Here is a 110,156-nt window from a genome sequence, read left to right as displayed (position 1 = left end):
GCCTGCGCCGTCGTGGCGGTCGCAGCATCTCTCGGTCTGGGACTGACGGGCTGTTCTGCGGCCGAAAAGACGGTCGCCTACACGACCTCATCGGTCACGCTCGAGCCCGGAGAAGCCCTCGTGGTCGACTTCGGTGAGATCAATCCGACAGTCGGCGATGCGTGGGTGATCACTCGCGAGCCAGACCCGGCCGTGCTCGGGCCTGGCGATAAGCGATCCCGCTACCTCGGCCAGGATGGCGAGACCGGTGCTCCGAGCGAGGTCTCGTATCGGTTCGCACCGGTCGGTGACGGCACGACGGTGATCCAGTTCGAATACGAGTTCCGCGGGGCGGTTCCCGAAGACGCAGACGATCAGCAGACCGCCGAGATCACGGTGACCGTGAAGTAGTGGTCGCTCAGTCGACCGCTATGACGTCTCCGTCGGTGAGGTGCTGAAGGGTCTCGAAGGTCAGCGGCATCACCGTATGCGGGTGCCCGGCTGCGGCCCAGATCTCTCCGTGCTCGCGAAGATCCTCGTCGATGTAGGTGCGCAGCCGCGTCGGATGCCCGACCGGGGCGACTCCGCCGATCGCCTGGCCCGTGGCCTCGCGCACGACGGATGCCGGTGCCATCGCGATAGTGGCCGCGCCGGTGCTGCGCGCCAGGACGTCGAGGTCGACCCGGTGACCGCCGCTCGTCATCACGAGAACCGGCGTCCCGTCGGCGACGAATACGAGACTGTTCGCGATCGCGGAGACATCGCATCCGATCGCGGCGGCAGCCTCGGGGGCCGTCCGCGCGGAATCCGGCAGGATGCGGATCTCTGCCGCGACACCGGCGTCGACGAGGTGCTGCTGCACGAGCCTGCTGCGCTCGGGGAGGTCGTTCATGACCCCACGGTATCGAACGCAGCAGGCTCGAGTCTCACGCGGCGTCGCCCAGCAGGATCGCTTCGGCGTCTTCGACGGCGGCGTCAGCCGGCTCGTCGTCGATGTGCGCGAGGATCCTGCGTCCGAGGAAGATCGTCAGCGCGGCGACCAGCACTGCGGCGGCTGCGACAAGATAGGGGACCGTCGCGTCGAACGCGTGCCACAGGGCTGCCGCGAGCGGCGGAGCGATCGCTCCGCCGAGGAATCGCACCGAGGAGTACGCCGATGAGGCCACCGATCGGGGCAGGTCCGTCGCCTCCATGACAGCCTCGGTGAGCACGGTGTTCATCACTCCGAGCAGCAGTCCGCCGACGACGATGCAGACGACGAGTGCTGTGGACCACTCCACCAGGAACCCGGCGACGATCAGATCGACGGCGAGAAGCGGGAGAACCGTGAGGATCACACGGGTGCGTGACATCCGGCGCATGAGCAGCGGTGCGACCCATACGCTCGTGACCGCGAGCGCGATGCCCCACCCGAAGAAGGTGAAGCCGATCCCCATCGCTCCGAAGCCGAGGGGGAAGGGCGAGAACGCGAGCAGGATGAAGAATCCGATGTTGTAGAAGAACGCCGCCGTGGCGAGCACGGCGAGGGCGGGGTTGCCGAGGGCCTTGAAAGGCGCCGAGAACGGCACCGGCGTGCGCTTCTCAGCGGGGCCGCGCAGAAGGACGAGGACCGCGAGGAACGCGATCGCCATCAGCACCACGACGCCGAAGAACGGTGCACGCCAGCTCTGCTCGCCGAGGAGGCCGCCCAGGAGCGGGCCGATCGCGATGCCGAGGCCGAGAGCCGCCTCATACAGGATGATGGCCGCGGAGCTGCCTCCGGTCGCTGATCCGACGATCGTCGCCAGTGCGGTGGAGATGAACAGGGCGTTGCCGAGACCCCACCCCGCGCGGAAGCCGATGATCGCGTCGACACTGCCGCTGAGCGCGCAGAAGAGAGCGAACACGACGATCAGCGCCAGTCCGATCAGCAGTGTCTTCTTCGCGCCGATGCGGCTCGAGATCCAGCTGGTGATGAGCATGGCCAGTCCGGTCACCGCGAGGTAGCTCGTGAACAGCAGCTCGGTCTGGACCGGGCTCGCCTGGAGCGATTCTGCGATCGCCGGGAGGATCGGATCGACCAGTCCGATGCCCATGAAGGCGACGACGCACGCGAATGCGACGGCCCACACCTGGGCTGGCTGCTTCCACACTGAGGTGGCGGGGGTGTTCACTCTGTAGCTCCTGTCGACTCTGTGGTGGTGTGCGCTGCAAGGATCTCGGCAGCGCGGGTCAGGACGCTCCATTCGTCGGCGTCGAGGTCGGCGAAGCGCGGAGCGAGAGTGTCGCGGAACTCTTCGCGCCATGCCTGCAGCGCTCGGGAGCCTGGGTCGGTGATGGCGACGGCGATCGCGCGCGAGTCCTCGGCGTCGGGGGAGCGGAGCACGAGTCCCTCGCGCTCCAGATTCCCTATCAGCCGGGTCATCCCGGGTTGGGTCGTGCGCGCCGCGGCCGCGAGCTCTCCGACCCTCTTCGGCCCCGCCTGCTCGAGCAGGCTCAGCACCCGCCACTGTGCGGCAGGTGCGTCGTTGCCGGCGTCCTGCGCGGCGATGCGGCCCAGCGCGTACCCCGAGAGCACGAGTGAGGGAATGACATCCTGACGATTCATACCACCGAGTATATACCCGTTGGTATGTACTGAGGTCAGGTCAGGTCAGGTCAGATCGGGTCAGGTCAGCGCCGTGCCCCGGCGATCCGCGCGGAGAGCTGGTGCGCGTGGGCGAGGAGCGTCCTGCCGAGGTCGCCGATCCGATCGGGTCCGAAGCGGAACCCGACGCCGGTCAGGCTGAGGGCCCATTCAGGCCGCCCCGACCGATCGAAGACCGCTGCGCCGATGCCCCAGCTGCCCTCGACGATGAGCCCGGGGTTCACCGCGTAGCCCCGCTCCTTCGTCTCCGCGAGGCGTGTACGCAGGGGGCGAGCGCCGTGTGAGCGGCCCCACGCGGTCTCCAGGTCGGGATGCCGTTCGAGATAGGCGTCCACATCGTGGTCAGGCAGGAAGGCCAGGATGGCGAGGCCGGCGCTTGCCACGCCGAGAGGGAACCGGACGCCCTCGCTCAGCACGAACGACCGGATCGGGAAGGACCCTTCCTCGCGGAGCAGGCATACCGTCTCGTCTGCCCTGCGCACGGAGAGGAAGGCGCTCTCCTCCGTCTTGACCGCGAGTGATCGAACGATGTCCCGAGCGAGGGCAGTCACGTCGTAGCGTGCGGCCGCGACCGATCCCATGAGGAACAGCTCCGGGCCCGGCATCCAGCGAGCGGTGGACTCATCACGGTCGACCAGGCCTTCCGCGCGCAGCGCGGACAGGAGCCGATGGGCGGTGGAGCGAGACAGCTCAGCGGCTCGTGCGAGGTCGTGCAGCGATGCGCCGTCATGCCCGCTGGAGGTGACCAGTCGGAGGAGCTTCGCGGCGCGGGCGATCGCTTGCGTTCCCGGAACGACGACGGCGGATTCCATAATGTGGACGCTAGGCCCTGATGCGTCCACATCGCAAGAGCCGCCTATCTTCCGGGGCCGGAGAGGCGGATGCTGAACAGGTACGTCTTTCGAAGGAGAATGCGTGATCGACAAGCAGTGGGCGAATGCCGCGGAGGCGGTCGCAGACATCGGAGACGGTGCTTCCCTCGCCGTCGGAGGTTTCGGACTCTCCGGCAACCCGATCGCACTGATCGAGGCGCTGCTCGCTCAGGGCACGGCAGGACTCAGTGTCGTCAGCAACAACTGCGGAGTCGACGACTGGGGTCTCGGCATCCTGCTCGCTGCCGGACGCATCCGCAAGATGACGTCCTCGTACGTCGGCGAGAACAAGGAGTTCGAGCGGCAGTTCCTCTCGGGCGAGCTCGAACTCGAGCTGACGCCGCAGGGAACGCTGGCCGAGAAGCTTCGTGCGGGAGGATCGGGGATCGCGGCGTTCTTCACGCAGACCGGTGTCGGCACGCAGGTCGCCGAGGGCGGGCTTCCTCGGCGCTACAACCCCGACGGCAGCGTTGCGGTGGGGTCCCCGCCCAAGGATGTGCGCACCTTCGACACGCCGGCAGGCCCACTAGACCATGTGCTCGAGGAGGCCATCACCACCGACTTCGCACTGGTGCACGCGCTGGCGGGGGACAGGCACGGCAATCTGATCTTCAACAAGGCGGCCCGCAACTTCAATCCGCTCGCGGCGATGGCCGGACGAGTCTGCATCGCGCAGGTCGAGCAGCTCGTGGAACCGGGCGAGCTGGACCCGGACCGCATCCATCTGCCCGGTGTCTTCGTGCATCGCGTCGTCGAGGTCGGCACTGACATCCCGAAGCGCATCGAGCGACGCACCGTCGCTGCGGAAGGAGTCTGACATGGCACTCACGCGCGATGAGATGGCAGCACGCGCTGCCGCCGAGCTGCGGGACGGGTCGTACGTCAACCTCGGGATCGGGCTGCCGACGCTCGTGCCCAATCACATGCCGGACGGCGTGACCGTCGTGCTGCAGTCCGAGAACGGCATCCTCGGGGTCGGGCCGTACCCGTCCGAGGATGCGGTGGACCCTGATCTGATCAATGCGGGCAAGGAGACGGTCACAGTGCTCGCCGGTGCGGCGTTCTTCGATTCGGCGACGAGCTTCGGCATGATCCGAGGCGGAAAGATCGACGCCGCGATCCTCGGCGCCATGCAGGTGTCCGCGACGGGAGACCTCGCGAACTGGATGATCCCTGGAAAGATGGTGAAGGGCCCGGGTGGCGCGATGGACCTCGTGCATGGCGCCGCGCGCGTCATCGTCCTGATGGAGCATGTCGCGAGAGACGGATCGGCGAAGATCGTGCACCACTGCTCGCTTCCCCTCACCGGACGCGGCGTGGTCGACAGGATCATCACCGACCTGGCGGTCATCGACGTCACACCCGATGGTCTCGCCCTGGTCGAGCTCGCACCGGGCGTGACAGTGGAACAGGTCGTCGACTCGACCGAGCCGCCGCTCGCCATTCCCGCAGAGATGCTCGACCGATGAACCCAGAGAACGGAGGGGCTGAGATGAGCGCCCACGACCACCCGAAAGACCAGGACGTCGTCATCGTCGCCGCCGCGCGCACCCCGCAGGGGCGGCTCAAAGGCCAGCTGGCGAGCTTCACCGCCCCGCAGCTCGGTGCGTTCGCGATCAGAGGCGCGCTCGAACAGGGATCCATCGATCCCTCGGAGGTCGACGCCGTGATCGTGGGTCAGGTCCTGGCGGCCGGGTCCGGCCAGAACGCCGCTCGACAGGCGGCGATCGGCGCCGGCATCGGCTGGGACGTTCCGGCTCACTCCGTGAACAAGGTGTGCCTGTCCGGTCTCACCGCGATCATCGACGCGTCTCGGATGATCCGCACGGGCGACGCGAAGGTCGTCGTCGCGGCCGGGATGGAATCGATGACCAGAGCTCCGCACCTGCTCATGGGTTCGCGCGACGGATGGACGTACGGCAGCGTCGAGGTGCTCGACCATATGGCTTACGACGGCCTCACAGACGCCTACGACAGAGAGAGCATGGGCGCGTCGACGGAACGCCACAACGCCCGCTACGACCTGACCAGGGACGCGCAGGACCAGGTCGCCGCACTGTCGCATCAGCGCGCCGCGGCGGCGCAGGCGGCCGCCGTGTTCGACGACGAGATCGTGCCGGTGGCGGTGCCACAGCGTCGCGGAGAGCCGGTGCTCGTCACCGCCGACGAGGGGATCAGACCCGACACCACCGTCGAGTCGCTCGCAGGTCTTCGGGCGGCGTTCGCCGACGGCGGCTCGATCACGGCGGGCAACTCGTCTCAGATCTCCGACGGGGCCTCGGCGGTCGTCGTCACCACTCGCGGCACCGCGGAGGCCAAGGGATGGCCGGTGCTCGTCACCGTCGGAGCGAGTGGTCAGACTGCGGGCCCGGACAACTCCTTGCAGGCCCAGCCCGCCCGCGCGATCGGGCGGGCCTGCGAGAAGCAGGGCATCGCACCGGCGGATCTGGATGTCGTCGAGATCAACGAGGCGTTCGGAGCCGTGGTCGCACGCTCGCAGGTCGAGCTCGGTCTGAGCAGCGACGTCGTCAACATCCACGGCGGCGGCATAGCGATCGGCCATCCGATCGGAGCATCCGGCACGCGGCTCGTCGTCCACGTCGCTCATGAGCTCGCGCGCCGCGGTTCGGGCACCGCTGCCGTCGGGCTGTGCGGCGGCGGTGGTCAGGGTGAGGCGCTGATCCTCACACGCTGAGAAGTCAGCGCTTGAGGGGCTTGATGCCCTTCGACTCCTTCTTGGCCTGCTTCTCGTGCTCCCGCTGCTGCTTCGCGTAGACGGGCGAGTCCGGCGAGACGGGGCGTCCCTGCTTCGCACGCCGGGTGTCGACGACCGCGCCGATCGCGAGGGCCAGGCTGATGCCCCAGCTCACCCACGCGAGCGCAGATCGCCACGTGAGCTGCGTCTCGCGGGAGCCGCGGAGCAGGGTGGTTCCCGTCATGATCGCGCCAAGGAGTCCGGTTCCCGAGAGGTAGTTCATGCCTTCACGCTACCTTCCGACCGCCTCACGGCGCTCAGCCTTGACAATCCGGCGCGGAATCTGCCACGACGAGGACTCGTCGACCGAGGGCATCCAGAGACGGTTCTGACCCGCGCGGTACAATGGAGGAGTCGCGGCTCGCCCGCGGCCGCAATCCGTGTATCTACCGGCCGTCGGCTTTCCGGCGGACAGCGGCGGCACCCGACCCCGCGTCTGCGGACGCGCGTGAGCCCATGACACACGCAACACCCACGCCTCAGCACCACGCCCCCACGCCCACGCCGGAGGCACCAGGACTGCTCCGCATCGCGGGCCTGCCGTACTTCCTCATCGCGTTCATCGCCCGACTGCCGTTCGCGATGATGGTCGTCGGAGTCCTCACCGTCGTCGTCTCGGCGCGCGGCTCGCTCTCGCTCGGCGGACTCACCTCCGCAGCGGTCGGCTTGGGCACGGCGTGCTTCGGGCCTCTGCTGGGCGCCGCGGCTGATCGCTTCGGCCAGCGCACGGTGCTGCTCATCCTGGCGATCGCCAACGGAGCGATGCTGGTCATCTTCACCCTCGTCGTCTACACCGGCGGAGCGGATGCCCTGGTGCTGATCGCTGCCTTCGGCATCGGTGCGACAGCCCCGCAGGTCGCCCCCATGTCTCGATCGAGGCTCGTCACGATGATCGCCGACCGGATGCCGGAGGCGCTCCGCACCCGCACCGTCTCGGGCACCATGGCGTACGAGTCCGCCGCCGATGAGACCGTGTTCGTGTTCGGCCCCTTCATCGTCGGCATCCTCGCGTCGGCGCTCGCTCCCTGGGCACCGCTGATCGGAGCGGCCGTGCTCACGGTGGTGTTCGTCGGCGCATTCGCCCTGCATCCGAGTGCGCGCGCCGTGTCCGTGCACCGAGATGAAGACGGCAGGGCCCCGTCCAAGGTGTCGGAGCTCTTCAGCCCGCATCTGCTGATCGTCGTCGTCGGAATCCTCGGTGTGGGGATGTTCTTCGGCACGATGCTCACGGCGCTCACGTCTTTCATGGCCGATCGAGGCGCCCCCGAGCAGGCGGGACTCCTCTACGGCGTCATGGGCGTCGGCTCGGCGATCCTCGCCCTCGGTGTCGCCTGGCTTCCGGTGCGGTTCTCGCTGCGGGCGCGCTGGCTGCTGTTCTCCGGCATCCTGCTCGGAGGCAGCCTGCTGCTGCTGCTGCTCGTCGACTCGCCAGCGATGATGATGGTCGCGCTGGCGATCATGGGAATCGGAATCGGACCGACGCTGGTGACCCAGTACAGCTTCGGCGCCGCGCGCAGCCCGCTCGGACGCTCGGCCACGGTGATGACGATGCTCGGTTCGGGCATCGTCGTCGGTCAGTCCCTCGGCGCGGCGGTGGCAGGGGAGCTCGCCGAGAACGTGGGCACAGGAAGCGCCCTCGTCCTGCCGATCATCGCCGCCGGCGTAGCGTTCACGGCCGCCCTTGTCAATTGGCCCCTCACTGCCACTCGACCTCGCGTAGCCTCGGTCTGAGCTTCTGTAGCCTGAGGAGCACCCCCACTGCATCGTCAGGAGCATCCACACATGTCAGTCGCAGATTTCGTCGTCGTCGCCAACCGACTTCCCGTCGACCGGGTCGTGGGTCCTGACGGAGACGAGGAGTGGCGGACCTCCCCGGGCGGTCTGGTCGCCGCCCTCGAGCCGATGATGCGCAGCGCGCGGGGGGCCTGGGTCGGGTGGCCGGGACAGCCCGACCTCGAGCTGGACCGATTCGAGATCAACGGCATCGACCTGATTCCCGTGCCGCTCAGTGCCGAAGAGGTCGCCGACTACTACGAGGGCTTCGCCAACGACACGATCTGGCCGCTGTACCACGACGTGATCGCGCCGCCGCAGTATCACCGCGAGTGGTGGGAGGCATACGTCAAGGTCAACCGCCGGTTCGCAGAGGCCGCCGCCGATGTCGTCGCGCCCGACGGCACGGTCTGGGTGCACGACTACCAGCTGCAGCTGGTGCCGCAGATGATTCGGGAGCTGAGACCCGACGTCACGATCGGCTATTTCCATCACATCCCGTTCCCGGCGCACGGTCTCTACGCCCAGCTGCCCTGGCGTGATCAGGTGCTGAAGGGTCTGCTGGGCGCCGATGTCATCGGATTCCAGCGCGCGCAGGACGCCACGTACTTCCTGACGGCGGTGCGCCGTCGCCTGCGCTATGAGGTCAAGGGATCAGCAGTGGCGATCCCGACGGACGACGGACGCCCCCGCACCGCGGTCGCCCGGGCGTTCCCGATCTCCATCGACACGGCTCCGTATCTCGAGCTCGCTGCCCGCCCCGAGGTGCGGGCACGGGCGGCTGAGATCAGAGCGAGCCTCGGCAATCCCAAGAAGATCCTTCTCGGCGTCGACCGGCTCGATTACACCAAGGGCATCAGACACCGCATCAAGGCGTATGGCGAGCTGCTCGAAGACGGCCAGCTGAGCGTCGACGACGTCACCTTCGTGCAGGTCGCGAGTCCGAGTCGCGAGCGCGTCGATGCCTACGTGCACCTGCGGGACGAGATCGAGCTCGCGGTCGGGCGCATCAACGGCGACCACGACACGATGGGTCACACGGCGATCCGGTATCTGCACCAGGGCTATCCGCGCGAGGAGATGGTCGCGCTGTACCTCGCCGCCGACGTCATGCTCGTGACCGCCCTGCGCGACGGCATGAACCTCGTGGCGAAGGAGTACGTGGCGACCCGAGCCGACAACCGCGGTGTGCTCGTGCTCAGCGAGTTCACGGGAGCCGCCGATGAGCTGCGACAGGCGGTGCGGGTCAACCCGCACGACATCGCCGGGTTGAAGGACGCGATCATGACGGCGGTCTCCATGACGCCGGCCGAGCAGGGCAAGCGGATGCGGTCGTTGCGGCGCCGTGTGCTGGAGAACGATGTGAACGCCTGGTCGTCGTCGTTCCTCCGCGCGCTCGCGGAGGTCCGCCGACGCTGATCCGCCGGGTCATACTGGGAGGACACCGCCTCGATTGGAGACCCTGTGACCCGTAGCTGGACCCCCGGAGAAGCAGACCCGGCGCTGAGCGCCATCGCCGCGACGCCCAGGCTGGTCGTCGCACTGGACTTCGACGGCACGGCGTCTCCGCTCATCCCCGACCCGATGGCGGCCAGGGCGCTGCCCGAGGTCGCGACGCAGGTCACGCGGCTCGCCGCTCTGCCGGACACGGTGGTCGCCTACGTGTCGGGGCGCAGCATGCACGACCTGAGAGTCATCACCGAGCACACGGATGATTCGCTGATCGCTCTCGCCGGTTCGCACGGTGCCCAGTACTGGTACCCGGGTGTCGGCGATGCCGCGACCGACGGTGCCGAGTCCGCCGAGGGCTCCCGTGAGGAGCTGTGGGAGGCGGCACGACCGATCATCGATCGCTACGAGGGTGCCGAGCTCGAACCGAAGACCTTCGGGATGGGCGTGCACACGCGTACGGCCACTCCCCAGGTCGAGAAGGCCGTGTTCGCCGAGATCGACGCGCTGGTGGCGGAGCGCTTCCCCCACTGGCGGCGACGCGCAGGACACCGAGTCCTGGAGTTCTCCTCTCGGAACGAGGGGAAGGACGCCGCGATGGCCGCCCTTCGCGAGCATTTCGATGCGACCGCGATCCTCTTCGCCGGTGACGACGTCACGGACGAGGACGCGATGCGGGTGCTCACCGGCGACGATCTGGGCGTGCGTGTGGGCCCGGGGGAGAGCGCCGCCGAGCTTCGTGTGGAGAACCCACAACAGATCGCGCTGCTTCTGGAGGCGCTCGCGGACGAGCGCACCTCTCGGCGGGAATAGACTTCCGTCATGTCCTCGCATGATCCCTCCACCAGCGCGCCCATCGACATCAAGCCCCGCAGCCGCGTCGTCACAGACGGCATCGAGGCGACGACCTCCCGAGGCATGCTCCGTGCCGTCGGCATGGGCGACGCCGACTGGGACAAGCCCCAGATCGGCATCGCGTCCAGCTGGAACGAGATCACGCCCTGCAACCTGAGCCTCGACCGTCTCGCGCAGGGGGCGAAAGAGGGCGTGCATTCGGGTGGTGGCTACCCGCTGCAGTTCGGCACGATCTCTGTGTCCGACGGCATCTCGATGGGCCACGAGGGCATGCACTTCTCGCTGGTGTCGCGCGAGGTCATCGCCGACTCGGTCGAGACCGTGATGATGGCCGAGCGGCTCGACGGCTCGGTGCTGCTCGCCGGCTGCGACAAGTCGATCCCCGGCATGCTCATGGCCAGCGCCCGACTCGACCTCTCCAGCGTCTTCCTCTACGCCGGCTCGATCGCCCCCGGATGGGTCAAGCTCTCCGACGGCACCGAGAAGGACGTCACGATCATCGACTCGTTCGAGGCCGTCGGCGCGTGCCGCGCCGGTCTCATGAGCGAAGAGGACCTCAAGCGCATCGAATGCGCGATCGCCCCGGGTGAAGGTGCCTGTGGAGGCATGTACACGGCCAACACCATGGCGTCGGTGGCCGAGGCCCTCGGCCTGAGCCTTCCCGGTTCGGCGGCCCCGCCCGCCGCGGATCGCCGCCGCGACTACTTCGCGCACCGCTCCGGCGAGGCCGTCGTGAACCTGCTCCGTCAGGGCATCACGACCCGCGACATCCTCACCAAGGAGGCGTTCGAGAATGCCATCGCGCTCGCGATGGCCCTCGGCGGTTCGACGAACGTCGTGCTGCACCTGCTCGCCATCGCGCGAGAGGCCGATGTCGAGCTGAGCCTGCACGACTTCAACCGCATCGGCGACAAGGTGCCGCACGTGGCGGACATGAAGCCGTTCGGCAAGTACGTCATGAACGACGTCGACCGCCACGGCGGCATCCCCGTGATCATGAAGGCGATGCTCGACGAGGGGCTGCTGCACGGTGACGCGCTCACCGTGACGGGCAAGACGCTCGCCGAGAACCTCGCGGATCTCGACCCGCGGCCGATCGACGGCGAGGTCATCCACACGTTCGACAACCCGATCCACGCGACCGGCGGCCTGACGATCCTGCACGGCTCGCTCGCGCCCGAGGGCGCGGTCGTGAAGACGGCCGGCTTCGACGCCGCCGTGTTCGAGGGCCCCGCCCGCGTGTTCGAGCGCGAGCGTGCGGCCATGGACGCCGTGGCCAACGGCGAGATCGAGGCGGGCACCGTCATCGTGATCCGCTACGAGGGTCCGAAGGGCGGACCGGGTATGCGCGAGATGCTGGCCATCACCGCGGCCATCAAGGGCGCGGGGCTCGGAAAAGATGTACTACTCTTGACTGACGGACGATTCTCAGGCGGCACAACCGGCCTGTGCATCGGCCACATAGCACCCGAAGCGGTGGACGCAGGTCCCATCGCCTTCGTGCGCGATGGTGATCTGATACGGGTCGATATCGCAGCTCGCTCTCTCGACCTACTCGTCGACGAGGCGGAGCTCGCCTCCCGCCGCTCTGGCTGGGAGCCGCTACCCCCGCGCTATACCCGTGGCGTTCTTGCCAAGTACTCGCGTCTCGTGCGGTCAGCCGCCGAGGGCGCGACGACCGGCTGATCCGCGTCGAATCCGGCATCCAGCCTCCGACGTCGCCTACAGACCATCAGAAGGAGTGTCATGACTGCTGACACCGTCTCGGCTGTGCCGAGGCCGCCCGCACCCAAATCCGCCGCACCGGAGATCTCCGGAGCAGAGGCTGTCGTCCGCACGCTCGAGCTCCTCGGCGTCAGGGATGTCTTCGGCCTCCCCGGCGGCGCGATCCTCCCCGTCTACGACCCGCTCATGGATGCGGCCGACCTTCGGCACATCCTGGTGCGGCACGAGCAGGGAGCGGGCCACGCCGCCGAGGGCTACGCATCGTCGTCGGGCAAGGTCGGTGTCTGCATCGCGACCTCTGGCCCCGGTGCGACCAACCTCGTGACCGCGATCGCTGACGCCTACATGGACTCGGTGCCGCTGCTCGCGATCACCGGCCAGGTGTTCTCGACGCTCATGGGCACCGACGCGTTCCAGGAGGCCGACATCGTGGGAATCACGATGCCGGTGACGAAGCACTCGTTCCTCGTGAAGGACGCATCCGAGATCCCCGGCGCCATCGCGGCGGCATACGAGATCGCCTCGACGGGCCGCCCCGGTCCGGTGCTCGTCGACATCACCAAGGATGCACAGCAGGCCATGGCGCCGTTCGTCTGGCCGCCCAAGTACGACCTGCCGGGGTACCGCCCCGTGACGAAGGCCCATGGCAAGCAGATCCATGCGGCAGCCGCCCTTCTGGCTGAGGCCAAGAAGCCGGTGCTCTACGTCGGTGGCGGTGTGATCCGTGGTCGTGCGTCGGCCGAGCTGCTCGCCCTGGCCGAGACGACGAACGCGCCGGTCGTGACGACGCTCATGGCTCGCGGCGCGTTCCCCGACTCGCACCAGCAGCACCTGGGCATGCCGGGCATGCACGGCACCGTCCCTGCGGTGCTTGCGCTGCAGGAGGCCGACCTGATCGTGTCGCTCGGCGCGAGGTTCGACGACCGTGTGACCGGCAAGGCTGCGCTCTTCGCGCCGAACGCCAAGGTCGTGCACGTCGACATCGACCCGGCGGAGATCTCGAAGATCCGCACGGCCGATGTGCCGATCGTCGGAGACGTCCGCGACGTGCTGGTCGACCTCGAATCCGCGTTCCGCTCGGCCGTCAACACGACGACTCCCGACACGGAGGAGTGGTGGTCGTACCTCGACGGCCTGCGTACCGAGTTCCCCCTCGGATACGCGCCGACGACCGACGGGCTCCTCGCGCCGCAGTACGTGATCCAGCGGATCGGTGAGCTGACCGGCCCGGAGGGCATCTACGCCGCCGGAGTCGGACAGCACCAGATGTGGGCTGCGCAGTTCATCAAGTACGAGCGACCCAACGCCTGGCTGAACTCCGGGGGAGCGGGCACGATGGGCTACTCCGTCCCCGCTGCCATGGGCGCCAAGGTCGCCGAGCCCGACCGCGTGGTGTGGGCGATCGACGGTGACGGATGCTTCCAGATGACCAATCAGGAGCTCGCGACCTGCACGATCAACAACATCCCGATCAAGGTCGCGATCATCAACAACTCGTCGCTGGGCATGGTCCGCCAGTGGCAGACGCTGTTCTACGACGGCCGCCACTCGAACACCGACCTGAACACCGGTCACGGCACTGTGCGCATCCCTGACTTCGTGAAGCTCGCCGAGGCCTACGGCTGTCTCGCGATCCGTGTCGAGAAGGAGGAGGAGGTGGACGCGGCGATCAAGCTCGCTCTCGAGACCAACGACCGCCCCGTCGTCATCGACTTCGTCGTCAGCGCCGACTCCATGGTGTGGCCGATGGTTCCCCAGGGCGTGAGCAACAGCTACGTCCAGTACGCCCGCGAGCACGCGCCCGCTTTCGACGAGGAGGACTGACCATGTCGACTCACGTGCTGAGCCTCCTTGTGGAGAACACCCCCGGTCTGCTGACCCGCGTCGCAGGTCTGTTCGCGCGCCGCGGTTTCAACATCGACTCGCTCGCGGTGGGCGTGACCGAGGTGCCGGGCATCTCCCGCATCACCGTCGTCGTCGACCTCGAGGACCTGCCTCTCGAACAGGTGACCAAGCAGCTCAACAAGCTGATCAACGTCATCAAGATCGTGGAGCTCGACTTCCCGACCTCGGTGCAGCGCGAGCACATGCTCGTCAAGGTCCGCACCGACAACGCGAACCGGTCGAACGTCATCGAGGTCGCCAACCTGTTCCGCGCCTCGGTCGTGGACTATGCGTCCGACGCGCTGGTGATCGAGGTCACCGGTGATCGGGGCAAGGTCGACGCCATGCTCCGTGCCCTCGAGCCGTTCGGCATCAAGGAGATCGCGCAGTCGGGTCTCCTCGCCATCGGCCGCGGCGGCAAGAGCATCACCGAGCGCGTCCTGCGCGGCTGACCAGATTTCCTACACGTACACGAACACCAATCAAGGAGAAAACCAGTGAGCACCGAGATCTTCTACGACGCAGACGCCGATCTGTCGATCATCCAGGGCAAGAAGGTCGCCATCGTCGGCTACGGCTCGCAGGGTCACGCGCACGCGCAGAACCTTCGCGACTCCGGTGTCGAGGTCGCGATCGCGCTCAAGGAGGGCTCGAAGTCGGCGCCGAAGGCGGAGGAAGCCGGATTCGCGGTCAAGACCGTCGCTGAGGCGACTCAGTGGGCCGACCTCATCATGATCCTGGCGCCGGACCAGCACCAGCGCACGATCTACAGCGAGTCGATCGCCCCGAACCTCACCGAGGGCAAGACGCTCGCCTTCGCGCACGGCTTCAACATCCGCTTCGGCTACATCGACGCTCCCGAGGGCGTCGACGTCATCCTCGTCGCACCGAAGGCACCGGGCCACACCGTGCGTCGCGAGTTCGTCGCCGGTCGCGGCATCCCCGACATCATCGCCGTCGAGCGCGACGCGTCGGGCAACGCCTGGGCGACCGCGCTGTCGTACGCCAAGGCCATCGGCGGCACCCGCGCCGGCGTCATCAAGACGACCTTCACCGAGGAGACCGAGACCGACCTGTTCGGTGAGCAGGCCGTTCTGTGCGGTGGCGTCAGCCACCTCGTCCAGGCCGGCTTCGAGACGCTCACCGAGGCTGGCTACCAGCCGCAGATCGCCTATTTCGAGGTGCTTCACGAGCTGAAGCTCATCGTCGACCTGATGTGGGAGGGCGGCATCGCCAAGCAGCGCTGGTCGGTCTCCGACACCGCCGAGTACGGCGACTACGTGTCGGGCCCCCGCGTCGTGACCCCCGAGGTCAAGGAGTCGATGAAGGCGATCCTCGCCGACATCCAGAGCGGTGCGTTCGCGAAGCGCTTCATCGACGACCAGGACAACGGCGGCGAGGAGTTCCTCGCGCTGCGGGCCAAGGAGGAGACGCACCCCATCGAGGCCACAGGCAAGGAGCTGCGCTCGCTCTTCGCGTGGAAGCAGCAGGACGAGGACTACGTCGACGGCAGCGCTGCGCGCTGACGCTGATCTGACGTACGAACGAAGGGCTCGGTGCGATCCGCACCGGGCCCTTCGTTCGTACCGAGGGAGATCACTCCGCGGCGGGAGCATCCTCCACCACAGCGGGAGCGTCGTCACCGTTCGCCCACACCGGTGCGGGCAGCACGGTATCGACCTGGCCGCCCTGGATCTCACGCAGTGCCGCCTCGATGTCGTCCGCGTTGAGCGGCACGGCGAGCCCGCAGGCGCGAAGCTCGGACGCGAACTTCAGCGTGAGGCGGGATTTGCCAGCCTCCACGGCTTCTGCCGTGGTGCCGATGCGCTTCTCGCTGCCCGTCTGGATGTCCGACACGTCTTCGCAGACGTGGTAGACCGCGCCGCCGTCGACCCACACGACCTCGTCCTTGCCGAGGAGCTGGATCACGGCTGACTGGTCGGCGGTGTACTTCTCGACGGAGGGCGGGTTGAAGTCCACTCCGATCACCGTGGCGAGCAGAGCGAGGACCACTCCGACGATCCCGGCGGTGGTCTTCTGGCCCTTGCTCATGTCCTTATTGAGGAAGATGAGGATCACCAGGGGCAGGAACGCGACGATCGCGATGATCGCGCCGAGCTGGTTCTGCACGAAGAAGCGCACCGTCTCGGACCTGCGGGCGGGATCGAGACGGTTCGCCTTCTTCCACAGGATCGAACCGGTGATGGCAAGGGCTGCGATCACCACGAGCAGCACGAGGAGGGTGACGAACGCCCACTGCGGGAACACCACGGTGACGCCGCGGTCTTCGAGCAGGCCGGTGTCCGGATCGCGGACGAGGGCTCCGTCCTCGCCGACGTACTCGCGCTGGCGCAGGAGCCAGAAGATCGAGACGCCCTCGCCGATGATCGCGAGCGCCCACAGCACGGCGGCGATCCAGCGGAACGTGGTGGCCCTGGACTTGGCTGCGGCCGTCGGCTTCCACCCGGCTGCGGGTTCGTCGACGGAACCGCCAGAGGGGCTCTGGTCGGCGCTCTTGTTCTGCTCGGCCACGATCTTCCTTCCGGAAAGGGCCCCGGTGGCCCAGATGCCCCCGAGCATAGTGGACGACGTGTCCTACGCTGAGGACATGACTTCCGATTCCGACGACGCCCTGACCTGGGACGGTGACGACGGCGTCGCGCCGAAGACGCCCGCACCGAAGGGCTCTGACAGAGAGGCGTCCGCGCCCCATGGCGACGCCTCCGACGACGCAGCCCTGCCGGACGGGTGGAACGCCGTCGGCCGGGGCAGCGAGGGCGTCGGGCACGTCGATGCGGACGGCACGGTCACGATGCCCGATGAGCAGGAACCGGCGCATCTGAGCACGGCGATGCTCCTGACACTCGGGATCGTCGGCGGCGTCTATCTGCTGTACAGCATCGGCTGGGTCGTCGGCGGCCTCCGGCTCAAGCCGCTCGCCAATCTGATCGTGGCCGATGCCATGTACGTGCCGTGGTTCGTGCTCGCGGTGGCGGCACCCGCTCTGTGGTTCCTCGCGGTGTGGGTGCTCACCCGGGCCAAGGCGGCCTGGATCCGCATCGGGCTGCTCCTGCTCGGAGTGGTTCTTCTCGTGCCATGGCCCTTCGTGACGGTGGGGGTGATCGGATCATGACCGGGACGCAGTCGGCTTCTCCCGCAGCCTCCGGTTCTCCTCGGTGGCTGAGCGCGGTCGTTCTCGGCCTCGCAGGTCTCTTCTACGCCTACGCCATCTGGAATGCCGTCGCGCATGTGATCTCGATGGCGCAGAACGGCCTCACGGGGATCGGATGGGTGACGCTGCTCTTCGGCGTCGTCTTCCCCGCCGTCGTGTTCGTCTTCGCGTATGCGATCGGACGACGCCGTCGCGCCGGCGAGCTCGCGCTGGTGCTGCTGGCCGGCCTCGGCATCGTGGCGGTGTTCTGGTTGAGCCTGATCGGATACAGCATCCTCAACATGTCGGATCTCGTGACGGCCGTGGTCTGATCCACGGCGTCACACGGCACGGAGCAGCAGGAGCGCTCGGGTACAGTTGAGGTGATCGCGCCCCCATGGTGTGCGGCGCATCGGCCCCCTGTCGCGCTGCCCCGAAGGATCCCTGTGCCGAAGCCCGTCGTGCTCATCGCCGAAGTTCTCTCTCCCGCCACGATCGAGGCCCTCGGCCCCGACTTCGACGTCCGCAACGTCGACGGCACTGACCGCGAGGCGCTCTTCGCCTCGCTCGCAGAGGCCGATGCGGTGCTGATCCGCTCGGCGACGCACATCGACGAAGAGGCGCTGACGCACGCGCCGAAGCTGAAGGTCGTCGCCCGCGCGGGCGTCGGACTCGACAACGTCGACATCAAGGCGGCCACCGCGGCCGGCGTCATGGTCGTCAACGCTCCGACGTCGAACATCATCTCGGCCGCCGAGCTCACGGTCGGACACATCCTCAGCCTCGCCCGTCGCATCCCCGCGGCCCATGCCTCCCTCGCCGCCGGCCAGTGGAAGCGCAGCTCGTTCACGGGCGCGGAACTCTTCGAGAAGACCGTCGGCATCGTCGGCCTCGGTCGCATCGGCGCTCTCGTCGCCGCCCGCCTCGCCGCGTTCGACATGCGCGTCGTCGCGTACGATCCCTACGTCACCTCGGCTCGTGCGCAGCAGCTCGGTGTGCAGCTCCTCTCGCTCGACGAGCTCGTCGCCGAGGCCGACTTCCTCACGATCCACATGCCCAAGACGCCCGAGACGACCGGCATGATCGGCGCCGAGCAGTTCAAGGCCATGAAGCCGACCGCCTTCGTCGTGAACGTCGCCCGCGGTGGCCTCATCGATGAGGAAGCGCTTCACGCCGCGCTCGTCGCCGGCGAGATCGCCGGCGCAGGACTCGACGTCTTCACCTCCGAGCCGCCCGCCGAGGGCGGAACCGCTCGTCCGCTGCTCGACCTCCCCAACGTCGTCGTGACCCCGCACCTCGGTGCCAGCACCGAGGAGGCGCAGGAGAAGGCCGGTGTCTCGGTCGCGCGCTCCGTGCGCCTCGCGCTCGGCGGCGACCTCGTCCCCGACGCGGTCAACGTCGCCGGGGGAGTCATCGACCCCTACGTGCGCCCCGGAATCTCGCTCGTCGAGAAGCTCGGCCAGATCTTCGCCGCCCTCGCGACGTCGCCTCTCACGAGCCTCGACGTCGAGGTCCACGGTGAGCTGAACGACTACGACGTCAGCGTGCTGAAGCTCGCGGCGCTCAAGGGCGTCTTCACGAACATCGTCAGCGAGACGGTCTCGTACGTCAACGCGCCGCTGCTCGCCGACCAGCGCGGCATCGCGGTTCGCCTTCTCAAGGACGACGTGAGCGACGAGTACCGCAACGTGATCACTCTGAGCGGCGCTCTCTCCGACGGCTCGCAGCTCTCGGTGTCGGGCACCCTCACCGGCCCGAAGCAGGCAGAGAAGCTGGTCGCCATCAACGACCACGCGCTCGAGCTGCCGATCGAGAAGCACCACGTCGTGATGCTGTACACCGACCGCCCCGGCATCGTCGCGGTCTACGGCCAGAAGTTCGGCGAGGCAGGCATCAACATCGCCGGCATGCAGATCTCGCGGCTCGGCGCCGGTGACCAGGCGCTCAGCGTGCTGACGCTGGACTCGCCGGTGTCCGACGACCTGCTCGAGGACCTGCGCACCGAGATCGACGCCGACCTGTTCCGTCAGATCGAGATCACCGACATCTGAGCCAGACGCACGAAGAGAGCGGGAGGGGCGGCCGAGCGGCCGTCCTCCCGCTCTGTCTCTCGCCCGTTTCAGGGAGCCGTCGTGCGGAGCACGAGGGCGATCAGATCGTCGAGCTCGGCGCGATGGGGGACGAGGTGCTCCTCGCCGTTCACGTCGAGTGAGTTGTTGAAGTAGAGCCCGTCGCTGAGCAGCATCACGAGGTTGAGGCTCGCCCGATCGCGCACGTGCGGACGGATCATGTCCTCCCAGCGGCGCCGCACTGTGCGCAGCGCCTCGCCCGCCGGCAGAGAGCCGCCCTGTGCCAGACGCGATGCGGCGATGAGCGCGCGATCCAGGGCGTCGTCCTCCATGACGGACGTGCGCACGTAGTACGCCACCGGACCATCGTCTGCCGCGGCCATGCGCTCGAGGTCTGCCGTGGTGAGTGCGTCGAGACGATCGAGGAGTCCCGCCGCGAGGTCCTCTTTCGAACCGAAATGGTAGAGCAGCCCGCCCTTCGAGACGCCGGCGGCTTTCGCCGTCGCGTCGAGCGTCGCCGCTCGCTCGCCGTCATTGATGACGATCGACTCGAACGCGTCGAGCACGCGCTCGCGGGCCAGGGGAGGTCGGGGCATCGGGGTTCCTCTGTTCGTCTCTCATCACCGTAACGCCGACAGATGACGATTCTGTTACTATACCAGCTGGACGGTTTAGTTACGATGCCGTCGTGATCCTGAGAGGTGTTCCATGACCCGTACTGCGTCGATCCCGACGACAGAGACGGACGCTCCCCGCGTCGGAGCCCGTGGCTGGGCGGCGCTCGTCGTCCTCATGCTGCCGGTGCTCCTGGTGTCGGTGGACAACACGGTGCTGAGCTTCGCGCTCCCCGAGATCTCCATCGCGCTCGCGCCCACCGGGGCGGAGCAGCTGTGGATCATCGACGTGTACCCGCTCGTGCTCGCGGGACTCCTGGTGACCATGGGAACCCTCGGCGACCGCTTCGGACGTCGCCGGATGCTGCTGATCGGTGCGTCCGGCTTCGCGGCCGTGTCGGCTCTCGCCGCCTTCGCCCCGACCGCCGGGCTGCTGATCGCCGCACGCGCGCTGCTCGGCTTGTTCGGCGCGATGCTCATGCCGTCGACGCTGTCGCTCCTGCGTTCGATCTTCCAGAACCGCGATCAGCGTCGCCTCGCGATCGCGGTGTGGGCGTCGGCCTTCTCCGCAGGTTCGGCGCTCGGTCCGATCGTGGGAGGGTTCCTGCTCGAGCACTTCGACTGGGGCTCGGTGTTCCTGATCGCCGTCCCCGTGCTCATCCCGCTGCTGATCGCGGCGCCGCTGCTCGTGCCCGAGAGTCGCGATCCGAATCCGGGACGCATCGACATCGTCAGCATCGTGCTCTCGATGGCCGCGATGATCCCCGTCGTCTATGCGATCAAGTCGCTCGCCGTCGACGGGCCGAGTCTCACCGCCGGCGCCTGGGCGCTGCTCGGCGTCGCCATGGGCTATCTCTTCGTGCGTCGCCAGCTCACCGCTGAAGTGCCCATGCTCGACATGGGCCTCTTCCGCCGGGGCTCGTTCTCGGGGGCGATCCTGGTCAACCTCCTCAGCGTGGTCGCGCTCGTCGGGTTCCTCTACTTCGTCTCGCAGCACCTGCAGCTCGTGCTCGGCCTCTCGCCGATGACGGCGGGCGCGGCACTCGTGCCCGGCATGCTCGCGATGATCGTGGCCGGACTCTCCGTGGTGCCGATCTCCCGCAGGGTGCCACCCCACATCCTGGTGCCGGTGGGACTCGTCTTCTCGGTCGCCGGCTATCTGCTCGTGGCGTTCACGACGTCCGATCACGGCATCGCGCCCCTCGTCATCGCGTTCGTGGTGCTCGGGATCGGCATCGGCGGTGCCGAGACGATCTCGAACGAGCTCATCCTCTCGAGCGCGCCGGCTGAGAAGGCCGGAGCCGCGAGCGCAGTGTCCGAGACGGCGTACGAACTCGGTGCGGTGCTCGGCACGGCAGTGCTCGGTGGCCTCATCACCGCGTTCTACCGGGGTGCGCTCGTGGTCCCGGAGGGCATTCCTGCCGAGGCCGCGCATGCGGCGACCGAGACCCTCGCGGGCGCCTACACCGCCGCGCAGGAGCTTCCCGCACAGCTCGGAGACGCGCTGTGGGACGCGGCATCCGCGGCATTCGGCTCGGGCGTCATGGTCACCTCGCTGATCGGCGCAGGGCTGGTCGTTCTCGCCGGAGTGATCGCGGCCGTCACGCTGCGCAAGGCCCCCGCGCACTGACCAGTACGCTGGGAGAACCGGCCCGCTCGGCATCCGCCCGAATGCTGGCCGGTTCATCCCGATGCAAGGAGTGTCATGTCGCGTGTCGTGAAGCTGGCCGTCATCCCCGGTGACGGAATCGGCCCAGAGGTCGTCGCCGAGGCGGAGAAGGTCCTCGATGCGGTCACCGCCTCCAGCGGAGTGACGTTCGACAAGACCCGCTTCTCGCTCGGCGCCGCTCGTTTCCTCGAGACCGGCGACACGCTGACGGACGACGACCTGCAGGCTATCGCGGCTCACGACGCGATCCTGCTGGGTGCCGTCGGCGGCACGCCGGGCGACCCCCGGCTCAAGGATGCGAACATCGAGCGCGGGCTGCTCCTGAAGCTGCGTTTCACGCTCGACCACTACGTGAACCTGCGCCCGTCGAAGCTGTTCGCGGGTGCTCCGGGACCGCTCGCGAACCCGGGCGCCATCGACTTCGTCGTCGTGCGTGAGGGCACCGAGGGTCCGTACGTCGGCAACGGGGGCGCGATCCGCAAGGGCACACCTCAGGAGGTCGCCAACGAGACCTCGGTGAACACGGCGTTCGGCGTCGAGCGCGTCGTGAGGTACGCCTTCGACCTCGCCGAGCGGCGCGGCAAGAAGGTCACACTCGTTCACAAGACCAACGTGCTCGTGCACGCCGGTGCCATCTGGCAGCGTGTCGTGAACGAGGTCGCTGCGGAGCATCCCCAGGTGACGGTCGACTACCTGCACGTCGACGCAGCGACGATCTTCCTCGTGACCGACCCCGCGCGCTTCGACGTGATCGTCACCGACAACCTGTTCGGCGACATCCTCACCGACCTCGCCGGCGCGGTCACCGGAGGCATCGGACTGGCCGCCTCGGGCAACATCAACCCCGATGGCGCGTTCCCGTCGATGTTCGAGCCGGTCCACGGATCCGCCCCCGACATCGCCGGCCAGCAGAGGGCCGACCCCACGGCGGCGATCCTCTCGGTGGCGCTGCTGCTCGACCACCTCGGGCTCGGCGCGGAGGCCGCTCGCGTGAGTGCCGCCGTGGAGTCCGACATCGCGTCCCGCACGGGGGCGCGCAGCACGGCGGAGATCGGCTCCGCGATCACTGCTCTGCTCTGAACGACAGGCGTAGGCTGAGACGGCGCGAGGATGCGCGCCACACGAGGAATGGATGACGAGATGACGACCATCGATGCCGAGACCACCGTGGCTCCACTGGAGTTCGCTGTGACCAAGAACCTGGCCGCCGCGACGGCCGGTCGTGTCGCCGAGGTTCATGAGAACCCCGGCTTCGGCGTGGTCTTCACCGATCACATGGTCGACATCTGCTGGTCGGCGAAGGGCGGATGGCACCGCCCGCGCGTGCAGCCGTACGGACCGATCCCGCTCGACCCCGCCGCCTCCGTGCTGCACTATGCGCAGGAGATCTTCGAGGGCATCAAGGCCTACCGTCACGCAGACGGGTCGATCCACACCTTCCGCCCCGACCGCAACGCCGCACGACTTCAGGCCAGCGCCCGTCGACTCGCGCTGCCGGAGCTGCCCACCGAGTACTTCATCCAGTCGCTTCGCGAGATCATCGCGGTCGACGGGCGGTGGGTGCCGTCCGGCGCCGACCAGAGCCTCTACCTGCGCCCGTTCATGTTCGCCAAAGAGGCGTTCCTCGGTGTCCGAGCCGCGCAGAAGGTCGCCTACTACGTGATCGCAAGCCCGGCCGGCGCATATTTCAGCGGCGGCGTGAAGCCCGTGCGCATCTGGCTCTCCGAGGACTACGCACGCGCCGGCAAGGGGGGCACGGGCAAGGCCAAGACGGGCGGCAACTACGCGTCGAGCCTGCTCGCGCAGAGCGAGGCCTCGTCGAAGGGATGCGACCAGGTCGTGTTCCTCGATGAGCAGCGCAACGTCGAGGAGCTCGGCGGGATGAACGTCGTGTTCGTGTTCAAGGACGGCCGCGTCGTCACGCCCGAGTCCGACAGCATCCTCGAGGGGATCACGCGCGACTCGCTGCTCCAGCTCGCCGAGGATCGCGGCTACACGGTCGAGAAGCGGCCCATCTCGATCGACGAGTGGCGCGAGGGCGTGGCATCCGGCGACATCGTCGAGGTGTTCGCCTGCGGCACGGCCGCAGTCGTGACGCCGATCGGCGCACTCGTCGGCGAAGGCTTCGATGAGCCGCAGCCGCTCGGCGAACTCGCGCTGTCGCTCCGCGAAGAACTCACCGACATCCAGTACGGCCGCCGCGAAGACAAGCACGGCTGGCTCCTGCGCCTCGACGCCTGATCTTCGCAGGAACTCCCCGGGACCCCGCTGCGCGACCTGCGCAGCGGGGTCTCGTCGTCCGGCGCTCTGGATAGGCTGGTGGCATGAAGATCGCCCGATTCAGCCATGACGACGCCATCCTCTTCGGGATCGTCGACGACACCGACCTGGTCGTCCTCGCGGGCGATCCGCTCTTCGCCGGGTACGAACCCACCGGAGACCGAGTCCCGATCGCGGACGCGGTGATCCTGGCGCCGGTCATCCCTCGATCCAAGATCGTGTGCGTCGGCAAGAACTACCACGACCACGCCGCTGAGATGGGGGGAGTCGCCCCCGAGGAGCCGCTGCTGTTCCTCAAGCCCAACACCGCCGTCATCGGCCCGGGCGACGCGATCGTGCGCCCGTCGATCTCAGAGCAGACCGAATACGAGGGCGAGCTGGCCGTCGTGATCGGACGGGTCGCGAAGAACGTGAAGGCGGCGGATGCCCTCGACCACGTGCTCGGCTACACGATCGCCAACGATGTCACGGCGCGCGACCTCCAGCGCAAGGACGGCCAGTGGGCTCGGGCCAAGGGCTTCGACACGTTCTGCCCTCTCGGTCCGACCATCAGCACGGAGTTCGATCCGTCTGTGGCGACGATCGAGACCCGGGTCAACGGCGAGGTCCGTCAGAAGGCGCCCCTGACCGACATGATCCACTCCGTCGAGGCGATCATCGAGCATGCATCCGAGGCCTTCACCCTGCTGCCGGGTGACGTCATCCTGACCGGCACGCCGGCTGGTGTGGGGGAGTTCGTCGCCGGCGACACCGTCGAGGTCGAGATCACCGGTCTGGGTATTCTGCGCAACACCGTGCGCGACGCCGTGCGCCCATCATGACCGTCGTCGCCCTGACGGCGGCTCAGCAGGCAGCGGTCCAGCGGAGAACCGTGCTGGTTCTCTCGTCCGGCCAGGTGCTCGGCGGCATCGCGTTCGGGGCGACCGTGTCGCTCGGCGCGCTGCTCGCCGCCGACATCTCCGGCAGCGACGCCTTGTCGGGACTCGCGACCGCATCGGTCACGCTGGGCGCCGCAGTGTGCGCGATCCCTCTCGCTCGCCTCGCCGCCAGGGTGGGGCGTCGCCGTGCACTGACGCTCGGCAATCTGTTCGCGCTCGTGGGGATCGCCGTCGTGATCCTCGCGGCGTCGCTGCGGGTGTTCCCGCTGCTACTGGTCGGCATCCTCATGATCGGCGCCGGGAACGCGGGCAATCTGCAGTCGCGATTCGCCGCCACCGACCTCGCCGCGCCGCAGCACCGAGGGCGGGACCTCGCGATCGTCGTGTGGGCGACCACCATCGGCGGGGTCGCAGGCCCCCTGCTGCTCGGACCGGGTGAGGTCGTGGGCGCCGCGATCGGCATGCCGCCTCAGACCGGATCCTACGTCTTCTCGTTCGTCGCTCAATGCGCCGCGCTCATCCTGTATCTCGTGGCGCTGCGGCCAGATCCTCTTCTGGCCGCGCAGAGGCTCGCCTCAGCGGCTGCTGCGGGGGCTACAGGCAGGGCGTTCGCAGACAGGCCGGTGGTGGCTCGCTACGCGATGTTCGCGGTCGCCGGTTCGCACGTCGTGATGGCGTCCGTCATGGCGATGACTCCTGTGCATCTCGCGCACATGGCGCACGGCGCGCACGGAATGGCTCCCACACCGGCCGATGTCTCGGCTCTCGTCGGCATCACGATCGCCCTGCACGTCGGCGGCATGTATGCGCTGTCGCCGCTCTTCGGCATCCTCGCCGACCGGTGGGGGCGGCTGCGTGTGGTCCTGCTGGGGCAGGTGCTCCTCGGGGCGGCCCTGGCGTTCGCCGTGTTCGCGAATGATCGGGAGTGGGGCGTGATCGTCGCTCTGATCCTGTTGGGGCTCGGATGGAGCGCGGCGACCGTCGCGGGGGCCGCGCTGCTGACCGAGTCGAGCGCCCCCGAGATCCGCACACGCAGGCAGGGTCGCAGCGATTCGCTCATGAGCCTCTCGGCAGCTGGCGGCGCGGTGCTCGCGGGCGTGGTGCTCTCGAACTTCGACTATGCCGGACTGGGCATCGCCGCGTCTGTCATCGTCGTCGCCATCGTCGCGCTCTCTCCTCTCGGGCGTCCGAGGCGATGAAGGACTGGGCGGGCACGGGGCGGGCATACGCCGATTCCTATGCCTCGCTGTGCGTCGGCACGGCGGGGACTCTGCTCGGGCGGCTCGGAGACCCTGCGGGTCGCTCGCTGCTCGATGTCGGTTCCGGAACCGGTCTCCTCACGGCCGCATTCACGGATGCCGGATGGGATACGACAGGGTGCGAGCCCGAGCCGACGATGCGGGAGGTCGCGCTGCGGCAGCACCCGGCGATGCGGGTGCGCGACGGAGCGCTGCCGTCGCTGCCGTTCGAGGACGCGGAGTTCGATGCGGTCGTGGCGAACTTCGTGTTGAACCACGTCGCCGACCCCCGCGCATCGGCCGGAGAGCTTCTCCGCGTCTCTGCCGGCCGCGTGGCGGCCACGATCTGGACGAACTCGCCGACCTGGCTCTGGCGAGAGGTGTGCCATCGCGCGGCGCTCGTCCCGACCGAGGGCGAGCGGCTTCCGCCGGAGAAGGACTTCGAGCGGACCGTCGACGGCTTCGCGAGGATGCTCGACGATGCAGGCTGGATGCGCCCGCGGGTGTCGGAGATCACCTGGACGTGGTCGGCGGATGCGACTGCGCTGTGGGTGTCAGCCGAAGGAGGCGTCGGGGGAGCGGGCCAGTTCTACCGAGCGCTCGACGACACCGGTCGGCGCTCGTTCCGTGCTGCCTTCGAGTCGGTGTGCGCCGAGCGATCGATCGCCGGCCGCCTGCCGCTGGTGCATTCTGCCGCGGTTGCCGTGGCGTCGCGCGGCTGAGGCCGCCCTCGGCCGGAGTGCCCCGCGGTCGCTCGGTGCCGCGACCGCCCGTGTCGGTGCGGCACCGAGGACCACCTGCATCGCGGCGATCAGGTGTACCAGGTCGGCTCAGGCACCTCGTTGCGCAGCACGTAGTCGCCGACCTCCCGCTTCTTGTACGCGATCGGGTCGTGCAGGCTGTGCGTGCGCAGGTTGCGCCAGAAGATGTCGAGGCCGACAGAGTTGGCCGACGCTCTGGCACCGGTGAGCTCGTAGATCTTCGTGGCGACCTCCAGGCCGTCGTCGACGATGCGCAGCTTCCCCGCTGCGATGCGCACGGCGATCTCGCCGCGTCGGCGTGCAGTGAGGTCTTCTCGTGGAGCATGCAGCACCGCGCTGATCTCGGAGCCCACGGCATTCAGCAGCGCCTCATCCGCCCACAGCTTCGAGGCCAGTTCGCCGTAGCCCTCGAGCAGGTACCACTCGTCCGTCGCGTGCTGCTTGTCGTCGCCGCCGTACGGCCACGGTCGAGTGGTCGATCGGGTGTAGGCGGATGCCGTCTCGAGTGCACCCTGTGCGATGCCGAGGTAGAAGTTCGCGAACACGAGCTGGATGGTCGGCACGTTCAGCGTGTTGTAGGTCAGAGGCTGGAACACCCGGTCGACGAAACCGGCTGCCGCTGCCCAGGGGACGCGCACGTCGCGGATCTCGACGGACCCTGATTCGGTGAGCCGCTGGCCCAGGTTGTCCCAGTCGTTCCCGAAGACGATTCCCTCCTGCGCCGTGGGCACGATCGCGAAGATGTGCGTCTCGGTGCCTTCGAGGACCCCTTCGAGGACCGTCAGGTCCGAGATCCGACCACCGGTGGAGAAGGACTTCCGGCCGGAGAACACGAGGTCGTCGCCGTCTTCGCGGATCACCAGATCGGAGTCGCGCGGGTTCACCGCGCCGCCGAAGACGTAGTCGTTCGCGGTGTACAGCTCCTCGATCGCGGCGATCTGCTCGTCGGTTCCGACGAGACGCGCCGCCCATGCCCAGAGGTAGTGGTACCCGAGGACCTGCCCGATCGAGCCGTCGCCGCGGGCCACCGCTCTGATCACCCGGTACGCGGTCTCCCAGCTCTCGCCCGCGCCGCCATGGACGCGCGGGCCGAGCAGAGTGACCAGACCCGAGTCCTTGAGCAGCTGCACCTCTGCACGAGGTGTCGCGTTCGCGCGGTCCCTCTCGACGGCGTCCACCGCGAGGATGTCCGCAACCTCCTCGGCGCGCTCGATCCATTCGAGGCTGGTCTGAGGTCTCGGTGCGCTCAGCCAGCGATCGCTGAGGCCTGTCGTCACTGCATCCGTGATTGTCACGTCGTCACCTTTCCGATTGGTCGATGCGGCAACGATAGGAGCGCGACGAGGTCGCATGCGGGTTGTTACCCACGGTGAGTGACTGTTACCCACGGTGACCCCTCTCACCGGCCCCGATCGTGGGCGGATCGGGGAGGTCGAGACGCCGCCCGGCAACTAGAATCGAGGGGATATGGCTACCCCGCACCCCCTCACCACGACCGCCAGTGGCGCCGACGTCCGCGTCCGCTTCTGCCCCTCTCCGACCGGACTGCCGCACGTCGGCATGGTCCGCACGGCCCTCTTCAACTGGGCGTACGCCCGCCACAACGGCGGCAAGATGGTGTTCCGCATCGAGGACACCGACGCCGCCCGAGACAGCGAGGAGAGCTTCCGGCAGCTGGTCGACGCTCTGACCTGGCTGAAGATCGACTGGGATGAGGGTGTCGAGGTCGGTGGACCCCACGCTCCCTACCGTCAGTCCGAGCGCCACGACATCTATCGCGGCGTGATCGACAAGCTCCTCGCATCCGGCGCTCTGTATGAGAGCTTCTCGACCGCGGAGGAGATCGACGCTCGCAACGAGGCTGCCGGGCGGGCGAAGCAGCTCGGGTACGACAACCATGACCGCGACCTCACGGCGGAGCAGAAGGACGCCTTCCGGGCCGAAGGGCGTCAGCCCGCACTCCGCCTGCGTGTGCCGGACGAGGACCTCACCTACGTCGACCTGATCCGGGGCGAGGTGACATTCCCCGCAGGATCCTTCCCGGACTTCGTGGTGGTGCGTCCGAACGGCATCCCGCTGTACACCTTCGTGAACCCGGTCGACGACGCGCTGATGGGCATCACGCACGTCCTGCGCGGCGAAGACCTGATGCCCTCGACGGCTCGCCAGCTGGCGCTCTACGCGGCGCTCATCGATGCGGAGGTCACCACCTTCGTGCCCCGCTTCGCCCACATGCCTCTGGTGCTCGGCGAGACCGGCAACAAGAAGCTCTCCAAGCGCGACCCGCAGGCCGATCTGTTCCTGCATCGGGATCGCGGCTTCATCCACGAGGGACTGCTGAACTACCTCGCGCTCCTCGGCTGGTCGATCGGTCACGACCGCGACGTGTTCTCGCTCGAGGAGTTCACCGAGGCGTTCGACATCGTCGACGTGAATCCGAACCCGGCACGCTTCGACCAGAAGAAGGCCGAGTCGATCAACGGCGACCACATCCGCAAGCTCGACGAGAAGGACTTCGCCGAGAGGACGATCCCCTACCTCGCGGCCGCCGGCCTCTTCGATGAGCCGACGCACGAGCAGCTCGTGCTCGCCTTCCGCGTCGCACCGCTCGTGCAGGAGCGCGTGCAGTTGCTCGGCGATGTGCCCGGCATGGTGGGGTTCCTGTTCACCGACGACGTCTCGTATGATGCCGACGCGCTCAAGGGGCTGCCCGCGAACGCCGCCGAGGTCCTCGACGCCTGCGTCGTCGCCCTCGAGCCGGTGACCGAGTTCACTCCAGAGAAGATCCAGGAGGCTCTCGCGGAGGCGCTCGTCGAGAAGCTCGAGCTCAAGCCCCGCATCGCCTACGGCCCTCCGCGCGTCGCGATCACCGGTCGTCGGATCTCGCCGCCGCTGTTCGAGTCCATGGAGCTCCTGGGCAAGGACGAGTCGCTGCGGCGCCTCCGGTCTCTGTCGGCGTTCCTCGCGAACTGACGAGGCAGGCGGGCGGGGGAGCATCGCTTCGATGAGCTCCTGCCCGCTGCCGAGGTCACGCACCCGCAGCGATCACCGGGCGACGCGCCCGGACGGACCGAGGCGTTTTGGCATTAGGGCCACGGCTCGGGTAAGCTTGACTCTCGGTGCGAGACTCCGGTTTCGCCCTTGGGGTATGGTGTAATTGGCAACACGGCGGTTTCTGGTTCCGTTGTTCTTGGTTCGAGTCCAGGTACCCCAGCAAGACGAAAACCCCCGCTCAGGCGGGGGTTTTGTCGTTTCCGGTCCAGTGTCTCACTCGCACTCTCCGATGAATCCGAGGTAGCACACCGCCTCGTGGGTGACGGCGGGCTCGTAGTCGTCGTTCGAGACCTGGCGGGTGTCGATCTCAGGCGTCTGATGCAGGCTCCCGTAGCTGCCGAGCGTCGCGACGTAATAGCCCTCGCCGTCCTGCGCCTTCATCTCGTCTATCGCGGAGCTGTACTCGGTGCACAGAAGGGCCGCGGTCTCGGTGAGCTCGACATCGACGCAGGCGGCCGTATAGGTCGCGACCATCAGGTTCGTGCAGTCGGTCCAATCCTGGTTCACCGAGCACGGGTTGACGTCGTCCATCGTGACGTCGACGCGGCCGGTCTCGTACTCCTCGCTGTGGAAGGTCTCGGGCTGCTCAGGAACATCGGTCTTGGTCCAATGGCGTGCTGTGGCGAAGGCGAAGATCACGACGATGGCGGCGATCACCAGCAGGGCGCCGAGGATCGACAGGGTCACCCACAGTCCGACCCTCTTCTTCTTGCCGGGTCGGCCGTCGGGAACGGGCGCGTATCCCGGATAGGCGGGAGAACCGACGGAGACGTCGCCCTGCGAGGGGTAGCCGGGAGCCGCGGTGTAGGCAGGCTGTGGCGCGTCGTAGGCGGGTGGCGGTGTATCGAACGCGGGCGGTGGCGCGTCGTAGGCGGGCGGCGGTGCATCGAACGCGGGGCCCGTTGGTGGCGGGGGAGACGTCGGCTGGGTCGAGAGCCAGTACGCGTACCAGCTCTGAGCGGAGGCCGGATCATCGGCGACCTGCTGCGCTTCGAGGTCGGTGAGCTGCACCCCCAGGCCGGCCCGCAGATCTGCACTGGTCAGGGATGTGCGGAATTCCTCGAAAGACATGGCCATAGTGAAGAGGATGGCAGACCTCGGTGTGCCCCGACAATCGGATCCCTGGGCAGCGGCCGCACCCTCCCGGCATCGCCTGAAGGAGCCTGCGTCGCCTAGCAGGTCGCCCGTGCGTCGCGCCATGCCCTTCACGCCTCGCTCTTCGTCGGCCATCGTGAGCGGGAAACACCCGATGCCCGACGAGGCATGACCGAGAGGACGAGAATGGCGCTCACGAGAGTCGTTCCGGGCGAGACACCAGGAATCCGCCGTGTGCGATCCGGGTCGGGGTTCCGATACGTCGACGCGGGCAACACCCCCGTCGTCGAGGCCGACAGGGAGCGCATCCGCGACCTCGCGATACCCCCGGCGTGGAAGGACGTGTGGATCGCCGCCGATCCGCTCGCTCATATCCAGGCGGTCGGCACCGACGATGCGGGACGACGTCAGTACCTCTACCACCCGCTCTGGCGCACGGGGAGGGATCAGCGCAAGTTCGCGCGGGCGCTCAAGCTCGCCGCGGCGCTGCCTGCGGCCAGGGCCAAGGTCACGCGCGCCATCGGCGAGCCGGGGCTGACACGAGAGCGAGCACTCGCGGTCTCCTTCCGGCTTCTCGATGACGCCGCGCTGCGCATCGGCTCCGAGCGCTACCTCGTGAAGCACGGCAGTCGGGGGCTGAGCACCCTCCGGCGACGTGACGTGCGCATCGACGGCAGCGACGTGTCCCTGAGCTTCCCCGCGAAGAGCAAGCAGCTCGCCGCGATCGAGATCTCCGACGCCGCCCTCGCCGAGGCGCTGTCGGAGTTCGCCGTCGGCTCACCGCGGGCCCCGCTGCTCGCGTACCGCAAGGGTCGCCGCCGCGTGCGACTCACGTCGACCGAGGTCAACGACTATCTCCGGCAGGTGGCCGGGGCATCGTTCACTGCGAAGGACTTCCGCACGCTGCACGGCACGATCCTCGCGGCTGACGCCCTCGCGCGGATCGGCCGACTCGAGACGAAGAACGAGCGGCGGCGTGCCGAGCGCCTCGCCGTGCAGGCGACGGCGTCAGCGCTCGGCAACACCCTCGCGGTGGCCAGGGGGAGCTACATCGATCCGCGCGTGTTCCGGCTCTACGCGCGCGGTCGCACTCTCGATCTCACGGTGTCGCCCGAGACGGCGATCCGCAAGCTCCTCGGGCGCTGAGGGGATTCAGCTCTCTCGCGGGTAGGTGTAGAACCCCTCTCCCGTGGCCACGCCCAGCTTGCCCTTGTCGATGTGCTGCTCCTTGAGCAGTTCGGCGAAGCGCTGCTGCTTCTCGCCTCCCATGCGGGAGATGTTGTATGCCGTGGTCAGTCCGACGATGTCGTAGATCTCGAACGGGCCGGCCGGGGAGCCCGTGCCGATCCGCCACGTCGCATCGATCGCCTCGGGTTCGGCGATCCCGTCGACGAGCAGCTCGGCTCCGGCCTGGAGGAAGGGCACGAGCAGCGAGTTCAGCAGGTATCCGGCCTTCTCCTTCTTGATCTGGATCGGGACCATGCCGATCCGGGTGGCGAATTCCACCACGGCGTCGTAGACCGCCGGGTCGGTGGCCGGTGTGCCCATGACCTCCGCGGTGTTGTGCGACCAGATCTCGTTCGCGAAGTGCAGGGCGAGGAAACGGTCGGGGCGCCCCGTCGACTCTGCGAGCGCACTGGGGAGCAGAGTCGACGAGTTCGTCGCGAAGATGGTCGTCGCCGGCGCGGCGTCGGCGAGAGTCCGGTAGATGCCCTGCTTGAGCTCGAGGTTCTCCGGCACGGCCTCGATGATGAGGTCGGCAGAGGCTGCGGCTTCCGCGAGGTCGGACGTGAGCCGGATGCGGCCGATCGCCGCCTGGGCGGCGCCGTCTGCGGCGTTCTCGACACCGTCGGCGACGTAACGCTCGGCGAGACCCTCGAACCGCTCGGCCGCGCGGTCGAGCGCAGGCTGATCGATGTCGTAGGCGACGACGTCGAAACCGTGGAAGGCGGTCTGGAACGCGATCTGCGATCCGAGCACGCCGGTGCCGAGAACAGTGATGTTCTTCATTTTCTCTTCTTCCTCTGATGGCCTTGTGGGCCGTGGTCAAGCGGGTTCGTGTCCTCTGTCGAAACGCCGGAGGTCGTGCGCGAAGCGATGCACCTCGGCATCCGTCCACTGAGCGAGATGCACGTCGATCACGCCCTGCAGCGATCGCAGCGTGTTGCGGAAGGCTTCTTCGCCCTCGGCGGTCAGCTCGAGCGGACGGCCGCGCCCGGAGACCGACGGCGTCTCCTGCACGAGGCCGAGAGAGACGAGCGTCGAGAGCTGACGCGACACGGTCGATCGGTTGAGGCGGAACATGCGGGCGATGTCCGTCGAACGGATCCCCGGCTCGTCGGCGATCGCCATGACGATGGACTGATCGGTGATCGACAGCCTCGGTTCTTCCGCGCGTGCGTCGATGAGACCGCGACGCGTGATGGCGACAAGGGATCGCAGGACGTCGGCGCTGTCGCCGCGACGTCCGCCGGAGTCCTCCTGCTGTTGCATAATGCAACTCTACGCCGTTCTGTTGCGTGATGCAACGCAAGGGGTCCGCCTCTGAGCACGTCAGATGGAAGGATGGAGGCATGGACACAGCCAACCTCTCGCGAGAGGAGACCGCGGCGCGATCCGCCGCCGTCTCCGTGCGCAGCATCCGCGTCGAACTCGACCTCACGGGTGCACCCGAGCGGGCGCGCAGCGGGTTCTCCACGACCACCACGCTGGAGTTCACCACGACGGCGCACTCGACCTGGTTGGACTTCATCGGGGAGAGCGTCGAACGAGTCGTCGTGAACGGCGTCGAGCGCGACGTGGTCTACGACGGTGCGCGCATCGAGCTGCACGACCTCGCCGACACGAACGTGGTGCGTGTCGAGGCGGTCGGAAGCTACAGCCGGTCCGGCGAGGGGCTGCACCGGTTCCACGACCCCGTCGACGATCGCACCTACCTCTACACGCAATACGAACCGGCCGACTCGCGGCGGGTGATGGCGTGTTTCGAGCAGCCGGACATCAAGGCGCCGTACACCTTCGTGATCGATGCTCCTGCGGGCTGGGAGGTGCTCTCGAACCAGGTCGCGGCGACGGTCGACGCCGGAGTCGGGGTGCAGCGTGTCGAGTTCGCCCCGACGCTCCCGATCTCGAGCTACATCACCTCGGTCGCGGCCGGGCCGTATGCCCGGGTCGACGGCGAGTGGGCGCGCGATGATCAGCGCGTCGCACTCGGTGTGTTCGCGCGGCAGTCGCTCGCGCAGTATCTGGAGTCCGAGGAGATCCTCGAGATCACGCGCCAGGGTCTGGACTTCTTCACGGATGCCTTCGCCTACCCCTATCCCTGGGGCAAGTACGACCAGATCTTCGTTCCCGAGTACAACCTCGGTGCGATGGAGAACCCGGGACTCGTGACGTTCACCGAGTCGTATCTCTCGCGGGGTGCGGCCACCGACGCGCAGCGTGCCGCACGCGCGAACACGATTCTGCACGAGATGGCGCATATGTGGTTCGGCGACCTCGTGACCATGAAGTGGTGGGACGACCTGTGGCTCAAGGAGTCCTTCGCGGACTACATGGGCTCGCACGCATCAGCGGTGGCGACGCGCTTCCATGACGCGTGGGTCAAGTTCGCCGCCAACCGCAAGGCATGGGCGTACCAGCAGGACCAGCTGCCGACCACCCACCCGATCGTCGCCGACATCACCGACCTCGAGGCCGCGAAGCTCAACTTCGACGGCATCACCTATGCCAAGGGCGCCGCGGTGCTGAAGCAGCTCGTGGCCTTCGTCGGCGATGAGGCGTTCTTCGAGGGGGCCCGCAGATACTTCGCGGCCAACGCGTTCGGCAACACGACTCTCGACGACTTCCTCGTGCAGCTGAGCGCGGTCTCCGGGCGCGACATGACCGAGTGGTCGCAGGCATGGCTGCAGACGACAGGGGTGTCCACGCTGCGGCTCGAGCGAGACGCCGACGGCAGCGCCACGCTCGTGCAGAGCGATCCTCGGCCGCATCGCCTGCGCGTCGGGCTCTATCGCCGCATCGACGGGCGCGTGGTGCGTCGCGACCAGCTCGCCCTGGACATCCACGACGAGCGGACGCCGATCGAGGTCCCCTCCGCCGATCTCGTGCTTCTCAACGACGACGACCTCACCTACGCCAAGGTGCGGCTCGACGAGGCATCGTTGACGACGGTGCAGGAATCACTGTCCTCCATCGATGATCCCCTCGCGAGGGCCGTCGTGTGGTCGTCGCTGTGGAACGCCACGCGCGACGGCGAGCTGACAGTGGCGCGATACACCTCGATCGTGCGCGCACATGCCCCACACGAGTCGAACATCGGCCTTCTCGTCGGCATTCTCTCGAATGCCCTCTTCGCGATCCGGCACTACGCGAGCGACGACGAGCGACAGGGCGAGCAGCGGGCCTGGGTGGAGACCGCGTGGGCTGCGCTGCAGGCATCGGATGCCGGAAGCGATGCCCAGCTCTCGTGGGCGCGGGCCCTCGCGGCGGCGTCGGCGTTCGACGACGTGCACGCCGCCGAGGTCCGCGCGCTCCTGCACGGTGATGTCCCGGAGGGTCTCACCATCGACCCTGATCTGCGGTGGCAGCTGCTCACGGCTCTCGTCACGACAGGGCACGCGGGGACCGATGACGTCGCAGCCCAGCTCGAGTCCGACGACACCGGCAGCGGTCGGACGGCCGCTCGCAGGGCACTCGCGTCGCAACCTGATTCCGCGGTACGGGCTGCAGCGTGGGACGCGGCGTGGAACGACGGCTCGCTGAGCAACGACCATCTCGATGCCGAGATCGCGGGCTTCCGCGCGGGTGGACGCCGTGATCTCATCGCGGGGTTCGATGCCGAGTACTTCGAGAGGATCGGCGACGCGTGGGGCACGCGGAGCATCGAGCTGGCTCAGCGCTTGGTCGTGGGGCTGTTCCCCGCCTCGCCGACGCTCGATCTCGTGGATGCGTGGCTTGCCGGCAACAGCTCGGCGCCCGCCGCGCTGCGCCGGATCGTCATCGAGCAGCGTGATCACCTGGCCCGAGCGCTGCGCGTTCGGGCTGCGCAGGGCTAGTCGGCGGCGAGCGCGTCGGCCGTGCTCGCCCCCACGGCGAAGTACTCGGGTCGGTCGTCGCTCTGGGTCACGAGAATCAGGGCGATGTACGCCGCCCACGCTCGCGCGCGGACCCAGGTGGCATCGTCATACCGAGATCCGGTCGCTCTGCGGAACGCCTCGCGACCTGAGGCGTCGAAGAGCATCCACGACGAGGCGAGATCGTAGGCGGGGTCACCGACCGTGACGTCGCCGAAGTCGATGAGCGCAGCGAGCGTGCCATCCTCCACCAGCATGTTGCCCGGGTGGAGATCGCCGTGGATCCAGACCTGCTCCGCGCCGACCGGTGCGGCGAGACCTGCGACCCAGGCGTCACGCAGCGCCGTGTGGTGCCTGAACGCGTCGAGCCGCGGTCGCATCGCGTCGTCTCGAGTGGCCAGGGCGCGTCCGCGCACCGGGTTGCGCGGAGCATCCGCGGGGCCGGGGGTGTGCAGCGCCCTCAGGGCATCGGCGAGTCGTGGTGCCCACGCCGCGTTGTCCGATCGGGAGGAGGCGAGCGCCGTCGTTCCGGAGATCCAGGGGACGACCGACCAGGGCCGCGGAAACAGCTCGCTCGGTTCGCCGGAGATCAGCGGCACCGGGGTGCGGATGCCGATGGCCGCCAGCGCCGGTCCGATCGCGGGGAGCGCACGCTGCTCGTTCGCGACGAGCGGCACGGCGAGGTCGCGACGAGGCAGTCGCACGAGGAGCTCCGACCCGAGCCTCCACATCGAGTTGTCCCAGCCGTCGGCGAACAGCCTCAGTGGCAGACCGGCGAGATCAGGGCTCGTCCGCCGGAGAAGGTCTCGTACGCCGCTCTCATCGAGCGAGTATTCGGCGGAGGGGGAGTCCGCCACGGTCAGATGTCGAGCGAGTCGCCCGGCTCGAGGACCGAGAACTCTCCGCCACCCTGCTCGGTCGCCCACTGCAGCCGCTGCCGGTGCATCGTCTTGCCTGCGACCGACAGGGTCATGTCGTGAGTGCCGAACGCCCGACGCGGGCGCACGGCGAGAACGTAGTCCATCGCCTCGCCGATCTTCAGCCATGGCGCTCCGAGTGGAGCGGCGAGCGTGCCGACCTCGATACCCTCCGGAACCGCGTAGGAGTCGCCGGGGTAGTAGAAGACCTCATTGACCAGCACGCCGACATTCTCGACAGCGGGGAGTGAGGAGTGGATCACCTCGTGCGTGCCGCCGAAGAAACGGAGCGTGAACGCTCCCACCTCCACGGTGTCGCCCGGAGCGACCTCCGAGATGTCATAGCCCTCGGCCGCACGTGCGACGCCGGCAGGGGCGTAGATCGGAGTGCCGGGGGCGGCGCGGAGGATCCGATCCAGGTGCTCGGGCGTCCAGTGGTCGGGGTGCTCGTGGGTGATCACGACGGCGACGAGACCCGAGAGGTCGTTCAGGGGAGCGGTGAACGAACCCGGGTCGATGAGGAGGGTGTCATCGCCCTGCTGAATGCGAAGAGCGGCATGTTCGAATTTCGTGATGCGCATGAGGTGAGTCAACTCCTTCACGGCGTCTCTGGCAAACCGCCGATCCAGCGCGCCACGCCCGGGAATCGACGAGGGCTCGGCTCGATTTGGCGGCGCGAGAATCGTCATGGCATACTTGTTGAGTTGTCGCGGCACGGAAACGTTCCGCCAGACGGCCCCATCGTATAGCGGCCTAGTACGCTGCCCTCTCACGGCGGTAACGCGGGTTCGAATCCCGCTGGGGTCACAACAAGCGAAAGCCCTCGGTTCTCCGAGGGCTTTCGTCGTATGTGCGGGCACAGCGCACCCCTCGCGGAGGTCAGCGGGAGTCAGGTCTTCGGCACGAGGGCGAGCTGCCGAAACGTGCGGTTGCTCAGCGGCAGAACCATGAGTGCGATCATCGTGCCGCCGAAGAGCGCGAACGGCACCCAGACTGCCGTGATCGAGGCGAGCAGACCGAACCCCGCCATGGCGACGGGCATGAGGCAGTCGTCACCGAGACGGGTGATCGAGCCCATCCGGCCGAGGTAGGCGGTGTCGACCGTGGCGGAGAAGGTGGCGCTCAGGAGGACCGAGGCGTAGCCCGCGGTTGCGCCGATGACGAAGGCCGCGGTCGCGACCGTCCACGCCGGGCCCCAGCCGAGTGCGATGATCCCGACGCCCTGGACGACGAGCGCCCAGAAGCCGGCGAGTGCCTCTCTTCGCGGTCGCCATTTGACGACCGAGACGGCACCGAGTGCCGCGCCGAGTCCGAGCAGCGCCTCGAACAGCCCCAGCGACTGAGCGCCCCATCGCTCATCGTGCGCGCGCAGGGCGAGCCCGATCCCGACCGCCGGTCCGACCGCGAGGTTGAGGCCTGAGAGCGCGATGACGAGGGTGCGGGTGGTCGGGTGAGTGCCGAGGTGGGCGAATCCACGGGCGATGCCGTGCAGCACGGACTCCCTCGCCGCGCGGGCGAGAAGGAACCGCGGCCGGAGCCAGATCGCGATGAAGGCGACGACGAGGCTGAACGTGAGGGCGTTGACCGCCGCGCTGCCCGCCAGTCCCGCGTACGCGACGAGCACGCCGCCGATCGCCGCGCCCGCCATGGTTCCGAGGCGCGACGCGGTCTGGGCCAGCGCACCATAGGAGGGGAGATCCCCCGGGCGCACGAGCTGGCGGGCGACGGTTCCTGCAGACGGCTCATAGAACGCATCGCAGATTCCGAAGGCGATCGCCGCGAACAGCAGGACGCCCACCGTCGGTGGGGTCGCGAGGACCCAGAGGGCCACGGCCACGAGCACGCCGACACGCAGCACGTTGAACAGCATCATCACCCGCCGCGCATCGGAGCGGTCGGCGATCACACCGCCGAAGAGGAGCACGATCGCCCGAGGGATCGTCCCTGCCGCGACGATGAGCCCGGCGATAGCGGGAGAGGCAGTCTGCACGGCCGTCCAGGCGAGGGCCATGGTCCAGAGGGCATCCCCGGCGTCCGAGAGCGCCTTGACGGCGATCCACGCGTGCACACGACGGTCTCGTCTGAACGTCGGTGGCTCCGACAGCTGCAAGGGTTCGACCGCGGTGCTCATGGCGTCGTCGGGAACGCGTGGGCGAAGAAGAAGATCGGCGTGCGCTCCTGTCCGTCCTCGAGGTCGACGGACGCCCGCCATTCCTCCATCGTGCGCAGAAGGCGCGCGCTCAGATCACGGAGTTCGTCCGGAGAAGCCCAGGCGGTCGTCTCGGTGTTCGAGGCGTCGTACGCGGCGTAGGCGGGGTCATCATGGCGGCGCTGCCACCGCTGAAGACGCTCGATCTGCATCCGGATGCCCTGGCGCTGCGCCTCCCGTGCGAGCAGAGCGTCGGCGGGGGAGTCGGCGAAGTCCTCCGCCGACCAGGTGAGCCCACGTCGAGCAAGCTTCCACCAGCTGGTGCGACGGTCGCCGGAGGGGTCTTGGTCGCGTTCGACGAGCCCGGCTCGTTCGAGCATCCTCAGGTGGTGGCTGATGCTCCCGACCTGGCTCCCGAGCGAGCGCGCGAGCGTGGTGACCTGCGAGGTGCCGTAGAGAAGCAGATAGTCGTAGATGCGGCGGCGCAGCGGATGGTGCACCGCTGTGATCACCGAGATGTCTTCCATGGACGTAACCGTAGAACCGGTTCCGAGTTGTTACAAGACTTCTTGTATACCCCGGAAAGACAGCGATGAGGGCCGCCTCTCGCTGGGAGCTGCGGCCCTTTCGCAGATGCGAGTCAGCTCTCGGCAGGCGGCTCGCCGGCTACCATACGAGTGCGCCGTGCGCGCCGGATGAGCCAGATCACCAGCACCACCACTCCGGCCACAGCGATCCACGGCAGGATGAATCCGACGGCGATCACCAGCGCGTTCACTGAGACGACGAGGCCGTTCCAGCCGGCGAGGAGCCCGTCCGAGAACCCGGCCGGGTCGGCGGTCGTCGGCGGCGTCGTGCGGGTCAGCTGAACAGTGAGACTCGACATCGCGACCTGGTCCTCGAGCGATGCGAGCTGCTGCTCGTACGACTCGAGCTGCCCCTGGCGATCGGTGAGCGCGACCTCTGCCTCGATGAGCTCCGCGACCGTGCCGGTCTGCGACATCAGCTCGGTGAGCCGCTGCACCGATGCCCTGGTGGCATCCACGCGCGCACGCAGATCGATCGCCGTCGAGGTGACATCCTGCTTCGAGATCGATGAGGAGAGCACTTCGCCCGAGGTGGCGAGCTCATCGATGACGGCGGCGAGGTCGGCGGAGGGTACGCGGATGCTGATCCAGCCGTACCCGGGGTCGGAAGGCGCCGGCTCCGAAGTGCCGTCGACGGCGACGCTCTTGCCGATCTCAGTGCTCTCGACATACCCGCCGCGCGACTCGGCCAGTGCGCCGATCGTGTCGGCGGCGTCCGCGATGTCCTTCACCTCCACCGTCGCGTTGGCGGTCGCGATGATCTCGCGATCAGTGACTGCGACATCTCCGACCGCCGGTGCAGACTCGGCCGAGTCCGTCGCGGCCCCAGGTGCGCCCTGGTCGGCGGAGCCGGAGCGTGACTCCTCCGTGACGACCATGTCTCCGCCCTCGGCCGAGCTCGTCGCCGACCCGCCCACCGCAGTGAGGATCGGAGGAGTGACGAGGACGCCGACGACGAACGCCGCCGCGATCCCGGCACCGGTCATCCACCGACGCCGGCGGTGTCGAGCCCGTGCTGCGGCTGGCGCCTGTCCTGGCCGCTCGGCGGCGATGTCGTCGAACACGGCTGTCTCGATGCGCGCCACTGCGGCATCGGTGAGCTCGGGCAGTCGCTCGGTGCTGGTCTTGTCGTTCATGCGTCGCTCGCTTCCTTCACGGCACCGCGAAGTCGGGTGCGGACTCGTGAGAGACGGTTCCGGACGATGGCATGGCTCACGCCGAGCTCCTCGGCCGCGGCCTGGTAGGCATAGCCTTCGGCGGCGCAGAGTCGGAAGATCGCGCGGTCGAGGTCGCTCAGCGTGCCGACCTCGGCGGCGATCCGCTCCGCGAGGTCTGCGGTGATCACCTGCTCCTCGACGCTGATCGTCGAAGGCAGGGTCTCGTCCACCGCTTCCGTCGTGTGGGCATGGTCGCGCCTGCGCTGACGAAGGCGATTCGCGGCCTGGAAGCGGCAGATCGTCGCGAGCCACGGGAGGATCGATTCTCCCTGAAGCTCGAACCCCGGAAGCTTGCGCCAAGCCGTGACGAAGGTCTCCTGGGTCACATCCTCGGCATCGGCGGGGGAGCCGAGCATTCCATGCGCGATCCAGTAGACCGGGCGGACATACGAGCGGTACAGCTCGCGGAAGGCGCTCTCGTCACCTGCCGCGGCCTGTGCCGCCCATTTCTGATCACTCGTCTGCACTGGCATCCCGATTCCGTTCGGTGTCTCTCACCTGGGAGGTGTCGGAAGATGCCCCATCGTCTCAGATCAGTGTGCGGGCTGCGCGCGCACCTTCGCGAGCGTCCGCTGCCGGAGGACGCCGAGGGAGGACGTTCGCGGCGGTGTCCGGGTGCGAGTTCGAGGTCACGTCGACCATGCCACCACGGCCCTTCCGCTCCGCTAGCATTGGTGACGCGAGAGGGAGTATCCCGCAAGCGCATCCACCGTCATCACGAGCACCGACATCGCTGCTCCGGTCGTGCGACGCACTCTGTGCGTGGGAGAGACTTTCGGCGTTCTTCCTACCCTCCCGAAAGGCTGTACGCCCTTGGAAATCCCCGTCTGGTTCGAGATCACCTCGATGATCGTCCTCTCGATCATTCTGATCGGCGACCTGCTTCTGATCCGCCTTCGCCCCCACATCCCTTCGACGAAGGAGTCGACCCTGTGGGTCGTGTTCTACGTCGCCCTCGCGCTTCTCTTCGCTGTGCTCCTCGGCAACGTGGCCGGTTGGCGCAACGCGGGCGACTTCATCACTGGCTGGGCGCTCGAATACAGCCTGTCCATCGACAATCTCTTCGTCTTCGTGCTGATCATGGCGCAGTTCGCCGTCCCGCGACGCCTGCAGCAGCAGGTGCTGATGGTCGGCATCATCATCGCGCTCGTCCTGCGTGGGGCGTTCATCCTCGTGGGAGTGGCGGTCGTCGAGCACTTCTCGCCGATCTTCTACGTCTTCGGCGCGTTCCTCATCTACACCGCGATCAAGCAGGCGATGCCCGAGGGCGAGCACGAAGACGACGTGAAGAAGGAGAACTTCATCGTGCGCCTGCTCCGGCGCCGGATCGACATCAGCGAGACCTACGACGGCTCCAAGCTCCGCACCACGGTCGACGGCAAGCGCATGTGGACGCCGATGGTCATCGTGTTCATCACGATCGGTGTCACCGACCTGATCTTCGCGATCGACTCGATTCCCGCGATCTTCGAGATCACCACCAACGGGTTCCTCGTCTTCGCCGCGAACATCTTCGCGCTCATGGGCCTGCGTCAGCTCTACTTCCTGCTCGGCGATCTGCTCGATCGCCTGCGCTACCTGCATTACGGCATCGCCGTGATCCTCGGTTTCATCGGCATCAAGCTCATCCTGCACGCGCTGCATGAGAACGAGCTGCCCTTCATCAACGGCGGCGAGCACGTCGAATGGGTGCCAGACATCGACAACATGGTGTCGCTGGGCGTCATCGTCGTGTCGATGACCGTCGCGACGGTCGCCAGCCTCATCGCGTCGTCGCGCGAGAAGTCGGCGGCGAAGAAGGCAGCGATCGTCGAGTGAGCGCAGCCCGCTCACTCGGCTGACCAGAGGAGCTCCGCTTCGAGGGTGAGATCGATGACCTGGCCCAGCAGGGCGCCGAGCGAGTTGGACTGCAGCAGGGCGAACTGGTCGTACTCACCCAGCGGTGCGATCGCGGCGAGCTGCCAGGCTGCGGCGAGCGGATCGTCTGACAGTTCGGTGTCGGCATCCCACGGCGAGTCCACGCGTGCGAGGACTCGCCGCACGATCGCCTCTGCTTCGGTCCACAGAGGGGTCAGCGCGTCGTGCCACGTCAGCTCAGGCAGCTGCGTGACCTCGGCGCGAGGAAAGGGCGCGTCGTCGAGCCACTGATCGACGGTGAAGCGGGCCGTGCCGACCGCGAGGGTGTGCAGCACCTGGGCGTCCGCCGCGACGCTCACCAGCCGGGCCATCGTGCCGACCCTGCTGCGTCGGTCGCCGCCGCCGACCTCGTGACCGCGCTCGATGAGCACGACGCCGAACTGCGGGTCGTCGTCGTCGAGCAGGTGTCCGATCATCGTGAGGTATCTCGGCTCGAAGACGCGAAGCGGAAGCGGGGTGTAGGGAAACAGCACCGAGCCGAGCGGGAACATCGGTAGTTGAGCCATGACCCCAGTCAACACCGCGCGACGTACAGTGAACAGATGCGCAGACCTCAGCCGATCGTCCCCTCGCCCGGTCAGGAATCCGTATGGGACTATCCGCGGCCACCGAGGGTCGAGCCGGTGCCCGAGCGCGTCACCATCCGCCTCGGCGGCGTTCTGGTCGCCGATACGCGAGATGCCGTGCGGGTGCTCGAGACGAGTCACCCTCCTGTGTACTATCTGCCGATCGCCGACTTCATCGAGGGCGCGCTCTCGGATGCCCCGGGTTCATCGTTCTGCGAGTACAAGGGCGCCGCGCGCTATCTCGACGTGCGTGGCGGCGGCCTGACGGCCGCGGGCGCGGCATGGAACTACCCGCATCCTTCGCCCGGTTTCGAGCTGCTGCGCGACCGGGTGGCCGTGTACGCGGGGCCGATGGACGCGTGCACTGTCGGTGACGAGGTCGTCGTTCCGCAGCCGGGAGGATTCTACGGCGGCTGGGTCACGTCGTCGGTCGTCGGGCCCTTCAAGGGCGTGCCGGGTTCCATGGGCTGGTAGGGCCCGGCCCCGCCGTTCCTGTCAGAACGCGCGGAGGTTGGCCTGCAGGCCGCCATCGACGTGGTCGCGGCGGAGGATCCCACGGCGACGCAGCACCGGCACGAGCTCGTCGAGTGTGCGGTGCAGCGTGACGGGGTGGAAGTCGCCCCACAGCAGCACGCCGTCGTTGCCCCACTCTCCGAGTTCCTCGATCAGATCGGCGAACTCGTCTGCCGTCCCGACGAAGCCCGAACGGTCGGCGATGCGGCCGGCGCGGGCGAGGGCGGTGAGGTGGGCGCGCAGCGGAGCATCCTCGCCACGGTCGCCGATCAGGCGCTGGATGCTTCCGCGCGAGACGTGCTCCCCGAAGATCGACACATCGAGCGGCCGCTCGAGGTCGAGTGCGGTGAGGTCGGTCTCGAGGTCGCTCGACTGCTTGCGCGCGATCTGCACGAGAGCCGCATCATCGGGGTGCGCGGACGCAGCGACGATCCGGTCGGCCTCTTCGGCGGATGCCGTGATCACGGGCTGGATCGCGAACAGGATCTTGATGTCGTCGGCTGAGCGCCCGGCGGCGATCGCCGCGTCGTGGATCTTCGCGCGGTAGGCGCGCACGGATGCTTCGTCCAGCGGAGCGAGGGCGAGCTGGACATCGGAGTTGGCGCCGGCGAATCCGAGGCCGCGACCCGACCCGCCGGGGGAGACGATCGCCGGCTCGCCGTCGGTGAACGGCACGGCGTTCAGAGGGCCGTCGAAAGAGTAGTGCTCTCCGCGATGTCGGACGGTGCTCAGCTTCGATCCGTCCGCGAAGACATCCGTCTCGCGGTCGCCGACCAGCGCTCCGTCGCCCCAGCTGCGCCAGAGCGAGCGGATGCCTGAGAGCCATTCCTCGGCCCGGTCGTAGGCGGCATCGTGTCCGAGCTGCGCCGCGGCCGAGAAGTGACGTGCGCTGCCGGTGTCGGTCACCACGTTGAGCCCGAGACGGTGACCGCTGAGATGCTGAAGGGTGGAGAACTGCCGCGCCGCCGTATAGGGCAGGTACGCCGCGGGATTCACGGTGGGCACGACTCCGAGGTGCCGTGTCGCCTGGAACAGGTAGGGAGCGAGGAGCAGCGGGTCGTGCTTGGGCCCGCCGAAGGCATGGCGTACGCGGAGGTCGATCGTGTCCGGCGAGCCGAGAGACGGCGCGTCCTCGATGATCACGAGGTCGAAGCCTGCCTGCTCGAGCGTCCGCGCCGCCTCCTGATAGATCTCGGGACGCGTCCAGTCGTAGTCCCAGTCCAGAGACGGGTATCCCCACCCCTGCGGACCGAAACCGCGGGCGAGGAACCAGCCGAAGTGCTGGGGCCTGGTCATGCGACGGCCTCTCGCGCCGGCTCGAGCACCCGAGCGAGGTCGGCGATCAGATCGGAGACGTCTTCTATGCCGACCGACAGTCGAAGGGTTCCCGGCTGCACACCGAGGATGTCGCGCTCTTCGGGTGTCCTGTGCGAGTGGCTGGTGGTCGCGGGGTGCAGCACCAGCGAGCGCACGTCGCCGATGTGGGTCATGTGCGTGAAGACTTCCACGCTCTCGACGAAGTCGCGTGCGGCGTCGCGCCCTCCGCGGAGGGTGAACGTGAAGATCGACCCGTACCCGCCGTGGAGATACCGCTGCGCGAGAGCATGGTCGGGGTGAGTCTCGAGGCCCACGTGATCGACGCTCTCGACCGCATCCTGAGCGGCCAGCCAACGGGCCACCTCGAGCGCGTTCCGGGACTGGCGCTCGACCCGGAGGCCGAGGGTCTCGGCGCCCTGTCCGATCAGGAACGCGTTGAGAGGAGACGGCGAGGCGCCGAAGCGGGGAGCCACCGACTCGCGGGCGTAGGCGATCCGAGCGTTGCCGCCGTGGCGGGCGAAGACGCTCGGGAAGCCCCCGCGGCCGGGGAGCACCAGGTGCGGTGCGTTGTGACCGGCCTTATCCGCGTCGAAACGACCGTCATCGAGGATCACACCGCCGAGCACGGACCCGTGACCCGCGAGGAACTTCGATGCGGAGTGCACGACCATGGCGGCACCGTGCTCGATCGGACGCAGCAGGAAGGGCGTCGCGAGCGTGTTGTCGACGATGAGCGGGATGGCGAACTCATCCGCGACCGCGCTCACAGCGGCGATGTCGAGGATGTCGTTCCGGGCGTTCGCGATCGACTCCGCGAACAGCGCGCGCGTAGTCGGGCGGATCGCTGCCTGCCACGCAGCAGGGTCGGCGATCTCGTCGATGAACGTCGTCTCGATGCCGAGCCGTGCGAGGTTGTCGAGCAGGAGCCCTCGGGTGCCCTCGTAGATGTGCGTCGATGCCACGATGTGGTCTCCGGCTCCGGCCACGGTCAGCAAAGCGGTGACGACCGCGGCCTGTCCGCTCGCGACGAGCACCGCGTCCGCGGCGGATTCGAGGGCTGCGAGCTGTCGCTCGACGGCGCTCACCGTCGGGTTGCCCGTGCGGGTGTAGCCGAAGCCGGCGCCGGTGCCGAAGTGGTCTGCGGCGTGATCGAAGTCATCGAACTCGAAGCCCGCAGTCAGGTAGATCGGCGTCGCCCTCGACGACGCGGCGCCCTGAGTCCGGGCGGCGTGGACCGCTCTGGTGGCGAAGCCGGTCGTGTCGTCGGTCATGCGGATGCCTCTCGAATGTGCGGGTGACAGTAGCGTGTCACGCGGCGACTCCGGTCGCTGAAGCGGTGGTAATCTGACGTCATGCGGATCGTGCTCCTTCTTAGCGGCCGCGACGAGACCTCGTTCTGAGCCCCTCCTCGTCGCGGAGTCCATCGTGGGCCGAACCGCCAGCTTCAGGAGAGACGCAATGAACATCCCCGCAGCAGACACTGCTCCCGCACGTCCGAGGACCCTCGCTGAGAAGGTCTGGGACGACCACCTCGTCGTCAAGGGCGAGAACGGCGAGCCCGACCTCATCTACATCGATCTGCACCTGGTGCACGAGGTCACGAGCCCTCAGGCGTTCGACGGACTGCGATCGGAGGGCCGTCCGCTGCGTCGCCTCGACCTTACGATCGCCACCGAAGACCACAACACGCCCACGTGGGACATCGACAAGCCCATCGCCGACCTCACGAGCCGCACCCAGATCGAGACGCTGCGCCGCAACGCCGCCGAGTTCGGCGTCCGTCTGCACTCTCTGGGCGATGCCGAACAGGGCATCGTGCACGTCGTCGGCCCGCAGCTCGGGCTCACCATGCCGGGGATCACCGTGGTCTGCGGAGACTCGCACACGTCGACTCATGGGGCCTTCGGCGCCATGGCCTTCGGCATCGGCACCAGCGAGGTCGAGCACGTGATGGCGACCCAGACGCTTCCGCTCAAGCCCTTCAAGACGATGGCCATCACGGTCGAGGGCACTCTGCGCCCCGGGGTCACCGCGAAGGACATCATCCTCGCCGTGATCGCGAAGATCACGACCGGTGGCGGCCAGGGCTATGTCCTGGAGTTCCGCGGCAGCGCGATCCGCTCGCTGTCCATGGAGGGCCGGATGACCATCTGCAACATGTCGATCGAGGCCGGTGCCCGTGCGGGCATGGTCGCCCCCGACGAGACGACGTTCGACTACCTGAAGGGGCGTCCGCACGCTCCCCAGGGCCAGGACTGGGACGACGCCGTCGCCTACTGGCGCACCCTGCCGACCGACGAGGGTGCGACTTTCGATGCCGAGGTCTTCATCGACGCCGACGATCTCGAGCCCTTCGTGACATGGGGAACCAACCCCGGTCAGGGCAGCTCGCTGTCGGCGTCGGTTCCCGACCCGGCTCAGATCGCCGACGCCAACGAGCGCGCCGCCGCAGAGCGCGCCCTCGAGTACATGGATCTGACCCCTGGTACGCCGCTCAAGGAGGTGCCGGTCGATGCGGTCTTCATGGGCTCGTGCACGAACAGCCGCATCGAGGACCTCCGTGCGTTCGCGTCGATCATCGAAGGCAAGAAGAAGGCCGACGGCGTGCGTGTCATGGTCGTACCGGGTTCGGCCCGCGTCCGGCTGGAGGCCGAGGCGGAAGGCCTCGACAAGATCATCAAGGACTTCGGAGCCGAATGGCGGTTCGCCGGCTGCTCGATGTGCCTCGGCATGAACCCCGATCAGCTCGCTCCGGGCGAGCGCTGTGCGTCGACGTCGAATCGCAACTTCGAGGGCCGGCAGGGCAAGGGTGGTCGCACACACCTGGTGTCGCCTCTGGTCGCCGCGGCGACCGCGATCCGCGGCACGCTGTCGAGTCCCAGCGACCTGAACGAGATGGCGGAGGTCTGACCATGGAGAAGTTCGTCACCCACACCGGTATCGCCGCTCCGCTGAAGCGCTCGAACGTCGACACCGACCAGATCATCCCCGCCGTCTTCCTCAAGCGGGTCACCAAGACCGGCTTCGAGGACGCGCTGTTCCACGGCTGGCGCCAGGACCCCGAGTTCGTGCTCAACCAGCCCGCCTTCCAGGGGGCGTCGGTGCTCGTCGCCGGACCGGACTTCGGCACCGGATCGAGCCGAGAGCACGCCGTCTGGGCACTGCGCGACTTCGGGTTCGCGGTCGTCCTGAGCCCGCGCTTCGCCGACATCTTCCGGGGCAACTCAGGCAAGCAGGGGCTCGTCGCGGCGACCATCTCGGAAGAGGATCTCGAGCGGATCTGGGCCGAGATCGACCGGAATCCCGGGGCTTCCATCACGGTGGACATCGAGGCGCGGGTCGCGTCGATCGGTGAGATCCAGGCTGACCTCGGGATCGACGATTACACTAGATGGCGGCTCCTTGAAGGGCTCGATGACATCGGGCTCACGCTGCGCAACGAAGACAAGATCGCGCAGTTCGAGGCCCGTCGCGAGTCGTGGCGGCCCCGGACCCTTCCCGTTCAGTGAACGGCGGGGCGGGGGAGCCGAGGGCGACCCCGCCCCGATCTCCGTTGAATGAAGTGAGGCTCCGAATGACGACACCTGTGCGCGACGCTCTTCCGGACGGAGTCCCCCCACTCACCGGTGACGTCCTCGCCATTCGTGGAGGCCGCCCGCTGCGCGGCCGCGTCGACGTCAAGGGTGCGAAGAACCTCGCGACCAAGGCGATGGTCGCCTCGCTGCTCGGTGAGACCGTCAGCGTGCTGCGCGACGTCCCGGCCATCAGCGATGTCGCGGTGGTGCGCTCGCTGCTCGAGGTGCACGGTGTCCGGGTCTCCGACGGCGATGAGCCGGGTGCACTCGTCTTCGACCCGAGCGATGTCGAGTCGGCCCACTTCGAGGAGATCGACGCCCACGCCGGTGCCTCCCGCATTCCGATCCTGTTCTGCGGACCGCTCCTGCACCGTCTCGGTCAGGCATTCATCCCGGACCTCGGCGGATGCCGCATCGGCGACCGGCCGATCGACTTCCACCTCGACGCATTGCGCAAGTTCGGCGCCATCGTCGAGAAGCTGCCGAGCGGCATCCGTCTCTCCAGAGGCGGAGCCCGCCTGCACGGCGCCAACATTCACCTGCCGTACCCGAGCGTGGGTGCCACCGAGCAGGTGCTGCTGACTGCGGTCAGGGCCGAGGGGACGACCGAGCTGCGCAACGCCGCCATCGAGCCCGAGATCATGGATCTGATTGCCGTGCTGCAGAAGATGGGTGCGATCATCTCCTACGAGCCGAACCGCGTCATCCTCATCGAGGGCGTCGAGACGCTGCGCGGCTACGACCACCGGTCGATCTTCGACCGCAACGAGGCGGCCTCGTGGGCATCCGCGGCGCTGGCCACCGACGGCGAGATCTTCGTCGGCGGAGCCAAGCAGCAGGAGATGCTCACCTTCCTCAACATCTTCCGCAAGGCGGGCGGCTGGTTCGACATCCAGGAGGACGGCATCCTCTTCCGCCGCGAAGGCGAGCTCAAGCCCGTCGTCGTCGAGACCGACGTGCACCCCGGCTTCATGACCGACTGGCAGCAGCCGCTCGTCGTAGCGCTGACGCAGGCGAACGGCCGCTCGGTCGTGCACGAGACGGTCTACGAGAACCGTCTCGGCTTCACCGATGCACTCGTCAAGATGGGCGCCGACATCGTCGTGCACCCGCGCGGGCTGCAGGACGGGCCGCGGCGCGTGCCGCGTCGTGACCTCGAGCAGGCGGCCGTCATCACCGGGCCGACTCCGCTGCACGCCGCAGACATCGTCGTGCCCGACCTGCGCGGCGGGTACAGCCACGTGATCGCGGCGCTGACGGCCGAAGGCGAGTCGAAGGTGTCGGGAGTCGACATCCTCAGCCGTGGCTACGAGAAGTTCCTCGCCAAGCTCGATGCCGTGGGCGCCGACTTCGACGTCATCCGGTGAGCCCGATGGGTTCCCGATCGCGCGAGACGACGCGGCCCAGCGTGTTCTGGCCGCTCGCGGCGATCGCCGTGCCGTTGATCTCGCTGCTCGCGAAGATCCGCATCACCGGTGCCGAGAAGCTTCCTCGTGAGGGTGCCTATGTGCTGGCTCCCAACCACTACTCGGAGTTCGATCCGCTCATCGTGGCACTCGCGGTGTGGCGGATCGGACGCGCGCCCCGATTCATGGCGAAGGAGAGCCTGTTCAAGGTCCCTGTGCTCGGATGGATTCTGCGCCGCACCGGAATGATCCCGGTGGCTCGTTCGTCGTCGGCATCCGCCGCGAAGCAGACGCTGAAGCAGTCGGCCGAGCTGGTGGAACACGGACGCGGAGTGATCGTGTACCCCGAGGGGACTCTGACGCGTGACCCCGACATGTGGCCGATGCGCGGCAAGTCGGGCGCTGTGCGGCTGGCACTGACCGACGGCATCCCGCTGATCCCGATGGCCCAGTGGGGCACCCAGAACATCATGGGTCGTTACCAGAAGGGTCTGAGCCTGTGGCCACTGCGCAAGCGCGTGGACGTCATCATCGGCGACCCGGTCGACGTGTCCGACCTGCGCGGTCGCGCGGGCGAGTCTGCGGCGCTGAACGAGGCCACCGACCGGCTGATGAACGCGATCACGGCGTTGCTCGAAGAGCTGCGCGGTGAGAAGGCGCCGGCCGTGCGCTGGAACCCCGCCTCGCACGGACAGAAGGAGACGGGTCGCCTTGACTCCTAAGCGCAGCACGCCCGCGGGCCCCAGAGTCGCCGTGATCGGTGCAGGCAGCTGGGGCACCACATTCGGGAAGATCCTCGCGGACGGCGGTGCGCAGGTCACGATGTGGGCCCGCCGAGCCGAACTCGCGCACGAGATCGACGAGGCCAAGCGCAACTCGCGCTACCTGCCCGGCATCAACCTGCCGCGCACGATGGCGGCGACGCATGAGCTGGCGATCGCATTGCGTGATGTCGACCAGGTCTACCTCTCGGTGCCGAGCCAGTCGCTGCGCGAGAACCTCAAGGCGCTGCGACCGCTCCTGTCCGACAACGACGCGAAGATCGTCAGCCTCATGAAGGGCGTCGAACGCACCTCAGGGCTGCGGATGAGTCAGGTCATCGAGCAGGAGCTGCGGTGCGATCCCGATCGCATCGCTGTCGCCTCGGGGCCGAACCTCGCGCTCGAGATCGCCCGTGAGCAGCCGACGGCTGCCGTGATCTCCTCACGCAGTCAGGAGACGGCTGAAGAGGTCGCACGCGCCGCGCGCAACTCGTACTTCCGGACGTTCGTGAACACCGACGTGATCGGCACGGAGTTCGGGGGAGTGCTGAAGAACCTCATCGCGGTGGCGATCGGCATCGTCGACGGCGTCGGATACGGCGAGAACACGAAGGCGTCGATCATCACGCGCGGACTCGTCGAGATGACCGACTTCGCGGTAGCGAACGGCGCCCACCCCGAAACGCTCCAAGGGCTCGCGGGACTGGGAGACCTCATCGCGACGTGCCAGTCTCCACTGAGCCGCAACAACACGGCCGGGCGCCTGCTCGGCCAGGGATACAGCTTCCAGGACGTCGTCAAGCAGATGCAGCAGACAGCCGAGGGCCTCGCGTCCGTCGCGCCGGTGCTGCAGCTCGCCCGCGAGTCCGAAGTGCACATGCCCATCGTCGAGCAGGTGAAGATGGTGCTCGACGGCAAGATGAACCCGCGTGACATCGCACCCCACCTGACGACGGACGACGACACCCCGCAGGGTGAGAGGACCAACCATGGACAAGCAGACGGTGGTGGTGCTCTTCGGAGGGCGCTCCAGCGAGCATTCGATCAGTTCCGCAACGGCGGGCGGAGTCCTGGGCGCGATTGACCGCGACCGCTATGCGGTGATCCCGGTCGGAATCACTCGCGAGGGAGCCTTCGTCCTCGAGGACGACGACCCGTCGAAGTTCCCGCTGGATGCCGCACATCTGCCCGAGGTCGCCGACAACGGCACCAGGGTGCTGTGGCCCGAGCCCGGCGGCGACCGGACGCTCCGTGTCGTGCGTCAGGACGGGACTGTCGAGGGCTTCGGCGAGATCGACATCGTGCTCCCGATCCTGCACGGCACTCACGGCGAGGACGGGACGATCCAGGGCTACTTCGACACTCTCGAAGTGCCTTACGCCGGTGGTGGAGTTCTCGATTCTGCGCTCTGCATGGACAAGCACTTCATGAAGATCGCGCTGCGCGCGGCGGGCCTCTCGGTGGCACCGGGGATCACGGTCCGCTCGCGGGAGTGGGAGCGGGATGCCGCGTCGGTTCGCGCCTCCGCCGTCGATCTCGGGATGCCGCTGTTCGTCAAGCCGGCGCGCGCGGGTTCCAGCGTGGGCGTCTCGAAGGTCGAAAGGCCCGACGAGCTCGACGCCGCGCTGGCCATCGCCTTCGCGGAGGACGACAAGGTCCTCATCGAGAGCGGAGTGGTCGGTCGCGAGATCGAGGTCGCGGTTCTCGAGAGCGCCGACGGCGTACGCGCATCGCTGCCCGGCGAGATCGTGCTGACGTCCCGCGGCTTCTATGATTTCGAGGGCAAGTACCTCGGTGGCGACGGCGTCGACGTGGTGTGCCCCGCGCAGCTTGAGGATTCCGAGATCGCGGCCATCCAGGACGCCGCCATCCGAGCGTTCGAGGCTGTCGACGGCCGTGGCCTCGCCCGAGTCGACATGTTCCTCACTGCCGAGGGAGAGCTCGTCGTCAATGAGCTCAACACGATGCCCGGATTCACGCCGATCTCGATGTTCCCCAAGTGCTGGGTGGCATCCGGACTCAGCTACGGCGACCTGATCTCAGAGCTGATCGAGGCGGGCCTGCGCCGCTGATCGGGCGGCGTCCGCTCAGCCTTCGGCCGATCCTTCGTCAGGGGATTCCTCGGTGGGCACCCGGTCTGTGCACCGAGCCGTCGCCGGTTCGAGGCCGGACTGGATGCTCGTCGAGAGACTCTCGACCACCGTGCGGAAGTCGATCTCCTCGCCCCGGCGGATGATCACCTCGACGGCAGGGTCACGACCGTAGGTCACCAGACGCTGTCGTTCTTCCTCCTGGTCGAGCACGAGCCAGTCGACACTGCCGATCGTGGTGCAGACTTCGGTCGAGGGCGCCGGCGGTTCGACGCCGCAGCGCAACACGACCGTCGGGTCGCCCCAGGCGCCGGTGGCCTGGGCATCGGTCCAGACGCGGTCCAGATCGCCGACGGCATCCGGAAGCAGCACGGAGACCTCCGCGCACGCCGGATTGTTCGCATCGTCGGCCGGCTCCAGATGGATCGTGGTCGAGCATCCGGAGAGCGCTGCGACGAGGACCAGCGACCCCGCGATGACGGCGAGACGACGAGAGCGGGGCATGCATCCAGGCTACCTTTGACTGCATGCCCTCCCGACCTCGCGACGATGATCCGACCCTCGGCGACCTTTCGGAGGGGGAGATCCTGCGGGCCATCCTGGCGAGGACTGCGCGGGCCAGTCACACGATCATCGGACCCGGCGACGATGCGGCGGTGATCGCGGCTCCGTCTGGGTCCGTGGTCGCCACGACGGACACCCTCGTGCACGGTCCTGACTTCCGACTCGCGTGGTCGTCGGGCTATGACCTCGGGTGGAAGGCTGCGGCAGTCAACCTCGCCGACGTGGCCGCCATGGGTGCGCGCCCGACCGCGCTGCTCGTCGCGCTGGCTGTTCCGCGCGATCTGAGGCTCTCTTTCGTCGAACGCCTCGCTGACGGATTCCGTGAGGCGTGCGCGGCCCTGGCGCCGGGCTGCGCCGTGGTCGGTGGCGATCTCACCGTCTCGGATGTCCTCACCGTTGCGGTCACCGCTCTCGGCGATCTCGAGGGCCGGGCGCCGGTGACGCGCTCAGGTGCGCGGGTCGGTGATGTGGTCGCGGTGGCCGGAGAGCTCGGACACGCCGCCCACGGACTCTCCGTCCTCTTCGGCAGGTTCCGTGATGGTGACACACCGGTCGCCGTCGATCCATCCGCGCTCGGACGGGGTGAGAGCGCGGCGCTGGCCGCCCAGCTCCGTCCCTCGCCCCCGATCGGCCTCGGACCCTTCGCCGCCACAGCCGGAGCGACCGCGATGATGGACGTCTCGGATGGTCTCGCCCTCGATGCGCGACGGATGGCAGCGGCCTCGGCCGTCACGATCGCCCTCGACAGCGCGACGCTCGGAGACTCTCCGCAGCGTGCCCTCGCCGGTGGCGAGGATCATGCGCTGCTCGCCACCTTCCCTCCGGGGACGCTGCCGTCGGGGTTCCGCGTCATCGGGACTGTGACTCCGCAGGGCGAGCACGATCTGCTGGTCGACGACGCACCCGCAGACGTGAGCGGCTGGGACCCCTATCGCGACTGGGATTCGGCCTCGGGCTGAGGCGTCTCTGAGGCGAGTGCCGGCTCGGCCCACCAGAGAGCGGTGTCGCCGTATGCCTTCTCGCGGATCAGCTCCAGGCCGGCGGCCTGCAGATCAGGAGGCGTGGAGCGGCGCGCACGCTCGATGATCACGAGGGCGTCAGGGGCGAGACACGGTGCGAGCGCGATGAGATCCGCGGTCATCGCGTCGTCCTCGAGGTCGTAGGGCGGGTCCGAGAAGACGAGGTCGTACGGACCGGAGGCTCGCAGCAGGAACGACCGGACCGTGCTCTGGTGCACCGTCGCGCCGTTCGCGCCGGCCTTCGCGACGGTGGCGACGTTGCGACGTACGACGGCCGCAGCCTCTCGGCCGTGCTCGACGAGGTCGGCGCTTGCCGCGCCGCGGCTGAGCGTCTCCAATCCCAGTGCACCCGATCCGGCGTAGAGATCCAGCACTCGGGCTCCGGCGATCGCGTCGGCCGATTCCAGCGCTCCGAAGAGCGACTCCCGTACGCGGTCGCTGGTGGGTCGCGTCCCCGCGTGGGGAACGTCGAGCCGCGCGCCGCGTGCCTTTCCGGCGATGATCCTCGTCACCCGTTCACGATACGACAGCCGGGGCGCACGTCGTGTCCGTGCGGCCTCCTAGACTCGGATCATGTCGCTCACGCTGGATTCGTCGCTCGAGGAGGCGCTGGGCTCCACGCCGGCGAAGTCTCTCGATCGGGCGTTCGGCATGAAGACGGTCGGCGATCTCGTGTCGCACTATCCCCGGCGGTATGCCGACCCTGGCGAGCTCACCCCCATCCGTGAGCTTCCGCTCGGTGAGACCGTGACGATCGTCGCCGAGGTGCTGTCGTCGAGTGCCAGGGCGATGCGCAATCGACGGGGCGCGATGGTCGACGTCGTGATCGGCGACGGCATCGGCAAGATGTCCCTGACGTTCTTCGCGAAGAACCTCGGGGCTGCCAAGTGGCGCTCCGAGGATCTCGCGGTCGGTCGGCGAGGCGTCTTCTCGGGCAAGGTCGGCGAGTTCAACGGGATGACGCAGTTCGCGCACCCTGAGTACGAGCTCTTCGACGACGAGGATGCGGCCAGGCGGCGTGCGGACGCCCGCGCAGCCGTGCTGATCCCCATCTATCCCGCGACGTCGACGCTGCAGACCTGGCAGATCGCGAAATTCATCACTCGCGTGCTCGACGGCCTCGGTGACGTGCCCGAGCCTCTGTCGGCGGACGTCCGTCAGCGGGAGGAGCTGCTGACCGCGAGAGAGGCGCTCGAGCAGATCCATCGACCGAAGACCCGCAACGACATCGATCCTGCAGTCCGCACGCTGCGGATGCATGAGGCGCTCACGCTGCAGACCGCACTCCTGCAGCAGCGCAACGCGGTGCGATCGCTCTCGGCCACGGCGCGTGCGGCGAAGCCCGGAGGTCTGCTCGAGCGGTTCGACGCCTCGTTGCCCTACGATCTCACGCCCGATCAGCAGACCGTCGGCGAGCAGGTCGCGAAGGATCTCGTCGGCTCGTGGCCGATGAACCGCCTCGTGCAGGGAGAGGTCGGCTCGGGCAAGACGCTCGTCGCCCTGCGTGCGATGCTCCAGGTCGCCGAGTCCGGCGGCCAAGCCGCGCTGATCGCGCCGACCGAGGTCCTGGCGGGCCAGCACCTGCGGTCGATATCGAAGATGCTCGGGCCGGAGCTGGCTCCGCTCGTGATGCCCACACTCCTGACCGGGCAGATGCCGGCTGCGGCGCGGCGCAAGGCCGCCCTGCGCGTCGCCTCCGGGCAGGCCCTGATCGTCGTCGGCACCCACGCACTGCTCGGCGAGAAGACGACCTTCGCAGATCTCGGGCTCGTCGTGGTCGACGAGCAGCACCGGTTCGGCGTCGAACAGCGCGAGGCTCTCCGCGCCAAGGGCTCCAGCCCGCACGCCCTCGTCCTCACCGCCACGCCCATCCCTCGCACCGTGGCCATGACGGTCTTCGGAGATCTCGACACCTCGGTGATCCGCACGATGCCGAAGGGACGGGCGGGAATCGAGTCGTTCGTCGCCCCACTCGCCGAGCATCCCGGGTGGTTCAATCGCGTCTGGGAGCGCGCCGCCGAGGAGATCGCCCAGGGGCGCCAGGTCTTCGCAGTGTGCGCCGCGATCGACACCACCAAGAAGACGGCCGAGGCGGGTGAGCCCGCGCTCCTGCAACCCGAGGGCGCATCCGGTCCACGCTGGGGAGTGGTGCAGCTCGACGAGGCGCTGGCGACGCACCCGAAGCTCGGCGGTCTGCGCCGAGCGGTTCTCCACGGACGCATGCCGTCTGACGAGAAGGATGCGGTGATGCAGGCCTTCGCGCGGGGCGAGATCGACCTGCTTCTGGCCACGACCGTCATCGAGGTCGGGGTCGACGTGCCCAACGCCTCGACCATGATCGTCCTCGATGCCGATCGCTTCGGCGTCTCCCAGCTGCATCAGCTGAGAGGCCGGGTGGGTCGAGGCGGCGTTCCGGGGCTGTGTCTGCTCGTGACAGAAGCGGAAGCCGGCTCGGTGGCGCGCGAGCGAGTCGACGCGGTCGCAGCGACCCTCGACGGTTTCGCCCTCGCCGAGGTCGATCTCGAGCTGCGCGGTGAAGGAGACGTGCTCGGCGCAGCACAGGCGGGCGTGCGGTCGTCGTTGAAGCTGCTGCGCGTGGTCAAGGACTCCGGTCTGATCGTCAGAGCTCGCGAGCTCGCCGAGGTGATCCTCGCAGCCGACCCCGGTCTCGACGCGAACCCGGGGCTCAGATCCGCCATCGAGCGACGAGTGAGCGACGACGATCGCGCGGCCCTGGCGAAGAACTGACCCGAGCACGGCGTGCCCTAGGCTGGTGGCATGAGCAGCCGGATCGCCGTCGTCCCGGGTTCCTTCGACCCGCCGACCCTGGGCCACCTCGACGTCATCCGTCGGGCCGCCAAGCTGTACGACGAGCTGCATGTGCTCGTCGTGCACAACCCCGGCAAGGAGGCGATGCTGCCCATCGCGGCGCGGCTGTCGCTCATCGAGCAGTCCATCGCCGATGAGGGCATGGACGGCAACGTGATCGTGGGATCGTGGAGCATGGGCCTCCTGGTCGACTACGCGCGCGATGTAGGTGCCGGCGTGCTGGTCAAGGGGATCCGCTCCCAGATCGACGTCGCCTATGAATCGCCGATGGCGATCGTCAACAGGCACCTCGCAGACATCGAGACGGTCTTCCTGCTGCCCGACCCGGCGCACGCTCTCGTGTCCAGCTCCCTCGTGCGACAGGTGGCGGGGCTCGGGGGCGATGTGTCGCCTTTCGTCCCTCCTGCGGTCGCCGCATTCCTCGACACCGGGTCTCGCGGCATCTGACGTCGCGCTCCTGAGCGCCGCGCTCAGCCCGAAGCCAGCCTCCCACCGCATGTAGCCGGTACCATTGCTGGGTGCGTTCCCGAATGAGTGGTCCTTTCGTCCTCCCCGTCCGCGACATCGTCCGCAAGCCGGGAGAGATGCGCGAACACGAGTTCTCCGTGACCCTGAAGGATGCCTGGGGCGAGGGGATCGTGTCCTACGAGACAGGCTCCGAGCTCGACCTGGATGTCCGTCTCGAGTCGGTCCATGAGGGCATTCTGGTGTCGGGAATCGTCGACGCGGAGTACTCCGGCGTGTGCGGTCGCTGCCTCATCGACATCGTTCGGCCCGTCGAAGTCGAGTTCCAGGAGCTTTTCGCGTATCCTGGTGAGGAAGAAACTGACTTCGAGGTTCAAGACGACCACGTGGATCTTGAAACTCTAGTCAGGGATGCGGCCGTATTGGCGCTTCCATTTCAGCCGGTGTGTCAGCCGGATTGCCCCGGGCTCGACCCGGAGACGGGCGAGAGGCTGACAGCGAGCACCGACAAGGAGCAGGCGGCTCCCATCGATCCTCGGTGGAGCGTGCTCCAGAACATCACAGACCAAGACGGCACGGAAGAATCTCGTGCCGCCGAGAAAGAAGAGAGCTAGTCATGGCTGGTAACCCCCCGAAGCGCAAGGTATCCCGTTCGAACACCCGCTCGCGCCGCGCGCAGTGGAAGGCGGCGCCCATCGCTCTCGTCAAGACCGTCGAGAACGGCAAGACCGTCTACAGCCGCCCCCACCAGGCGAAGGTCGTCACCGACTCGCAGGGCACCGAGCTGTTCCTCGAGTACAAGGGCCGCAAGGTCGCCGACGTCTGAGTCGCGACTTCACTTCCGTGACTGAGGTCCCTGGGGGGACGAGACCACTCCCAGAGAAGCTCCGCGTCGATATAGACGCGGAGCTTCTGGAGTTGGCGCTCACCCATCGCTCATATGCGTATGAGCATGGTGGCATCCCTCACAACGAACGTCTCGAGTTCCTCGGCGACTCCATTCTCGGCCAAGCCGTCACCGTGATGCTCTTCACGACCCATCCAGGGCTCGATGAGGGCGAACTCGCCAAGCGGCGCGCCAGTGTCGTCTCGACGGTCGCCCTCGCGGAGGTGGCGAGAGGCATCGATCTGGGCAGCCACCTGCGGCTCGGTCGAGGCGAGGAGCAGACGGGCGGACGCGACAAGGATTCGATCCTCGCCGACACGATGGAAGCCGTCATCGGTGCGACCTACCTGTCGGCGGGTCCTGAGGCGGCCACTGAGCTCGTGCTCCGTCTGACCGCGCCGCTCCTCGCCGACCCCGAGCGCTATGGCGCCGCCATGGATCCGAAGACCAGTCTTCAGGAGCTGGCGGCGCGGGTCGGTGCCACCCCACCGCAGTATTCGGTGGAGGCGAGTGGTCCCGATCACGATCGTCGCTTCCTGGCGACCGTGAGCGTCGGCGATGTGGCGATGACCGGCAAGGGCAGCAGCAAGAAGACTGCAGAGATGGCGGCCGCGCTCAGTGCGTGGCGCTTCCTCAACGAGCGTGCCTGAGCTCCCCGAGGTCGAGGTGGTGCGAGCCGGTCTCGCTCCTGCCGCGGTCGGTTCGGTCATCACGGGGGTGAGCGTGTTCGATGAGCGCGCCCTGACACGTCATGCCGCGGGGGCATCGGACTTCGTGTCGCGCCTGGAAGGGCGCGTGTTCACCGCCGCCGAGCGTCGAGGCAAGTTCCTCTGGCTTCCGCTCGACGCGGAGGGTTCCGCTTTGATCGCGCACCTCGGGATGAGCGGGCAGATGCTGCTCCGCGCACCGGATGCCGAAGCGGAACGCCACGAGCGCATTCGCATCGGCATCGAGCACCCGCAGCACGGAGAGCTCGCCATCGTGTTCGCCGATCAGAGGACCTTCGGGTCGCTGGCGGTCGACAGCCTCGTGCCGGACGGGCCGACGATGATCCCCACCCAGGTCGTGCACATCGCGCGCGATCCCCTCGACCCTCTCTTCGACGACGGCATCCTGGTGCGCACGCTCCGAAAGCGGGGCAGCGCGGTCAAGCGCGTGCTGCTCGATCAGCAGGTGATCAGCGGGGTGGGCAACATCTACGCCGACGAGGCGCTCTGGGCGGCGCGCATCCACCCCGAGACTCTCGCGAGCGCGCTGTCGACACCCGCGATCGGTCGGCTCCTCGCTGAGATCCGCGTGGTGCTCGCGAAGGCGCTGGCCGAGGGAGGCACGAGCTTCGATTCCCAGTACGTCAACGTGAACGGCCACGCCGGCTACTTCGCGCACTCCCTCAACGCCTATGGTCGAGGCGGTCAGCCATGCCCCCGGTGCGGCACGCTGATCCGCCGACAGGCTTTCATGAACCGGTCGAGTCACTTCTGCCCGCGCTGCCAGCGCCGACGCTGAGGCTCATGCCGTCTCGAACGACCGGGCGAGCAGAGGCCGGGTCGCCCGCGTACTCGCCCACACGATGCCGATTCCCACCGCGAGCACGATGCCGATCGTCAGCAGCGACTCGGGAGCGGTGATCAGGGCGATCCCGAGCAGGGGGAACACGAGCACGGCCGCGCAGGTCGCCGATCCGATCGCGGTGACGAGCAGCGGTGACATGATCGCGCGGCGACGCGCGCTGTCGACGGTGTCGACAGGCATGCCGAGGTGGTGGAGACTTCGGTGCAGATCGCGCTGATCGAGCACGGAAGCGGCCTGATTCACCCCCACGGATGCCGCGACCATCACGAAGGAGGCGACCAGCGTGATGACGAGACCGGTGCGCATGTCCACGGCGAGTGCTGCATCGGCATCCGTCGCCTCTCCGCTGTTCATCACGTTCATCAGTGCGACGCCGGTCCCGGCGAAGACGGCCATGAAGCTCGCCATCGCGATCCCGCTCACCTGACGCCATGCGGCCTTGGGCGAGTCCAGCACCAGACGGGCGGCGAGCAGCCGGTCGGCCCGCTCGGCCCGGCGGAGCTGACGTGATGCGCTGACCTTGAGTACCCACGGCCCGATCACGTTGAGCACGGCGAGCGCCACCGCGAAAAGCGCTGCGAGAACGGTGATCGTCACTGCGAGCCCCGCGACGGACGGGAAGACCTTGACGAGGACGAAGACCAGAGCGAGCACCGAGATGCCGATGATCGCCCGGAACCAGTGCACGGTAGAGACCGTCGTCCGCATGCGCACCCCGAGCGGTGAGACGATCACGCGTCGGAGACCGAGCACGGCGCTGCCGGCCGCCACGAGAAGGACCCCGCCCACGACCGCCAGGATGCTGAGGGGAGACAGCATCACGGCGTCGGTGCCGAGAGCAGTTCCACGGAACGGGATGAGCCCGACCAGGGGAGCGGTCACGAGATGGACGACCGCTCCGGCGACGGCACCTGCGGCCGCCACGAGCACGGATTCGATCACGGTGGCCACGCTGACTCCCATCGGAGTCACGCCCAGAAGTCGCAGTGTCGAGAGTCGCTCGTCGCGACGGCGGGCCGAGAGGCGAGCAGCCGCCCCTCCGAGATTCGTCAGCGGTACGACGAGGAGGACGAGAGCGATCGCTGCCAGTGCCTGGTAGACCGGAGCGTAGTCGTCGGTCCAGGTCCAGAACGATTGTGCTCCGCCCACGACTGTCAGCACCAGAGCCGTGACGACTCCGAACGCGACCGCCGGAAGCGCCAGGACGGCGTTCTCACCCTTCGCGGGTCGGAGAAGGAGGGTCAGGACGCGGGCGTTCATGCCGTCACCGCCGGCGAGACGATCTGTCCGTCGCGAACCGCCACGACTCGCGAGCATCGAGCGGCGACGTCGGCGTCGTGGGTGACGACGAGGAGCGTCCGCCCCTGCCCGGTCGTCGACCAGAGCAGTGCGTTCATCACGTCCTGCGAGGTGTGCGAGTCGAGCGCTCCGGTCGGCTCGTCGGCGAAGACGAGATCCGCGCCGGTGGCCTGGGCCCGTGCGATGGCGACGCGCTGCGCCTGCCCGCCGGAGAGCTCGCCGATGCGGCGGTCCTCCATCCCGGCGAGCCCGAGCGCGGCGAGCCAGGACGCCGCGTGGGCCGTGGCATCCGCTCTCTTCACGCCGTTGATCATCGATGCGAGCGCCACGTTCTCGACGGCGGTGAGCTCAGGGATGAGGAGTCCCTGCTGGAAGACGAACCCGAAACGCTCCCTGCGCAGCCGGGAGCGAGCACCTTCCCCGAGCCCCGCGACCTGCACAGGCTCCCCGGTCGAGGGCTGGAAGAAGGTCACGGTGCCGGAGTCCGGCGTGACGATACCGGCGAGCACATGGAGGAGAGTGGTCTTGCCCGATCCGGAGGCGCCCATGATCGCCACCGACTCGCCGCGGTGGATCGTGAGATCCACCCCGGCGAGTGCGCGGGTGGTGCCGTAGGACTTGGTCAGGGAGCGTGCGTCGAGGACGGAGTCGTTCATGCCTCCAGCCTGGCGATTCGGCCAGGGGCGCTGCGTCGGCCGGGCGGATGATCCGCTCGCGTCCGCGTACACCGATCGGATGATCTCGTTCAGATCCGCTTCTGCCACGCCCCGGCGTAAGAGACCGGCACGAACCCGATCGACTCGTTGATGCTCAGCATCGGGCGGTTCTCCTCGGCGTTGAACGTGGAGACTGCGGGGGAGAACGGCATGAGTTCTCGCCAGTGCAGGAGGTTCGCGCACTTGACGACGGTGCCCAGCCGGTGCCCGCGGTGCTCGCGAGACACCAGTGTGCCCAGCTGGTGGGTGATCCCTGAGCGGTCCGCTCCGACGAGCAGCTCGTTGTATGCCACGATGTCCCCGCTCGGCACGTGCTGCACCGCGACGATCGACAGTGCCTGACCGGCTCCGGTGAGCCGTCGCTCTCGGCGGACGACACGCTCCGCGTCCCACTCCTCAGCGACGAAGTCCATCTCGCCGCTCGGGGCGTCGGTAGACAGGCGAGCGAGGATCGCCGCATAGCCGTCGCGGAACTCCGGCGGTGTCGGAGCCATCCACTGGAGCACTCGATAGTCGTCGCCCGCGGCCGCCTGCGCAGATCTCAGAGCGACCTGAAGCGGAGCGGGGTCCGAACGCAGATCGAGCTCGCTGTTGCGCTCGACCTGCTCGAAATCGTATCCGCGGGCCTCCAAGGCGTCCGACAGCGGGATCGCCGGGATGCGACCCCACCCCGTCCTCGGCGAGATCATCCGCTCGGACTCGATCGGTCGGTGCAGCGTCCAGAGCTGCACCAGAGACCGACCATGGGCACGAGCCTCCGACTCGGCGAGCGTCAGGAGGGCATCCTCGACGCCGATTCCCCAGTGCTTCTCGGGCACGAGGAGGTCCGCCTCCGCCGCCTTCGCATCCGCCTCCTGGGCATAGGCGATCGTGATCATACCCACGATCTCGTCGCCGTTCCTGGCCACGAATCCGGTCTGCAGGGTGTCGGTGGAGTCCTGCCACGACGCGAGCAACTGGGCGGCGTCGGGGGCGATGTCGGGCAGACCCACCATCTCATCGCAGATCTGCCGGTTGAGCTGACCGTAGGCGCGGAAGTCCGCGCCGTCGGGGGCGTCCAGCGCGACAGGGACGATGAGCGGCTCGATGGTCAGTGCGGTGGTCGTCATGACAGTTCCTTCTTCCAGGCTCCTTCATAGGCGATGGCGGTGAACCCCATCGCCTCATTGATGGAGAGCATGGGCCGGTTCTCCTCGGCGTTGTACGTGATCACGTCGCGGGATTCGGGCGCGAGGCCCGTCCACGACAGGAGAGCGTCGCACTTCACGAGCTGTCCCAATCGGTGGCCGCGATGCTCTTTGAGCACCAGAGTGTCGTGCTGATGGGTGGTGGCGCCGAGATCGGGTCCGATGCGGAGCTCGGTGAACGCACTCAGCTCGCCGGTCCCGACGTGCTGGGCGACGGTGACCTGGATGATCTGGCCCATCTCCGCCACGCGTTTCTCGGACTCGATCAGGCGTTCTGCATCCCAGACCTCCTCGTCCGCCTCGAGATCGGCAGACGGTGCATCGGTCGACATGCGCGATTTGAGCCACGCGTAGCCATCGACGTGCTCGGGGGGCGTCGGCAGCATCCACCTGATCACGCGATAGTCCTGAGACGACGCGCGTGCCTCGTCGCGCAGCTGCTCGGCGTGACGAACCGTCTCGGGATCGATCTTGAGTCGACTCACCCGGTAGACCTGCTCGAGGCTGAACCCATGGCGGACGAGGAATCGCGCGACATGATCGTCGGGAACGCTGCCGAAGCCGGTCCGGGCCTGGAGTCTCGGACCCTCGCTCGCCGGTTGTTCCGTCCAGTTCTGGATGACCGTGCGGTCGTGGAGCCTGGCGAAGGCTTCGACGTGCGGGAGGATCGCTGTTCCGATTCCCCGACCCCAGACCCGAGGGTGGAGCTCGATCGAGGCGATGGCCACACGCGAGCCTTCTTCGTGCGGGATGTCGATGACCGTGCGTCCGACCATCTCTCCTTCGACGCGCACCGTCCACACCGCGGTCGTGCGCTCCTTGCGGGAGCGCAGGATCGGGAGCAGCGCCTCCGGCGTGAGGTCCTGTTCGGTGCGGCCGGTGAGCTCGCGGTAGACGGCGTTGCGCACACGGGCGAGCTCGCGGAACTCGACGGCGTCGGCCGCATCCGCCCGTGCAGGCAGCACGAGCGGATGCAGCGACGCATCTGCGGTGAGCGGAATGCTCATGGTGATCTCCAGGTCAGCGCAGCTGACGCTGCAGGTCGTACGTGAGCAGGGCATAGGTCTCGCCCTCGCTACGGGTCCGCCGATCGAGATGCAGCGCGTCCGCCTCAAGGGCGGTGACGCGGTGCGTCGGGCGAGGACGCTGAGCCCGCTGGAGCAGCCAGAGGCCGATCCTGAGCGAGAGACGATCTGCCAGCGCCAGGCGCCGCAGCTCATCAGGTGCGGGGATGTGAAGGACCTGCTGGTCCTCGATATCCGGAGGGTGGGGGATGCTGCGATACAGCGTGGTGTTCACGGTGATTCCTTCGAGATGGGTGGTGGTGTTCGGTGAGGAGAGCGCTGTCGCGGCGCGCCGAGAAGACGGCCGGCGGAGCGCGGCGAGAGTCGAGAGCCCAGCGCGCCGGAAGGCGATCGCCGGGGTCGGCGGTGATCCGTGATCCGAGAAGGATCAGAGGGTGGGGCGCGGAGACACGCGAACGAGAAGCCCTGTCACCGATCGGAGACCGGTGGGTGAGTGGGGGCAGAGTTCTCGAGCTGCGGTTCTACGAGAGAGCGCCGAGACGGACGCCGGTGGTTACCGAGTGCGCAAGGCGCGGCGCGAATGGCGCGGCGAGGCCAGTGGCCTGAGCGTTGAGCTGAGTGATCATCGGTAACCTCCTTTTCGTGTGGCGATCCGGGGGTTACCGTAGCGAAACCCGGGCGTGTCCGTCAAGCATGCGCGGCGTGGCCCGGCGTGTCGCGGCCGATTCCCGTTCGCTCCGCTCCCGCGCGGGATGCCGGTTCTGAGCCGTCATTCCGGTAGCGTATGGGCGTGAATCACCCGGAGAGCGCGGTAGCCGCATGCATCTGAAGAGCCTGACCCTCAAGGGGTTCAAGTCCTTCGCGCAGCCGACCAGTTTCGTGTTCGAACCGGGCGTCACCTGCATCGTGGGTCCCAACGGATCGGGCAAGTCGAACGTCGTCGATGCCCTCGCCTGGGTGATGGGTGAGCAGGGAGCGAAGACTCTGCGCGGCGGCAAGATGGAGGACGTCATCTTCGCCGGCACGTCCACGAGAGGGCCGCTCGGTCGGGCCGAGGTGCAGCTCACGATCGACAACAGCGACGGCGCCCTGCCGATCGAGTTCGCCGAGGTCACCATCAGCCGCACGCTGTTCCGCAACGGCGCCAGCGAGTACGCCATCAACGGCGAGAACTGCCGTCTGCTCGATCTCCAGGAACTGCTCAGCGATTCCGGCCTCGGACGCGAGATGCACGTCATCGTGGGGCAGGGGCGCCTGGACACGGTGCTCCAGGCGTCTCCGGAGGATCGGCGCGGCTTCATCGAGGAAGCGGCCGGCATCCTCAAGCATCGGCGTCGCAAGGAGAAGACCCTTCGCAAGCTCGATGCGATGGAGACCAACCTGACGCGTCTCAGCGATCTCGCCGGCGAGATCCGGCGCCAGCTGAAGCCCTTGGGCAGGCAGGCGGAGATCGCGCGCGAGGCGCAGACGATCGCTGCGGTCGTGCGTGATGCCAAGGCCCGGATCTTCGCGGATGACGTGGTGGCGTTGCGCACGGCTCTGGCCGATCACACGCGCACCGAGCATGAGCGGCACACCGAACGGCTCGTGCTGTCGGATCAGGCAGAGGCGGTGCGGGCGAGCATCGCGCGCCTCGAGCAGGATCAGAACTCGGCGGCGGTCGATCAGGCGAGAGGCGTGGCCTTCGGTCTCGAGCAGGTGCAGGAGCGGATGCGCGGGCTGTACACCCTCGCCAATCAGCGACTCGCGCTGCTCGGCTCGGAGGAGGACGATGCTGCCGTGACGGCCATCACTGTCACGCAGACCACGATCGACGAGGCGAAGGCGGAGATCACCGAGATCTCCGCCGGCCTCGGCGATGCTCAGGACGCGGCGAGCGTGGCGAGCCGCGAGGTGGTGAATGCGCGGGCGGAGCTCGACACCCTCGACGTGGACATCGCCGAGCAGAGCGCGCTCGTGTCGGAGTACGACATGCGGCTCAGCTCGTTGCGAGGCACGGCGGATGCGGCCGCGTCGGCCCTCGCTGCGGTGCGCGGTGCGGTCCTGCGCCAGGAGAACGCGCTCGAGGCGGCGAACGCGCGTCGCCGAGACGCCGCCGAAGCCCTCGAGGCGATCGACGACGCGGAGGCGCCGGAGGGCACGGCGGCAGAGCACTCCGCCGCATATGAGAGCGCGCAGCGTGCCGCGACGGCGGCCGAGGCCGAGCGAGAGACGCTCCGCGAGCGCCTGCACGCGGCCGAGCGCGAGGTCGACGCTCTCACGGCCAAGGCTGCGGCACTCGGAAGCGCGCTCGCGATCTCAGGAGGCGCCGCCGAGATCGTGAAGGCGGGAGCCACCGGTGTTCGTGGCCTCGTGGGTGACTCGGTGCAGGTCAAAAACGGGTTCGAGGCCGCGATCGCAGCCGTGCTGGGTTCGCTGGCCGAGGGGGTCCTCGTCGAGAGGGCCTCCGACGCCTTCGATCTGGCACAGGACGCGTCCGACCAGCGCAGGGGAGTGGTGGATTTCGTCGTCGCCGATGCTGCGCGTCCGTCGATCGAGCTGCCCGCTCTCGAGGGCGTGACGCCCGCGATCGATACGGTCACGGCTCCGGACGGGGTCCTCGGAATCCTGTCGCACGTCGTCATCGCCGCGAGCCTGGACGCGGCGCGCAATGCACGACTCGCGCTCGACGTCGCGGGCGATACGACCACGACGATCGTCACGACGGCGGGCGATGTCGTCACCGCGCAGACGCTGCGCACCGGATCCGGCGGCGAACGCTCCCGTCTCGAGCTCGCCGCCGAACGGGACGCGGCGAGCGAGCGCCTGGCAGAGGTGCAGGTCATCGTCGATTCACTGCGCGAGGCTCGCGTCGACGCGAACGAGGCCGTGGAGACATCACGTCGCCAGGCGAAGGACGCGCTCCGGGCGCTGCGCGAGCACGACGCCGCGCTGGCGACCCACGCGGAACAGGTGAACCGCGTCACGGTCACCCACGAGTCGGCTGTCGCCGAGTGCGAGCGGCTCGAATCAGGACTCGCGCAGGCACAGAGCGCGGTGCAGGATGCGGAGGCGAAGGCCGACGCGGCCAAGGCCGAGTTGGATGCGGCCATCGCCGCCCCCCGGCCGGTGCTGGACGCCTCGGCGCGTGACGGTCTGCTCGAGGCGCTCGAGACGGCGCGCGAAGGTGAGGTCCGAGCGCGTCTGGAGATCGAGACGCTTCGTGAGCGTGTTCGTGCTGCCCAGGCTCGCGTCGCCGGACTCGAACGGCAACGCGAGCAGGAGCGGGACGCCGCAGCCGAGGCTGCGCGCCGGGCGGTCATCCGACGCGCACAGCGCGAAGCGGCATCCGGAGTGGCTCAGGAGCTGCCCCGCATCCTGGACTCGATCGATCGGTCGGTCACCGAGGCGCGCGTCGCATTGGCCGAGGCCGAGGCCGCGCGATCGGCGCAGAACCAGGAGCTCACTGCTCTTCGAGCGCAGGAGACCTCCTTGCGCGAGCGGCTCGCCGGGCTCACCGAGAGCGTGCACGGCCTCGAACTGCAGATCCACGAGAAGAAGCTGCACCTCAACAGTCTGCTCGAGCGCGTGGCATCGGAGCTCGCGCTCGACGAAGATATTCTCGTAGCGGAATATGGCCCCGATCAGCTCGTTCCCCGTGATCCCGGAGCCGACCAGGCTGAGGACGACCTGCTCGACGACACGGCGATCCCGTTCGATCGGCGGATTCAGCAGCGACGGCTCGCCGAGGCCGAACGCAAGCTCGCTCAGCTCGGACGGGTCAACCCGCTCGCGCTCGAGGAGTTCGCGGCGCTCGAGCAGCGCCACGCGTTCCTCACCGAGCAGCTCGCCGACCTGACGCAGACGCGACAGGACCTGCGCACGATCATCGCGGACCTCGATGAGCGCATGCAGACGATCTTCGCGAGCGCGTTCGAAGACACGAGGGTCGCGTTCGGGGAGGTCTTCCCTCTGCTGTTCCCCGGCGGAACCGGAAGCATCTCGCTCACGGATCCCGAGAACATGCTCACGACCGGCATCGAGGTCTCTGTACGGCCGGTCGGGAAGAAGATCGAGAGGCTGTCACTGCTCTCGGGCGGTGAACGTTCCCTCGCTGCAGTCGCTCTGCTGGTCGCGATCTTCAAAGCCCGCCCGAGCCCGTTCTACATCCTCGACGAGGTCGAGGCGGCGCTCGACGACGCCAACCTCGGCCGCCTGCTCACCGTGTTCGAGCAGCTTCGCGAGAGCTCGCAGCTGCTCGTCATCACCCATCAGAAGCGCACGATGGAGATCGCAGATGCGCTCTACGGGGTCTCGATGCGTCAGGACGGGGTGTCGGCGGTCGTCGGACAGCGCGTGGGCGACCGCGCGGCGGCCGGCTGACAGCGCTACCCGTAGGCTGGAGTCATGGCGGAGAAGTCGTGGTCCCTCACTCGTGCGCTGCGCGGGATGTTCGTCAAGCCCACTATCGACGAGACGACATGGGAGGACCTCGAGACGGCCCTCCTCACTGCCGACTTCGGCCCCGACATCAGCGAGCGGGTCGTGGAAGAGCTTCGTGAGAAGGTCGAGCGCTACCGCACGACCGATCCGCAGGATCTCCAGCGGATGCTCCGCGAGACGCTCGAGGAGCACTTCGCGAAGTTCGACACGACCCTGAAGCTCACCGAGCGGCCGGCGGTCGTTCTGGTCGTCGGCGTCAACGGCGTCGGGAAGACCACCACGATCGGCAAGTTCACCAAGTTCCTTCGCGGGTTCCAGCGCAGCGTGGTCGTCGGAGCAGCCGATACGTTCCGTGCGGCCGCCGTCGATCAGCTGGCCACCTGGGCACAGCGCGGCGGAGCGGCGATCGTCCGCCCCCAGCAAGAGGGTCAGGATCCGGCATCCGTGGCCTACCAGACCATCGAGTTCGCCCAGCGCGAGGGCATCGAGATCGCGATCATCGACACGGCCGGCCGACTGCACACCAAGGGAGGGCTCATGGACGAGCTCTCGAAGATCCGCAGGGTGATCGAGAAGCAGGCTCCCATCAGCGAGGTCCTGCTCGTCCTCGATGCCACCACGGGTCAGAACGGTGTGATGCAGGCCGAGGCGTTCCTCGAGCATGCAGGGGTCACCGGACTCGTCCTGACCAAGCTCGACGGCTCGGCGAAGGGCGGCTTCGTCCTCGCCGTGCAGGAGCGCACCGGCATCCCCGTCAAGCTCCTCGGCCAGGGCGAGGGCATCGATGATCTGACCGGTTTCACCCCCCATGTCTTCGTCAAGTCGCTCGTCGGCTGATTACGGGACTACCGCCGCGAGCACGAGGCTGGTTTCATAGCGTTATGGCGATCGAACACGACTACTTCGGACTCCTGTCCTCAGGGCCCGACGGCTCGATCTTCTGGTCTGAGACGGTGGAGCTCGGTGACCAGAGCGTCACCGTCGATCTCACGGCTCCTGACCAGGACGATGTCTCTGCCGACGCGCTCGACATCGCCGCTTCGCTCATCGCGGGGATCGAGAACGTCGACGATGTGTCCCGGCGGGGCATGCTCGCGGAGGTCGATGACCGCACCAGCGAGGTCACCGAGTACATCCTGCAGCAGCAGGAGGCCTACGGAGACGAACTCGAAGAGGTGCTGGTCGACGTCAGCGGTGACGCCGCCGTCGACATCATCCGCTCGCTGCGACTCATGAGCATGACGATCCTCGCCGACGAACACGGCGGGTCGGAGCCGTTCGCGGTGCTGGAGTACGCGCTCGACGCGACCACCACCGACGATGTCCTGCTGGTGAACCTGGGTTCCGACGGCAGCGTGCAGTCGGTGATGAGCGCCGACTGACGCTCACCGCCTCGGTATCGCTCAGACTGCCTGAGCGAAGCCGAGATCCGCGCTCTCGGCGATGTGCGCCAGGTGCGGTGGTATCTCGCGCCCCTTCGAGACCATCGACTGCGCCCACAGCCGGCCGGCACGGTACGACGAGCGCACGAGAGGCCCGGCGAGCACGCCGAGGAAGCCGATCCGCTCCGCCTCCTCCTTGAACTCGACGAACTCCGCAGGCTTGACCCATCGGGCCACGGGCAGGTGGCGAGGAGAGGGGCGCAGATACTGCGTGATGGTGATGATGTCGCAGCCGGCGTCGTGCAGGTCGTTCAGCGCCTGGACGACCTCTTCAGGTTCCTCGCCCATCCCCAGGATCAGGTTGGACTTGGTGATGAGGCCTGCGTCCCGCGCCTGGGTGATCACATCGAGCGAACGCTCGTACCGGAACGCCGGGCGGATGCGCTTGAAGATCCGCGGCACGGTCTCGACGTTGTGCGCGAAGACCTCGGGACGGGCGTCGAAGATCTGCCCGAGGAAGGCAGGGTCGGCGTTGTGCTCGTTGGCGAGCAGCTCGACGCCGGTGTTCGGGTTGAGCTCGTGGATCTTCCGCACCGTCTCGGCGTTGAGCCAGGCTCCGGTGTCGGGCAGATCGTCTCGTGCGACGCTGGTGACCGTCGCATAGCGGAGGTTCATGCGCACGACGCTCTCGGCGACACGGCGTGGCTCGTCGGTGTCATAGGCATCGGGCTTGCCCGTGTCGATCTGGCAGAAGTCGCACCGTCGGGTGCACTGCGATCCGCCGATGAGGAAGGTCGCCTCCCGGTCTTCCCAGCACTCGAAGATGTTGGGGCAGCCGGCCTCCTGGCAGACGGTGTGAAGGTCTTCGCTCTTGACGAGCGAGTGGAGCGCCGTGTACTCGGGCCCCATCTTCGCCTTCGTCTTGATCCACTCCGGTTTGCGTTCGATGGGAGTCTCGGCGTTGCGGATCTCGAGGCGGAGGAGCTTGCGTCCCTCTGGTGCGGCGGTCATGCGTGTGCTCCTGCGTGTGCGGCTGTCGAGTATTCGGCGAGGAAGGCGGCGGACACCGAGTCGACGATGTCGGCGGGGGAGACGTCCGCTCCGACGACCTCGCTCACGGTGGTGACACCGGCGTCGGTGATCCCGCACGGGATGATGCCTCTGAATCCTGCGAGGCTGTTGTCGCAGTTGATCGCGAAGCCGTGCATCGTCACTCCCTGCTGCACGCGCACCCCGATCGCCGCGACCTTGTCCTCCGACAGGGGGCGGCGAACCCACACCCCGCTGCGCCCCTCGACCTGGTATCCGTCGACGCCGAGTGGCTGGAGCACGTCGATCAGGATGCGCTCGAGGCGACGCACGTGCGCGACGACGTCCATCGGCTCGGGCAGCCGGACGATCGGGTAGCCCACGAGCTGCCCTGGTCCGTGCCAGGTGATCTTGCCGCCGCGGTCGACGTCGATCACCGGTGTGCCGTCCGTCGGGCGTTCCTGCGGCTCGGTCCGCTTGCCGGCGGTGTACACCGCCTCGTGCTCGAGCAGGATGAGCGTGTCCGGGCGAGTGCCGTCGACGACGTCGGCGTGGATGCTGCGTTGCAGGTCCCACCCGGCGGGGTAGGGGACGAAGCTCGGAGCGAGTCCGGGGGTGAGGATGTCGAGCATGGGAGGCCCTCTCGATCAATTGATGGATTGCGTCTAAGAATACTCCTCCGTGACGGTCGCGGCGCGCAGGAGCGACGCGCGGTAGCGTGTCTGCATGAGCAGCACGAGCCGAGCAGGGCGCCCGAAGGCCTCTTCGCGCGAGACCCTCGCCGAGGCCGCCTGCGAGCTCTTCCTCGAGCGGGGCTACGACGCCACCTCTGTCGCCGACATCACCCAGCGTGCCGGAGTGAGCCGCTCGAGCTTCTTCAACTACTTCTCCTCGAAGAGCGATGTGCTCTGGTCCGGCCTCGACGACCGCATCGGCCGTGCGGTCGACGACCTGGTCGTCGTGCCCGAAGACCGCGACGGCACGCATGTGCGGCGCATTCTCTCGGAGCTCGTCGAGGACTTCGCACCGGACAGCCTGGCTCTCGCGATGACGAACTCGTCGGCCATGGGGCTCGACGACGAACTCGAGCAGGATGCCGCGCTTCGCCAGGCTCGCCTCGCGGCGGCGCTGGCCGATCTCGCTCGCCGGTCGGGGGTCACCGCTCTCACCGCGGACATCGCCGCGGCCACCTGGGCCGCCGCCGTGGTCGCCGCCGTGCGAGCGTGGGCGGAGAGCGGTGCGGGACGAGGTTCCGTGGGGGACCGATTCGCCGACGCTGTGCGGGCGATCGGCCGATTGCCGTGGGGTGGCACGGAAACCTGATCTCCCCGCGGACGAAACCGCGCGAGCCGGACAGGTCAGGAATGAGAGACCCCTTTCCCGACCGAGGAGACATGATGGCCACCGACCCGCTCGACAAGATGCTCGACTGTTCCGCACCGACGACGGCGAGACCGGAACCCGGAGACATCCGGGCCATGATCCTCGCGGCGCGCGAGGAGACGCGGCCACCTCGTCGCGGACGTCGGAGAGCCGTGCTGACCACGGCGCTGGCGCTCTTCCTCGTCGGCGGCGCCGGTGTGGCCGCGGCGTCATCGGATTGGCTCTGGAGCCCGGGCCTCGAGGATGCGGATCGGACCTACAGCTACACCTCGCCGACCTGGGGACAGTGCGAACTGCGATTCAGCGCGCTCGACACGCACGACATGTTCACGAACGACGAGGTCAACCGCATCGTCGACGACTGGTTCGCGAGCACGGATGTCGAAGCGGCGGCCGCGCCTCTCGTTCCGGGGATCCTCCACGAGCTGGAGGAGAGTCGTGCCGGCGACCCTGCGGTCGATCCCGACCCTCGGCAAGCCGATCTCGATGCCTGGACGGCGCACACACAGGCCGTCGACGAGCTCGTGCACGCGGAGCTCGCTGCGAACGGCTTCGCCAGCGAGGCGCTAGGGGGCACCGAGTCGCACAGTCAGGTGCACTGCGACGGCGAGGACTGGGGGGACGGGGAATGAGCCGCGACGCAGCCCTGACCCGGGTGCTGGAGGAGAGCGCGACCGACCTGCTCGCCTACCTCTCGCGTCGGGTGGGCCCCGACGACGCCGCGGACCTCCTCGGGGAGACCATGGTGATCGCGTGGCGTCGGTCATCCGACCTTCCCGATGAACCGGAACGCGCGCGGATGTGGGTCTTCGGCATCGCACGAGGCACGCTCGCCAACCACGACAGGGGGCAGCGGAGACGGTGGGCGCTCGCGGATCGGCTTCGGCTGCAGCGGCAGGAGCATCACAGCTCACCTGCCGCTGACGAGGGGCTGGAGGTGCGTGACGCGATCGCACGGCTCGATCCCGACCTTGCGGAGATCGTGCGGCTCGTGCACTGGGATCGACTGTCTCTCGTGCATGCGGCGGAGCTTCTCGGCATCCCTTCGTCCACCGCACGCGGCCGTTACGCGCGCGCGAAAGAACTGCTCCGGGCCGAGCTCGCGGTCGGCGCGGCTCCGAACGCGGAGAACGGTGCCGGATTCGCGTAAACTCGGTGTCACCATGGCTACCTTTGGCACGCTCTCCGATCGGCTCACCGAGACCTTCCGCAACCTTCGCACGAAGGGAAAGCTCACCGCGGCCGACGTCGACGGCACTGTGCGCGAGATCCGTCGCGCGCTGCTCGACGCCGACGTCGCACTGGCGGTCGTCAAGGAGTTCACCGCGAAGGTGCGCGAGCGCGCCCTCGGCGATGAGGTCAGCAAGGCGCTGAACCCCGCGCAGCAGGTCGTGCAGATCGTCAACGAGGAGCTGGTGCAGATCCTCGGCGGTGAGCAGCGTCGTCTGCAGTTCGCCAAGACCGCGCCGACCGTCATCATGCTCGCCGGCCTCCAGGGCTCGGGCAAGACCACCTTCGCCGGCAAGCTCGCGAAGCAGCTCGAGAGCGAGGGGCACACGCCCCTTCTCGTCGCGGCCGACCTGCAGCGTCCGAATGCGGTGAACCAGCTCCAGGTCGTCGCGCAGCAGGCCGGCGCGACCGTCTACGCGCCCGAGCCGGGCAACGGAGTCGGTGACCCCGTCAAGGTGTCGCGCGACGGTGTGGAGCACGCGCGCCGCCACCAGCACGACGTGGTCATCATCGACACGGCCGGTCGCCTCGGCGTCGACGCCGACCTGATGAAGCAGGCATCCGACATCCGCAAGGCGACGGACCCGGATGAGGTCCTGTTCGTCATCGACGCCATGATCGGCCAGGACGCCGTCAACACGGCGAAGGCCTTCCAAGAGGGCGTCGACTTCACCGGTGTCGTCCTGACGAAGCTCGACGGTGACGCCCGCGGTGGTGCGGCGCTCTCCGTCGCCTCCGTCACCGGCCGCCCCATCATCTTCGCGTCCACCGGCGAGCGACTCGAAGACCTCGAGCCGTTCCACCCCGATCGCATGGCCAGTCGCATCCTCGACCTCGGCGACATCCTCACCCTCATCGAGCAGGCCCAGCAGGCCTTCGATGAGGAAGAGGCCGTCAAGATGGCCGAGAAGCTCGCGACCGAGCAGTTCACCCTCGAAGACTTCCTCGACCAGCTTCAGCAGATGAAGAAGATGGGCTCGATGAAGAAGATGCTGGGGATGCTCCCCGGCATGGGGCAGATGAAGCAGCAGCTCGAGGACTTCGACGAGCGCGAGATCGATCGCACCGAGGCGATCATCCGGTCCATGACACCGGGCGAACGACGCAACCCGAAGGTGCTCAACGGTTCGCGTCGTCTGCGCATCGCGCGTGGTTCGGGAATGACCGTCACGGACGTCAACCAGCTCGTCCAGCGCTTCGATCAGGCGGCCAAGATGATGAAGACCGTCGCACGCGGCGGCACTCCGAACATCCCGGGAATGGGTTCCATGCCCGGAATGGGCAAGCCTGGTGCGTCGTCAAAGCGCGGCAAGAAGGGCAAGTCCTCGGGCGGTTCCCGCTCGGGCAACCCCGCCAAGCGCGCAGCCGAGAACGCGGGAATCACCTCCGCGGCCGCCCCGACCGGCTCCGGTTTCGGTCTCGGCGGCACCAAGGCGCCGAGTGAAGCCGACCTCGCCGAGATCCAGAAGCTGTTCGGCAAGAGCTGACCGGACTCATCGGCGTGCCGCCGCGAGCGGCCCCTGCGTCGATGGAGCGACCTCTCTGCGAGGCTTCCGCAGCGCAGCGAGCTGCCCGGTGACGAGCGCGCTCAGAACGAGGGAGAGTCCGAGCGCCTGGACCGGGGTGAACGTCTCGCCGGCGAGCAGCGTTCCCAGTGTCGTCGCGACGACGGGGGAGAGCAGGGCGAGCAGGCCGGGGGCGATGACGGGCAGCTCCTGGATGCCGCGGAACCACAGCGTGTACGCGATGAGACCGCCGACCGCGCCGAGCCAGAGGTAGCCGAGTATCGCGCCGCCGTCGATGGAGGGAGGGAACCCCTCGAAGACGAGTGTCAATGGCAGCAGGAACAACCCGCCGGCCGTCAGCTGCCAGCCCGCGTACGCGACCGGCCCGACACCGGCGGGGCGCCCCCAGCGCTTGGTGAGGATCATCCCGAGAGCCGTAGCGGTGACGCCGCCGACCGCTGCGATGATGCCGACGGTGTCGAGCTCCGCGGCCGGGCCCAGCACCACGAGAGCGACACCGCCGGCACCGACTGCGGCGGCGGCTGCCGTCAGAGGGCGGATCCTGTCGCGGAGCATGAGCGCCCCCAGACAGAGGATGATCAGCGGCTGCACGCCGGCGACTGCTGCTGCGACGCCGCCGGGCAGACGCTCTGCGGCCAGGAACAGCAGCGGGAAGAACGCTCCGATGTTGAGGATGCCGAGAGCCAGCGACTTCAGCCACCAGCCTCGCGGCGGCAGCGCGCGGCCCAGACCGAGAGCCACGAGACCCGCGGGGAGCGATCGGAGGAGACCTGCCAGCAGCGGATGACCGGCGGGCAGCATCTCGGTCGTCACGAGGTAGGTCGTGCCCCAGGAGATGGGGGCCAGGGACGTGAGGAGCAGCAGAGTCAGCCGGTTCATGTCTCTCAGCCTGATCCCGATGGACACATGAGTCCAACGCATGCTTGTCACGGGATCCATGAATGAGGATCATGGATACGTGGATCTGCAGCAGCTCAAATACGTCGTCGAGGTCGCGTCCTCGTCGAGTTTCACGCGCGCGGCCGAGCGCTGTTTCGTGACGCAGTCGGCCCTCAGCCACCAGATCGCGGCGCTGGAGCGCGAACTCGGCCAGCGCCTGTTCGTGCGTTCGAGTCGCAGCGTCAGGACGACGGAGGCGGGGGAAGCGTTCCTCGTTCATGCGAGGGCCGCGCTGGCTGCAGCGGACCAGGCGCGTGAGGCCGCAGCGGCGGCCGCGGGTCGGGTTGTCGGCACGCTTCGTCTCGGTGTGATCCCGACGGTCACCGCGGTCTCCGTGCCTGACGCGATCTCGCGGTTCAGAGCGGAGCACCCGGAGGCGCGGGTGCAGCTCAGCATGGGCAACAGCGATGCCTTGGCAGCCGCGGTGCGCCGAGGAGAGCTCGATGTCGCGATGCTGGGCCTGCACGAGGACGTCCGCCCCGGTGGCGTGGCCTCGCGAGAGCTCGCCCGCGAGCGCCTGGTGGCCGTCGTGCCGTCGACCCACCGACTCGCACGGCGCGAACACCTCGCGTTGGAAGACCTTGCCGAAGAGGTGTTCGCGGACTTCCCCGCGGGCACGTCAGGGCGCGCGCAGAGTGATGCCGCCTTCGGTGTCGCCGGTGTGCTTCGCGATGTGTCGTTCGAAGCGGACTCGGCCGAGCTGATTCTCGGACTCGTGTCGGCTGGGCTCGCGATCACGCTGTTGGCGCCGGGCGTCGCCGCCGCGGCTGCGCCCCATGCGGTCGCCGTGGAGATCGTCGGAGGACCGGTGCGCGTCGAGTACGTCGCCTGGGACGCACGGTCGCCGAGGGCGGTCGCCACCGCGTTCCTCCGGGTCATCGGGCCGATGACGCCTCGCGTCGAAGACGAAGCGGGCCCGGAGGAATCCTCCGGGCCCGCCTCCTCAGAGTCCTGAGGTCAGATCACGTCCTCGTCGACCCAGTCCATCGACTTGGTGACGGCCTTGCGCCACAGGCGCAGCTGGCGGTCACGCTCGCCGTCCTCCATCGACGGTTCCCAACGACGATCCTCCTGCCAGTTGGCGGAGAGGTCGTCGAGACCGTTCCAGAAGCCGACGGCCAGACCGGCGGCGTACGCGGCACCCAGCGCGGTGGTCTCCGCGACGACCGGGCGCACGACGGGCACACCGAGCACATCGGCCTGGAACTGCATGAGCGCATCGTTCGCGACCATGCCCCCATCGACCTTGAGTTCGGTGAGGTCGACGCCGGCATCCGCGTTGACCGCGTCGAGAACGTCGCGGGTCTGGAATGCGACGGCTTCGAGCGCTGCGCGAGCGATGTGGTTCTTGTTCGCGTAGCGGGTGAGGCCGACGATCGCACCGCGGGCGTCCGAACGCCAGTAGGGTGCGAACAGGCCGGAGAACGCGGGGACGATGTATACGCCACCGTTGTCGTCCACCTGCTTCGCGAGTTCTTCGACCTCGGGAGCGGAGCTGATGATCCCGAGCTGGTCGCGGAGCCACTGGATCAGCGATCCGGTGACAGCGATCGAGCCCTCGAGCGCGTAGTGGGTCGGTCCGTCCCCGAGCTTGTAGCCGACGGTGGTGAGCAGCCCGTTCTTCGAGTGGACGATCTCCTCGCCCGTGTTGAAGATGAGGAAGCATCCGGTGCCGTAGGTGTTCTTGCTCTCGCCCTGGTTGAACGCGGCCTGACCGAACGTCGCGGCCTGCTGGTCACCCAGGATGCCGGCGATCGGCGTCTCCCGGAGCAGAGACGAGTCCTCGGCGGCGCCGTACACCTCGGAGGAGGAGCGGATCTCCGGCATCATCGAGCGCGGCACTCCGAATGCCTCGAGGATGTCGTCGCGCCACTCGAGCGTCTCGAGATCCATGAACATCGTGCGTGAGGCGTTGGTGACATCGGTGACGTGCACACCGCCGTCGACGCCGCCCGTCAGGTTCCACAGCACCCAGCTGTCGGTCGTGCCGAAGACGAGGTCGCCCGCCTCGGCCTTCTCCCGTGCGCCCTCGACGTTCTCGAGGATCCAGGCGATCTTGGTGCCCGAGAAGTAGGTGGCGAGGGGGAGGCCCACGACGGGCTTGAACCGCTCGACGCCGCCGTCGGCCGCGAGGCGGTCGACGATCTCCTGCGTGCGGGTGTCCTGCCAGACGATCGCGTTGTAGACGGCCTTTCCGGTCGTCTTGTCCCAGACCACTGCGGTCTCACGCTGGTTGGTGATTCCCACGGCGGCGATGTCGTGACGTGTCAGGTCGCCGCGGCTCAGCGCGAGGCCGATGACCTCCTGCACGTTGCGCCAGATCTCCGCAGGGTCGTGCTCGACCCAGCCGGCCTTGGGGAGGATCTGCTCGTGCTCTTTCTGTCCGGTCGCGACGATGCTGCCCTTCTTGTCGAAGATGATCGCGCGGCTGGAGGTGGTGCCCTGATCGATGGCGATGATGTAGTCGGCCATTGTGTTCTCCTTTGAAGTCAGGTTCGGGTTCAGGCGAGGTTGAGCAGAACGGGCGCTGCGACGGCGGCGAGGACACCACCGAGCAGCGGACCGACCACCGGGACCCACGAGTACGACCAGTCGCTCGATCCCTTGCCCTTGATCGGCAGGATGGCGTGGGCGATACGGGGTCCGAGGTCGCGAGCAGGGTTGATCGCGTAGCCGGTGGGTCCACCGAGCGATGCACCGATAGCGACCACGACGAGCGCGACGGGCAGGGCGGTGAGCGGTCCGAGGCCTCCGGGGACGCCGATCTCGATGTCGCCGTAGTCGGCGAATGCGAAGATCGCGAACACCAGGACGAAGGTGCCGATGACCTCGGTGACGAGGTTCCAGCCGTAGGAGCGGATCGCCGGGCCGGTCGAGAAGACGCCGAGCTTGTTGGCGGGGTCGGGCTCCTCGTCGAAGTGCTGCTTGTAAGCCAGCCAGGTGAGGATCGCACCGACGATCGCACCCAGCAGCTCGGCGCCGGTCGCCACCGCGAACTGCGAGAAGTCGATCTTGCCGGCGACGAGAAGGCCGATGCCGACCGCCGGGTTGAGGATGGCGCCGGAGTACGCCGAGACGAGGACACCCACGAAGACCGCGAGACCCCATCCCCAGTTGACCATCAGGAAGCCGCCGCCGAAGCCCTTGTTCTTGGCAAGAGCGACGTTGGCGACGACACCACATCCGAGGAGGATCAGCATTGCGGTGCCGACGAACTCCGAGAGGAAGTAGAGACCGAGATTCACTTCAGTCATGTCTTCATTGACCTTTCTTGAGTGCCAGAGCCCCATAGCTCTGGCACTTGTTGGGAGTTACGCCGCGTGGAGGGCGGCGTTCGGATGTCTCGTCAGCCGCGTGCGCGGGACGAGATCTGGAGTCCATGTCGTTCGTTGAGCATCGTGCGCGTCTGGTCGAGCTCTGCATCCTGGCGTGCACGATCCCAGTGGAGCAGAGGAGCCAGGGCTGCGGCAAGCTCTTCGAGCACATCCGCGTCGGCGTGACCGGTGAATGCGATGCTGGTGCGTCGCATGACGACATCCTGCAGACGCGCCACCATCTCGTTCTCCACCATCCAGGCGAGTTCCCGGGTGGAGAGGTCGTCGCCGGCGAGGGGAGCGTCATCACCCTGCTCGATGAACTCCCAGACCTGAGCCGCACGTGTTCCGTAACGGGCGAGAAGGCGCTCGGCGCGGTCGCCGGCACCCGGGAGGTTCTCCTGGATCCAGATTCGACGAGCTTTCTCGGTGCGCGGGAAGTCGCGGCCTCCGCCGATGGCCCGGCCGGCGGTCGACACCGTGCGAGTGCGGCCGATCAGATCGAGCACCACGTCGGACAGCGACTCGCCGAGCGCGCGGAACGTCGTCCACTTTCCGCCGACGAGGCTCACCAGAGGAGCCGCGCCCTTGTCGTCGACCTCGATGCGGTAGTCGCGGGACACGAATCCAGGGGCCGTGTCCTCGTGGCGAGGAAGCGGGCGGATGCCGGAGAAGTTGAAGACGATCTGCTCGCGCGTCACGTCGATCGTCGGGAACACGTGGTGGATCAGGTCGAAGAAGTAGTCGATCTCCTCCTCCGTGCACACGGCTGCCTCGCGCGGATCGGCGTCGATGTCCGTCGTCCCGACGAGCACGCGCCCCTTGAGGGGGTAGATCAGCACGATGCGGCCGTCAGAGTGCTCGAAGAAGATCTCGCGGCCACGCGTCGCCTCGAGAAGCTCGGGGTGATCCAGAACGATGTGAGACCCCTTGGTCCCGCCCATGAAGCGCGTGTCGTTGCCGAGCGCGTCGTTGGTGAGGTCTGTCCACGGCCCTGATGCGTTCACGACGACATCTGCGGCGACCGAGAACTCCGTGCCGCTCTCACGATCGCGGAGGACGATCTTCTTGCCGTCGCGGGCGATCGCCTCGACGTAGTTCAGGGCGACGGCGCCCGGATGAGCTGCGCGCCCGTCCTGCAGCACGTCGAGCGCCAGACGCTCGGGATCGTGCATGGAGGCGTCGTAGTAGGTGGCCGTGTACTTGATGTTCGGGTCGAGCGAGGGGAGTTCGGCGAGCGAGCGCTTGCGACCGAGGAAGCGGTGACGAGGGACCATGCCCCCATCGCGCGAGAACGTGTCGTAAATCGTGAGCCCGACCTTGATGAGGAACGCTCCCCGCTCCTGGGGCTTGCCGCTCTTGTGCGTGAGAAAACGCAGGGGGGCGGACAGGATGCCCGAGAAGGTCGAGTAGATCGGGATCGTGGTCTCGAGCGGCTTCACATAGTGCGGCGCGATCTTGAGCAGGCCGTTTCGCTCCTCGACGGATTCACGGACGAGTCGGAACTCGCCGTTCTCGAGGTAGCGGATGCCGCCGTGGATCATATGGCTCGATGCCGCGGAGGCTCCGGAAGCGAAGTCCCCTCGTTCGACCAGCAGGACGTCGACGCCCTGAAGTGCGAGGTCTCGGAACGTCGAGATCCCGTTGATCCCGGCTCCGATGACAAGGACGCTCGTGCGTCCGGACTCACGGACGGCGCGGACTTCGGCGCGTTCCGGTGATGAGTGTGTCGACTCGATCATCTTCGACCCTTCTCTGTGCGTGCCCCCAGCTTCGACCCATGTGGCCGGCGCGCGCAAGCCCGCTGCACATATGTGCAAAGATCGAGGCGAGGAGGCCCTCATGACCCAGCCTGACGCGGGATCCCGCGACTCAAAGCTGATCGCCGCGCTCACCGCAGCGCAGCTCTACTACATGCAGGACAAGACGATGGAGGTGATCGCGCAGGAGCTGAAGACCTCGCGATCATCCGTGTCCCGTCTGCTCAGCTTCGCTCGCGAGAGCGGGCTCGTCGACATCCGGATCAACTCTCCTCTGGAGCGATTGGGGATGCTCGAGCAGCGCATCAGAGACAGATACCGCCTCGTCGCGCACGTCGTACCCATCCCCGAGATCGTCAGCGAGGTGGAGCGGCTCGAGCGTGTGGCCCTGACAGCGGGGCGGTTGCTCTCGCAGTTCGTCGACTCCAACATGATCGTGGGCGTCGCGTGGGGATCGACGATCAGCGCTGTGAGCCGTGGTCTCACGCAGAAGGAGACGCACAACACGACGTTCGTGCAGTTGAACGGCGCGGGCAACACGCAGACGAGCGGCGTCGAGTACTCGAGCGACATCCTGCAGCGCTTCGGCAGCGCGTTCGGCGCGCAAGTGCAGCAGTTCCCCGTGCCGGCGTTCTTCGACGATCCGTCGACGCGCGAGGCGATGTGGCGCGAGCGCAGCACCCGGAGAGTGCTCGATCTGCAGTCGAAGATGGACATCGCCGTGTTCAGTCTCGGCTCTCCCGCCGCGGAGGTGCCCAGCCGTGTGTACGTCGGAGGATATCTCGGACGCGACGACTACCGGAGCCTCCGCGAAGACCATGCGATCGGCGACGTGGCGACGGTCTTCTTCCGCGCAGACGGGTCGTGGAGGGACATCCGTGTGAACGCCCGCGCCACCGGTCCGGGCCTCGACAGACTGCGAAGGGTGCCCAGGCGCGTGTGCGTGGTCTCGGGAGTTCCGAAGCTCGCGAGCCTGCGCGCAGCGATCGCCGCCGAGCTCATCACGGATGTGGTCCTCGACGAGGGGCTCGCGCGCCGACTCGTGGAGGACTGACCTCTACGGCTCGTCGGTCGACGATTCGGGGCCGGAACGGAACTCCCGGATCAGGTGCTGCACGACCGCACCGAGGTCGCCGCCCGTCGCGTTCGCGATCGTCAACTGCCGCTCGTAGCTCGCGCCGCTCGTGAGTATCGTCTCGATGCTGCCGAACTCTCGCCCGCAGCCGAGTTCGACTGCGACCGGAGCGAGCTCGTCGAGGACCTCGGACAGATGCTCCCGCACCGGCCGCTGGGTGCCCGCCGAATCCACGATCACCCTGGCGTCGAGGCCGTAGCGTGCCGCGCGCCATTTGTTCTCGCGGTGGTACCAGGCGGGCATCTGTGCGAGAGTGCGCCCCTCGTCGAGCTGCCGGGAGAGATGCTCCACCAGGACCTGGACGAGGGCGGCCACCGCTGCCAGCTCCGGCAGGGTCGAGAGGCCGTCGCAGGCCCGCACCTCGATCGTCCCCCACCGCGGAGCGGGGCGGATATCCCAGCGCACCTCGGTCGCATCGGCCATCACACCGGTGCGCACCATGTCGTCGAGATAAGCCTCATAGTCGGACCAGTCGTTGAGCGGCCAGGGGAGTCCGGCCGTGGGCAGCTGCTGGAAGACCAGGGCGCGGTTGGACGCGTACCCGGTGCGCTCACCGGCCCAGAACGGACTCGACGCGGCAAGCGCCTGCAGATGCGGGAGGTATGCCGCGAGGGCGTTGATGATGGGGATGACCTTGCGCTGATCCTCGACGCCGATGTGGACGTGGATCCCCCAGATCATCATGTTGCGGCCCCACCATTGGGTCCGCTCGATCAAGGTGTGATAGCGGGTCTTGTCGGTCACTTCCTGCTGGTACCACTGTGCGAACGGGTGGCTGCCTGCGGAGAGCAGTTCGATGCCGGCGGGATCCGTGGCCGAGCGCACGGCAGAGATCGCGTTGGCGATGTCGTCGACGGCGTGCGCCACCGAATCGCCGATGCCGCTGGTGACCTCGATGGTGTTGGTGAGCAGCTCACCCGTCACCGTATGGCGTTCGTCGGCGCTCTCGTGCTCGAGTGCCGACAGCAGCTCAGGGGCGCGGCCTACGAGATCACCGCTCACCGGGTCGGCGAGCATGATCTCCCATTCGAGGCCTACTGTGGACCGGGCCGATGACGCGAAATCGAGCTTCACGAGCACAGTCTGACATGCGGTGCAGACGACACGGCAACCGCCGTGTCGTCCCGTTTCGCTCCTTGGCCGCGGATCTGGCAGAATAGAAGGTCGGACGACGTGCTCGACCCTCTATCCAGCACTTGTCCTCCCTATTTGAGCTTCCGCCGGGTGTGCACCCCACTCTCCAGGCGATCGGTTCGTTACCTTCCACACAATTCAGGAGAATCGTGGCTGTCAAGATTCGTCTCAAGCGCCTGGGCAAGATCCGTGCGCCGTACTACCGCATCGTCGTCGCCGACTCGAAGACCAAGCGCGATGGTCGCGTGATCGAGGAGATCGGCAAGTACCACCCCACCGAGGAGCCCTCGTTCATCGAGATCGACTCCGACCGTGCGCAGTACTGGCTGTCCGTCGGTGCTCAGCCGACCGAGCAGGTCGCAGCGCTGCTCAAGATCACGGGCGACTGGGGCAAGTTCAAGGGCGACAAGGACGCGAAGTCCACCCTCAAGGTCAAGGAGCCCAAGGTTCCGTTCGAGATCGACGCGTCCAAGAAGTCCGTCGTGAAGCCCAAGGTCGAGAAGAAGGCCGAGGCTCCGGCCAAGGCCGACGCGGAGGCCGCTGAGGCTCCCGCCGCCGACGCCGAGTAATTCGTCGTGCTCGCCGCCGCGCTCGAACACATCGTCAAGGGGATCGTCGATCACCCCGAGGATGTCCGCATCAACGCTTCCACCTCGCCGAGAGGCGATCTCCTCGAGGTGCGCGTGCACCCCGACGACCGTGGACGCGTGATCGGGCGCGGCGGCCGCACCGCGAAAGCACTGCGCACGCTCATCTCCGCTCTTGCAGACGGGCGTCGTGTGCGTGTCGATGTCGCGGATGACTGACGTGGTGTCGACAGACCGCAACCAGGGCAAGAATCAGCTGCGGGTCGGGCGCCTCGTCAAGGCCCACGGTCTCAAGGGCGCTCTGAAGCTGGAGCTCTACACCGACAATCCCGAGCGTCGTTTCACTCCAGGGGCCGAGTTCACGTTGCAGGTGCCTGAAGCATCTCCGTGGCACGGCAAGACGGTCGTCGTTCGCGAGTACCGGGTGATGAACGGCAACCCCGTCGTGTTCTTCAAGGACGTCGACGATCGTGAGGGTGCAGAGACCCTCGTCCGAGCGATCCTCTGGATCGATCAGGACAACGACGAGGTCGAGGACAACGCGTGGTTCGACCACCAGCTCACTGGGCTCGATGTCGTCCGTGATGGTGTCGTGGTGGGCAGAGTCGCTCGGGTCGAGCACTTCCCGGCGCAGGACCTGCTCATCGTCAGGTCAGGCGACCAGGACATCATGGTGCCTTTCGTCGAGGCGATCGTTCCGACGGTCGACGTGAGAGCAGGACGCGTCATCGTGACGCCGCCCGCTGGACTCTTCGAAGAGCTTCCCGACGCTTCCGAGGCGACGGAGGCGGGGGAGTCCTCGGACTCCGACGCCACCGAGTGACCACGGGTACGGTCTGCCCGTGCGCATCGACGTCCTCTCCATCTTCCCGTCGTACTTCGACGGCCTGACGCTCTCCCTGCTCGGGAAGGCGCAGAGCGCCGGCATCCTCGACCTGCGCGTCCGGGACCTTCGGGACTGGACCTCCGACCGCCACCGCACTGTGGACGACACTCCGTACGGGGGTGGAGCGGGGATGGTCATGAAGCCGGAGCCCTGGGGGCTCGCGCTCGATGAGCTGGCGTCGTCGGCTCCTTCCGATGAGGGCCGTCGGCCGACCATCATCTTCCCCTCTCCCGCGGGCGAGGTCTTCACCCAGGCCACGGCTCGTGACCTCAGCACCCGCGATCACCTCATCTTCGGATGCGGCCGCTACGAGGGCATCGACGAGCGGGTGTTCGAGTATGCGGCGTCGCTCGGCGAGGTGCGACTCGTCAGTCTCGGCGACTACGTCCTCAACGGAGGAGAAGTCGCGACCATGGCGATGATCGAGGCGATCGGACGTCTGATCCCCGGTGTCGTGGGCAACCCGGAGAGCCTCGTCGAGGAATCGCACGAAGACGGACTCCTGGAGTACCCGTCTTACACGAAGCCCTCGGTGTGGCGGGATCGGGCCGTACCCGAGGTGCTGTTGAGCGGCAACCACGCCGTGATCGCCTCCTGGCGTCGCGATCAGCAGATCGAGCGGACGCGTCGCCGTCGGCCGGATCTGCTGCCGGACGACGAGAACTAGAGCATCCGCTCGGTTCCGCGGTCGATCTCGAACACCACGTCCTGCGGGTGCCTCAGCGACAACGCGGAATGCGCGTCCAAGCCTCGGAGGTGTGCTCGCAGCAGCCGGCCGAGCATCTCGTGACTGACGAGCAGGGGAACGCCCGTCGAAGCCCATCCGCAGGATGACAGCGCCCGACGCGCCCGTCCTCTCGCCTGGGCATAGCTCTCGCCCCCGGGAAACGCCCAGCCGTATCGGTTCGCCGCGCGGTCTTCGCGCGCCCTGGGGAATCGCTGATCGATCTCGTCCCAGGTCAGGCCGGCCATCTCGCCGTGGTCGAGGTCGGCGAGATCCGGCACTTCGATGAGGTCTGCGCCGATCCGATCAGCGATGATCGCTGCCGTGTGTCGTGCGCGGCCCAGCGGGCTGAAGCACACGGTCGTGATGCCGCGATCGGCGACTCGCTCCGCAACGCTCTGCGCCTGTCGGATGCCGTCCTCGGTCAGGGGCGAGTCGAGCTGCCCCTGCAGCCGATGCTCGAGATTCCATCGGGTCTGCCCGTGCCGAGCCAGGAACAGATGCTCTGGCACGTGGCGATCCTCCGGAATCATGCACTCAGGATGGCACAGTCGCACTGTCGCAGGACGGGTGAGATCGCGGGCGCCTGATAGCGTCGCAGCATGGTCGACGACGCGCTGGCGAAATCGTTCACCCTCACCGGTGCAGACTACGACCGTTACCGTCCAGGCTTCCCTCCTGCTGCAGCCGGCGTGGTGATGCCTCACAGCGTGCGCACGGCGCTGGATCTGGGTGCAGGCACCGGGAAGTTCACAGAAATGCTCGGGGGATGGGCAGAGCGTGTCGTCGCAGTCGAGCCGTCGGAGCCGATGCTCGAGATCCTGCGCTCGAAGCTGCCCGGGGTCGAGGCGCATCTCGGCAGCGCCGAGCGGATACCGATGGAGTCCGAGGTCGCTGATGTCGTGACGGTCGCGCAGGCCTTCCACTGGTTCGACGAGGAGGCCGCGTGTGCGGAGATCGCGCGAGTGCTCACACCGGGGGGAACCCTCGGACTCATCTGGAACCGTTTCGATCCGACGTGCGCGTGGGATCGCGCGGCGCACCGGATCGCGCACCCCGCGGTGGGGGATGCAGACGTCACCACGAGCACCTCGACACACGAGCTTCCCGGCTTCGACTTCGTGCGCCACGAGCAGATCCACTCGACGGAGCGGATTCGACGCGACGCGTACCTCGGTCGCTGGTCGACCGTGAGCACCTTCCTCGTCGCCGATGAGGCAGCGCGCGCGGAGATGTTCGCCGCCATCGAAGCGGTGCTGGATTCAGATCCCGAGACACGCGACCACGACGAGTACGACCTGCCCATCGTCACGGATGTGTTCGTCTACCGCCGCGCGTGAGGAACACGAGCGGAGCATCGGGAGTCAGCGGACGCCGAGGAACGACCTGTCGGTGAGGATGATGGGGCCATCCGCCGTCACTGCGACGGTGTGCTCCGAATGGGCGCCCCGGGATCCGTCGACGCTCCGAAGGGTCCAGCCGTCGGGATCGGTGACGAGCTCGTCTGTCGTCTCGAGCAGCCACGGTTCGAGAGCGAACACCAGGCCCTCGCGCAGCGGGAACCCGCGCCCGGCCCGGCCGTCGTTGGGAACGTGCGGGTCGCCGTGCATGATGCGCCCCACGCCGTGTCCGCCGAAGTCGGTGTTGATCGAGTACCCCTCGCCGCGCGACACCGCCGCGATGGCCGCCGAGATGTCGCCGATACGGTTGCCGACGACCGCTGCGCCGATCGCCGCATCGAGCGCGCGCTCCGTCGTGTCGATGATGCGCAGGTCTTCCTCTCGCGGGGTGCCCACGACGAACGAGAGGGCCGAGTCCGCCACCCAGCCGTCCACGGACACCGCGAAGTCCAGCGACACCAGGTCCCCGTCGCGAAGCGTGTAGTCATGAGGGAGCCCATGGAGCACCGCGTCGTTGATCGACGTGCAGATCACCTTGCCGAACGGGCTGGCACCGAAGGACGGGTGGTAGTCGATGTAGCACGACTCCGCTCCGGCCTTGCGGATCATGTCGTGCGCTCGACGGTCGATCGACAGCAGATTCGTGCCGACCTTCGTCTCGTCGCGCAGGGTTGCCAGGGTCTCAGCCACGAAGCGACCGGCGGCGCGCATCTCGTCGATCTCGGCAGGGGTGCGCAGTTCGATCATCGGTTGTCCTCTCGTCCACTCCATTCTCCCCGATCTCCCGGACGCGTGCGTCCGCGCAGAGACCGCGCGCTCACAGCGAACACCGTGACGATGTCGAGCCTCGCGTCGTACGATTTGAGGCATGTGGTTGCGTCAGGCGTTCTTCCGGTGGCTGATTCCGGCCGCGTTCCTGCTGCCGCTCTGGCTGCTCGTGGGGTGGGGCGTCTTCCAGGGCGGATGGGCGATCCTGTGGGTGCTGTTCATCGCGGTGCCCTCGGTCTTCGTCGGTCAGCTGCTCCTCACGCTCCTGACCCGATCGCGTCCGTCGGTGCGCGTCGAGCGGGCGGTCTCCTGGTGGGACGTCGGCGGCTTCACGATCTGGCATGGGCTGACCATCGCGGTCGGGTGCTTCATCGACGGCGCCTTCGGCTGGCTGCTCGCGGCAGCGGTGGTGGTCGGCATCGGCCTGTTCTGGCTGCAGCTCTGGCAGCTGTGGAACGAGGCGAAGGGGAGCGGAGCACGGATCCGCGAGACCATCGCGTGGTCATCCGTGCCGGGTGTCGATGAGCCGGTGCCAGAGACCCGCGCACACGAAGTCATCGTGGTCCGCGAGAAGGACACACGGGACTGAGGACGCGGCGCACGGCGTTTGGCCGTGTGCGGCATCCATGGCAGAATGAATGTTTGTGCCGTGACCGGTTCTGCCTCAGGGGAGCCCACGGACGCTTCGGCTCCGTTCAGCACACCTCTTCTTGTTCCTACTTACATCATGCAACCGACCTGAGGCGAGTGCAGAGAGAGACGATCATGCAGATCCTCGACGCCGTCGACGCAGCATCGCTGCGTTCAGACGTTCCCGTCTTCAACCCCGGTGACACGGTCAACGTGCACGTGAACATCACCGAGGGCACCCGCTCGCGTATCCAGGTCTTCAAGGGAGTCGTCATCGGCCGCCAGGGCGATGGAGTGCGCGAGACCTTCACCGTTCGCAAGATCAGCTTCCAGGTGGGCGTCGAGCGTACGTTCCCGGTGCACTCCCCGGTGATCGACCACATCGAGGTCGTCACCCGCGGTGACGTGCGTCGCGCGAAGCTCTACTACCTCCGCCAGCTGCGGGGCAAGAAGGCGAAGATCAAGGAGAAGCGCGACAACTGACGCGCAGGTTCTCCACAGCACCCCGGGACACGATGTCCCGGGGTGCTGTGTTATCCCCGGGGTGTGCGACCCTTGATGATGCCGTCTCCGTGCGGTGCGAGACTGTGAAGGAACCCTCATGACGACTGACTCCGCCGCCGCGTCCACTCCACCGACGAAGCGGCGTCGCGGGTTCCTCGTCTTCCTGCGAGACGTCCTCGTGATCGTCGTGATCGCGGCGCTCGTCTCCTTCGTCGTGAAGACTTTCGTCGTCCGCTCCTTCTACATTCCGTCGGCCTCGATGGAACGCACCCTGATGGTGAAAGATCGCATCCTCGTCGATGAGTTGACACCCCGGTGGAACGACTACGAACGCGGCGATGTCGTCGTCTTCAAGGATCCCGGCGGGTGGCTCGACGGGCAGCCGCAGACTCCGGCTCAGCCTCCGCTCATCGAAGCGTTCGACTGGATGCTCAACGTCATCGGGATCTCTGCCACGGACTCTCAGGATCACCTCGTCAAACGGGTGATCGGATTGCCGGGCGACCACGTCGTCTGCTGCAACGCGCTCGGGCAGATCACGGTCAACGGTGCGCCCATCGACGAGCTCGGCTACCTGAATCTCCCGGACGGCGACACCGCTGCGTCCAACGAACCCTTCGACGTGGTCGTGCCGGAGGGGTCCCTCTGGCTGCTCGGAGACAACCGGGATCGTTCGCGGGACTCGCGGGCGCATCAGGATCTCCCCAGCGGCGGATTCGTGCCGATCGAGAACGTCGTCGGCAAGGCGTTCTTCACGACATGGCCCTTCGACCGCATGGGAACGATCGACGGCCACCACGACAGCTTCAACGGCGTCCCGGATCCGGAATGAGCGTCGTCGCTCCGAAGCTCACTCTCGAGCGCAGGCTGCTGAGTGAGTGCGATCTCATCATCTCCCTCGACGAGGTCGGACGCGGCGCGCTTGCCGGGCCGGTGGCGGTCGGAGCTGCCGTGATGGATGCGGCCGGTGCGCGCCGTCGCGTGCCCGAAGGACTCCGGGATTCGAAGCTCGTCACCGAGAGGCGTCGACCTGACGTCGCTGCGAGGGCCGCGGCATGGGTGCAGGCATCGGGAGTCGGCTGGGCGAGTGCGGCCGAGGTCGACTCGGTGGGCATCATGCGGGCGCTCGGGCTCGCGGCATCGCGCGCCGTGCAGAGCGTGGTCGATTCGGGAGTGGTCCTCGACGGAGCGCTCGTGCTGCTCGACGGCAATCACGACTACGTCTCGCCCGTGCATCCGGTTCCGCTGCGCGTGCGGCCCGTGGTCAAAGGAGACCGTGACTGCGCGTCGGTCTCAGCGGCATCGGTGATCGCGAAGGTGGCGAGAGACACCTACATGGCCGAGCTCCACGAGAGCCACCCCGCGTATCAGTGGGACAGGAACAAGGGATATGCGAGCCTCGAGCATCGCGATGCGATCAGGAGCCTCGGGCTCTCCCCGCATCACCGATCATCCTGGGCCATCGCAGATGTCCCGACTCTGTTCTGAGCCTGCGTGCGGCATCGCAGTGTCGCCGACTCTAGGATGGAGGGATCATGGATGAGGAAGCCTTCGACGACTACGACCGCGAGCTCGAGCTCGCGCTGTTCCGCGAGTATCGCGACGTCGTCGCACAGTTCCAGTATGTGGTCGAGACCGAACGGCGGTTCTACCTCGCCAATGAGGTGAATGTCGTACGCCGTGATACCGAGCACGACTTCTACTTCGAGATCTCGATGAGTGACGTCTGGGTGTGGGACATCTACCGTGCCGACCGCTTCGTGAAGGCCGTGCGGGTGCTGACGTTCAAAGACGTCAACGTCGAAGAGCTGCAGCGCCGCGAGTTCGAACTGCCGCAAGAGCTGTCGCTCGACGGGGAGTGACCTCTTCTGCACGGCTCAGGTTTCTGACGGGCTGTCCCGAGGGACTGGGGCTGCGGCTCATTCGGAGCGCTGATCGGCGCGGGCGCTCGACAGGCTGTCACCATGGCAGCGAAAGACGAGCTCGGTAGACACGGTGAAGAGCAGGCGGTCCGATACCTGACGGGTATCGGATATGAGGTGCTCGACCGCAACTGGCGATGTGCGCAGGGCGAGATCGACATCGTCGCCTGTCGCGGCCGCCATCTGGCAGTCGTAGAGGTCAAGACAAGACGCACCATCGCTCACGGGCACCCGTTCGAAGCGGTGGACGCCCGCAAGGTACGCCGGTTATGGCAACTGGCCCATGCGTGGGCCGCCGATCATCCCGACCAGGCCGGCGGCCTCATGATCCGGATCGAGGCGATCGGGATCATCGGCGCTGACCCCGCGCACAGCACCCTCGAACACCTCGTGGACGTGTCGTGAAGACGGCTCGCACCTGGGCGGTCGCGCTCACCGGGGTCGATGGACACATGGTCGAAGTCGAAGCGGACATCTCGAATCAGACGCCCGATTTCAAGATCATCGGGCTGCCCGACAAATCACTCGGCGAAGCTGTTCAGCGGGTCCACAACGCGTGCAAGAACACCGCGCTCGATCTTCCGCGTCGTCGACTGACGGTGAACCTCTCGCCCGCGAGCCTCCCCAAGCAGGGAGCGGGCTTCGACCTCAGCATCGCCGTCGCTGCGCTGGCAGCCGGGGGAGCGCTGTCGAGCCGGTCCATCGCCCGCGTGGTGCATCTCGGTGAGCTCGGGCTCGATGGTCGGCTCCGGCCCGTTCCCGGAGTGCTGCCGTCGGTGTTCGCTGCTGCACGCGCGGGTTTCGACACCGTGATCGTCCCCTGGGGCAACGAGGCCGAGGCGAGGCTCGTGCCGGGAATCGAGGTGCGCCCTGCGGCGAGCCTCTCGCAGGTGGCGGTGTGGCATGGTGCAGAGGTCGACGTGCTCGAGGCGGATCCGGTCGCGGCCGCAGCGATTGCGCGCGAGAGTCCCGAAGAGTTGGACCTCGCCGACGTCGTGGGGCAGGAGAACGCTGTGCGTGCGCTGATCGTCGCCGCGGCGGGAGGACACCACATGATGCTCAGCGGCCCGCCGGGGGCAGGGAAGACCATGCTCGCACGACGGCTGCCTGGCATCCTTCCGAGTCTCACCGAGGACGAAGCGCTCGAGGTGGCGTCGATCCGCTCGCTCACGGGCGAGTCGGTGCAGGCTCTCGACGTGATGCCGCCGCTGGAGTCGCCGCATCACAGTGCATCGGTCGCGGCGCTCGTCGGAGGTGGAACGAGGTCTGTGCGCCCCGGGGCGATCTCTCGGGCGCACAGGGGTGTGCTCTTCCTCGACGAAGCGGCGGAGTTCTCGAGAGTGGCGCTCGACGCGATGCGACAACCGCTCGAGTCGGGTGTGATCGAAGTGAGTCGAGCGGGGATCACGGCTCTGTTTCCAGCGAGGTTCCAGCTCATCGTGGCGCTCAATCCCTGTCCGTGCGGAAACTACGGGGTTCGTGGCGCCGAGTGCGTGTGCCCGTCGTTGGCGATCCGGAGATACTCGACGAGACTCTCGGGTCCGCTGCGAGACCGCATAGATGTCGAGCTGCACGTCTCTCGGGTTTCCGCCTCGCAGGCGATGGTGGGGGACCGCACCGGAATGACGAGCGAGATCGCTCGTGCGCTGGTCATCGAGGCGCGAGAGCGAGCCTGTGCGCGATGGCGGGGAACCCCATGGCTTCGAAACAGCGAAGTGCCCGGCGCTCGGCTGAGACAGCCCGATCTGCGCATCCCAGCTGATGCACGGGCGCCGCTGGACCGGGCTCTCGAGCGGGGGACGCTCACATTGCGCGGCTACGACAGGGTGCTGCGGCTGGCGTGGACGATGGCCGATCTCGCTGGACTCGACAGGCCGGGACGCGACGAAGTGGGCCAGGCGCTGTTTCTCAAGAGGGGGTACGCATCATGATCGAGTCACTCACAGGTGACGCCGGCGTCCGAGAGTCGCTCGAACAGCTCAGGCCCTCCGGAGGTGCGGTGGAGGCGCTCGCCCGGGTGTCTTGGTCGGTCCTCACCGAGCCGGGCGATGGTGTGGCCGGGGCGCTCATCGAAGAGCTCGGTGCTTCGGACGCGCTCCGGCTCGCATTGGGCGCCGGGAACGCGGCGGGCCCAGAAGTCAGCAGCCGGGCACTCGCCGACGGGCGGGCGCGGTGGAAGACCCGAGCCGACGCGCGCAGCGTGGTCGAGGCGCTGCGCGGCGCCAGGGACGTCGGAGCCCGACTTCTTATTCCCGGGGATGCTCACTGGCCGACTTCTCTCGACGACCTCGGGGTGCATGCGCCGGCCGTTCTCTGGGTGCGCGGTGACCCGCGGCTGCTGAGCGCGGCCCCCAGAGTCGCGATCGTCGGAGCCCGCGCCGCGAGCGCATACGGCGAGATGCTCGCGGGTGACTTCGCCGGCGAGCTGGCCGCAGGTGGCGCGGTCGTGGTGTCCGGGGGAGCGTACGGCATCGACGGCGCAGGTCACCGTGCCGCACTCGGAGTCGGCGGAAAGACGGTCGCGTTCCTCGCCGGTGGGGTCGACCGAGCGTACCCTCAGGGCCATCAGCAGCTTCTTCGCCGAATCGTCGAGACCGGCGCCGTGGTGAGCGAGGTCCCGTGCGGCACTGCGCCGACGAAGTGGCGGTTCCTGTCGCGCAACAGACTCATCGCTGCGGTGAGCGACGCGACGGTGGTCGTGGAGGCAGGATGGCGAAGCGGATCGTTGAACACTGCTGGACACGCAGCTGCACTGGGTCGACCGCTCGGCGCAGTGCCCGGGCCGGTGACATCCGCTTCGTCAGCCGGCTGTCATCGGCTCCTGCGCGAGTACGACGCGCGGTGCGTCACCACGACTGCCGAGATACGCGAGCTCTGGGGCGACGGGCCGCCGGGTACGTCACCCGGTCGAGGCACGGATCCCGACCAGTCTCGCGTGCTCGATGCCATGAGCAGCCGCGATGCGCGAGCCGCTGCCGAGCTGTCTCGACGGTCGGGGCTCGCGCCAGAGCGAGTCAATGCCCTGCTCGGGCTGCTCGAGCTCGAGGGTGCGGTGCGACGAGTCGAAGGGGGGTGGCAGAGGGCGCGGGTCAGCGAGCGGCGCGGCTGACGCGACGGTGATCGGCGTTCCTGCACACTTGATCCATGGAGTTCGCGGCGGCCGCACATGCCTTCGCCGACCACCTTGCTCAGGTGCGTCGGCTGTCTCCCGCCACCGTGCGCGCTTACCGATCAGACCTACGGGACCTCGCGGAGACCGTCGGTGAACTCGAGGTCGACCAGGTCACGCTGGAGACTCTCCGAGACTGGCTCTGGCGGGCGACTCAGCGTGGGGATGCGCGGTCGACGATCGCGCGGCGAGCAGCAGCGGCGCGCTCCTTCTTCAGCTGGGCGCACGAGCAGCAGCTCGTCGATCACGATCCGAGCCTGCGCCTGGTCGCTCCCAAGCGGGGGCGAACCCTCCCCACCATCGCTTCTCAGGATGCGATGACGACCCTGCTCGATGCGCAACGCCGAGCCGCCGGCGCCGGTGATCCGATAGTGCTCCGAGACCACGCGATCCTCGAACTGCTCTACGGCGCCGGGATCCGCGTCTCCGAGCTGTGCGGCCTCGATGTCGACGACCTCGATCTCGATCGAGGCACCGCGCGCGTTCTGGGAAAGGGATCGAAGGAGAGAGTGGTGCCCTTCGGGGTTCCCGCCCGCGATGCGGCCGGCGCGTACCTGACCAGAGGGCGTCCCGCACTCGCCGCCCGCACAGCGCGGCCGACTCCCGCTCTGTTCCTCGGCAGTCGTGGTGCGCGGATCGGACCGCGCGCGGTGTACTCACTCGTCGCCGAGGTGCTCGCGCCCTTCGTCGGCGAAGAGACTGTCGGACCGCATGCGCTCAGGCACACCGCAGCGACTCATCTCCTGGACGGCGGAGCAGACCTGCGCGCGGTCCAGGAGATCCTGGGTCATGCCAGCCTCGGCACGACCCAGATCTACACTCACGTCTCCGCTGAGCGTCTCACTGCGACGTACCGTCTCGCACACCCCCGGGCGTGAGCCGCAGACGGGTCGCGCGTCACGGCGCGTCGCAGCAGGGAAGCAGCACCGCTCGAGGCACCGGCCCGAAGAGCAGCATCGGGTTGATGTACGCACCGTCCAGCCGAACTCCGAGATGCAGTGCGCCGAGCATCGTGTGACCGCCGGCCGCGACCGTGCCGATCTCGTCGCCGGCCGAGACGAGATCGCCGGGGGCGAGTGTGGAGGAGACCGGCTCGAACGTCGACACATACCCGCCGGGATGCGCGATCGTGATCAGGGGCCGGTCGACGACTGTCCCACGGAATGCGATCGCCCCATCGGCGGGTGCGCGGACGATCACTCCCTGCGCGCTCGCGAGATCGATGCCTCGGTGGCCGGCGCCGAACGCGTGTGCCGGAGCGCGATACGGCGCTGCGACCGAGCGGGGTGCATCGATCGGCCATCTCCAGAGTGGATGCGCAGCGCCGGCTGAGGATGACGATGACGCTCTCGCCCTCGGCGCGGTGGGCGGTGCGAGAGCGATGACGATCAGCAGGAGGAGAACGATCGTCCGGCGTCTGCGGGTGCTCATGAGGCAATGATCCTTCGTGTGTGCGATTGGCTCTCCGTCGGACTGACGCCTGCGCGGAGCGCGTGCAGAATGCCCGAAACAGGCGCGATGTGCAGGGTGAGTGAGGCCCGCGCATCCTGTATGCTGAGGAGGCACCTCGATCTCGGGGTGACTACGCGTGCCCAGAGCGACTTCAGTCGTGGCATCCACTCCCACAGGTCCTGTTTCCACTCAGGCGGGGGTGCGCCGGGCACCAGGAAGTTCGATCATCCGATCGACTTGACAACCTCAACGGCGCATATCCGCGCCAGAACAAGGAGACGACCATGGCTGTGGTCACCATCCGCCAGCTGCTCGACAGCGGCGTGCACTTCGGACACCAGACGCGTCGGTGGAACCCGAAGGTCAAGCGCTTCATCCTCACCGAGCGCAGCGGCATCCACATCATCGACCTGCAGCAGTCGCTCGGGTACATCGACAAGGCCTACGACTTCGTCAAGGAGACCGTCGCGCACGGCGGCACGATCCTCTTCGTCGGCACCAAGAAGCAGGCGCAGGAGATCCTCGCCGAGCAGGCGACCCGCGTGGGCCAGCCCTACGTCAACCAGCGCTGGCTCGGTGGACTCCTCACGAACTTCCAGACGATCGCGAAGCGTCTCGCTCGTATGAAGGAGCTCGAGGAGCTCGACTACGAGAACCCGTCCGCTTCGGGCTTCACGAAGAAGGAGCTCCTTCTCAAGAAGCGCGAGCTCGACAAGCTGCACAAGTCGCTCGGCGGTATCCGCAACCTCACCAAGACGCCGTCCGCCCTCTGGGTCGTCGACGCCAAGCGTGAGCACCTCGCCATCGACGAGGCGAAGAAGCTCGGCATCCCGGTGATCGGCATCCTCGACACCAACGCCGACCCCGACGACTTCCAGTACCCGATCCCCGGCAACGACGACGCGATCCGCTCGGTCTCGCTGCTCACCCGCATCATCGCGGACGCCGCGGCTGAGGGTCTCCAGCAGAAGCACAACCCCGAGACGGGCGACGCTGAGCCGCTCGCCGACTGGGAGAAGGAGCTTCTCGAGGCCCCCGTCCAGGAGTCTGCTGATGCCGCCGCCGTCGAGACGCCCGCCGATGAGGCTGCCGTCGTCGAGACGCCCGCCGCTGACGAGACCGCTGCCGACGAGGCCGGTGCCGAGGCGCACGACGAGGCCATCGCCGACGCTTCGGGCGAGGAGACCGCTGAGGTCGCCGACGCCGAGGCTGCAGACGCCAAGTAATTCCGCGACCACCACACACATCACGAAGCAAGGAGCCACCACACATGGCCAACTTCACCATCGCCGATCTCAAGGCGCTCCGTGAGCAGCTCGGCACGGGAATGGTCGACACCAAGAAGGCGCTCGAGGAGGCTGACGGCAACGTCGAGAAGGCCACCGAGATCCTGCGTCTCAAGGGTGCCAAGGGCAACGCGAAGCGCGCTGACCGCTCTACCAGCGAGGGCCTCATCGTCGCTCGCGAGCAGGACGTCGCAGTGACGCTGATCGAGCTCGCCTGCGAGACGGACTTCGTCGCGAAGAACGAGCGCTTCATCTCGCTGGCCGACAAGGTCGCCGACGCTGTCGCAGCTGTCAAGGCCGATTCGGTCGAGGCCGCACTCGCCGCCCAGGCGGGCGACAAGAGCGTCGAGCAGGTCATCTCGGAAGAGGCCGCGATCATCGGCGAGAAGGTCGAGCTGCGCCGCGTGCGCACGATCTCGGGCGACAAGGTCGAGGTCTACCTGCACCGCACGAGCAAGGACCTGCCTCCGCAGATCGGTGTCGTCGTCGCCTACACGGGTGATGACGCCGAGACCGCCCGCAGCATCGCGCAGCACATCTCGTTCGCGAACCCGTCTTACCTCTCCCGCGAGGACGTTCCGTCCGACGCCGTGGAGAAGGAGCGCCAGATCGTGACCGAGATCTCTCGCAACGAGGGCAAGCCGGAGGCGGCGCTGCCCAAGATCGTCGAGGGCCGTGTCTCCGCGTTCATCAAGCAGGTCGCCCTGCTCGAGCAGGACTACGCGAAGGACAGCAAGCTGTCCGTCGCCCAGGTGGCGAAGGACGCCGGTATCACCGTGACCGACTTCGCGCGCTTCAAGGTCGGCGCGTAACACCGTCGAAGGGGTTCGGATCAACGCGATCCGAACCCCTTCTTCATGCCCAGAAGGCACTATCTTGAATCGGGACGAGAGGATCACCCCATGACCGAACGCACAGGACGCCGTCGCGTCCTTCTCAAGCTCTCCGGTGAGGCGTTCGGCGCCGGCCAGCTCGGCGTCAACCCCGACATCGTCAGTCAGATCGCACGTGACATCGCCGCGGCGGTCGATCGGGTCGAGGTCGCCATCGTCGTCGGCGGCGGCAACTTCTTCCGCGGAGCGGAGCTCAGCCAGCGCGGGATGGATCGCGGGCGAGCCGACTACATGGGAATGCTCGGCACGGTCATGAACGCCCTGGCCCTTCAGGACTTCCTCGAGCAGGCGGGTGCGCCCACCCGCGTGCAGTCGGCCATCTCCATGACCCAGGTCGCTGAGCCGTACATTCCGCTCCGCGCCGAGCGGCACATGGAGAAGGGCCGTGTGGTCATCTTCGGCGCAGGTGCCGGACTGCCGTACTTCTCCACCGATACGGTCGCCGCACAGCGCGCCCTCGAGATCGGCGCGCAGGAAGTCCTCGTCGCCAAGAACGGCGTGGACGCGATCTACACCGCCGACCCGAACAAGCACGCCGATGCGGAGCGCATCGAGCGCGTCACGTATCGCGACGCCCTTCAGCGCGGACTCAAGGTGGTCGACTCCACGGCATTCAGTCTCTGCATGGACAACAACATGGACATGCGCGTGTTCGGCATGGAACCTGCCGGCAACGTCACGCGTGCGCTTCTGGGAGAGCCGATCGGCACTCTCGTCACTGCCTGAGCGCCTGACGGTGCTCACGGGTCACGCCCGATAGAATTTCAGAACACCCCGACGATAGGAGTCACCGTGATCGCGGATGTCCTCGCTGAAACCACTTCCCGTATGGCACGAGCGGTCGAGGCCGCCAAGGAGGACTTCTCCACGGTGCGCACCGGTCGCGCCAACCCGCAGCTGTTCCAGAAGGTGCTCGTCGACTACTACGGCACGCCCACGCCGCTCGCTCAGCTCGCCTCGCTGGCGAACCAGGAGGCGCGTACGCTCATCATCACGCCCTACGACAAGTCGGCTCTGAAGGGCATCGAGCAGGCGATTCGGGACATGCCGAACCTCGGCGCGAACCCCACGAACGACGGCAACCTCGTTCGCGTGACCATGCCGGAGCTCACGGCTGAGCGTCGCAAGGAGTACGTCAAGCTGGTCAAGACCAAGGCCGAAGACGCCAAGGTGCATGTGCGCGGTATCCGTCGCAAGGCGAAGGACGAACTCGACGGTCTCAAGAGCGAACTCGGCGAAGACGAGATCGCCCGGGCAGAAAAGGAACTCGACGCCCTCACGCGCCAGCACGTCGATCTCATCGACGACGCACTCAAGCGCAAAGAGGCTGAACTCCTCGAGGTATAGGCGGCATGTCCGACGAACGCACTGATGACGGCGCCGACAAGCCGCAGACGCGCCGCGAGGCGCGCGACTCGTCGACCTCGACCGGCGCCATCCCGCTGGTCGACGGCGCCCTCGTGGCGTTCGACGGGACGAGCATCCCGCCACGACCACCCCTCCCTGCCGACGAACGTGCGATGACGGAGTCCGCATTGGACACGGCTGAACACAATGCGATCAGAGAGCAGTGGCGGGCGAAGCGCGACGAGTTCGGAACGCATGTCACTCATGCGCGAGGTCAGCTCGACCAGGCGAACGAGCGCATCAAGGAGCGGACGGGCCGCGACCTGATCCTCGCGACCCTGATCGGGCTCGCGTTCGGCGCTGCGCTGCTCGCGTCGTTGTTGTTCATCAAGGTCCTCTTCGTGCCGTTCGCACTGGCTGCCGCGTTGCTCGGCGTCTACGAGCTCTCGCTGGCGTTGCGTGCATCGGGGCGGCGGATCGATGTGATCCCGCAGTTCATCGCCGCGACTCTGCTCGTGCTGTCGGCGTTCTTCCTCGACCTGTGGTTCGTCTGGGTCATGCTGTTCTTCGCCGTCGCATTCGTGATCGTCTGGCGACTGGTCGGCCAGATGATCGCCAAGGACGGCAGAACCTACGGCGATGTGCTGACGGATGCGGTCATCGGCGGATTCGTCCAGATCTACGTGCCGTTCCTCGCGGCCGTCGCACTGATCCTGCTCAAGCAGGAGGGGGGTCAGTGGTGGGTCCTGAGCTTCATCGCGATCGCCGTCGTGGCCGACACCGGTGCGTATGCCGCAGGGCTCGCGTTCGGGCGGCACCCCATGGCGCCGAAGATCAGCCCCAAGAAGACCTGGGAGGGCTTCGGCGGAGCTGTCGTGGGTTCGATCACAGCCGGCGTGCTTCTCGCGCTCTTCCTGCTCGACCTGCCGTGGTGGACCGGCGTGATCTTCGGCGTGGCGATCCTCCTGTCTGCGACGCTGGGCGATCTCGGCGAGTCCATGCTCAAGCGTGATCTCGGGATCAAGGACATGAGCTCCTGGCTTCCTGGGCACGGGGGGCTCCTCGACCGGCTCGACAGCATCCTGCCGTCGACGATTCCCGCACTGTGCCTGTATTTCCTCTTCTCCTCCTGGGTGGTGCTGTGATGCTCTCCGACGACGTACAGACTGCGGACGCCGCGAAGCAGGAGCCGCCCGCGTTCTCGTTGACCACCGGGCGAGTGCGCGGCTATCACCGTGCCGCTGTCGACACGTTTCTCGCGGCCGCCAGGGCTGCTTTCGAGGGAGATGCCGACGACCTCAGCGCAGCCGACGTCCGCGTGGCATCCTTCCCGCTCGTCAAGAACGGCTACGTCGTGGCTGAGGTCGACGCGGCACTCGGGCGCGTGGAGGATGCCCTGGCTGCGCGTGCGCGCGACCGGGTCGTCCGTTCGCAGGGCGCGGGGGCGTGGGTGGAGCAGGCCCGAGGTGAAGCCCAGGTCATCCTCGACCACCTCGCGCGTCCGAAGCGGCACCGTTTCGCACGTACGGGCATTCTCACCTTCGGCTACCGGATCGATGAGGTAGACCATGTCGGCACCCGGATCGCCCGTTATCTGCGGGATGGCGAGCCGCTGACGGCCGAGCAGCTGCGCTCGGCCGCGTTCCGCATGCAGCGCGGAGGATATCGAGAAGAGCAGGTGGACGCACTGCTCGACGCGACCGTCGACGTGATCCTGGCTGTTCGCTGAGCGTTCCGATGGCCGACTCGTGCCTCACCGGGTAGACTGCCACTCATCGTGAACTCCCGAAACGACATGACACCTCATCGAAAAGACGTCACGCCTGTGCCCGCATCGGCGACTCTTTCGGCGCGCACCGGCAGTCGCCGACGAGGCGTCGCGGGATTCTTCAGCGGCCTCGCGGTCGTCGGCTTCGCTGCGGCCATGGTGGCACCGACCGGTGTCGCACTCGCCCAGCAACCCGACGAGGTCGCCCCGGAGTCGGCATACTCGGCGGCGCTCGGCGATACGCAGAATCTCACGGTCACGGCAGAGGGCGCGGCGATCGCTCCCGTTCAGCGAGGGACGTTCTCGGTCTACGTCACGCCCAAGCCGACGCCGACACCGACGCCGACCACTGCCTCCGAGGGATCCTCCGATTCGTCGAAGCCCGGCCCCAGCGGTCCTCTCTTCTACACCGGCGGGGGAGCCCCTGCCGAGTGGATGGCGGCAGCGGGCATCGCGGAGTCCGATTGGGGCTACGTCGATTACATCGTCTCCCGCGAGAGCGGATGGAACCCGAACGCGACGAACAAGTCCTCGGGCGCGTGCGGTCTCGTTCAGGCGCTGCCCTGCAGCAAGGTTCCCGGCAACGGCTACGATCCGGTCGACAACCTGCGCTGGGCGACGGGATACGCCACGGGCCGGTACGGCAGCTGGGCCGGCGCTCACGCCTTCTGGACGAACAACCACTGGTGGTGAGCCGGCGTCATGGCCCGCTCTCGCAGACGCCGTCCGGCGCGCCCTGACACCGACGACTCGCTCGATCGTCTCCTCGCGTCGTGGAAGCGCACGGAAGTGCGTCGCGGCTCGGAGTGGACCGTGCAGCCCGTGTCGGCTGTGCAGGCTCTGAAGGAGTACATCTGCCCCGGATGCGGGCGCATCGTCGCGCCGGGAACGGCCCACCTCGTGGTCTGGCGAGCGGACGGGGTTCTCGGCGATGCCGCGGATCTCGCCGCCCGACGGCATTGGCACACACACTGTTGGAGGATTGCATGAGCATGGAGATCCGTGGACCGATCGAGCTGCCGGCGCTGCGCGAGGACATCGTTCTGGAGACCGCTGATGAGCTGACGCTTGTCGGCGAGTTGGCGATGCCCGAGTCGTCTGCCCCTGCGGCCACCCTGATCACACTGCACCCGCTTCCGACGGCCGGCGGCTTCATGGACTCGCACATCATCCGCAAGGCCGCCGCGCGGCTGCCTGCGCTGGCCGATCTCGCAGTGCTGCGATTCAACACCCGGGGCACGACCTCACCCCGTGGCACCAGCGGTGGAGCGTTCGACGGGGGAGCAGCAGAGCAATTCGACGTCGCAGCGGCGATGGAGTTCGTGCGCGAGCGAGGTCTTCCTCGCCCATGGCTCCTCGGCTGGTCGTTCGGCACCGAGCTCGCCCTGAAGTACGGGCGGGAGCACGACGTCGAAGGCATCATCCTGCTCTCTCCGCCGCTCCATCGGGCGACGGATTCCGACGTCGCGGCGTGGGCGGGCGTCGATGTCGAAGTGGTGGTGCTCGTTCCCGAGCTCGACGACTACCTTCGCCCGGCCGAAGCGCGAGAGCGCTTCGCAGCGATCCCTCACGCGAAGCTGATCGCCGTCGAGGGCGGCAAGCACCTCTGGGTGGGGGAGAGCCAGACGCGACGCGTCCTGACCGAGATCGTCGCTGCGGTGAATCCGGCGGCTCTCCCGCTGCCGACCGAGTGGTCCGCCGTCTAGAGCTCGTTCATCCGGGGGATCAGCACCTGTCGGTAGAGGATCAGGATGCTGGCCGCCACGGGGATCGCGATCAGCGCACCGAGCAGGCCCAGCAGACTGCCCCCGGCCAGCGCCGCCACGACGACGACCGCGCCAGGTACCGACACGGCGCGGCTCATGATTCGCGGGGAGATGATGTACGCCTCGATCTGCATGTAGATGAGGTAGTAGATGGCCGCGGCGATCGCTGTCGCCGGAGAGCCGAGTCCGGGGATCAGGCACACGAGGACGATGATCGTCGACCCCGTCAGAGTGCCGACGAGCGGAATCAGCGAGAAGAAGAAGGCCACGACGGCGAGCACGGCGGGGAACGGCGCGTCGATGATCGTGAGGAAGATCATGCTCAGTACGCCGTTGATGACGCCCTGGGTGACCTGCCCCATGACGTAGTAGCCGACCGAATCGGTGATCTGTTCGGCCAGGTCGATGAACCGCTCGCGCTTCGACGCGGGGGCGAGCTGATAGACCGCGCGCTTGAGCGACGGTGTGGAGGCGGTGAGGTAGATCGTGAGGATGAGGATGATGAACGCGCCGAACAGCCCGCTCACCACGGCGCCGCCGGCCGCGAGGACGCTCTGGCCGATCGACCCGCCGATCTGGGCGAGGTTCGTCTCGAGCCAGTTCGTGACGTACGCGAAGACCTCGTCGACCTTGAGATTGGGGAAGGTGTCGACCATCCACTGGCGCAGGTCGGAAAGGAATGTGCCTCGCTGGACGATGGCCGTGATCTCGGCGATGAGCTGTGAGATCTGATCGACGAGCACCGGGATGACGATCAGGATGATGCCCGCGAACACGCCGAGAACCGCGAGGATGGTGATGAGCACGGCGAGCCAGCGGGGGAGCCGTCTGCGTTCGAGGAACGAGACGAGCGGGTCGAGACCGAGGCTGAGGAAGAGCGCTGTTCCGACGTAGAGCAGCACCGTCGAGAGGCTCTCCACGCTGCCGATCAGCAGAATGCCCAACCCCACGCCGAGCGTCGCCACGAGAGCGGTACGGAACGGGTTGTGGATCTTCATCGGTGCTCCTCGGAATGCGGGACCCTGCAAGCGTATCCACCGCACCGCGACTGGCCGCGACGACGTGCCGCACGCGACTCCGGCGCCCCCTCGTGGGCAACACACAGCTGATGTCGCTAGTCTGAAATGTCGAGTGTTGCGACTCGGGCATGCGTCCGGGCCGTGTGAGGAGACTATTCGTGCGTTTCGTATGGGCCGTCGTGGCCTTCGTGCTGGCTGCGGGACTGATCGCTGCGGGCATCGCGCAGCGAACCATCTTCATGGGTCCGTCGACCCAGGAGGTCTCAGTCGCTGTGAACGAACCCGCCCCCTATGTGCTGCTGGACGGCGACGTCCTGCGCGAGCACCCGGGCTCTCAGACGCTGCTCGTGCGGGGTGAAGGTGAGATCTTCGCGGCATACGGTCGGACGGCCGACATGGAGGCATGGCTGGCCGACGCCTCGTACAACCACGTGACCGCCGGCAATGGTGGCGAGCTCGAGGCCGAGCTGATTCCCGCCGGAGCCGCGGCCGACGGCGATGACGCCACCGCGACCCCGGCGCCGACCGAGAGCCCTGCTCCCGCGGAGACTCCGGTTCCTTCCGCGACTCCGACCGAGGGCGACGCGGCCGCAGAGCCGGGACGCAATCCGGCGGGCTCCGATCTCTGGCTGGATTCGTTCACCGAGACCGACGCTCTCATCGTCGACAAGATGCAGCTCCCCGAAGGAGTCAGTCTGATCATCGCGTACGACGGCACCGCAGACGCTCCCGACGACATCGTGATCTCGTGGCCGCTCGACACGTCGACGCCGCTCGCGGGACCGCTCATGGCCGCAGGCGCGGCCCTGCTCCTCGTCGGACTCGTGCTCTATGTCCTCGCAATCCGTCACCAGCGCCGCGGGCGAGGTCCGCGGCGCAAGGGCCCCGGACCCCTCCCGGCGACCGAGCCGATCGATGTGGCTCAGCTTCCGCCCTCGGAACGCGCGGTGATCGAGGGCTCGGCGCCCGACGCACCCGGCGATGCGGATGAGGCCTCTGGGGGTGCGCCGGCTGAGGGCCCGGACACGGCGGGAGTGGGCCGCGAAGGCGCGAATGACGCGGCCGGCGAGCGCAGTTCCGACCGCGATCGGAAGACCGAGAGGCGTGCGACGACCACCGACCGCAGACGCCGCCTGCTCGCCCTGCCCGCGCTCGCGGTGACGGCCCTGCTCGCGAGCGGCTGCTCGCCCGACTCCTGGCCGCAGTTCGGAGAAGGGACACCGTCACCGTCGCCCAGTGCGACCGTGATCGCCCCGGAGAACCAGAAACCGCCGGCCGTGACCGAGGCGCAGGCGAGACGGATCCTGCAAGAGGTGTCGACGACCCTCTCGGACGCCGATGCGGCGATGGACATCGCTCTCGCCGGCACCCGGCTCGATGGTCCGGCGCTGACGGCTCGGACGACCGAGTACGCGCTGCGGACCGCTCTTCCGGAAACCCCGGTGCCTGCCGCGATCCCGACGGATGACGTCGAGGTCGTGCTGCCCGAAGCCACCGACCGTTGGCCGCGCACGGTTCTGCTGCTCTCGAAGAACGCGGGCGACGACACCGTGCCGCCCGTGATCCTCACCATGACTCAGCAGGACCCGTGGTCGAACTACAAGGTGACGAACATGGCCGAGATGTCGGCGGACGCAGTCTTCCCCGAGGTGGCCGCACCGTGGCTCGGTACTTCACTCGTGCCGGACGACTCCGCGTTCCTCAGCATCCCGCCGAGTGAGCTCGCCACCACGTTCGCCGACATCGTCGACGCGGGAGAGACCAGCGCCTCCTACGGGCTCTTCGACGAGATCTCTCAGAAACTCGCCCAGTCGATTCGCGACAGCCGCCAGGCCGTCGTGCAGAACCTCGCCGACAATGGTGCCGCCGAGACCTCGCAGACTGCGTTCGACATCGTCCCTGCGGATTCCGCTCCGGTCTCGATGGCCACGCTCGACAGCGGCGCGATCGTGGCGGTCTCGCTCGTCGACACGGAGTCGGTGACGCCGACGTCGGCGGACGCCGTGATCCGCTTCGGTGACAACGCGCAGGCGAAGGCCCTGACGGGCGTGTCCGAGTCCGCCAAGGGTGTGACGACCAAGTACGAATTCCAACTGTTCTTCTCGGTTCCCTCCCAGGGGTCGACCGAGCAGATCCGTCTCCTGGCTGTCCGACAGGACCTTCTCTCCGTCGAGGTGATCAAATGACCGATATCTCTCCCGCCGCGCTCCGCGGAGCTGTCGACCTCTCTTCTCTGCGAAACCGCCCTGCAGCACCGGCGGCAGGCGCGCAGAGTCCCGCTACCGGGACTGACATCGTGGTCGATGCGACCGACGAGTCGTTCGGCCAGATCCTGGAGCTCTCTCGCACCGTGCCGGTGGTCGTCGACCTCTGGGCGGAATGGTGCGGCCCCTGCAAGCAGCTGAGCCCGATCATCGAGAAGGTGGCGCGCGAACTCGGCGGCAAGGTCTTGCTCGCCAAGGTCGACGTCGATGCGAACCCGCAACTGGCTCAGGGTTTTCGTGCGCAGTCGATCCCGATGGTCGTCGCACTCATCGCCGGCCAGCCAGTCCCGATGTTCACGGGTGCGGTTCCCGAGCAGCAGGTCAGAGAGGTCTTCGCGCAGCTGCTCCAGCTCGCGGCTCAGAACGGTGTGACGGGCACATTGAATGTCGGCGAGGTCTCCGAGGGGCAGGAGGCTCCGGAGGAACCGCCGATGCCGCCGCTGCACGCCGAGGCATTCGCTGCCATCGAGGCGGGCGACTACGCTGCGGCGATCGTGGCGTATGAGAAGGCTCTCGCAGAGAATCCTCGCGATGAGGATGCGATCGCGGGCCTGGGCCAGGTTCGTCTGCTCGACCGTGTGCAGCATCTCGACCTGCAGGATGCGCGGGCTGCCGCTGCGGCCCAGCCACGAGATGTCCAGGTGCAGTTCGACGTCGCCGACCTCGACCTCGCCGGTGGTCACGTCGAGGATGCGTTCGGACGGCTGCTCGACCTCTTCGCTCAGCTTCCCTCAGACGAGCGGACGCCGGTCAGAGAGCGTCTGATCGAGCTCTTCGGACTGATCGGCGCTGCGGACCCTCGCGTCATCACCGCGCGCAACAGGCTTTCCTCGCTGCTGTTCTGACGCTGTGCTGCGGCTGAGCGGCCCGATGCCGGTCAGCCGCAGCCGCTCAGCCGTGACTGATCGTGGGTACGTGAGGCTCGCCCTCGTGGCGCAGCCAGATGGTGGACAGCGCGGGAATCGTCAGGGTCGCCACGGCGGGTCCGTCATCGTCGGAGTGCGCGACGACCATGCCGAGGTTGCCCGATCCTCGACCGCCGTATTCTGACGCATCCGTGTTGAGGATCTCCTGCCACACGCCTGCGATGGGCAGAGCGAGGCGGTGGCCGCTGCGCTCCACGCCGGCGAAGTTGCTGATCACGACGACACGGCCACCGTGGGCGTCACGGCGCTCGAAGGCGATCACGTTCGGGTCCCAGCTGGGAGCGCCGAGGCGCGCGAACGACGAGCCGTCGTTGTCTCGCTCCCAGAGGGGCGCCTGGGCACGATAAGTGCGGTTGAGCTGGCCGACGAAACTCTGCAGCTGCGCATGCGATGGCTGGTCCAGCAGCCACCAGTCGAGTTCGCGGGATTCGGACCACTCCGCGAGCTGCCCGAACTCCTGCCCCATGAACAGGAGCTTCTTCCCGGGGTGCCCCCACATGTATGCCAGGTACGCGCGGACGTTCGCGAGCTTGTGCCAGTGGTCGCCCGGCATCTTCGCGAAAAGACTGCCTTTGCCATGCACGACCTCGTCGTGGCTGATCGGAAGCAGATAGTTCTCACCGAACGCGTAGACGAAGGAGAAGGTCATCTCACCTTCGTGGTGCGCGCGGTACATCGGGTCGCGTTCGATGTACTGGAGCGAGTCGTTCATCCAGCCCATGTTCCATTTGAACCCGAAGCCGAGTCCGGCGTGATCGGTCGGTGCGGTGACGCCGGGGAAGCTCGTCGACTCCTCCGCGATCATCAGCACGCCGGGGTGAAGGCGATAGGCGGTCGCATTCACCTCCTGCAGGAAGCGGATCGCCTCGAGGTTCTCCCTGCCTCCGTGGATGTTCGGCTCCCACTCGCCCTCGTTGCGGGAGTAGTCGAGATAGAGCATCGAGGCGACTGCGTCGACCCGCAGACCGTCGACATGGAACTCGCTCAGCCAGAAGAGGGCGTTGGCGACCAGGAAGCCGCGCACCTCGGGGCGACCGTAGTCGAAGATGAGGGTTCCCCAGTCCTGGTGCTCGCCGCGCCGAGGGTCGGGGTGCTCGTAGAGCGGCTGGCCGTCGAACTTCGCGAGGGCGAAGGCGTCTTTGGGGAAGTGCCCGGGCACCCAGTCCATGATCACGCCGATCCCGGCCTGGTGCAGTCGATCGATCAGGTATCGCAGATCATCGGGGCTGCCGAAACGACTCGTCGCCGCGTAGTACCCGCTCACCTGATAGCCCCAGGAGCCACCGAAAGGGTGCTCCGCGAGCGGCATGAACTCGACGTGCGTGAAACCGGCCTCGTTGACATGGGCGATGAGCGGCTCTGCGGCGTCGCGGTAGCTCAGGCCTCCGCGCCAGGATCCGAGGTGCACCTCATAGACCGACAACGGCTGCGCGACCGCATGGGTCGCGGCACGGCGGGTCATCCACGCGCCGTCCGACCAGTCGTAGGTCGACTGCGTGATCACCGATGCGGTCTCGGGGGGGATCTGCGCCGCCTGCGCCATCGGGTCGGCCTTGAAGATCCATGACCCTCCGCGGGTGCGGATCTCGTACTTGTAGGTCGTTCCGATCGCGAGATCGGGGATGAACAGCTCCCAGATGCCGCTCACGCCCATCGAGCGCATCGCGTGTGCTTCGCCGTTCCAGCCGTTGTGCTCGCCCGCCACTCGAACCGCCGTCGCGTTGGGTGCCCACACGGCGAACGCGACGCCGGTCTCGCCTCCCACGGTCTGTGCATGAGCTCCCAGCACCTGCCAGAGCCGCTCATGTCGCCCTTCTGCGATCAGATGCAGGTCGACGTCGCCGAGGGTGGGCAGGTGGCGGTAGGGGTCGCCGGCGATCGTCTCATCGTCGTCTCCGTACGCGGTGGCGATCCGATACGGAACCGGGGCTCCGTCGTGCTGCGCCTCCCAGATACCGTGCGCGACGTGGTCGAGCTCGAGTCGGCTCCCGTCCCGGAAGACCGCCGCGACCGAGGAGGCGAGAGGACGACGGGCGCGGATCACCGTGACGGTGCGATCGCTCGCGTCGGTGAACGGGTGCGAGCCGAGCACGGCGTGCGGGTCGTGGTGGGCACCGGCCGCCACCGCCGCCCAGTCCGATGACGTAGCTGCATCCTCGACGTAGCTCATGATCGTCTCCTCACCTTCAGTATGTGCACCGGTTCGGCGAAGGCGTCGAGGCGCACGTAGTTGTGATCGGCCCAGGTCCAGACGGCACCGGTCAGCAGGTCCTCCACCTCGAACTGCTCGCCCAGGGGCACACCCCAGATCGTGGTGTCGAGATGCACTGTGGTCTCGCGAACGGAATGCGGATCGACGTTGGCGATCACGAGGAGCGTGTCGGATTCGCCGGTGCCGGTGAAGGCCGCATCGAGGTGCTTGCTGTAGACGAGCACGGAGTCGTCATCGCTCCAGTGCACGGCGAGATTGCGGAGCTGTCGCAGAGCCGGGTGCGCGCGACGGATCGCGTTCAGACGGCGCAGGAGGGGCGCCAACGAGTCGCCGGCCTCCTCCGCACCCTCCCAGTCACGGAACTTGAACTCGTACTTCTCGTTGTCGATGTTCTCCTCGGAACCGGGGCGCGCGACATTCTCGAAGAGTTCGTAGCCCGCGTAGACCCCGTACACGGGAGCAGCTGTCGCCGCGATGCATGCCCGGATCCGGTATGCCGCGCGTCCGCCGAACTGCAGGTACTCGGTGAGGATGTCATGCGTGTTCACGAAGAGGTTCGGTCGCATGTAGTCGCTGGTCTCGTGCGCGACGCTGGTGAGGAACTCCTCGAGCTCCGCCTTGGTGTTGCGCCAGGTGAAGTAGCTGTAGCTCTGCTGAAACCCCACGGCAGCGAGCGCGCGCATCACGGCAGGGCGCGTGAACGCCTCGGCGAGGAAGATCACGTCCGGGTCCTGGGCATTCACCGTGGCGATGAGCCACTCCCAGAACTGCAGCGGCTTCGTGTGCGGATTGTCGACCCGGAAGATCTTGACGCCCTCGCGCACCCAGTGCTGCACGATGCGCAGCATCTCCTGGTAGATGCCGGCAGGGTCGTTGTCGAAGTTCAGGGGGTAGATGTCCTGGTACTTCTTCGGAGGGTTCTCTGCGTATGCGATGGTGCCGTCGGGGAGGGTCGTGAACCACTCCGGGTGCTCATCGACCCAGGGGTGGTCCGGAGATG

112 protein-coding genes and 2 tRNA genes (2 of these 114 running past the window's edge) are annotated in these 110,156 nt (G+C 67.6%); 74 read left to right on the top strand and 40 right to left on the bottom strand.

The window, feature by feature from the left end; all coding sequences use genetic code 11:
- Positions 1-390, top strand: partial view of a hypothetical protein gene (locus tag OPU70_RS03710; RefSeq protein ID WP_498557172.1) — the 3' portion only. 24 nt of this gene lie to the left of the window's left edge; 390 of the gene's 414 nt are visible here — the last part of the coding sequence; the start codon falls outside the window, past its left edge; it ends in the stop codon at positions 388-390.
- A 7-nt stretch (positions 391-397) separates the two neighbouring features.
- On the opposite strand, the gene OPU70_RS03705 is transcribed toward OPU70_RS03710, so the two are convergent.
- The 4 genes from OPU70_RS03705 to OPU70_RS03690 all read right to left on the bottom strand — a co-directional run bounded on the left by OPU70_RS03705 (position 398) and on the right by OPU70_RS03690 (position 3,417).
- A complete protein-coding gene (locus OPU70_RS03705) occupies positions 398-871 on the bottom strand; it encodes a YbaK/EbsC family protein (RefSeq protein ID WP_042541755.1) in 474 nt (157 codons plus the stop codon).
- A 34-nt stretch (positions 872-905) separates the two neighbouring features.
- Positions 906-2,132 (bottom strand): MFS transporter, encoded by a 1,227-nt coding sequence (locus tag OPU70_RS03700; RefSeq protein WP_498557171.1) that lies wholly within the window; start codon positions 2,130-2,132, stop codon positions 906-908.
- The gene (locus OPU70_RS03695) at positions 2,129-2,566 is read right to left on the bottom strand and encodes a MarR family winged helix-turn-helix transcriptional regulator (protein WP_498557170.1); all 438 of its coding nucleotides are present in this window, start codon (positions 2,564-2,566) and stop codon (positions 2,129-2,131) included. The genes OPU70_RS03700 and OPU70_RS03695 overlap by 4 nt, the downstream gene beginning before the upstream one ends.
- A 65-nt stretch (positions 2,567-2,631) precedes the next feature.
- Positions 2,632-3,417, bottom strand: coding sequence for an IclR family transcriptional regulator (locus OPU70_RS03690; protein WP_309687985.1), 786 nt, complete (start codon positions 3,415-3,417; stop codon positions 2,632-2,634).
- A gap of 103 nt (positions 3,418-3,520) precedes the next feature.
- Here OPU70_RS03690 and OPU70_RS03685 point away from each other — a divergent pair, with 103 nt between their 5' ends.
- From OPU70_RS03685 to OPU70_RS03675, 3 genes are read left to right on the top strand one after another with little or no spacing between them, the layout of a single operon-like run.
- Positions 3,521-4,294, top strand: a complete 774-nt coding sequence (locus OPU70_RS03685) for a CoA transferase subunit A (protein WP_498557169.1) — start codon at positions 3,521-3,523, stop codon at positions 4,292-4,294.
- A gap of 1 nt (position 4,295) precedes the next feature.
- Positions 4,296-4,946 (top strand): 3-oxoacid CoA-transferase subunit B, encoded by a 651-nt coding sequence (locus OPU70_RS03680; RefSeq protein ID WP_498557168.1) that lies wholly within the window; start codon positions 4,296-4,298, stop codon positions 4,944-4,946.
- A gap of 23 nt (positions 4,947-4,969) precedes the next feature.
- Positions 4,970-6,172: an acetyl-CoA C-acetyltransferase gene (locus OPU70_RS03675; RefSeq protein ID WP_498557167.1), complete on the top strand. Its 1,203-nt coding sequence runs from the start codon at positions 4,970-4,972 to the stop codon at positions 6,170-6,172.
- Positions 6,173-6,176: 4 nt separating this feature from the next.
- Here OPU70_RS03675 and OPU70_RS03670 read toward each other — a convergent pair whose 3' ends face one another.
- Positions 6,177-6,455: a hypothetical protein gene (locus tag OPU70_RS03670; protein ID WP_498557166.1), complete on the bottom strand. Its 279-nt coding sequence runs from the start codon at positions 6,453-6,455 to the stop codon at positions 6,177-6,179.
- A gap of 233 nt (positions 6,456-6,688) precedes the next feature.
- On the opposite strand from OPU70_RS03670, the gene OPU70_RS03665 reads away from it, so the two are divergent.
- Genes OPU70_RS03665 through ilvC form a run of 7 tightly spaced genes read left to right on the top strand, consistent with a single transcriptional unit; the run spans position 6,689 to position 15,444 of the window.
- On the top strand, positions 6,689-7,963 hold the full coding sequence (locus OPU70_RS03665; protein WP_498557165.1) for an MFS transporter: 1,275 nt from the start codon (positions 6,689-6,691) through the stop codon (positions 7,961-7,963).
- A gap of 51 nt (positions 7,964-8,014) precedes the next feature.
- Positions 8,015-9,424, top strand: coding sequence for an alpha,alpha-trehalose-phosphate synthase (UDP-forming) (locus OPU70_RS03660; protein WP_498557164.1), 1,410 nt, complete (start codon positions 8,015-8,017; stop codon positions 9,422-9,424).
- 45 nt (positions 9,425-9,469) lie between these two features.
- A complete protein-coding gene (otsB, locus tag OPU70_RS03655) occupies positions 9,470-10,267 on the top strand; it encodes a trehalose-phosphatase (RefSeq protein ID WP_498557163.1) in 798 nt (265 codons plus the stop codon).
- A 9-nt stretch (positions 10,268-10,276) separates the two neighbouring features.
- On the top strand, positions 10,277-11,995 hold the full coding sequence (gene ilvD, locus OPU70_RS03650) for a dihydroxy-acid dehydratase (protein WP_498557162.1): 1,719 nt from the start codon (positions 10,277-10,279) through the stop codon (positions 11,993-11,995).
- A gap of 60 nt (positions 11,996-12,055) precedes the next feature.
- Positions 12,056-13,858, top strand: a complete 1,803-nt coding sequence (locus tag OPU70_RS03645) for an acetolactate synthase large subunit (RefSeq protein ID WP_042541744.1) — start codon at positions 12,056-12,058, stop codon at positions 13,856-13,858.
- 2 nt (positions 13,859-13,860) lie between these two features.
- Positions 13,861-14,370 carry an acetolactate synthase small subunit gene (ilvN, locus tag OPU70_RS03640; protein WP_042541743.1) on the top strand — a complete coding sequence of 170 codons (510 nt, stop codon included), beginning with the start codon at positions 13,861-13,863 and terminating at the stop codon, positions 14,368-14,370.
- 45 nt (positions 14,371-14,415) lie between these two features.
- The gene (ilvC, locus tag OPU70_RS03635) at positions 14,416-15,444 is read left to right on the top strand and encodes a ketol-acid reductoisomerase (protein ID WP_042541742.1); all 1,029 of its coding nucleotides are present in this window, start codon (positions 14,416-14,418) and stop codon (positions 15,442-15,444) included.
- A 70-nt stretch (positions 15,445-15,514) separates the two neighbouring features.
- Here ilvC and OPU70_RS03630 read toward each other — a convergent pair whose 3' ends face one another.
- On the bottom strand, positions 15,515-16,450 hold the full coding sequence (locus tag OPU70_RS03630; RefSeq protein WP_475123589.1) for a hypothetical protein: 936 nt from the start codon (positions 16,448-16,450) through the stop codon (positions 15,515-15,517).
- 76 nt (positions 16,451-16,526) lie between these two features.
- Here OPU70_RS03630 and OPU70_RS03625 point away from each other — a divergent pair, with 76 nt between their 5' ends.
- From OPU70_RS03625 to serA, 3 genes are all read left to right on the top strand, one after another.
- Positions 16,527-17,051 carry a hypothetical protein gene (locus OPU70_RS03625; RefSeq protein ID WP_498557161.1) on the top strand — a complete coding sequence of 175 codons (525 nt, stop codon included), beginning with the start codon at positions 16,527-16,529 and terminating at the stop codon, positions 17,049-17,051.
- Positions 17,048-17,401, top strand: coding sequence for a hypothetical protein (locus OPU70_RS03620; RefSeq protein ID WP_498557160.1), 354 nt, complete (start codon positions 17,048-17,050; stop codon positions 17,399-17,401). The genes OPU70_RS03625 and OPU70_RS03620 overlap by 4 nt, the downstream gene beginning before the upstream one ends.
- A 114-nt stretch (positions 17,402-17,515) precedes the next feature.
- Entirely contained in the window at positions 17,516-19,120 is a 1,605-nt protein-coding gene (serA, locus tag OPU70_RS03615; RefSeq protein ID WP_367820721.1) for a phosphoglycerate dehydrogenase, read from the top strand.
- A 68-nt stretch (positions 19,121-19,188) separates the two neighbouring features.
- On the opposite strand, the gene OPU70_RS03610 is transcribed toward serA, so the two are convergent.
- Positions 19,189-19,734 carry a TetR/AcrR family transcriptional regulator gene (locus OPU70_RS03610; protein WP_498557159.1) on the bottom strand — a complete coding sequence of 182 codons (546 nt, stop codon included), beginning with the start codon at positions 19,732-19,734 and terminating at the stop codon, positions 19,189-19,191.
- A 112-nt stretch (positions 19,735-19,846) separates the two neighbouring features.
- Between OPU70_RS03610 and OPU70_RS03605 the strand changes: the two genes are divergently transcribed.
- The 6 genes from OPU70_RS03605 (at position 19,847) to OPU70_RS03580 (ending at position 26,539) form a co-directional block, all read left to right on the top strand.
- Positions 19,847-21,382 carry an MFS transporter gene (locus OPU70_RS03605; protein WP_079112706.1) on the top strand — a complete coding sequence of 512 codons (1,536 nt, stop codon included), beginning with the start codon at positions 19,847-19,849 and terminating at the stop codon, positions 21,380-21,382.
- A 75-nt stretch (positions 21,383-21,457) separates the two neighbouring features.
- Complete coding sequence (locus tag OPU70_RS03600) at positions 21,458-22,501, top strand: 3-isopropylmalate dehydrogenase (protein ID WP_498557158.1); 1,044 nt, start codon at positions 21,458-21,460, stop codon at positions 22,499-22,501.
- Positions 22,502-22,561: 60 nt separating this feature from the next.
- Entirely contained in the window at positions 22,562-23,662 is a 1,101-nt protein-coding gene (locus OPU70_RS03595) for a branched-chain amino acid aminotransferase (protein ID WP_042542135.1), read from the top strand.
- A gap of 83 nt (positions 23,663-23,745) precedes the next feature.
- Positions 23,746-24,522: a fumarylacetoacetate hydrolase family protein gene (locus OPU70_RS03590; RefSeq protein ID WP_309688055.1), complete on the top strand. Its 777-nt coding sequence runs from the start codon at positions 23,746-23,748 to the stop codon at positions 24,520-24,522.
- On the top strand, positions 24,519-25,778 hold the full coding sequence (locus OPU70_RS03585) for an MFS transporter (protein ID WP_498557157.1): 1,260 nt from the start codon (positions 24,519-24,521) through the stop codon (positions 25,776-25,778). The genes OPU70_RS03590 and OPU70_RS03585 overlap by 4 nt, the downstream gene beginning before the upstream one ends.
- Entirely contained in the window at positions 25,775-26,539 is a 765-nt protein-coding gene (locus tag OPU70_RS03580; protein ID WP_498557156.1) for a class I SAM-dependent methyltransferase, read from the top strand. The genes OPU70_RS03585 and OPU70_RS03580 overlap by 4 nt, the downstream gene beginning before the upstream one ends.
- An 89-nt stretch (positions 26,540-26,628) precedes the next feature.
- On the opposite strand, the gene OPU70_RS03575 is transcribed toward OPU70_RS03580, so the two are convergent.
- Complete coding sequence (locus OPU70_RS03575) at positions 26,629-27,873, bottom strand: acyl-CoA dehydrogenase family protein (protein ID WP_498557155.1); 1,245 nt, start codon at positions 27,871-27,873, stop codon at positions 26,629-26,631.
- A 172-nt stretch (positions 27,874-28,045) separates the two neighbouring features.
- On the opposite strand from OPU70_RS03575, the gene gltX reads away from it, so the two are divergent.
- Together gltX and OPU70_RS03565 are read left to right on the top strand one after the other, a co-directional pair.
- Positions 28,046-29,551: a glutamate--tRNA ligase gene (gene gltX, locus OPU70_RS03570; protein WP_079112711.1), complete on the top strand. Its 1,506-nt coding sequence runs from the start codon at positions 28,046-28,048 to the stop codon at positions 29,549-29,551.
- 169 nt (positions 29,552-29,720) lie between these two features.
- Positions 29,721-29,792: transfer RNA gene (locus OPU70_RS03565), tRNA-Gln, on the top strand.
- Between the two features lie 53 nt (positions 29,793-29,845).
- Here the strand turns inward: OPU70_RS03565 and OPU70_RS03560 are convergent.
- Positions 29,846-30,703 carry a hypothetical protein gene (locus OPU70_RS03560; protein WP_498557154.1) on the bottom strand — a complete coding sequence of 286 codons (858 nt, stop codon included), beginning with the start codon at positions 30,701-30,703 and terminating at the stop codon, positions 29,846-29,848.
- A gap of 210 nt (positions 30,704-30,913) precedes the next feature.
- Between OPU70_RS03560 and OPU70_RS03555 the strand changes: the two genes are divergently transcribed.
- The gene (locus OPU70_RS03555) at positions 30,914-31,873 is read left to right on the top strand and encodes a DNA topoisomerase IB (protein WP_042541726.1); all 960 of its coding nucleotides are present in this window, start codon (positions 30,914-30,916) and stop codon (positions 31,871-31,873) included.
- A gap of 6 nt (positions 31,874-31,879) precedes the next feature.
- On the opposite strand, the gene OPU70_RS03550 is transcribed toward OPU70_RS03555, so the two are convergent.
- Positions 31,880-32,737, bottom strand: a complete 858-nt coding sequence (locus OPU70_RS03550; RefSeq protein ID WP_498557153.1) for a 3-hydroxyacyl-CoA dehydrogenase — start codon at positions 32,735-32,737, stop codon at positions 31,880-31,882.
- Positions 32,738-32,773: 36 nt separating this feature from the next.
- Positions 32,774-33,220 carry a MarR family winged helix-turn-helix transcriptional regulator gene (locus tag OPU70_RS03545; protein ID WP_079112713.1) on the bottom strand — a complete coding sequence of 149 codons (447 nt, stop codon included), beginning with the start codon at positions 33,218-33,220 and terminating at the stop codon, positions 32,774-32,776.
- An 80-nt stretch (positions 33,221-33,300) separates the two neighbouring features.
- Here OPU70_RS03545 and pepN point away from each other — a divergent pair, with 80 nt between their 5' ends.
- Complete coding sequence (pepN, locus tag OPU70_RS03540) at positions 33,301-35,784, top strand: aminopeptidase N (RefSeq protein ID WP_498557152.1); 2,484 nt, start codon at positions 33,301-33,303, stop codon at positions 35,782-35,784.
- On the opposite strand, the gene OPU70_RS03535 is transcribed toward pepN, so the two are convergent.
- Together OPU70_RS03535 and OPU70_RS03530 are read right to left on the bottom strand one after the other, a co-directional pair.
- A complete protein-coding gene (locus tag OPU70_RS03535; protein WP_498557151.1) occupies positions 35,781-36,659 on the bottom strand; it encodes an aminoglycoside phosphotransferase family protein in 879 nt (292 codons plus the stop codon). The genes pepN and OPU70_RS03535 overlap by 4 nt on opposite strands.
- A gap of 2 nt (positions 36,660-36,661) precedes the next feature.
- The gene (locus OPU70_RS03530; protein WP_498557150.1) at positions 36,662-37,300 is read right to left on the bottom strand and encodes an MBL fold metallo-hydrolase; all 639 of its coding nucleotides are present in this window, start codon (positions 37,298-37,300) and stop codon (positions 36,662-36,664) included.
- A 153-nt stretch (positions 37,301-37,453) separates the two neighbouring features.
- On the opposite strand from OPU70_RS03530, the gene OPU70_RS03525 reads away from it, so the two are divergent.
- Positions 37,454-37,526 (top strand) — tRNA-Glu (locus OPU70_RS03525).
- 82 nt (positions 37,527-37,608) lie between these two features.
- On the opposite strand, the gene OPU70_RS03520 is transcribed toward OPU70_RS03525, so the two are convergent.
- The 4 genes from OPU70_RS03520 to OPU70_RS03505 all read right to left on the bottom strand — a co-directional run bounded on the left by OPU70_RS03520 (position 37,609) and on the right by OPU70_RS03505 (position 41,145).
- Positions 37,609-38,850 carry an MFS transporter gene (locus OPU70_RS03520; protein WP_498557149.1) on the bottom strand — a complete coding sequence of 414 codons (1,242 nt, stop codon included), beginning with the start codon at positions 38,848-38,850 and terminating at the stop codon, positions 37,609-37,611.
- A complete protein-coding gene (locus tag OPU70_RS03515; protein ID WP_367820692.1) occupies positions 38,847-39,395 on the bottom strand; it encodes an ArsR/SmtB family transcription factor in 549 nt (182 codons plus the stop codon). The genes OPU70_RS03520 and OPU70_RS03515 overlap by 4 nt, the downstream gene beginning before the upstream one ends.
- A gap of 113 nt (positions 39,396-39,508) precedes the next feature.
- Positions 39,509-40,591: a DUF4349 domain-containing protein gene (locus OPU70_RS03510; protein ID WP_498557148.1), complete on the bottom strand. Its 1,083-nt coding sequence runs from the start codon at positions 40,589-40,591 to the stop codon at positions 39,509-39,511.
- Positions 40,588-41,145, bottom strand: a complete 558-nt coding sequence (locus OPU70_RS03505; protein WP_455904768.1) for an RNA polymerase sigma factor — start codon at positions 41,143-41,145, stop codon at positions 40,588-40,590. Before OPU70_RS03505 ends, OPU70_RS03510 begins: the two co-directional genes overlap by 4 nt.
- A 340-nt stretch (positions 41,146-41,485) precedes the next feature.
- Between OPU70_RS03505 and OPU70_RS03500 the strand changes: the two genes are divergently transcribed.
- Complete coding sequence (locus OPU70_RS03500; RefSeq protein WP_042541711.1) at positions 41,486-42,490, top strand: TerC/Alx family metal homeostasis membrane protein; 1,005 nt, start codon at positions 41,486-41,488, stop codon at positions 42,488-42,490.
- Positions 42,491-42,501: 11 nt separating this feature from the next.
- Here the strand turns inward: OPU70_RS03500 and OPU70_RS03495 are convergent, their stop codons facing one another.
- Entirely contained in the window at positions 42,502-43,095 is a 594-nt protein-coding gene (locus OPU70_RS03495; protein WP_498557147.1) for an LON peptidase substrate-binding domain-containing protein, read from the bottom strand.
- 36 nt (positions 43,096-43,131) lie between these two features.
- Between OPU70_RS03495 and OPU70_RS03490 the strand changes: the two genes are divergently transcribed.
- Positions 43,132-43,629, top strand: coding sequence for a DUF427 domain-containing protein (locus OPU70_RS03490; protein WP_498557146.1), 498 nt, complete (start codon positions 43,132-43,134; stop codon positions 43,627-43,629).
- A 21-nt stretch (positions 43,630-43,650) separates the two neighbouring features.
- Here the strand turns inward: OPU70_RS03490 and OPU70_RS03485 are convergent, their stop codons facing one another.
- Together OPU70_RS03485 and OPU70_RS03480 are read right to left on the bottom strand one after the other, a co-directional pair.
- Positions 43,651-44,964: an LLM class flavin-dependent oxidoreductase gene (locus OPU70_RS03485; RefSeq protein WP_079112722.1), complete on the bottom strand. Its 1,314-nt coding sequence runs from the start codon at positions 44,962-44,964 to the stop codon at positions 43,651-43,653.
- Positions 44,961-46,256, bottom strand: a complete 1,296-nt coding sequence (locus tag OPU70_RS03480; RefSeq protein WP_498557145.1) for an O-acetylhomoserine aminocarboxypropyltransferase/cysteine synthase family protein — start codon at positions 46,254-46,256, stop codon at positions 44,961-44,963. The genes OPU70_RS03485 and OPU70_RS03480 overlap by 4 nt, the downstream gene beginning before the upstream one ends.
- A 187-nt stretch (positions 46,257-46,443) precedes the next feature.
- Here OPU70_RS03480 and leuC point away from each other — a divergent pair, with 187 nt between their 5' ends.
- The 6 genes from leuC (at position 46,444) to OPU70_RS03450 (ending at position 52,799) form a co-directional block, all read left to right on the top strand.
- Positions 46,444-47,895, top strand: a complete 1,452-nt coding sequence (leuC, locus tag OPU70_RS03475; RefSeq protein WP_042541706.1) for a 3-isopropylmalate dehydratase large subunit — start codon at positions 46,444-46,446, stop codon at positions 47,893-47,895.
- Positions 47,896-47,897: 2 nt separating this feature from the next.
- Complete coding sequence (gene leuD, locus OPU70_RS03470; RefSeq protein WP_042541705.1) at positions 47,898-48,494, top strand: 3-isopropylmalate dehydratase small subunit; 597 nt, start codon at positions 47,898-47,900, stop codon at positions 48,492-48,494.
- Between the two features lie 65 nt (positions 48,495-48,559).
- Positions 48,560-49,927, top strand: coding sequence for a UDP-N-acetylglucosamine 1-carboxyvinyltransferase (murA, locus tag OPU70_RS03465; RefSeq protein WP_042541704.1), 1,368 nt, complete (start codon positions 48,560-48,562; stop codon positions 49,925-49,927).
- Between the two features lie 5 nt (positions 49,928-49,932).
- Complete coding sequence (locus OPU70_RS03460; RefSeq protein WP_498557144.1) at positions 49,933-50,688, top strand: lysophospholipid acyltransferase family protein; 756 nt, start codon at positions 49,933-49,935, stop codon at positions 50,686-50,688.
- Positions 50,678-51,811 (top strand): NAD(P)H-dependent glycerol-3-phosphate dehydrogenase, encoded by a 1,134-nt coding sequence (locus OPU70_RS03455; RefSeq protein ID WP_056376675.1) that lies wholly within the window; start codon positions 50,678-50,680, stop codon positions 51,809-51,811. The genes OPU70_RS03460 and OPU70_RS03455 overlap by 11 nt, the downstream gene beginning before the upstream one ends.
- Positions 51,717-52,799: a D-alanine--D-alanine ligase family protein gene (locus tag OPU70_RS03450; RefSeq protein ID WP_056376676.1), complete on the top strand. Its 1,083-nt coding sequence runs from the start codon at positions 51,717-51,719 to the stop codon at positions 52,797-52,799. The genes OPU70_RS03455 and OPU70_RS03450 overlap by 95 nt, the downstream gene beginning before the upstream one ends.
- A 15-nt stretch (positions 52,800-52,814) precedes the next feature.
- Here the strand turns inward: OPU70_RS03450 and OPU70_RS03445 are convergent, their stop codons facing one another.
- Positions 52,815-53,321 carry a DUF3515 family protein gene (locus OPU70_RS03445; RefSeq protein WP_042541700.1) on the bottom strand — a complete coding sequence of 169 codons (507 nt, stop codon included), beginning with the start codon at positions 53,319-53,321 and terminating at the stop codon, positions 52,815-52,817.
- A gap of 23 nt (positions 53,322-53,344) precedes the next feature.
- Here OPU70_RS03445 and thiL point away from each other — a divergent pair, with 23 nt between their 5' ends.
- Positions 53,345-54,340 carry a thiamine-phosphate kinase gene (thiL, locus tag OPU70_RS03440; protein ID WP_498557143.1) on the top strand — a complete coding sequence of 332 codons (996 nt, stop codon included), beginning with the start codon at positions 53,345-53,347 and terminating at the stop codon, positions 54,338-54,340.
- Here thiL and rsmD read toward each other — a convergent pair.
- Positions 54,310-54,912, bottom strand: a complete 603-nt coding sequence (rsmD, locus tag OPU70_RS03435) for a 16S rRNA (guanine(966)-N(2))-methyltransferase RsmD (protein ID WP_042541698.1) — start codon at positions 54,910-54,912, stop codon at positions 54,310-54,312. The genes thiL and rsmD overlap by 31 nt on opposite strands.
- 61 nt (positions 54,913-54,973) lie before the next feature.
- Between rsmD and OPU70_RS03430 the strand changes: the two genes are divergently transcribed.
- From OPU70_RS03430 to mutM, 6 genes are all read left to right on the top strand, one after another.
- Entirely contained in the window at positions 54,974-57,148 is a 2,175-nt protein-coding gene (locus OPU70_RS03430) for an ATP-dependent DNA helicase RecG (protein WP_498557142.1), read from the top strand.
- Between the two features lie 30 nt (positions 57,149-57,178).
- Complete coding sequence (gene coaD / locus OPU70_RS03425) at positions 57,179-57,676, top strand: pantetheine-phosphate adenylyltransferase (RefSeq protein ID WP_042541696.1); 498 nt, start codon at positions 57,179-57,181, stop codon at positions 57,674-57,676.
- Between the two features lie 83 nt (positions 57,677-57,759).
- On the top strand, positions 57,760-58,308 hold the full coding sequence (locus OPU70_RS03420; RefSeq protein ID WP_367821341.1) for a YceD family protein: 549 nt from the start codon (positions 57,760-57,762) through the stop codon (positions 58,306-58,308).
- Positions 58,309-58,310: 2 nt separating this feature from the next.
- The gene (rpmF, locus tag OPU70_RS03415; RefSeq protein WP_042541694.1) at positions 58,311-58,520 is read left to right on the top strand and encodes a 50S ribosomal protein L32; all 210 of its coding nucleotides are present in this window, start codon (positions 58,311-58,313) and stop codon (positions 58,518-58,520) included.
- A 17-nt stretch (positions 58,521-58,537) separates the two neighbouring features.
- Positions 58,538-59,230, top strand: a complete 693-nt coding sequence (gene rnc, locus OPU70_RS03410) for a ribonuclease III (RefSeq protein WP_042541693.1) — start codon at positions 58,538-58,540, stop codon at positions 59,228-59,230.
- A complete protein-coding gene (gene mutM, locus OPU70_RS03405) occupies positions 59,223-60,086 on the top strand; it encodes a bifunctional DNA-formamidopyrimidine glycosylase/DNA-(apurinic or apyrimidinic site) lyase (protein ID WP_498557141.1) in 864 nt (287 codons plus the stop codon). Before rnc ends, mutM begins: the two co-directional genes overlap by 8 nt.
- Positions 60,087-60,089: 3 nt before the next feature.
- On the opposite strand, the gene OPU70_RS03400 is transcribed toward mutM, so the two are convergent.
- The 5 genes from OPU70_RS03400 to OPU70_RS03380 form a co-directional block, all read right to left on the bottom strand.
- Entirely contained in the window at positions 60,090-61,412 is a 1,323-nt protein-coding gene (locus tag OPU70_RS03400) for an FtsX-like permease family protein (protein WP_498557140.1), read from the bottom strand.
- Positions 61,409-62,107, bottom strand: a complete 699-nt coding sequence (locus OPU70_RS03395; protein ID WP_498557139.1) for an ABC transporter ATP-binding protein — start codon at positions 62,105-62,107, stop codon at positions 61,409-61,411. Before OPU70_RS03395 ends, OPU70_RS03400 begins: the two co-directional genes overlap by 4 nt.
- An 89-nt stretch (positions 62,108-62,196) precedes the next feature.
- Positions 62,197-63,276 (bottom strand): GNAT family N-acetyltransferase, encoded by a 1,080-nt coding sequence (locus OPU70_RS03390; RefSeq protein ID WP_498557138.1) that lies wholly within the window; start codon positions 63,274-63,276, stop codon positions 62,197-62,199.
- Complete coding sequence (locus tag OPU70_RS03385) at positions 63,273-64,361, bottom strand: GNAT family N-acetyltransferase (protein ID WP_498557137.1); 1,089 nt, start codon at positions 64,359-64,361, stop codon at positions 63,273-63,275. The genes OPU70_RS03390 and OPU70_RS03385 overlap by 4 nt, the downstream gene beginning before the upstream one ends.
- A gap of 13 nt (positions 64,362-64,374) precedes the next feature.
- A complete protein-coding gene (locus OPU70_RS03380; RefSeq protein WP_455904779.1) occupies positions 64,375-64,653 on the bottom strand; it encodes a hypothetical protein in 279 nt (92 codons plus the stop codon).
- A gap of 545 nt (positions 64,654-65,198) precedes the next feature.
- Between OPU70_RS03380 and smc the strand changes: the two genes are divergently transcribed.
- Genes smc through OPU70_RS03365 form a run of 3 tightly spaced genes read left to right on the top strand, consistent with a single transcriptional unit; the run spans position 65,199 to position 70,183 of the window.
- Complete coding sequence (gene smc / locus OPU70_RS03375) at positions 65,199-68,741, top strand: chromosome segregation protein SMC (protein ID WP_498557136.1); 3,543 nt, start codon at positions 65,199-65,201, stop codon at positions 68,739-68,741.
- Between the two features lie 24 nt (positions 68,742-68,765).
- Positions 68,766-69,638 (top strand): signal recognition particle-docking protein FtsY, encoded by an 873-nt coding sequence (gene ftsY / locus OPU70_RS03370; protein ID WP_042541685.1) that lies wholly within the window; start codon positions 68,766-68,768, stop codon positions 69,636-69,638.
- 44 nt (positions 69,639-69,682) lie between these two features.
- Entirely contained in the window at positions 69,683-70,183 is a 501-nt protein-coding gene (locus tag OPU70_RS03365) for a DUF2004 domain-containing protein (RefSeq protein ID WP_042541684.1), read from the top strand.
- A gap of 21 nt (positions 70,184-70,204) precedes the next feature.
- On the opposite strand, the gene lipA is transcribed toward OPU70_RS03365, so the two are convergent.
- Both lipA and lipB read right to left on the bottom strand, forming a co-directional pair.
- Positions 70,205-71,194, bottom strand: coding sequence for a lipoyl synthase (gene lipA / locus OPU70_RS03360; RefSeq protein ID WP_042541683.1), 990 nt, complete (start codon positions 71,192-71,194; stop codon positions 70,205-70,207).
- Complete coding sequence (gene lipB / locus OPU70_RS03355; protein WP_042541682.1) at positions 71,191-71,844, bottom strand: lipoyl(octanoyl) transferase LipB; 654 nt, start codon at positions 71,842-71,844, stop codon at positions 71,191-71,193. Before lipB ends, lipA begins: the two co-directional genes overlap by 4 nt.
- A gap of 94 nt (positions 71,845-71,938) precedes the next feature.
- Between lipB and OPU70_RS03350 the strand changes: the two genes are divergently transcribed.
- The 4 genes from OPU70_RS03350 (at position 71,939) to ffh (ending at position 75,312) form a co-directional block, all read left to right on the top strand.
- On the top strand, positions 71,939-72,535 hold the full coding sequence (locus OPU70_RS03350) for a TetR/AcrR family transcriptional regulator (RefSeq protein WP_042541681.1): 597 nt from the start codon (positions 71,939-71,941) through the stop codon (positions 72,533-72,535).
- Between the two features lie 71 nt (positions 72,536-72,606).
- Entirely contained in the window at positions 72,607-73,227 is a 621-nt protein-coding gene (locus tag OPU70_RS03345) for a hypothetical protein (RefSeq protein ID WP_498557135.1), read from the top strand.
- Positions 73,224-73,745 carry an RNA polymerase sigma factor gene (locus OPU70_RS03340; RefSeq protein ID WP_498557134.1) on the top strand — a complete coding sequence of 174 codons (522 nt, stop codon included), beginning with the start codon at positions 73,224-73,226 and terminating at the stop codon, positions 73,743-73,745. Before OPU70_RS03345 ends, OPU70_RS03340 begins: the two co-directional genes overlap by 4 nt.
- 13 nt (positions 73,746-73,758) lie before the next feature.
- On the top strand, positions 73,759-75,312 hold the full coding sequence (ffh, locus tag OPU70_RS03335) for a signal recognition particle protein (RefSeq protein ID WP_042541678.1): 1,554 nt from the start codon (positions 73,759-73,761) through the stop codon (positions 75,310-75,312).
- Positions 75,313-75,318: 6 nt separating this feature from the next.
- On the opposite strand, the gene OPU70_RS03330 is transcribed toward ffh, so the two are convergent.
- Entirely contained in the window at positions 75,319-76,230 is a 912-nt protein-coding gene (locus OPU70_RS03330; RefSeq protein WP_498557133.1) for an EamA family transporter, read from the bottom strand.
- A gap of 79 nt (positions 76,231-76,309) precedes the next feature.
- Between OPU70_RS03330 and OPU70_RS03325 the strand changes: the two genes are divergently transcribed.
- Positions 76,310-77,245, top strand: coding sequence for a LysR family transcriptional regulator (locus tag OPU70_RS03325; RefSeq protein ID WP_475435399.1), 936 nt, complete (start codon positions 76,310-76,312; stop codon positions 77,243-77,245).
- Between the two features lie 2 nt (positions 77,246-77,247).
- On the opposite strand, the gene glpK is transcribed toward OPU70_RS03325, so the two are convergent.
- The 3 genes from glpK to OPU70_RS03310 all read right to left on the bottom strand — a co-directional run bounded on the left by glpK (position 77,248) and on the right by OPU70_RS03310 (position 81,346).
- Positions 77,248-78,762 (bottom strand): glycerol kinase GlpK, encoded by a 1,515-nt coding sequence (gene glpK, locus OPU70_RS03320; protein WP_042541676.1) that lies wholly within the window; start codon positions 78,760-78,762, stop codon positions 77,248-77,250.
- A gap of 29 nt (positions 78,763-78,791) precedes the next feature.
- On the bottom strand, positions 78,792-79,544 hold the full coding sequence (locus OPU70_RS03315) for an MIP/aquaporin family protein (RefSeq protein WP_498557132.1): 753 nt from the start codon (positions 79,542-79,544) through the stop codon (positions 78,792-78,794).
- 92 nt (positions 79,545-79,636) lie between these two features.
- Positions 79,637-81,346 carry a glycerol-3-phosphate dehydrogenase/oxidase gene (locus tag OPU70_RS03310; RefSeq protein WP_042541674.1) on the bottom strand — a complete coding sequence of 570 codons (1,710 nt, stop codon included), beginning with the start codon at positions 81,344-81,346 and terminating at the stop codon, positions 79,637-79,639.
- Positions 81,347-81,446: 100 nt separating this feature from the next.
- Here OPU70_RS03310 and OPU70_RS03305 point away from each other — a divergent pair, with 100 nt between their 5' ends.
- Positions 81,447-82,418, top strand: a complete 972-nt coding sequence (locus OPU70_RS03305) for a sugar-binding transcriptional regulator (protein WP_042541673.1) — start codon at positions 81,447-81,449, stop codon at positions 82,416-82,418.
- Positions 82,419-82,421: 3 nt separating this feature from the next.
- On the opposite strand, the gene OPU70_RS03300 is transcribed toward OPU70_RS03305, so the two are convergent.
- Positions 82,422-83,573: a glutamate--cysteine ligase gene (locus tag OPU70_RS03300; RefSeq protein WP_498557131.1), complete on the bottom strand. Its 1,152-nt coding sequence runs from the start codon at positions 83,571-83,573 to the stop codon at positions 82,422-82,424.
- 209 nt (positions 83,574-83,782) lie between these two features.
- On the opposite strand from OPU70_RS03300, the gene rpsP reads away from it, so the two are divergent.
- From rpsP to trmD, 4 genes are read left to right on the top strand one after another with little or no spacing between them, the layout of a single operon-like run.
- The gene (rpsP, locus tag OPU70_RS03295; RefSeq protein ID WP_042541672.1) at positions 83,783-84,202 is read left to right on the top strand and encodes a 30S ribosomal protein S16; all 420 of its coding nucleotides are present in this window, start codon (positions 83,783-83,785) and stop codon (positions 84,200-84,202) included.
- Positions 84,203-84,208: 6 nt separating this feature from the next.
- Complete coding sequence (locus tag OPU70_RS03290) at positions 84,209-84,439, top strand: RNA-binding protein (protein WP_042541671.1); 231 nt, start codon at positions 84,209-84,211, stop codon at positions 84,437-84,439.
- Positions 84,432-85,043, top strand: a complete 612-nt coding sequence (gene rimM / locus OPU70_RS03285; protein WP_042541670.1) for a ribosome maturation factor RimM — start codon at positions 84,432-84,434, stop codon at positions 85,041-85,043. Before OPU70_RS03290 ends, rimM begins: the two co-directional genes overlap by 8 nt.
- Positions 85,044-85,062: 19 nt before the next feature.
- Positions 85,063-85,773, top strand: coding sequence for a tRNA (guanosine(37)-N1)-methyltransferase TrmD (gene trmD / locus OPU70_RS03280; protein WP_309688180.1), 711 nt, complete (start codon positions 85,063-85,065; stop codon positions 85,771-85,773).
- Here trmD and OPU70_RS03275 read toward each other — a convergent pair.
- On the bottom strand, positions 85,770-86,342 hold the full coding sequence (locus tag OPU70_RS03275) for a histidine phosphatase family protein (protein WP_309688182.1): 573 nt from the start codon (positions 86,340-86,342) through the stop codon (positions 85,770-85,772). The two genes, trmD and OPU70_RS03275, sit on opposite strands and share 4 nt — an antisense overlap.
- 90 nt (positions 86,343-86,432) lie before the next feature.
- Here OPU70_RS03275 and OPU70_RS03270 point away from each other — a divergent pair, with 90 nt between their 5' ends.
- On the top strand, positions 86,433-87,170 hold the full coding sequence (locus OPU70_RS03270; protein ID WP_498557130.1) for a class I SAM-dependent methyltransferase: 738 nt from the start codon (positions 86,433-86,435) through the stop codon (positions 87,168-87,170).
- Between the two features lie 24 nt (positions 87,171-87,194).
- Here OPU70_RS03270 and map read toward each other — a convergent pair whose 3' ends face one another.
- Entirely contained in the window at positions 87,195-87,977 is a 783-nt protein-coding gene (gene map, locus OPU70_RS03265) for a type I methionyl aminopeptidase (protein ID WP_079112744.1), read from the bottom strand.
- A gap of 121 nt (positions 87,978-88,098) precedes the next feature.
- Here map and OPU70_RS03260 point away from each other — a divergent pair, with 121 nt between their 5' ends.
- The 9 genes from OPU70_RS03260 to OPU70_RS03220 all read left to right on the top strand — a co-directional run bounded on the left by OPU70_RS03260 (position 88,099) and on the right by OPU70_RS03220 (position 95,101).
- Positions 88,099-88,587 (top strand): MFS transporter permease, encoded by a 489-nt coding sequence (locus OPU70_RS03260; RefSeq protein WP_079112745.1) that lies wholly within the window; start codon positions 88,099-88,101, stop codon positions 88,585-88,587.
- Positions 88,588-88,763: 176 nt separating this feature from the next.
- Positions 88,764-89,111 (top strand): 50S ribosomal protein L19, encoded by a 348-nt coding sequence (rplS, locus tag OPU70_RS03255; RefSeq protein ID WP_042542128.1) that lies wholly within the window; start codon positions 88,764-88,766, stop codon positions 89,109-89,111.
- A gap of 118 nt (positions 89,112-89,229) precedes the next feature.
- Entirely contained in the window at positions 89,230-89,964 is a 735-nt protein-coding gene (gene lepB, locus OPU70_RS03250; protein ID WP_042541665.1) for a signal peptidase I, read from the top strand.
- On the top strand, positions 89,961-90,620 hold the full coding sequence (rnhB, locus tag OPU70_RS03245; protein ID WP_309688190.1) for a ribonuclease HII: 660 nt from the start codon (positions 89,961-89,963) through the stop codon (positions 90,618-90,620). The genes lepB and rnhB overlap by 4 nt, the downstream gene beginning before the upstream one ends.
- A gap of 47 nt (positions 90,621-90,667) precedes the next feature.
- Entirely contained in the window at positions 90,668-90,994 is a 327-nt protein-coding gene (locus OPU70_RS03240) for a DUF2469 family protein (protein WP_042541663.1), read from the top strand.
- A gap of 102 nt (positions 90,995-91,096) precedes the next feature.
- A complete protein-coding gene (locus OPU70_RS03235; protein ID WP_042541662.1) occupies positions 91,097-91,459 on the top strand; it encodes a YraN family protein in 363 nt (120 codons plus the stop codon).
- A complete protein-coding gene (locus tag OPU70_RS03230; RefSeq protein WP_498557129.1) occupies positions 91,456-92,985 on the top strand; it encodes a YifB family Mg chelatase-like AAA ATPase in 1,530 nt (509 codons plus the stop codon). Before OPU70_RS03235 ends, OPU70_RS03230 begins: the two co-directional genes overlap by 4 nt.
- Entirely contained in the window at positions 92,982-94,163 is a 1,182-nt protein-coding gene (dprA, locus tag OPU70_RS03225) for a DNA-processing protein DprA (RefSeq protein ID WP_498557128.1), read from the top strand. Before OPU70_RS03230 ends, dprA begins: the two co-directional genes overlap by 4 nt.
- A gap of 35 nt (positions 94,164-94,198) precedes the next feature.
- Positions 94,199-95,101, top strand: coding sequence for a tyrosine-type recombinase/integrase (locus OPU70_RS03220; RefSeq protein WP_498557127.1), 903 nt, complete (start codon positions 94,199-94,201; stop codon positions 95,099-95,101).
- Between the two features lie 19 nt (positions 95,102-95,120).
- Here OPU70_RS03220 and OPU70_RS03215 read toward each other — a convergent pair whose 3' ends face one another.
- The gene (locus OPU70_RS03215; RefSeq protein ID WP_079112748.1) at positions 95,121-95,654 is read right to left on the bottom strand and encodes a murein hydrolase activator EnvC family protein; all 534 of its coding nucleotides are present in this window, start codon (positions 95,652-95,654) and stop codon (positions 95,121-95,123) included.
- 305 nt (positions 95,655-95,959) lie between these two features.
- On the opposite strand from OPU70_RS03215, the gene rpsB reads away from it, so the two are divergent.
- The 9 genes from rpsB to OPU70_RS03170 all read left to right on the top strand — a co-directional run bounded on the left by rpsB (position 95,960) and on the right by OPU70_RS03170 (position 102,675).
- Positions 95,960-96,901, top strand: coding sequence for a 30S ribosomal protein S2 (rpsB, locus tag OPU70_RS03210; RefSeq protein ID WP_042536769.1), 942 nt, complete (start codon positions 95,960-95,962; stop codon positions 96,899-96,901).
- 44 nt (positions 96,902-96,945) lie between these two features.
- The gene (gene tsf / locus OPU70_RS03205; protein WP_498557126.1) at positions 96,946-97,773 is read left to right on the top strand and encodes a translation elongation factor Ts; all 828 of its coding nucleotides are present in this window, start codon (positions 96,946-96,948) and stop codon (positions 97,771-97,773) included.
- A 90-nt stretch (positions 97,774-97,863) separates the two neighbouring features.
- Positions 97,864-98,580, top strand: a complete 717-nt coding sequence (gene pyrH / locus OPU70_RS03200) for a UMP kinase (protein WP_042536766.1) — start codon at positions 97,864-97,866, stop codon at positions 98,578-98,580.
- A gap of 66 nt (positions 98,581-98,646) precedes the next feature.
- Positions 98,647-99,201, top strand: coding sequence for a ribosome recycling factor (frr, locus tag OPU70_RS03195; RefSeq protein WP_042536765.1), 555 nt, complete (start codon positions 98,647-98,649; stop codon positions 99,199-99,201).
- Between the two features lie 5 nt (positions 99,202-99,206).
- Positions 99,207-100,346 carry a phosphatidate cytidylyltransferase gene (locus OPU70_RS03190; protein ID WP_194286027.1) on the top strand — a complete coding sequence of 380 codons (1,140 nt, stop codon included), beginning with the start codon at positions 99,207-99,209 and terminating at the stop codon, positions 100,344-100,346.
- A complete protein-coding gene (locus OPU70_RS03185) occupies positions 100,346-100,930 on the top strand; it encodes a DivIVA domain-containing protein (RefSeq protein ID WP_498557125.1) in 585 nt (194 codons plus the stop codon). The genes OPU70_RS03190 and OPU70_RS03185 overlap by 1 nt, the downstream gene beginning before the upstream one ends.
- Positions 100,931-100,996: 66 nt before the next feature.
- Positions 100,997-101,662, top strand: coding sequence for an aggregation-promoting factor C-terminal-like domain-containing protein (locus OPU70_RS03180; protein WP_498557124.1), 666 nt, complete (start codon positions 100,997-100,999; stop codon positions 101,660-101,662).
- Between the two features lie 9 nt (positions 101,663-101,671).
- Positions 101,672-101,959 (top strand): Rv1322 family protein, encoded by a 288-nt coding sequence (locus tag OPU70_RS03175; protein WP_042536763.1) that lies wholly within the window; start codon positions 101,672-101,674, stop codon positions 101,957-101,959.
- Between the two features lie 2 nt (positions 101,960-101,961).
- Positions 101,962-102,675: an alpha/beta hydrolase gene (locus OPU70_RS03170; protein ID WP_498557234.1), complete on the top strand. Its 714-nt coding sequence runs from the start codon at positions 101,962-101,964 to the stop codon at positions 102,673-102,675.
- On the opposite strand, the gene OPU70_RS03165 is transcribed toward OPU70_RS03170, so the two are convergent.
- A complete protein-coding gene (locus OPU70_RS03165; RefSeq protein ID WP_042536761.1) occupies positions 102,672-103,733 on the bottom strand; it encodes an AI-2E family transporter in 1,062 nt (353 codons plus the stop codon). The genes OPU70_RS03170 and OPU70_RS03165 overlap by 4 nt on opposite strands.
- A 179-nt stretch (positions 103,734-103,912) precedes the next feature.
- Between OPU70_RS03165 and OPU70_RS03160 the strand changes: the two genes are divergently transcribed.
- Both OPU70_RS03160 and OPU70_RS03155 read left to right on the top strand, forming a co-directional pair.
- A complete protein-coding gene (locus OPU70_RS03160; protein ID WP_498557123.1) occupies positions 103,913-105,940 on the top strand; it encodes a DUF8094 domain-containing protein in 2,028 nt (675 codons plus the stop codon).
- Positions 105,937-106,863, top strand: a complete 927-nt coding sequence (locus OPU70_RS03155) for a tetratricopeptide repeat protein (RefSeq protein ID WP_498557122.1) — start codon at positions 105,937-105,939, stop codon at positions 106,861-106,863. The genes OPU70_RS03160 and OPU70_RS03155 overlap by 4 nt, the downstream gene beginning before the upstream one ends.
- 46 nt (positions 106,864-106,909) lie before the next feature.
- Here OPU70_RS03155 and glgB read toward each other — a convergent pair whose 3' ends face one another.
- The gene (gene glgB / locus OPU70_RS03150; protein WP_498557121.1) at positions 106,910-109,114 is read right to left on the bottom strand and encodes a 1,4-alpha-glucan branching protein GlgB; all 2,205 of its coding nucleotides are present in this window, start codon (positions 109,112-109,114) and stop codon (positions 106,910-106,912) included.
- Positions 109,111-110,156, bottom strand: the 3' portion of a protein-coding gene (locus OPU70_RS03145) for an alpha-1,4-glucan--maltose-1-phosphate maltosyltransferase (RefSeq protein WP_052492804.1). Its footprint extends 1,018 nt past the window's final position; only the last 1,046 of its 2,064 coding nucleotides appear in the window; its start codon lies beyond the right edge, outside the window; it ends in the stop codon at positions 109,111-109,113. The genes glgB and OPU70_RS03145 overlap by 4 nt, the downstream gene beginning before the upstream one ends.

The organism is Microbacterium sp. SWDP-B6 (genome assembly GCF_059803615.1).
The sequence above is the reverse complement of the archived record's forward strand: the minus strand, read 5'-3'. Positions and strand labels throughout refer to the sequence as shown.

What these genes read in the sequence shown, in the direction of transcription:
- OPU70_RS03645 (WP_042541744.1), top strand. Translation starts at nt 12,056, where the DNA reads ATGACTGCTGACACCGTCTCGGCTGTGCCGAGGCCGCCCGCACCCAAA.
- OPU70_RS03215 (WP_079112748.1), bottom strand. Translation starts at nt 95,654, where the DNA reads ATGAGCACCCGCAGACGCCGGACGATCGTTCTCCTCCTGCTGATCGTC.
- lepB (WP_042541665.1), top strand. Translation starts at nt 89,230, where the DNA reads ATGACGACTGACTCCGCCGCCGCGTCCACTCCACCGACGAAGCGGCGT.
- OPU70_RS03430 (WP_498557142.1), top strand. Translation starts at nt 54,974, where the DNA reads ATGTCGCTCACGCTGGATTCGTCGCTCGAGGAGGCGCTGGGCTCCACG.
- gltX (WP_079112711.1), top strand. Translation starts at nt 28,046, where the DNA reads ATGGCTACCCCGCACCCCCTCACCACGACCGCCAGTGGCGCCGACGTC.
- OPU70_RS03445 (WP_042541700.1), bottom strand. Translation starts at nt 53,321, where the DNA reads ATGCCCCGCTCTCGTCGTCTCGCCGTCATCGCGGGGTCGCTGGTCCTC.
- OPU70_RS03460 (WP_498557144.1), top strand. Translation starts at nt 49,933, where the DNA reads ATGGGTTCCCGATCGCGCGAGACGACGCGGCCCAGCGTGTTCTGGCCG.
- OPU70_RS03620 (WP_498557160.1), top strand. Translation starts at nt 17,048, where the DNA reads ATGACCGGGACGCAGTCGGCTTCTCCCGCAGCCTCCGGTTCTCCTCGG.
- OPU70_RS03680 (WP_498557168.1), top strand. Translation starts at nt 4,296, where the DNA reads ATGGCACTCACGCGCGATGAGATGGCAGCACGCGCTGCCGCCGAGCTG.
- pepN (WP_498557152.1), top strand. Translation starts at nt 33,301, where the DNA reads ATGGACACAGCCAACCTCTCGCGAGAGGAGACCGCGGCGCGATCCGCC.
- OPU70_RS03330 (WP_498557133.1), bottom strand. Translation starts at nt 76,230, where the DNA reads ATGAACCGGCTGACTCTGCTGCTCCTCACGTCCCTGGCCCCCATCTCC.
- OPU70_RS03675 (WP_498557167.1), top strand. Translation starts at nt 4,970, where the DNA reads ATGAGCGCCCACGACCACCCGAAAGACCAGGACGTCGTCATCGTCGCC.
- OPU70_RS03235 (WP_042541662.1), top strand. Translation starts at nt 91,097, where the DNA reads ATGGCAGCGAAAGACGAGCTCGGTAGACACGGTGAAGAGCAGGCGGTC.
- ilvD (WP_498557162.1), top strand. Translation starts at nt 10,277, where the DNA reads ATGTCCTCGCATGATCCCTCCACCAGCGCGCCCATCGACATCAAGCCC.
- OPU70_RS03510 (WP_498557148.1), bottom strand. Translation starts at nt 40,591, where the DNA reads ATGAACGACAAGACCAGCACCGAGCGACTGCCCGAGCTCACCGATGCC.
- OPU70_RS03585 (WP_498557157.1), top strand. Translation starts at nt 24,519, where the DNA reads ATGACCGTCGTCGCCCTGACGGCGGCTCAGCAGGCAGCGGTCCAGCGG.
- OPU70_RS03670 (WP_498557166.1), bottom strand. Translation starts at nt 6,455, where the DNA reads ATGAACTACCTCTCGGGAACCGGACTCCTTGGCGCGATCATGACGGGA.
- rpsB (WP_042536769.1), top strand. Translation starts at nt 95,960, where the DNA reads ATGGCTGTGGTCACCATCCGCCAGCTGCTCGACAGCGGCGTGCACTTC.
- OPU70_RS03390 (WP_498557138.1), bottom strand. Translation starts at nt 63,276, where the DNA reads ATGACGACCACCGCACTGACCATCGAGCCGCTCATCGTCCCTGTCGCG.
- OPU70_RS03400 (WP_498557140.1), bottom strand. Translation starts at nt 61,412, where the DNA reads ATGAACGCCCGCGTCCTGACCCTCCTTCTCCGACCCGCGAAGGGTGAG.
- rnhB (WP_309688190.1), top strand. Translation starts at nt 89,961, where the DNA reads ATGAGCGTCGTCGCTCCGAAGCTCACTCTCGAGCGCAGGCTGCTGAGT.
- ilvN (WP_042541743.1), top strand. Translation starts at nt 13,861, where the DNA reads ATGTCGACTCACGTGCTGAGCCTCCTTGTGGAGAACACCCCCGGTCTG.
- OPU70_RS03180 (WP_498557124.1), top strand. Translation starts at nt 100,997, where the DNA reads ATGACACCTCATCGAAAAGACGTCACGCCTGTGCCCGCATCGGCGACT.
- OPU70_RS03260 (WP_079112745.1), top strand. Translation starts at nt 88,099, where the DNA reads ATGTGGTTGCGTCAGGCGTTCTTCCGGTGGCTGATTCCGGCCGCGTTC.
- OPU70_RS03420 (WP_367821341.1), top strand. Translation starts at nt 57,760, where the DNA reads ATGAGTGGTCCTTTCGTCCTCCCCGTCCGCGACATCGTCCGCAAGCCG.
- glgB (WP_498557121.1), bottom strand. Translation starts at nt 109,114, where the DNA reads ATGAGCTACGTCGAGGATGCAGCTACGTCATCGGACTGGGCGGCGGTG.
- lipB (WP_042541682.1), bottom strand. Translation starts at nt 71,844, where the DNA reads ATGCTCGACATCCTCACCCCCGGACTCGCTCCGAGCTTCGTCCCCTAC.
- OPU70_RS03340 (WP_498557134.1), top strand. Translation starts at nt 73,224, where the DNA reads ATGAGCCGCGACGCAGCCCTGACCCGGGTGCTGGAGGAGAGCGCGACC.
- rplS (WP_042542128.1), top strand. Translation starts at nt 88,764, where the DNA reads ATGCAGATCCTCGACGCCGTCGACGCAGCATCGCTGCGTTCAGACGTT.
- OPU70_RS03485 (WP_079112722.1), bottom strand. Translation starts at nt 44,964, where the DNA reads ATGACCAGGCCCCAGCACTTCGGCTGGTTCCTCGCCCGCGGTTTCGGT.
- ftsY (WP_042541685.1), top strand. Translation starts at nt 68,766, where the DNA reads ATGGCGGAGAAGTCGTGGTCCCTCACTCGTGCGCTGCGCGGGATGTTC.
- OPU70_RS03170 (WP_498557234.1), top strand. Translation starts at nt 101,962, where the DNA reads ATGGAGATCCGTGGACCGATCGAGCTGCCGGCGCTGCGCGAGGACATC.
- OPU70_RS03695 (WP_498557170.1), bottom strand. Translation starts at nt 2,566, where the DNA reads ATGAATCGTCAGGATGTCATTCCCTCACTCGTGCTCTCGGGGTACGCG.
- OPU70_RS03305 (WP_042541673.1), top strand. Translation starts at nt 81,447, where the DNA reads ATGACCCAGCCTGACGCGGGATCCCGCGACTCAAAGCTGATCGCCGCG.
- OPU70_RS03365 (WP_042541684.1), top strand. Translation starts at nt 69,683, where the DNA reads ATGGCGATCGAACACGACTACTTCGGACTCCTGTCCTCAGGGCCCGAC.
- smc (WP_498557136.1), top strand. Translation starts at nt 65,199, where the DNA reads ATGCATCTGAAGAGCCTGACCCTCAAGGGGTTCAAGTCCTTCGCGCAG.
- leuC (WP_042541706.1), top strand. Translation starts at nt 46,444, where the DNA reads ATGAACATCCCCGCAGCAGACACTGCTCCCGCACGTCCGAGGACCCTC.
- murA (WP_042541704.1), top strand. Translation starts at nt 48,560, where the DNA reads ATGACGACACCTGTGCGCGACGCTCTTCCGGACGGAGTCCCCCCACTC.
- OPU70_RS03590 (WP_309688055.1), top strand. Translation starts at nt 23,746, where the DNA reads ATGAAGATCGCCCGATTCAGCCATGACGACGCCATCCTCTTCGGGATC.
- OPU70_RS03605 (WP_079112706.1), top strand. Translation starts at nt 19,847, where the DNA reads ATGACCCGTACTGCGTCGATCCCGACGACAGAGACGGACGCTCCCCGC.
- OPU70_RS03495 (WP_498557147.1), bottom strand. Translation starts at nt 43,095, where the DNA reads ATGGCTCAACTACCGATGTTCCCGCTCGGCTCGGTGCTGTTTCCCTAC.
- ffh (WP_042541678.1), top strand. Translation starts at nt 73,759, where the DNA reads ATGGCTACCTTTGGCACGCTCTCCGATCGGCTCACCGAGACCTTCCGC.
- OPU70_RS03690 (WP_309687985.1), bottom strand. Translation starts at nt 3,417, where the DNA reads ATGGAATCCGCCGTCGTCGTTCCGGGAACGCAAGCGATCGCCCGCGCC.
- OPU70_RS03395 (WP_498557139.1), bottom strand. Translation starts at nt 62,107, where the DNA reads ATGAACGACTCCGTCCTCGACGCACGCTCCCTGACCAAGTCCTACGGC.
- map (WP_079112744.1), bottom strand. Translation starts at nt 87,977, where the DNA reads ATGATCGAACTGCGCACCCCTGCCGAGATCGACGAGATGCGCGCCGCC.
- OPU70_RS03545 (WP_079112713.1), bottom strand. Translation starts at nt 33,220, where the DNA reads ATGCAACAGCAGGAGGACTCCGGCGGACGTCGCGGCGACAGCGCCGAC.
- OPU70_RS03705 (WP_042541755.1), bottom strand. Translation starts at nt 871, where the DNA reads ATGAACGACCTCCCCGAGCGCAGCAGGCTCGTGCAGCAGCACCTCGTC.
- OPU70_RS03185 (WP_498557125.1), top strand. Translation starts at nt 100,346, where the DNA reads ATGCTCTCCGACGACGTACAGACTGCGGACGCCGCGAAGCAGGAGCCG.
- OPU70_RS03450 (WP_056376676.1), top strand. Translation starts at nt 51,717, where the DNA reads ATGGACAAGCAGACGGTGGTGGTGCTCTTCGGAGGGCGCTCCAGCGAG.
- OPU70_RS03595 (WP_042542135.1), top strand. Translation starts at nt 22,562, where the DNA reads ATGACGACCATCGATGCCGAGACCACCGTGGCTCCACTGGAGTTCGCT.
- OPU70_RS03550 (WP_498557153.1), bottom strand. Translation starts at nt 32,737, where the DNA reads ATGAAGAACATCACTGTTCTCGGCACCGGCGTGCTCGGATCGCAGATC.
- rimM (WP_042541670.1), top strand. Translation starts at nt 84,432, where the DNA reads ATGACTGACGTGGTGTCGACAGACCGCAACCAGGGCAAGAATCAGCTG.
- OPU70_RS03520 (WP_498557149.1), bottom strand. Translation starts at nt 38,850, where the DNA reads ATGAGCACCGCGGTCGAACCCTTGCAGCTGTCGGAGCCACCGACGTTC.
- OPU70_RS03345 (WP_498557135.1), top strand. Translation starts at nt 72,607, where the DNA reads ATGATGGCCACCGACCCGCTCGACAAGATGCTCGACTGTTCCGCACCG.
- glpK (WP_042541676.1), bottom strand. Translation starts at nt 78,762, where the DNA reads ATGGCCGACTACATCATCGCCATCGATCAGGGCACCACCTCCAGCCGC.
- OPU70_RS03175 (WP_042536763.1), top strand. Translation starts at nt 101,672, where the DNA reads ATGGCCCGCTCTCGCAGACGCCGTCCGGCGCGCCCTGACACCGACGAC.
- lipA (WP_042541683.1), bottom strand. Translation starts at nt 71,194, where the DNA reads ATGACCGCCGCACCAGAGGGACGCAAGCTCCTCCGCCTCGAGATCCGC.
- OPU70_RS03625 (WP_498557161.1), top strand. Translation starts at nt 16,527, where the DNA reads ATGACTTCCGATTCCGACGACGCCCTGACCTGGGACGGTGACGACGGC.
- OPU70_RS03310 (WP_042541674.1), bottom strand. Translation starts at nt 81,346, where the DNA reads ATGATCGAGTCGACACACTCATCACCGGAACGCGCCGAAGTCCGCGCC.
- OPU70_RS03505 (WP_455904768.1), bottom strand. Translation starts at nt 41,145, where the DNA reads ATGCCAGTGCAGACGAGTGATCAGAAATGGGCGGCACAGGCCGCGGCA.
- rpmF (WP_042541694.1), top strand. Translation starts at nt 58,311, where the DNA reads ATGGCTGGTAACCCCCCGAAGCGCAAGGTATCCCGTTCGAACACCCGC.
- OPU70_RS03600 (WP_498557158.1), top strand. Translation starts at nt 21,458, where the DNA reads ATGTCGCGTGTCGTGAAGCTGGCCGTCATCCCCGGTGACGGAATCGGC.
- OPU70_RS03385 (WP_498557137.1), bottom strand. Translation starts at nt 64,361, where the DNA reads ATGAGCATTCCGCTCACCGCAGATGCGTCGCTGCATCCGCTCGTGCTG.
- dprA (WP_498557128.1), top strand. Translation starts at nt 92,982, where the DNA reads ATGATCGAGTCACTCACAGGTGACGCCGGCGTCCGAGAGTCGCTCGAA.
- OPU70_RS03660 (WP_498557164.1), top strand. Translation starts at nt 8,015, where the DNA reads ATGTCAGTCGCAGATTTCGTCGTCGTCGCCAACCGACTTCCCGTCGAC.
- OPU70_RS03490 (WP_498557146.1), top strand. Translation starts at nt 43,132, where the DNA reads ATGCGCAGACCTCAGCCGATCGTCCCCTCGCCCGGTCAGGAATCCGTA.
- OPU70_RS03270 (WP_498557130.1), top strand. Translation starts at nt 86,433, where the DNA reads ATGGTCGACGACGCGCTGGCGAAATCGTTCACCCTCACCGGTGCAGAC.
- OPU70_RS03530 (WP_498557150.1), bottom strand. Translation starts at nt 37,300, where the DNA reads ATGCGCATCACGAAATTCGAACATGCCGCTCTTCGCATTCAGCAGGGC.
- OPU70_RS03560 (WP_498557154.1), bottom strand. Translation starts at nt 30,703, where the DNA reads ATGTCTTTCGAGGAATTCCGCACATCCCTGACCAGTGCAGATCTGCGG.
- OPU70_RS03665 (WP_498557165.1), top strand. Translation starts at nt 6,689, where the DNA reads ATGACACACGCAACACCCACGCCTCAGCACCACGCCCCCACGCCCACG.
- OPU70_RS03555 (WP_042541726.1), top strand. Translation starts at nt 30,914, where the DNA reads ATGGCGCTCACGAGAGTCGTTCCGGGCGAGACACCAGGAATCCGCCGT.
- leuD (WP_042541705.1), top strand. Translation starts at nt 47,898, where the DNA reads ATGGAGAAGTTCGTCACCCACACCGGTATCGCCGCTCCGCTGAAGCGC.
- OPU70_RS03190 (WP_194286027.1), top strand. Translation starts at nt 99,207, where the DNA reads ATGTCCGACGAACGCACTGATGACGGCGCCGACAAGCCGCAGACGCGC.
- OPU70_RS03515 (WP_367820692.1), bottom strand. Translation starts at nt 39,395, where the DNA reads ATGGAAGACATCTCGGTGATCACAGCGGTGCACCATCCGCTGCGCCGC.
- OPU70_RS03350 (WP_042541681.1), top strand. Translation starts at nt 71,939, where the DNA reads ATGAGCAGCACGAGCCGAGCAGGGCGCCCGAAGGCCTCTTCGCGCGAG.
- tsf (WP_498557126.1), top strand. Translation starts at nt 96,946, where the DNA reads ATGGCCAACTTCACCATCGCCGATCTCAAGGCGCTCCGTGAGCAGCTC.
- thiL (WP_498557143.1), top strand. Translation starts at nt 53,345, where the DNA reads ATGCCCTCCCGACCTCGCGACGATGATCCGACCCTCGGCGACCTTTCG.
- OPU70_RS03610 (WP_498557159.1), bottom strand. Translation starts at nt 19,734, where the DNA reads ATGCCCCGACCTCCCCTGGCCCGCGAGCGCGTGCTCGACGCGTTCGAG.
- pyrH (WP_042536766.1), top strand. Translation starts at nt 97,864, where the DNA reads ATGACCGAACGCACAGGACGCCGTCGCGTCCTTCTCAAGCTCTCCGGT.
- OPU70_RS03480 (WP_498557145.1), bottom strand. Translation starts at nt 46,256, where the DNA reads ATGACCGACGACACGACCGGCTTCGCCACCAGAGCGGTCCACGCCGCC.
- OPU70_RS03315 (WP_498557132.1), bottom strand. Translation starts at nt 79,544, where the DNA reads ATGACTGAAGTGAATCTCGGTCTCTACTTCCTCTCGGAGTTCGTCGGC.
- OPU70_RS03165 (WP_042536761.1), bottom strand. Translation starts at nt 103,733, where the DNA reads ATGAAGATCCACAACCCGTTCCGTACCGCTCTCGTGGCGACGCTCGGC.
- OPU70_RS03580 (WP_498557156.1), top strand. Translation starts at nt 25,775, where the DNA reads ATGAAGGACTGGGCGGGCACGGGGCGGGCATACGCCGATTCCTATGCC.
- OPU70_RS03155 (WP_498557122.1), top strand. Translation starts at nt 105,937, where the DNA reads ATGACCGATATCTCTCCCGCCGCGCTCCGCGGAGCTGTCGACCTCTCT.
- OPU70_RS03240 (WP_042541663.1), top strand. Translation starts at nt 90,668, where the DNA reads ATGGATGAGGAAGCCTTCGACGACTACGACCGCGAGCTCGAGCTCGCG.
- coaD (WP_042541696.1), top strand. Translation starts at nt 57,179, where the DNA reads ATGAGCAGCCGGATCGCCGTCGTCCCGGGTTCCTTCGACCCGCCGACC.
- OPU70_RS03220 (WP_498557127.1), top strand. Translation starts at nt 94,199, where the DNA reads ATGGAGTTCGCGGCGGCCGCACATGCCTTCGCCGACCACCTTGCTCAG.